Source organism: Gilliamella sp. BG7 (genome assembly GCF_046635565.1).
GTDB lineage: Bacteria > Pseudomonadota > Gammaproteobacteria > Enterobacterales > Orbaceae > Gilliamella > Gilliamella apicola_P.
On the sequence record NZ_JBIDFB010000013.1, the window covers coordinates 1 to 87794 of the forward strand.

Annotated in this window: 92 protein-coding genes, 2 pseudogenes and 1 riboswitch; of the genes and pseudogenes, 52 read left to right on the plus strand and 42 right to left on the minus strand. The window is 34.2% G+C overall.

Annotated elements, in window-relative coordinates; all coding sequences use genetic code 11:
- The first annotated feature begins 540 nt into the window (after positions 1-540).
- The 7 genes from lptM (at position 541) to uvrD (ending at position 7837) form a co-directional block, all read left to right on the plus strand.
- Positions 541-705, plus strand: coding sequence for an LPS translocon maturation chaperone LptM (lptM, locus tag ACGH49_RS08930; RefSeq protein ID WP_411589065.1), 165 nt, complete (start codon positions 541-543; stop codon positions 703-705).
- A 12-nt stretch (positions 706-717) separates the two neighbouring features.
- Entirely contained in the window at positions 718-1971 is a 1254-nt protein-coding gene (gene lysA, locus ACGH49_RS08935; protein ID WP_411589066.1) for a diaminopimelate decarboxylase, read from the plus strand.
- 122 nt (positions 1972-2093) lie between these two features.
- On the plus strand, positions 2094-2918 hold the full coding sequence (gene dapF / locus ACGH49_RS08940; RefSeq protein WP_296208317.1) for a diaminopimelate epimerase: 825 nt from the start codon (positions 2094-2096) through the stop codon (positions 2916-2918).
- Between the two features lie 152 nt (positions 2919-3070).
- Positions 3071-3808: a DUF484 family protein gene (locus ACGH49_RS08945; protein ID WP_141674015.1), complete on the plus strand. Its 738-nt coding sequence runs from the start codon at positions 3071-3073 to the stop codon at positions 3806-3808.
- Between the two features lie 9 nt (positions 3809-3817).
- Positions 3818-4738, plus strand: a complete 921-nt coding sequence (xerC, locus tag ACGH49_RS08950) for a tyrosine recombinase XerC (protein WP_411589067.1) — start codon at positions 3818-3820, stop codon at positions 4736-4738.
- Between the two features lie 2 nt (positions 4739-4740).
- Positions 4741-5454 carry a 5-amino-6-(5-phospho-D-ribitylamino)uracil phosphatase YigB gene (yigB, locus tag ACGH49_RS08955; protein WP_296208310.1) on the plus strand — a complete coding sequence of 238 codons (714 nt, stop codon included), beginning with the start codon at positions 4741-4743 and terminating at the stop codon, positions 5452-5454.
- A 202-nt stretch (positions 5455-5656) separates the two neighbouring features.
- The gene (uvrD, locus tag ACGH49_RS08960; RefSeq protein ID WP_411589068.1) at positions 5657-7837 is read left to right on the plus strand and encodes a DNA helicase II; all 2181 of its coding nucleotides are present in this window, start codon (positions 5657-5659) and stop codon (positions 7835-7837) included.
- Positions 7838-7911: 74 nt separating this feature from the next.
- Here the strand turns inward: uvrD and cyaY are convergent, their stop codons facing one another.
- The 6 genes from cyaY to ACGH49_RS08990 form a co-directional block, all read right to left on the minus strand.
- Entirely contained in the window at positions 7912-8223 is a 312-nt protein-coding gene (gene cyaY / locus ACGH49_RS08965; protein ID WP_296208304.1) for an iron donor protein CyaY, read from the minus strand.
- A gap of 107 nt (positions 8224-8330) precedes the next feature.
- Positions 8331-8843 (minus strand): surface-adhesin E family protein, encoded by a 513-nt coding sequence (locus tag ACGH49_RS08970; protein ID WP_296208301.1) that lies wholly within the window; start codon positions 8841-8843, stop codon positions 8331-8333.
- The gene (locus ACGH49_RS08975) at positions 8844-9620 is read right to left on the minus strand and encodes a hypothetical protein (protein ID WP_296208298.1); all 777 of its coding nucleotides are present in this window, start codon (positions 9618-9620) and stop codon (positions 8844-8846) included.
- Positions 9621-9709: 89 nt separating this feature from the next.
- Positions 9710-10330, minus strand: a complete 621-nt coding sequence (locus tag ACGH49_RS08980; RefSeq protein WP_296208296.1) for a thiamine diphosphokinase — start codon at positions 10328-10330, stop codon at positions 9710-9712.
- A 35-nt stretch (positions 10331-10365) separates the two neighbouring features.
- Positions 10366-10827 carry a ribosomal protein S18-alanine N-acetyltransferase gene (rimI, locus tag ACGH49_RS08985; protein ID WP_411589069.1) on the minus strand — a complete coding sequence of 154 codons (462 nt, stop codon included), beginning with the start codon at positions 10825-10827 and terminating at the stop codon, positions 10366-10368.
- On the minus strand, positions 10796-11203 hold the full coding sequence (locus ACGH49_RS08990; RefSeq protein ID WP_411589070.1) for a DNA polymerase III subunit psi: 408 nt from the start codon (positions 11201-11203) through the stop codon (positions 10796-10798). The genes rimI and ACGH49_RS08990 overlap by 32 nt, the downstream gene beginning before the upstream one ends.
- An 88-nt stretch (positions 11204-11291) precedes the next feature.
- On the opposite strand from ACGH49_RS08990, the gene rsmC reads away from it, so the two are divergent.
- Positions 11292-12332 (plus strand): 16S rRNA (guanine(1207)-N(2))-methyltransferase RsmC, encoded by a 1041-nt coding sequence (gene rsmC / locus ACGH49_RS08995; protein ID WP_411589071.1) that lies wholly within the window; start codon positions 11292-11294, stop codon positions 12330-12332.
- Positions 12333-12761: 429 nt separating this feature from the next.
- Here the strand turns inward: rsmC and ACGH49_RS09000 are convergent.
- From ACGH49_RS09000 to yihI, 4 genes and pseudogenes are all read right to left on the minus strand, one after another.
- Positions 12762-13843 (minus strand): annotated as a pseudogene (locus ACGH49_RS09000) (IS3 family transposase).
- Between the two features lie 107 nt (positions 13844-13950).
- Positions 13951-14226 carry a hypothetical protein gene (locus ACGH49_RS09005; RefSeq protein ID WP_411589072.1) on the minus strand — a complete coding sequence of 92 codons (276 nt, stop codon included), beginning with the start codon at positions 14224-14226 and terminating at the stop codon, positions 13951-13953.
- Between the two features lie 206 nt (positions 14227-14432).
- Entirely contained in the window at positions 14433-15803 is a 1371-nt protein-coding gene (gene hemN, locus ACGH49_RS09010; RefSeq protein ID WP_065606205.1) for an oxygen-independent coproporphyrinogen III oxidase, read from the minus strand.
- Positions 15804-16129: 326 nt separating this feature from the next.
- The gene (gene yihI / locus ACGH49_RS09015) at positions 16130-16630 is read right to left on the minus strand and encodes a Der GTPase-activating protein YihI (RefSeq protein WP_411589073.1); all 501 of its coding nucleotides are present in this window, start codon (positions 16628-16630) and stop codon (positions 16130-16132) included.
- A 170-nt stretch (positions 16631-16800) separates the two neighbouring features.
- Between yihI and coaA the strand changes: the two genes are divergently transcribed.
- The 14 genes from coaA to pmrB all read left to right on the plus strand — a co-directional run bounded on the left by coaA (position 16801) and on the right by pmrB (position 33854).
- Positions 16801-17736, plus strand: a complete 936-nt coding sequence (coaA, locus tag ACGH49_RS09020; protein WP_411589074.1) for a type I pantothenate kinase — start codon at positions 16801-16803, stop codon at positions 17734-17736.
- 17 nt (positions 17737-17753) lie between these two features.
- On the plus strand, positions 17754-18185 hold the full coding sequence (locus ACGH49_RS09025; protein ID WP_411589075.1) for a DUF1090 domain-containing protein: 432 nt from the start codon (positions 17754-17756) through the stop codon (positions 18183-18185).
- 159 nt (positions 18186-18344) lie between these two features.
- Positions 18345-18389, plus strand: a riboswitch (PreQ1 riboswitch).
- 3 nt (positions 18390-18392) lie between these two features.
- On the plus strand, positions 18393-18866 hold the full coding sequence (gene queF / locus ACGH49_RS09030; RefSeq protein ID WP_411589076.1) for a preQ(1) synthase: 474 nt from the start codon (positions 18393-18395) through the stop codon (positions 18864-18866).
- Positions 18867-18892: 26 nt separating this feature from the next.
- A complete protein-coding gene (gene queC, locus ACGH49_RS09035; protein WP_411589077.1) occupies positions 18893-19549 on the plus strand; it encodes a 7-cyano-7-deazaguanine synthase QueC in 657 nt (218 codons plus the stop codon).
- A gap of 47 nt (positions 19550-19596) precedes the next feature.
- Positions 19597-20277, plus strand: coding sequence for a 7-cyano-7-deazaguanine/7-aminomethyl-7-deazaguanine transporter (locus tag ACGH49_RS09040; RefSeq protein WP_411589078.1), 681 nt, complete (start codon positions 19597-19599; stop codon positions 20275-20277).
- Positions 20278-20823: 546 nt separating this feature from the next.
- On the plus strand, positions 20824-25980 hold the full coding sequence (locus tag ACGH49_RS09045) for an MG2 domain-containing protein (protein ID WP_411589080.1): 5157 nt from the start codon (positions 20824-20826) through the stop codon (positions 25978-25980).
- Positions 25981-26098: 118 nt separating this feature from the next.
- Positions 26099-28396 carry a penicillin-binding protein 1C gene (pbpC, locus tag ACGH49_RS09050; RefSeq protein ID WP_411589081.1) on the plus strand — a complete coding sequence of 766 codons (2298 nt, stop codon included), beginning with the start codon at positions 26099-26101 and terminating at the stop codon, positions 28394-28396.
- A gap of 19 nt (positions 28397-28415) precedes the next feature.
- A complete protein-coding gene (ndk, locus tag ACGH49_RS09055; RefSeq protein ID WP_411589082.1) occupies positions 28416-28838 on the plus strand; it encodes a nucleoside-diphosphate kinase in 423 nt (140 codons plus the stop codon).
- A gap of 190 nt (positions 28839-29028) precedes the next feature.
- Complete coding sequence (locus ACGH49_RS09060) at positions 29029-29862, plus strand: ABC transporter substrate-binding protein (protein ID WP_411589138.1); 834 nt, start codon at positions 29029-29031, stop codon at positions 29860-29862.
- A gap of 2 nt (positions 29863-29864) precedes the next feature.
- Positions 29865-30590, plus strand: a complete 726-nt coding sequence (locus ACGH49_RS09065) for an amino acid ABC transporter permease (protein WP_065559930.1) — start codon at positions 29865-29867, stop codon at positions 30588-30590.
- A gap of 6 nt (positions 30591-30596) precedes the next feature.
- Complete coding sequence (locus tag ACGH49_RS09070) at positions 30597-31280, plus strand: amino acid ABC transporter permease (RefSeq protein ID WP_296208243.1); 684 nt, start codon at positions 30597-30599, stop codon at positions 31278-31280.
- Between the two features lie 124 nt (positions 31281-31404).
- On the plus strand, positions 31405-31959 hold the full coding sequence (locus ACGH49_RS09075; RefSeq protein WP_411589083.1) for a phosphatase PAP2 family protein: 555 nt from the start codon (positions 31405-31407) through the stop codon (positions 31957-31959).
- A 95-nt stretch (positions 31960-32054) separates the two neighbouring features.
- On the plus strand, positions 32055-32717 hold the full coding sequence (gene pmrA / locus ACGH49_RS09080) for a two-component system response regulator PmrA (RefSeq protein WP_065590433.1): 663 nt from the start codon (positions 32055-32057) through the stop codon (positions 32715-32717).
- A 33-nt stretch (positions 32718-32750) separates the two neighbouring features.
- On the plus strand, positions 32751-33854 hold the full coding sequence (gene pmrB, locus ACGH49_RS09085; protein ID WP_034915454.1) for a two-component system sensor histidine kinase PmrB: 1104 nt from the start codon (positions 32751-32753) through the stop codon (positions 33852-33854).
- Here pmrB and ACGH49_RS09090 read toward each other — a convergent pair.
- On the minus strand, positions 33823-34443 hold the full coding sequence (locus ACGH49_RS09090) for a YrbL family protein (RefSeq protein WP_065559926.1): 621 nt from the start codon (positions 34441-34443) through the stop codon (positions 33823-33825). The two genes, pmrB and ACGH49_RS09090, sit on opposite strands and share 32 nt — an antisense overlap.
- 274 nt (positions 34444-34717) lie before the next feature.
- Between ACGH49_RS09090 and rplM the strand changes: the two genes are divergently transcribed.
- From rplM to glnE, 7 genes are all read left to right on the plus strand, one after another.
- On the plus strand, positions 34718-35146 hold the full coding sequence (gene rplM / locus ACGH49_RS09095) for a 50S ribosomal protein L13 (protein WP_034901369.1): 429 nt from the start codon (positions 34718-34720) through the stop codon (positions 35144-35146).
- 11 nt (positions 35147-35157) lie between these two features.
- A complete protein-coding gene (rpsI, locus tag ACGH49_RS09100) occupies positions 35158-35550 on the plus strand; it encodes a 30S ribosomal protein S9 (RefSeq protein WP_034915459.1) in 393 nt (130 codons plus the stop codon).
- A 333-nt stretch (positions 35551-35883) separates the two neighbouring features.
- Complete coding sequence (locus ACGH49_RS09105; RefSeq protein WP_065559925.1) at positions 35884-36516, plus strand: glutathione S-transferase N-terminal domain-containing protein; 633 nt, start codon at positions 35884-35886, stop codon at positions 36514-36516.
- Between the two features lie 49 nt (positions 36517-36565).
- Positions 36566-36973: a ClpXP protease specificity-enhancing factor gene (locus tag ACGH49_RS09110; RefSeq protein WP_411589084.1), complete on the plus strand. Its 408-nt coding sequence runs from the start codon at positions 36566-36568 to the stop codon at positions 36971-36973.
- A gap of 553 nt (positions 36974-37526) precedes the next feature.
- On the plus strand, positions 37527-39026 hold the full coding sequence (locus ACGH49_RS09115) for a hypothetical protein (RefSeq protein ID WP_411589086.1): 1500 nt from the start codon (positions 37527-37529) through the stop codon (positions 39024-39026).
- A 476-nt stretch (positions 39027-39502) separates the two neighbouring features.
- Positions 39503-40462: an inorganic triphosphatase gene (locus ACGH49_RS09120; RefSeq protein ID WP_411589087.1), complete on the plus strand. Its 960-nt coding sequence runs from the start codon at positions 39503-39505 to the stop codon at positions 40460-40462.
- A gap of 798 nt (positions 40463-41260) precedes the next feature.
- Positions 41261-44104: a bifunctional [glutamate--ammonia ligase]-adenylyl-L-tyrosine phosphorylase/[glutamate--ammonia-ligase] adenylyltransferase gene (gene glnE, locus ACGH49_RS09125; protein ID WP_411589088.1), complete on the plus strand. Its 2844-nt coding sequence runs from the start codon at positions 41261-41263 to the stop codon at positions 44102-44104.
- 54 nt (positions 44105-44158) lie between these two features.
- On the opposite strand, the gene ttcA is transcribed toward glnE, so the two are convergent.
- Together ttcA and yeiP are read right to left on the minus strand one after the other, a co-directional pair.
- On the minus strand, positions 44159-45055 hold the full coding sequence (gene ttcA / locus ACGH49_RS09130) for a tRNA 2-thiocytidine(32) synthetase TtcA (RefSeq protein WP_065606241.1): 897 nt from the start codon (positions 45053-45055) through the stop codon (positions 44159-44161).
- A 14-nt stretch (positions 45056-45069) separates the two neighbouring features.
- A complete protein-coding gene (gene yeiP / locus ACGH49_RS09135; RefSeq protein WP_411589089.1) occupies positions 45070-45642 on the minus strand; it encodes an elongation factor P-like protein YeiP in 573 nt (190 codons plus the stop codon).
- A gap of 117 nt (positions 45643-45759) precedes the next feature.
- On the opposite strand from yeiP, the gene ACGH49_RS09140 reads away from it, so the two are divergent.
- Complete coding sequence (locus ACGH49_RS09140) at positions 45760-46026, plus strand: YkgJ family cysteine cluster protein (protein WP_034911309.1); 267 nt, start codon at positions 45760-45762, stop codon at positions 46024-46026.
- Positions 46027-46229: 203 nt separating this feature from the next.
- Positions 46230-47672 carry an amino acid permease gene (locus ACGH49_RS09145; RefSeq protein ID WP_411589091.1) on the plus strand — a complete coding sequence of 481 codons (1443 nt, stop codon included), beginning with the start codon at positions 46230-46232 and terminating at the stop codon, positions 47670-47672.
- 116 nt (positions 47673-47788) lie between these two features.
- On the opposite strand, the gene infA is transcribed toward ACGH49_RS09145, so the two are convergent.
- The 6 genes from infA to ACGH49_RS09175 all read right to left on the minus strand — a co-directional run bounded on the left by infA (position 47789) and on the right by ACGH49_RS09175 (position 54683).
- A complete protein-coding gene (gene infA / locus ACGH49_RS09150) occupies positions 47789-48007 on the minus strand; it encodes a translation initiation factor IF-1 (RefSeq protein WP_025315083.1) in 219 nt (72 codons plus the stop codon).
- A gap of 231 nt (positions 48008-48238) precedes the next feature.
- A complete protein-coding gene (gene nadD, locus ACGH49_RS09155; protein WP_411589092.1) occupies positions 48239-48892 on the minus strand; it encodes a nicotinate-nucleotide adenylyltransferase in 654 nt (217 codons plus the stop codon).
- On the minus strand, positions 48886-49890 hold the full coding sequence (gene holA, locus ACGH49_RS09160) for a DNA polymerase III subunit delta (RefSeq protein ID WP_411589093.1): 1005 nt from the start codon (positions 49888-49890) through the stop codon (positions 48886-48888). Before holA ends, nadD begins: the two co-directional genes overlap by 7 nt.
- A gap of 7 nt (positions 49891-49897) precedes the next feature.
- Positions 49898-50392, minus strand: coding sequence for an LPS assembly lipoprotein LptE (gene lptE / locus ACGH49_RS09165; RefSeq protein ID WP_065606247.1), 495 nt, complete (start codon positions 50390-50392; stop codon positions 49898-49900).
- Positions 50393-50427: 35 nt separating this feature from the next.
- Positions 50428-53010, minus strand: a complete 2583-nt coding sequence (gene leuS, locus ACGH49_RS09170; RefSeq protein ID WP_411589094.1) for a leucine--tRNA ligase — start codon at positions 53008-53010, stop codon at positions 50428-50430.
- 359 nt (positions 53011-53369) lie between these two features.
- A complete protein-coding gene (locus ACGH49_RS09175) occupies positions 53370-54683 on the minus strand; it encodes a sulfatase-like hydrolase/transferase (RefSeq protein ID WP_411589095.1) in 1314 nt (437 codons plus the stop codon).
- A 2157-nt stretch (positions 54684-56840) separates the two neighbouring features.
- Between ACGH49_RS09175 and ACGH49_RS09180 the strand changes: the two genes are divergently transcribed.
- The 5 genes from ACGH49_RS09180 (at position 56841) to tkt (ending at position 63162) form a co-directional block, all read left to right on the plus strand.
- A complete protein-coding gene (locus ACGH49_RS09180) occupies positions 56841-57083 on the plus strand; it encodes a FeoA family protein (RefSeq protein WP_411589096.1) in 243 nt (80 codons plus the stop codon).
- Positions 57080-59413 carry a Fe(2+) transporter permease subunit FeoB gene (gene feoB / locus ACGH49_RS09185; RefSeq protein ID WP_411589097.1) on the plus strand — a complete coding sequence of 778 codons (2334 nt, stop codon included), beginning with the start codon at positions 57080-57082 and terminating at the stop codon, positions 59411-59413. The genes ACGH49_RS09180 and feoB overlap by 4 nt, the downstream gene beginning before the upstream one ends.
- Positions 59414-59439: 26 nt before the next feature.
- Positions 59440-59727, plus strand: coding sequence for a FeoC-like transcriptional regulator (locus tag ACGH49_RS09190; RefSeq protein ID WP_411589098.1), 288 nt, complete (start codon positions 59440-59442; stop codon positions 59725-59727).
- Between the two features lie 339 nt (positions 59728-60066).
- Positions 60067-61017 carry a transaldolase gene (tal, locus tag ACGH49_RS09195; RefSeq protein WP_411589099.1) on the plus strand — a complete coding sequence of 317 codons (951 nt, stop codon included), beginning with the start codon at positions 60067-60069 and terminating at the stop codon, positions 61015-61017.
- A 138-nt stretch (positions 61018-61155) separates the two neighbouring features.
- The gene (gene tkt / locus ACGH49_RS09200; protein ID WP_411589100.1) at positions 61156-63162 is read left to right on the plus strand and encodes a transketolase; all 2007 of its coding nucleotides are present in this window, start codon (positions 61156-61158) and stop codon (positions 63160-63162) included.
- Between the two features lie 215 nt (positions 63163-63377).
- Here the strand turns inward: tkt and ACGH49_RS09205 are convergent, their stop codons facing one another.
- The 3 genes from ACGH49_RS09205 to ACGH49_RS09215 all read right to left on the minus strand — a co-directional run bounded on the left by ACGH49_RS09205 (position 63378) and on the right by ACGH49_RS09215 (position 67348).
- Positions 63378-64766 carry an MATE family efflux transporter gene (locus ACGH49_RS09205; RefSeq protein WP_411589101.1) on the minus strand — a complete coding sequence of 463 codons (1389 nt, stop codon included), beginning with the start codon at positions 64764-64766 and terminating at the stop codon, positions 63378-63380.
- An 8-nt stretch (positions 64767-64774) separates the two neighbouring features.
- Positions 64775-66091 (minus strand): 30S ribosomal protein S12 methylthiotransferase RimO, encoded by a 1317-nt coding sequence (gene rimO / locus ACGH49_RS09210; protein WP_411589139.1) that lies wholly within the window; start codon positions 66089-66091, stop codon positions 64775-64777.
- A gap of 333 nt (positions 66092-66424) precedes the next feature.
- The gene (locus tag ACGH49_RS09215; protein ID WP_411589102.1) at positions 66425-67348 is read right to left on the minus strand and encodes a siderophore ABC transporter substrate-binding protein; all 924 of its coding nucleotides are present in this window, start codon (positions 67346-67348) and stop codon (positions 66425-66427) included.
- Between the two features lie 167 nt (positions 67349-67515).
- Between ACGH49_RS09215 and ACGH49_RS09220 the strand changes: the two genes are divergently transcribed.
- From ACGH49_RS09220 to ACGH49_RS09230, 3 genes and pseudogenes are all read left to right on the plus strand, one after another.
- On the plus strand, positions 67516-69486 hold the full coding sequence (locus ACGH49_RS09220; protein ID WP_411589103.1) for a TonB-dependent receptor domain-containing protein: 1971 nt from the start codon (positions 67516-67518) through the stop codon (positions 69484-69486).
- A 210-nt stretch (positions 69487-69696) separates the two neighbouring features.
- Positions 69697-69816 (plus strand): annotated as a pseudogene (locus tag ACGH49_RS09225) (IS3 family transposase); the annotation flags it as partial.
- A gap of 415 nt (positions 69817-70231) precedes the next feature.
- Positions 70232-71098, plus strand: coding sequence for a hypothetical protein (locus ACGH49_RS09230; protein ID WP_411589104.1), 867 nt, complete (start codon positions 70232-70234; stop codon positions 71096-71098).
- Between the two features lie 290 nt (positions 71099-71388).
- Here the strand turns inward: ACGH49_RS09230 and ACGH49_RS09235 are convergent, their stop codons facing one another.
- The 16 genes from ACGH49_RS09235 to ACGH49_RS09310 all read right to left on the minus strand — a co-directional run bounded on the left by ACGH49_RS09235 (position 71389) and on the right by ACGH49_RS09310 (position 78766).
- On the minus strand, positions 71389-72564 hold the full coding sequence (locus ACGH49_RS09235) for a recombinase (RefSeq protein WP_411589105.1): 1176 nt from the start codon (positions 72562-72564) through the stop codon (positions 71389-71391).
- Positions 72564-72779, minus strand: a complete 216-nt coding sequence (locus tag ACGH49_RS09240; protein WP_411589107.1) for a hypothetical protein — start codon at positions 72777-72779, stop codon at positions 72564-72566. The genes ACGH49_RS09235 and ACGH49_RS09240 overlap by 1 nt, the downstream gene beginning before the upstream one ends.
- An 80-nt stretch (positions 72780-72859) precedes the next feature.
- Entirely contained in the window at positions 72860-73276 is a 417-nt protein-coding gene (locus tag ACGH49_RS09245; protein ID WP_411589108.1) for a hypothetical protein, read from the minus strand.
- A 26-nt stretch (positions 73277-73302) separates the two neighbouring features.
- Entirely contained in the window at positions 73303-73419 is a 117-nt protein-coding gene (locus ACGH49_RS09250) for a DUF3850 domain-containing protein (RefSeq protein WP_411589109.1), read from the minus strand.
- Between the two features lie 123 nt (positions 73420-73542).
- Positions 73543-74031, minus strand: a complete 489-nt coding sequence (locus tag ACGH49_RS09255; protein WP_411589110.1) for a hypothetical protein — start codon at positions 74029-74031, stop codon at positions 73543-73545.
- Between the two features lie 8 nt (positions 74032-74039).
- Positions 74040-74498, minus strand: a complete 459-nt coding sequence (gene ssb / locus ACGH49_RS09260) for a single-stranded DNA-binding protein (RefSeq protein WP_411589112.1) — start codon at positions 74496-74498, stop codon at positions 74040-74042.
- Positions 74488-74613, minus strand: coding sequence for a hypothetical protein (locus ACGH49_RS09265; protein WP_411589113.1), 126 nt, complete (start codon positions 74611-74613; stop codon positions 74488-74490). Before ACGH49_RS09265 ends, ssb begins: the two co-directional genes overlap by 11 nt.
- Positions 74614-74615: 2 nt before the next feature.
- Positions 74616-74819 (minus strand): hypothetical protein, encoded by a 204-nt coding sequence (locus ACGH49_RS09270; protein ID WP_411589114.1) that lies wholly within the window; start codon positions 74817-74819, stop codon positions 74616-74618.
- Between the two features lie 3 nt (positions 74820-74822).
- Positions 74823-75002 carry a hypothetical protein gene (locus ACGH49_RS09275; protein ID WP_411589115.1) on the minus strand — a complete coding sequence of 60 codons (180 nt, stop codon included), beginning with the start codon at positions 75000-75002 and terminating at the stop codon, positions 74823-74825.
- 175 nt (positions 75003-75177) lie between these two features.
- On the minus strand, positions 75178-75405 hold the full coding sequence (locus ACGH49_RS09280; RefSeq protein ID WP_065606332.1) for a hypothetical protein: 228 nt from the start codon (positions 75403-75405) through the stop codon (positions 75178-75180).
- On the minus strand, positions 75398-75940 hold the full coding sequence (locus ACGH49_RS09285) for a DNA N-6-adenine-methyltransferase (protein WP_411589116.1): 543 nt from the start codon (positions 75938-75940) through the stop codon (positions 75398-75400). Before ACGH49_RS09285 ends, ACGH49_RS09280 begins: the two co-directional genes overlap by 8 nt.
- Positions 75941-76113: 173 nt before the next feature.
- Entirely contained in the window at positions 76114-76683 is a 570-nt protein-coding gene (locus ACGH49_RS09290) for an Nmad5 family putative nucleotide modification protein (RefSeq protein ID WP_411589117.1), read from the minus strand.
- Positions 76684-76719: 36 nt separating this feature from the next.
- Complete coding sequence (locus ACGH49_RS09295; RefSeq protein ID WP_411589118.1) at positions 76720-77328, minus strand: lambda exonuclease family protein; 609 nt, start codon at positions 77326-77328, stop codon at positions 76720-76722.
- A complete protein-coding gene (locus ACGH49_RS09300) occupies positions 77309-77917 on the minus strand; it encodes a DUF1071 domain-containing protein (RefSeq protein WP_411589119.1) in 609 nt (202 codons plus the stop codon). The genes ACGH49_RS09295 and ACGH49_RS09300 overlap by 20 nt, the downstream gene beginning before the upstream one ends.
- Before the next feature lie 191 nt (positions 77918-78108).
- On the minus strand, positions 78109-78408 hold the full coding sequence (locus ACGH49_RS09305) for a hypothetical protein (protein ID WP_411589120.1): 300 nt from the start codon (positions 78406-78408) through the stop codon (positions 78109-78111).
- Positions 78409-78496: 88 nt separating this feature from the next.
- A complete protein-coding gene (locus tag ACGH49_RS09310) occupies positions 78497-78766 on the minus strand; it encodes a hypothetical protein (RefSeq protein WP_411589122.1) in 270 nt (89 codons plus the stop codon).
- A gap of 164 nt (positions 78767-78930) precedes the next feature.
- Here ACGH49_RS09310 and ACGH49_RS09315 point away from each other — a divergent pair, with 164 nt between their 5' ends.
- Positions 78931-79467, plus strand: coding sequence for a super-infection exclusion protein B (locus ACGH49_RS09315; protein WP_411589123.1), 537 nt, complete (start codon positions 78931-78933; stop codon positions 79465-79467).
- A 365-nt stretch (positions 79468-79832) separates the two neighbouring features.
- Here the strand turns inward: ACGH49_RS09315 and ACGH49_RS09320 are convergent, their stop codons facing one another.
- Genes ACGH49_RS09320 through ACGH49_RS09330 form a run of 3 tightly spaced genes read right to left on the minus strand, consistent with a single transcriptional unit; the run spans position 79833 to position 82532 of the window.
- Positions 79833-80816, minus strand: a complete 984-nt coding sequence (locus ACGH49_RS09320; RefSeq protein WP_411589124.1) for a GTP pyrophosphokinase family protein — start codon at positions 80814-80816, stop codon at positions 79833-79835.
- Complete coding sequence (locus tag ACGH49_RS09325) at positions 80817-81848, minus strand: nucleoid-associated protein (protein WP_411589125.1); 1032 nt, start codon at positions 81846-81848, stop codon at positions 80817-80819.
- Positions 81849-81887: 39 nt separating this feature from the next.
- Positions 81888-82532 carry a LexA family protein gene (locus ACGH49_RS09330; RefSeq protein ID WP_411589126.1) on the minus strand — a complete coding sequence of 215 codons (645 nt, stop codon included), beginning with the start codon at positions 82530-82532 and terminating at the stop codon, positions 81888-81890.
- Positions 82533-82645: 113 nt separating this feature from the next.
- On the opposite strand from ACGH49_RS09330, the gene ACGH49_RS09335 reads away from it, so the two are divergent.
- The 12 genes from ACGH49_RS09335 to ACGH49_RS09390 all read left to right on the plus strand — a co-directional run bounded on the left by ACGH49_RS09335 (position 82646) and on the right by ACGH49_RS09390 (position 87526).
- Positions 82646-82855 (plus strand): helix-turn-helix domain-containing protein, encoded by a 210-nt coding sequence (locus tag ACGH49_RS09335; protein WP_065582603.1) that lies wholly within the window; start codon positions 82646-82648, stop codon positions 82853-82855.
- A gap of 2 nt (positions 82856-82857) precedes the next feature.
- Complete coding sequence (locus ACGH49_RS09340) at positions 82858-83136, plus strand: hypothetical protein (protein ID WP_411589127.1); 279 nt, start codon at positions 82858-82860, stop codon at positions 83134-83136.
- A 2-nt stretch (positions 83137-83138) separates the two neighbouring features.
- Positions 83139-83870 carry a helix-turn-helix domain-containing protein gene (locus tag ACGH49_RS09345; protein WP_411589140.1) on the plus strand — a complete coding sequence of 244 codons (732 nt, stop codon included), beginning with the start codon at positions 83139-83141 and terminating at the stop codon, positions 83868-83870.
- Positions 83871-83872: 2 nt separating this feature from the next.
- Complete coding sequence (locus tag ACGH49_RS09350; RefSeq protein ID WP_411589128.1) at positions 83873-84529, plus strand: hypothetical protein; 657 nt, start codon at positions 83873-83875, stop codon at positions 84527-84529.
- A gap of 168 nt (positions 84530-84697) precedes the next feature.
- Complete coding sequence (locus tag ACGH49_RS09355) at positions 84698-84880, plus strand: hypothetical protein (RefSeq protein ID WP_411589129.1); 183 nt, start codon at positions 84698-84700, stop codon at positions 84878-84880.
- Between the two features lie 2 nt (positions 84881-84882).
- Entirely contained in the window at positions 84883-85326 is a 444-nt protein-coding gene (locus ACGH49_RS09360) for a recombination protein NinB (RefSeq protein WP_411589130.1), read from the plus strand.
- Positions 85326-85490: a hypothetical protein gene (locus ACGH49_RS09365; protein WP_411589131.1), complete on the plus strand. Its 165-nt coding sequence runs from the start codon at positions 85326-85328 to the stop codon at positions 85488-85490. Before ACGH49_RS09360 ends, ACGH49_RS09365 begins: the two co-directional genes overlap by 1 nt.
- Entirely contained in the window at positions 85459-85638 is a 180-nt protein-coding gene (locus tag ACGH49_RS09370; protein WP_411589132.1) for a hypothetical protein, read from the plus strand. Before ACGH49_RS09365 ends, ACGH49_RS09370 begins: the two co-directional genes overlap by 32 nt.
- Complete coding sequence (locus tag ACGH49_RS09375; RefSeq protein WP_411589134.1) at positions 85635-85922, plus strand: DUF1364 domain-containing protein; 288 nt, start codon at positions 85635-85637, stop codon at positions 85920-85922. The genes ACGH49_RS09370 and ACGH49_RS09375 overlap by 4 nt, the downstream gene beginning before the upstream one ends.
- Positions 85919-86263: a DUF1064 domain-containing protein gene (locus ACGH49_RS09380; protein ID WP_411589135.1), complete on the plus strand. Its 345-nt coding sequence runs from the start codon at positions 85919-85921 to the stop codon at positions 86261-86263. The genes ACGH49_RS09375 and ACGH49_RS09380 overlap by 4 nt, the downstream gene beginning before the upstream one ends.
- A 77-nt stretch (positions 86264-86340) precedes the next feature.
- Complete coding sequence (locus ACGH49_RS09385; RefSeq protein ID WP_065606362.1) at positions 86341-86694, plus strand: antiterminator Q family protein; 354 nt, start codon at positions 86341-86343, stop codon at positions 86692-86694.
- Between the two features lie 151 nt (positions 86695-86845).
- On the plus strand, positions 86846-87526 hold the full coding sequence (locus ACGH49_RS09390; protein WP_411589136.1) for an endonuclease: 681 nt from the start codon (positions 86846-86848) through the stop codon (positions 87524-87526).
- Positions 87527-87543: 17 nt separating this feature from the next.
- Here ACGH49_RS09390 and ACGH49_RS09395 read toward each other — a convergent pair.
- The coding region (locus tag ACGH49_RS09395) for a hypothetical protein (protein ID WP_411589137.1) at positions 87544-87794 on the minus strand (251 nt) is incomplete at its 5' end.

Here is an 87794-nt window from a genome sequence, read left to right on the forward strand (position 1 = left end):
GATAACGCATAATCCACTGATTGTTGTTTGAATTCGATACTAAATTTTCTGACCATGATATTTGTCTCCTATGATTTTTGTTTATATCATAGAGGCGAATTTTGTCCACTTTTTTGGCGAGGATCAATGGTTTATTTGGACTGTCTTGTTGTAAAAGTCAAACAAGATGGTAGCATTATCAATAAGTCGAAAAATATATTGAAGATGTCAAAATGTGTAATAACCATCGTATTAATCAAGAATTAACCAAACCCGCCTACTCACAAACGAATGGGAAAGCCGAAAGAGTGATACGAACTTTGAATTGAGATGTGGCATAATCAGCAAATATTTAGCGATTCAAAAGATAGAAAACAAAAGCTCAAATGCTTTATGAGTTTTTCGAATTACCATAGACATTATGACTGATTACTCAAACTACTATTCTCTCAATTTTGTATATCTGTTTGGAGAATGTATGATGATTTGCGCTTTGCAGCATTGTGCCTATCGTGTAATATAGATAGCATTATAAAAAATGGAAAGAATTGCGAAAATTGTATGAAATCAACTATAAAATTACTCTCTGTCTGTTTTGTTACATTGGTATTAGTGGGATGTGGATTAAAAGGTCCGCTTTATCTTCCTGTTGAAAAAATAGTAATGCAGCAAGCAAAAATAACCACAGCCTCAATTCAATCTGATTTATTTATTAAAACTGCATAATGGAATAAAGTGATGGATTTTTTAAATTATCAACACAATCGCTTATTTGCCAATCAGATAGCGATAGCAGATCTTGCTAAGCAATATGGTACACCATTATATGTTTATTCGGCTGAATACATAAGTAAACAGTTTTTAGAATATGAACATGCTTTGGTTAATAATAAACATTTGGTTTGTTATGCGGTTAAAGCTAATAGTAATTTGGCAGTTTTGAGTTTACTTGCAAAACTGGGTGCTGGTTTTGATATTGTTTCACAAGGTGAGTTAGAACGAGTATTAAAAGCAGGAGCAGATCCTAAAAAAATTGTCTTTTCAGGTGTTGCTAAATCAATAGTTGAAATTGAACGTGCGCTTGAAGTTGGTATTAAGTGCTTTAATGTTGAATCTGAGGATGAATTATACCGAGTTGATGAAGTTGCTAAAAGATTAGGTAAAATTGCACCGATTTCATTGAGAATCAATCCTGATGTGGATGCTAAAACACATCCTTATATTTCAACAGGTCTTCGCGAAAATAAATTTGGTATTAGCTATGAGTTAGCTTTAGATGTTTATCGAAAGGCAAGCTCATTAGCTAACATTAAAATCGTTGGTATTGATTGCCATATTGGCTCTCAATTAACTCAATTGTCACCATTTCTTGATGCTGCCGATCGTATACTCGCTTTAGTTGATAAATTGCAATCTAATAATATTGTAATTGAACATATTGATTTAGGTGGAGGTTTAGGGGTCTGTTATGATAACGAACAACCACCAACAGCATCGCAACTTGTAACCGAACTTAAGAACAAATTAGTTGATTATCCTGATATTGAAATTTTGTTCGAACCTGGGCGTTCGATTGTTGCTAATTCAGGTTTGCTAATTACTAAGGTGGAATATACCAAACACCAAGATAATAACCATTTTGCAATTGTCGATGCAGGTATGAATGACTTAATTCGACCCGCTCTTTACGATGCTTGGATGAAAGTATTACCTGAAAAGCAACCACAAGCTGGCGATGAATTTTTTGCCTATAATGTTGTGGGGCCTATTTGTGAATCTAGCGATATATTGGCTTATCAGCGCGAGCTGTCGGTTAAACAAGATGATTTGTTGGTAATTTGTAGTGCTGGTGCTTATGGTTTTAGTATGGCATCGAATTATAATAGCCATTTACGACCAGCAGAAGTGATGCTTATTGATGATAAACAACATAAATTAATTCGCCAGCGTGAATCCTTCGCTGATTTATGGCGAGGTGAAGTGGTTTTATAATATTTAAACAGTTTATTGAATGCTTAATCATAATAGCATTCCTCTTTTAGTTGATGTTGGTAAACAGTTTAAACTAAAAGTAAAAAAGAAAAACATGTTTGACAACAGAAGGTAAACTAACGATGAACTTTTCAAAAATGCATGGACTCGGAAATGATTTTATGGTTATTGATGCGGTGACGCAAAATGTTCATCTTTCGACAGAAATGATTAAACGTATGGCAGATCGATATACTGGTGTCGGGTTTGATCAACTCCTTATTGTTGAGCCACCTTATGTACCAGATAGTGATTTTCATTATCGTATTTTTAATTCTGATGGTTCTGAGGTTGAACAATGTGGTAATGGAGCGCGCTGTTTTGCACGTTTTGTTCGTTTAAAAGGCCTTAGCCGAAAACGAGTATTAAAAGTTAGTACCATGAAAGGCAATATTATTTTAACTGTAAATGATGATAATACCGTGCGTGTAAATATGGGACAGCCTATTTTTGAACCTAATAAAATTCCTTTTAAAGCCATCAAAGAAGAAAAAACCTATATAATCAGAGCACAAGAACAGACTATATTATGTGGTGTTGCATCTATGGGTAATCCTCATTGTGTTGTTCAAGTCGATAATATTGTAACAGCAAAAGTAGCAACAATAGGTCCGTTATTAGAACAACATGAACGCTTTCCTGAACGTGCCAATATTGGATTTATGCATATTATTGATCGCAATAATATTAACTTGCGTGTATTCGAACGTGGGGTTGGCGAGACACAAGCTTGTGGTACTGGTGCCTGTGCAGCGGTAGCAGTGGGTATTAATCAAGGGTTATTAAACAAACATGTTAATGTTAATTTACCTGGTGGCAAATTATTGATTGAGTGGAAAGGTGGAAATCAGCCACTTTATATGACTGGGCCTGCTACGCATGTATATGATGGTTTTATTGCTACTTGACTTTAATATCATCACCGATAAATTCTGTAACTTATTGGCAGAAAATGATAAAGCCAAAAGATTGGTTATTATATTGGGTTTATTTAATTTCTATTGTTTAACCGAAAGTGGTAGAAACATGAGATAACACGGTAATAAATTAGACGCTAATTATGGTTGGTAAAAATATACGAAATTTAAGAGTAAAAAAAGCGCGACGATCACCTTCATCATTAAAATTAAATGATGAAATTGTTTGTCAATATATTATCGATAATCCTGAATTTTTTGTGAGAAATGCACGACATGTTGAGAGTATGCGAGTGCCTCATCCTGTTCGAGGTATGATTTCTTTACCTGAATGGAACATGGCGCGACAGCGCAACAAAATCAACCAATTAGAGTGCGAAATTTCATCGTTACTAGAGCATGCCAGTGCTAACGAATTGTTGTTTAACCAGCTAATGGATCTACAAATTGAATTAATTAAAACACAGGATTTAAATCAACTAATTATATTATTAAATGCATGGGCAAAATCATTAGGACTTAGCGGCGCTTATTTATACCTTTTTGACGATAAATGGCTGCTTAGTGCGCCATCAAATTACCATTACATAGCTTTAGATTCATCACGATTTGATTTTATTCGTGTCAGACATTTCCAGTATAGTCAACAGTATTTAGGTACATTAAATTCAACCGAGCTTGATTTTTTATTACCTGATGAACACGGTTATGTTGGCTCAGTGGCATTATCTTTGTTAGGTCAATTTGGTGATTTAGGGCTTTTAATGTTTACTAGCGCTAATCCAGAACATTATCAATCTGGGCAAGGTACATTATTACTTGAAAAAATGAGTGAAATTTTACCAATTTTAATTAGTAGATGGATTATGCGAACAAAATAAGGACATATCATGGTGCAGCCTAATAAAAAAGATAATATGACATTAACGTTGCCCGTTGATCAATTTTTAAATTATCTAAAGTCAGAAAAGCAGTTAAGCTTAAATACTCAGATTAATTATCGGCGTCAACTTTATGCGCTTATTTCGTTGGCAAGTGAAGCTGAAATTTCGAACTGGCAAAATTTGGATTCATCTGCAGTTAGATTGTTAATCAGTCGTAGCAAACAGACAGGATTACAAGCAAGAAGCTTATCTTTAAGACTTTCTGCTTTGCGTAGTTTTTGTGATTGGATGGTAAAAAAAGAGCAGCTTACTGCTAATCCAGCTCGAGGCGTGCTAAATCCAAAATTAGGTCAACACTTACCCAAAAATATTGATATTGATGAGATTAATCAATTGCTTGATATTGACCATGACGATCCTCTTTCTGTTCGTGATAGAGCTATGCTTGAAGTTATGTATGGTTCTGGATTACGCCTTTCTGAATTAGTTAGTCTTAACTGTCGAGAATTGAATCTTGTTGATGGTGAAATTCGCGTAATGGGTAAGGGTAATAAAGAGCGGAAACTGCCATTAGGTCGAGAATCTATCAAATGGATTAAACACTGGTTGTCAATGCGAGATTTTTTAGCACCACATGATGATGCTTTATTTATTTCCAAATTGGGTAAGCGTATTTCAGCGCGAAATGTTGAAAAACGGTTTGCTCAGTGGGGAGTTAAACAAGGTTTAAGCAGCCATGTTCATCCTCACAAATTACGTCATTCATTTGCAACTCATATGCTAGAATCAAGTGGAGATTTGCGAGCAGTTCAAGAGTTGCTTGGGCATGCTGATTTATCAACGACTCAAGTTTATACGCATTTGGATTTTGCACATCTATCTGAAGTTTATGATTCAGCACATCCACGAGCTAAAAGAGGAAAATAACGGTGCACTTTTATCGCTCTATTAATACAATTAAAGCATTTACTTTCGATCTAGATGACACTTTATATAATAACAACATGATTGTTGAAAATGCAGAAGAGAAAATGCTCAAAACGCTTCAAGGGTATGAGCAATTACGCACGCTTAAGTTATCCGAATACATTGCTGAAAAACGCACTGTACTTGCGTTTGATCCTGAAATTTATCACGATGTAAATGTTTGGCGAATTCAAACTATTAAGTCGCTATTAAATAAAACCAATATACCAGTATCAAAATTTGCTGATGTTATCGATGAATCAATGAATTGTTTTATTTATTGGCGGCACAAAATGAAAGTTCCTGAATCAACACATTCACTATTAACCAAATTAGCCACTAAATATCCTTTAGCCGCTATTACTAATGGTAATGTTGATATTAATAAAATTGGCTTGGGTGATTATTTCCAATTTTCACTACGTGGTGGCGAGCACGGACGTTCTAAACCTTTTCCTGAAATTTTTGATTTAGCATCTCGTAAGCTTAATATTTCATCATACTCTATTTTACACGTGGGTGATAATTTATTAACGGATGTTAATGGTGCTATTAATAATGGTTTTTTAGCCTGTTTTATCAATATTTATAACCAGAATATTTTACATCTTGATGACACTAGATGTTTACCTCACATCGAAATAACCCAATTGCCTGAGTTAGAGAATCTGTTATAATAAACTTATTATCTGTACAAATAAACAGTGATGTAAATATAAGTTTTTATGAGTAAAGGGATACTGTATTTTAGAAACTCTATCTTTATGTTCTGTTGGTTTCCAGTCAAAAAATGTATTCGGGACATGATGAAAATATTAATAATTCTCTCAATATTAATGTCAGTTGGTGATTTCTATTATCCAAATAGGTTTGTATTTAATGGAAATTAATAAATCATTACTAGATTGTCTAAATGTAGATCAACAAAAAGCAGTTACTACTGATAACCAATATTCCATTGTTCTTGCTGGTGCAGGGAGTGGTAAAACGCGAGTTTTAGTTCATCGTATTGCGTGGCTTTGTGTTGAGAAGCATTATTCACCAGGATCAATTTTTGCGGTCACTTTCACTAATAAAGCTGCTACTGAAATGCAGGAACGTATTCAAGCACTAGTGGGCGAAGGTTACTTTAATGGTATGTGGGTGGGTACGTTTCATGGATTAACTCATCGTTTGTTACGTATGTTTTCTGAACAAGCAAAGTTGCCGTCTAATTTTCAGCTTATTGATTCAGAAGACCAAGTAAGGCTTATTAAGCGAATTTTTCGTGAACTAAAAATCGACGAAAAGCAATGGTCGCCTAAACAATGTGCTGCTTTTATTTCTTCTCAAAAGGAAAAGGGATTGCGTGCGGAAGATATTATTCCTGAAGATCCTAAACAAGTGATGTGGCAAACGATTTATCGTGACTATCAAACTATTTGTGATAGAGTTGGATATGTTGATTTTTCAGAATTAATTTTGAGAACGTATGAACTGCTTTGTCGTAATCAAGACGTTTTAAATTATTGTCATCATCGTTTTTGTAATATCTTAATTGATGAATTTCAAGATACTAATAAGATCCAATATCATTTGGTACAAAAACTAGCAGGGAATACTGCTAATGTGATGATTGTGGGGGATGATGATCAGTCTATTTACAGTTGGCGCGGTGCTAATGCAGATAATCTCCAATTATTTATAAACGATTACCCTGAAACTGAGATTATTCGACTGGAACAAAATTATCGTTCAACCAGTAATATTTTAGATGTTGCGAATAAATTGATATCAAAAAATCAAAATCGACTAGGTAAAAATTTATGGACAGATATAGGCGATGGTGAACTAATTTCACTTTATATTGGTTTTAATGATATTGATGAGGCAAGATTTGTTGTTGGTCAAATAAAAAAAATCCATGACGAAGGTGGAAAGTACGCAGATTGTGCGATATTGTACCGTAATAATGCACAATCACGTATATTTGAAGATACATTGTTACAAGCAGGTTTACCTTATCAAATTTATGGCTCTATTCGCTTTTATGAACGACAAGAAGTAAAATTAGCACTTGCCTATTTACGGCTATTACATGATCACAATAATGACATGGCGTTTGAAGCTACAATCAATACTCCAACACGAGGTATTGGCAATGTCACGCTAGATAAAGTTAGATTGACTGCAAAGCAGTATAATATTTCATTATGGGATGCGTGTATAATGCTAATTCAAACTAATTCTTTTACTGATCGACAACGTTCGGGCATTGGTCGTTTTTTGGAATTGATGGAATCTATCTTCAATGAAGTAGAACTTAAGCCATTTTATAAACAACTTGATAGTATTATCAAGCTATCTGGTATATTGCAGATGTATGAGCAAGAGCCCGGCATTAAAGGGCAATCAAAGTTAGAAAATCTTGAAGAATTGTTATCGGCTGCTGAGCAGTTTTATCGTTCTAATGAAAATACCCTTATTAAAGATAGAGAAACAGGTAAGACTTTAACTGTTCTAGAATCATTTTTAGCATATACGTCACTAGAAAGCCGAGATGTGATTAATGAACAAGATACAGTCCAATTAATGACTCTGCATTCTGCTAAAGGCCTTGAATTTAACAATGTCTTTATCGTTGGATTAGAAGAGGGTATATTTCCAGACTTAAGATCTTCTCAAGATTTCGATAAAATGGAAGAAGAAAGGCGCCTTGCATATGTCGGTATTACTAGAGCACGTAAGTGTCTAACATTGTCATTAGCTCAAATAAGGCGCCTCTATGGACGTGAAGAACGTAATTTACCTTCGCGTTTTTTGTCTGAATTACCAGTTGATAAATTAAATGAAATTAGTTATCAAGGATCTGTGTTGCTTGAGGAAAGAAAATCTTACCCTAAAATGAACCATCAATGTGATGGTTATAAATTAGGACGTAAAGTGTTACATAAACGTTTTGGTGAAGGAACTATTGTTAATCTTGATGGCGAAGGTGATCATAAGCGAGTACAAATTGCTTTTGTTAATGAAGGTATAAAATGGCTAGTAATTAAATTAGCAAATCTTACTTTATTGTAGATTTTTTTAAGTAAGATTTTGTGACACTTTCTTAAACGGGAATTAAATATAAACTAATTTCCGTTTTTTATGTGTTATTGATCGGTTTGCTCTTTTACAGATTCAGAAAAAATCTGCTCAAACGACTTGTTGGTTCGATTGCAAATCCAACTATTATTAATATAATCAAAATGATAACCCTGTTTTTGTGTGGCTAACCAAACCTGAAAAAGAGGTTCTTGGGTATTAACGATGAATTTACTGCTATTGGGAAAACTAACGGTGATGACATTACCGTTTGTTTCATAGTCTAAATCGATGTCATGTTCAGCTGCATAATCATCTAAAAATAGTTCGATTTTATTGAACAATTGATCGGTAAGGATGTGGAATTGTGAGATATTCATAAAGATATATTCATTCAAATAAATAATGGAATGATATTAGCATAAATAGATATACTCTGCCACACAGCAAGGCGGCGAGAGTAAAATTTGTTATGATTTAACAACAATTAATTAGCTAGTGGTAAGGAACAGGCAATAACAAGTAGCTTATACCGTTCGTTGTCTTGAGTTATAGATATCCAACGGCTTGGTATTTCAATTGTATTGACTAATTTACCATCACCAAAGTTTTTTTCGATAATCTTAAATTTCCCTTTTGCTAACTCCATTTTGTCACAATTGGCATAATATTCAATCTTTATGGAGTGATAAAAAGTTTCAGTACCATCTGCATTTTTTTGCACCAATGCAGGGCTGTAATTAGTTACTTCATTAAATACACGAATTCTAGGATTGAAAGGATGGCGTTTGATAGATTTTCTATCTAAAAAAGAATAACTAATAGAATGATCTTCATTTATTTTAGATGTTGGAATGAATTTTTCACCTATTCTAGGATCTTTTAAGCTTTCTACTTCTGTATTTTTACTTGTTTTAGCGTTGCTATTGGCTATTTCTTCAACTGCATAATTAAATGTTGCAAAAGACAGGAGAACTAAAAATAAACTGACCTTTTTCATTTAAATATTATCTCCATCTTTTGAGTTGGTTTCTGTAGAGTTAATTTGTGGATGAGATTGTTGTTTTTCTTTTTGCATTTTTTCTTGGTTTACTTTAATTCGCTCTTGCAGTTCAGCTTCTTGTTTTTTGATGATTGGTTTTAGATCTGGGCGAGTCGTAAGAATTGTTTCTTTTTCTAAATCGCCTTGAATAGAACAAAAAATACTACTTTGATTATTAGCAGAAGATTCTAAATAAAGCGCTTTATTAATTGTACCAAACCTTGGAATAACACCATCGATGGCATAAATATCATCTTCCCATGTTTTAGATTTTGATTTTCTATCATAAATTTTGGCGTTTGCTATGTAAGTATTTTGGCTATAGTGTAACCAATTAATATTGCTTAAAGCACTTTTAATTTCATCTTGCTTGTTATCAAAGATAAATCCCCAATAAAGAAACTGACCAGATAAAGTAGTTGGAATATAAATATTTTGATAGCCAACAATTTCTAAATCATGATACTTAAGTGGTTTTTTAAACATAACTTTATTTTTGTCGGTTTTTTGAATAGATTCAACAGGAATATAAGTTACATTATCGGGAGTGGTTGCTAAATCAACGTATTGATTTATTGACTCTTTGTGTTTAGATAATTGTTCAAAAAACTGATTATCACATTGCAAAAATGTATCAATTACCTTATCTGTTTCATCCTGTATATTATTTGTTTGGGCAAAAACACAAGAAACGAAAGATGCGCAAACTAGCACAGAAAGTTTTTTGAGAAGCATGGCGAATTTCCTTGAACTACAATTATATTTCTTCTTTTGTAAAGGGAGATTGTAAAGTAATGTAAATATAAATGTCAATTGACATTATTTCAATTCTCAACGAAGACCATTAAATCACCGTTTTTAAAGGATATTTTAATCAAATCACTAATCGCTTTGTTTCTTAAACTCACAACTCCTCCTAGCGATAATGTGGCATCAATTAAGGGGTATTGAAAGCCTGTAATGGTTACTCCAGTTACTTTCGAAAATGGCATTAGTGAAATAATATGATCTTTTACATTGGTTATTTCTTGATAATGTTTGGCAAAAAAGAAATGACAATAATTATCATAAAAGGTAATTTGATACTGATGATAATATCTTATTGCAACAGAAATATTCCCCAAAAAGTGATCGCTAGCATGGCCACTAGCACCATAAACATCAAATGCTTTCACCCCTTTACCTGCTAAAAACAAAATTGCTTTTTCAAAATCAGTTTTATTTTGGTCAGGTGTATGAATAATTTTAGTTTTATGTGGAATTGCTTTGTTAGGATTATAGCTATCTAAATCGCCAATAATAAAGTTTGGTTCGATTGACAAAGTCGACAGATAATTATGATAAGCCCCATCTGTGCAAGCAATATAAGTATAATTATCCAAATGGTGAAAGTCATGTTGTGGTGGCTCACCATTAATAAAAAGTAAAGCTCTATTTTGTGACATTACACTTTTTTCCTTTTGCTCATTTTATTGGTAAATCATAAAGCCAAAGTATATGCCATGATAATAGCGTCTTCTTGTTTACCATTAGTTGTTGGGTAATAATTTTTTCTAATCGTTATTTGGTTAAATCCCTGCGTGTGATAAAGCTTAAGTGCTGCCGTATTTGATTGTCTGACTTCAAGCCAAAGGGTTGAGATTGGATAGGGCGATTTTATCGTTATTAACGTATCTATTAAATGGTTGAGCAGCTCTCTTGCTAGTCCTTGCTTTCTAAAATCGGGATGTATTGCAATGTTAAATAAATTTGCTTCATTTGCTACATGTTGGCAAATACAAAACCCAACTATTTGGTTATTAATCGTTATTTTAAAATTGAGATAACGTTCACCTTGGTTTGAAAAGAATGTTTGTTTTGACCAAGGAATTGCATGGCAAATCTTTTCTAATTCAAAAGTTTTTTTTAAATCATGTTCGGTGAGGATGGAAATAGTTTTCATATTGACATAATTGTTGCCATAGTAGGCGTTTTTGTTGTGGTGCTTTTGCAAGCTGATTTAAACTGGTTGTTTGAATAGTTAATGGGTTAATCCAAGACTCATCCAAGGTAATATCAATGAACCAAACTACTGTATTAATTTCATCAGCAGGAATAATTAATTGTTGTGGCGTTAAAAACAATACTTGTTTTTCAGTTAGATGGATAGCATTTAAAATATCATAATAGATTTTTTGTGTTGGTTTTTGTTCTGCAACTACAATCAATCTAATTTCTTCACTTATTTGTGTCGCTATTTCACCTTTGAAAACATTAGCATTCCTCAAAACGTATTGAGTTATGCTGCACTGTTTTAGATACCAATCTTGTAGTGTCATTATTGACTTACTGTTTTTTATTAGAGATTAAAGATAGTTAATTGTATAATCAATGCATCAATTTATAAAGGTTTTTCATTGAGGAAATATGGCAACATCTGCTTTTACCCCAGCAAGTCAAGTACTTGAGCGTCACCAAACATTTTTTAACGATAAAAATGTGCTGATAGCTGGTGATATTCAGGATAATTATCCATCTATTATGTCGGCAAATCAAGTTAAGATTCATTGCACACAATTTCATACTTATTTACGTCTAAAATCTAGTGCACGAGGCAATCACACCTATTTTTCATTATTGCCCGAAGCGGATTTTTACGTTGGAATGAATACGTTGATTTACTATTGGCCAAAAACTAAAAGTGAAGCACAATTCCAGCTTTCTTATTTATTGCATAATATGCCAAAAGGTAGTGATATTTTTATTATTGGTGAAAATAGAACCGGTGTAAAAAGTGCGGAAACTTTATTGAGTGATTTTGGTACAATTCAAAAAATCGATAGTGCAAGGCGCTGTGGCTTATATCATTTTCAGGCGGATAGCCGTTTAGCTTTTGATCTTGATGAATGGTGGTTAAGTTATCATTTAACTATTGAAAATCAGAATATTGAAATCAAAAGTTTACCCGGTGTTTTTAGCCAAAAAGGGTTAGATGCTGGCAGTGAACTACTGTTAAATGCATTGATGGATCATACTGATATCATTAAAGGTAATGTATTAGATGTGGGATGTGGTTCGGGCATCTTATCCACGGTACTAGGGAAATTATACCCTGATATAGCACTAACGTTATCTGATGTAAGCAGTGCAGCAATTGAATCAAGTAAAGCCACGTTAAACCGTAATCATGTTAATGCCACAGTTGTAGCGAGTGACGTTTTTTCAAATCTAAATAATAAATATCATCTTATTGTTTCGAATCCACCTTTTCATGATGGTAAACAGACTGATTACACGGCCGTCAATACGTTAATCAAAGAAGCAAAAAAACACCTAAAATTAAATGGTTATTTGTGCATTGTGGCAAATTCATTTTTACCGTATCAAACCATTTTAGATGAAACATTCAAAAGCGTTGAAGTGATTGCACAAACGACAAAATTTAAGGTTTATCTAGCAAGCCATTAATAAGTGCAGTATGTTTATTTTTTCTTAAAAAAAATAAGTTGCAATACATATCACAAGTTTTAAGAAATAGGGCGATGCTATCGCCCTATATATAAAATTTAAATATTTAAACTTAAACTGGTTTCACACTATTATTGATATCATATCTGCATTAACAGAGAACTTCTTTTAATGCTTGAATTTCATTATAGGTAAAATCACAGCGTGTAAAGTTTTGATCAAGAAGAATAGGAATAGGATTATTTTGCCCGATTATGGCCAAGACATTACATTTATTTTTAGTCATATCACCTATAATGATTGGTCCACCGTTTGAGTTTTTATTAACAGTAGCTATACATTTAACATCTGCACCTTGAGCATTTTTTTGCCTGATATAAAGCTGTTATGTAAATACCCCCAAACTTAGTACACAATTCACGTAGAAAATTAAGCTGCCTGTTTTAGTGTTTTATACTCAATCGGTGTCATGTTATTTAATGCCTCATGCGGTCTTTCGGTGTTATAAATCGTTAGCCATTCTTCGGTTATTCTCCTTGCTTGTGCTAAGTTGTTAAAAAGATATAAATCGAGTACTTCAGTACGATAGGTACGATTAAATCGTTCAATATAGCCATTTTGATAAGCGCTACCAGGCTTTATATAATCAATGACTATATCATGTGATTTAGCCCAGTTTATAAAGGTTTTTCCTGTAAATTCTGGTCCATTATCGACCCGTATTTTTAATGGATACCCATGATATTCGGCCAGTTTATCTAAGTAACGGGTAATTCTTCCTGCTGGTAAGCTTACTGCAATATTAATACCTAACGCCTCACGATTAAAGTCATCGATGACATTGAATGTTCTAAAGCGACGTTGATTACGGCTACTATCACTCATAAAATCCATTGACCAACATTCACCTTGTTTATTAGGCACCAATAGCTTTTCCGGGCATCGTGGAGGAATGCGTTTTTTACGCTTTACTCTGAGATTAAGCTTTAATTCACAATACACCCGATAAACACGCTTATGGTTCCATTGATAGCCGAGCTTTTTAATACGATTAAAGCATTTAGGAAAGCCCCAGCGTAAATGCCGGTCTGTGATAGCATTCAACACCGAAATAATCACTGAATCATCCTGTAACTTAGGTTGATAATAGTAAGCACAACGGCTTAAGCCAACGATAGCGCAGCTCATAGCTATAGTAACAGAATGATTTTGTTGTAGTTGCTGTGCCCACGTTTTACGTGCCTTTGTTGGCACTAAAGCTTTTTTATGATTTCTTCCTGAAGCTGTGATTTTAAGCTCAGCTCGGCAAACATCTGCTTAAGCTTGCGGTTTTAGGCTTCAAGCTCCTTTAAGCGTTTGATATCCGAAGTTTCCATTCCGCCGTATTTTTCTCGCCACTTATAGAAAGTTGAATTACCCATGCTATATTTACGGCACAGCTCTTTAACAGGAATACCAGTTTCAGCTTCTTTTAAAATAGCCACGATTTGATGTTCGGTCATTTTTTTCATAATTAAATCCCCTTTACTTTTATCATAGAGAATTTTCTACTTTTTTGCTGTACTATTTTAGGGGATAGTTACAGTAATCACAAATTGACTCAGCATATTATCAATAGCTAAAACAATGTTACTAGTGAAGGATCATCGGCAGAAGCCACAGTTACAACTTGATTGTTTTTTATCCCACCGAGGGAATCACGTTTAATAACTTGTCCTGTATTAGTGATAATTTTCATTGAACAATTCTCAACAATACCTCTTAGATGACATTTTACTCCTGCATGATAGTCAACCACATCTGGATTGTGTGATATTTTATAATCATCAATTAATCTAGGATAATTTTTAGTGCTATAAACATAGCTAACACAAAGAAAATAATTGCCACACATATTCTTCTTATTTGATGAAATGAGCTTTCTTGCTTTAGTTTCATGCCTAAAGACTGAAAATTGTGAATTTAAAAGCTAACCTTTAATCACAACAAAAATAAATAAATTATTACTTTCTTTTGTTAAATTTCACTAAAACTTATCATAATATTTACTTTGTAGAAATCATATCTGTTGTTTACAGTAATTAGAGAAAAGATTTCAAATTAAATAACCCTAGAAAACTGCTGTTGCCGTGCTATTTTTCTCATATAAATATCAAAGCACATACAGATATTGCGTATCAATAAATGTCCTTTAGGTTGGACTTCAATCATATTATTATTGATTGTCACTAATCCATCTTTTTGCAATGGCGCCAGTAATTTTAAATCTTCGGAAAAATAATCATCAAATTGAATTTGGTATTGCTGTTCAATGACATTTTTATCTAAATGAAAATGACAAATAAGCTGTTTTATCACATCACGACGAATCTTATCGTCACTATTTAAGGTGAATCCTTTCCATAATCCATGTCTTTTTTTCTCAACTTGAGTTTGATAGTTTTTTAGATCTTTCTGATTTTGTGCATAACTATCACCTAACATACTAATGGCCGATACACCAAGCCCAAGTAAATCAGTATCACCTTGAGTTGTATACCCCTGAAAATTACGATGTAATTTATTTTCTTGTTGAGCAATAGCTAAATCATCATAAGGCTTAGCAAAATGGTCCATGCCGATAAATTGATAACCAGCTTCGGTTAACTTTTTAATACTTGTTTGTAGGATCTGTAATTTTTGATTGGCATTAGGCAAATCATCATCTTTAATTTTTCGTTGGGCAGCAAAACGGCTCGGTAAGTGGGCATAATTAAAAACACTTAAACGATCGGGAGAAATCTCGATCACTTTATTAAGCGTTTCGGCAAAACCTTCAATGGTTTGTTTTGGTAGGCCATAAATTAAATCTAAACTAATTGAGTGAAAATTATTTTTACGTGCTTGATTAATAAGAGACCGTATTAATGTTTCGTCTTGTTCGCGATTAATTAGACTTTGGATTTCGTGATTAAAGTCTTGAATTCCCATACTTAGCCTATTAAAACCTACGCTTGCTAAATGGTCAATCGTTTGAGGTGTAATTTCACGCGGATCAATTTCGATGGATAGTTCGGCATTAGCAACAAAATTAAAATGTTTTTTTAACGAGGTAATCAATCGAGTAATTTCAGCATCGTTTAAAAAAGTTGGTGTACCACCACCCCAGTGCATTTGTGTTACCGTGCGATGTTTGAATAATTTTGCACGTTCAGCAATTTCAATTTCTAAAATATCAAGGTATTTGGTAACTTTTTGTGTTTGGCGAGTTATAAGTTTATTACAACCACAAAAATAACAAAGCTTATGACAAAATGGAATATGTACATAAAGCGACAACGGCTTTGTAGGATAACGAGTTGCCGCCGATAAAAATTCCTGCTCATTAAATTTTTCGTTAAATTCAAGTGCAGTAGGGTAAGAGGTATATCTTGGGCCAGAATAATTATATTTTTCAATTAACGCTTGATCCCATAATTGCGTATCAGTCATACTTTTTACTTCCGCTTATGTCTATTTTTAGTGTTATTATTTTTATGAATTTTTAGTATTGCTTTTTGTTGGTTATTGATTTTGGTTTTAATTTTGATTCGATTAGTTTTATTTAAATATAACAATGTGCAAATCAACAACCCAAAATATAAACTTAACATAATTAATATTGGCACTATGATTTGCTCACTGTTAATTATTAATTGACTGAATAAAAATAATGGATTTTAAGTTTAAATTATCAGTAGGAATATAATCCAATAGATTATATTCCTACTGATATCAAGATACATACTATCACGATTGCCGATTATATTTTACTATCATTAGTTTCGTTTTAATAAACTAACAATATTTTCTTTCTTTTCATCTAATTCTTCAAAATCATCAAAGTCGTCATCAGTATAACCAAGCTCTTGCATCAGTTCATCGATACGATTCAATTTGCTATCAAGATAAATTTGTTGATCTTTAGTGAGTTTGACATTTTGCTCGACTAGATCAAGTAACATATCTAATTTTGGATCGTTTTCTAACTGTTCTAATTCTTGTTGTGGCGATAAAATCGTTTTAATTGTTTTAGATTGTTTAACAGGTTTTTCTATATTGTTAGAATCTTCAACAATTAAAGAAATAGGTTTTTTGCTACCCACTCTTGGATCTTTGGTTGTTTTTGTCGAATTTTTATTTTTATTATTATCTAGTTTATTAAAGCGAGAGCCACTTGGTAAACCTTTGTGTTTGCGTTTACGCTTCAGTTCCCGAGATTCTTCATTAATCTCTTGACGGCTTTTTTTAGCTTTCTGTTTTGATTTATTTTTTAACATAAAATCTCTGTCTAATATTAGGGTTAATCATTTTACAAACGTATTTTATCAGTAAGTCCAAAATATAGCTATGATGATGACGTCATGCTAATTTAAGATTGTAAAAAAAGAAATTTATGTATAATCTGAGCCAAATAAATTTGTTAAATCGAATTAGAGAACAATATAAAATGAAAAATCACTTAAGCCCTTATCTGAAATTTAATCGTCAAGAATGGGCTAGCTTACGTAATACTGTACCAATGACTTTAACTGCAGATGAATTAGTTTCGTTACAAGGTATTAATGAAGATTTATCCATGGATGAAGTGAGTGAAATTTATTTACCTTTATCTAGATTGCTTAATTATTACATCAGCAATAATTTTAATCGGCAAGCTATCCTATCTAAATTCTTAGGTAAAAGCCAAAAGACGCCTTACATTATTGGCATTGTAGGTAGTGTTGCTGTAGGTAAAAGTACTACCGCCAGAGTGCTACAAGCATTATTAACCCGTTGGCCTGAACATCGCAAGGTAGCTTTGGTGACAACCGATGGTTTTTTATATCCAAATAGATGCCTTGAAGAACGTGGAATAATGAATAAAAAAGGGTTTCCTCAGTCTTACGATATAAAAAAATTGCTTAATTTTGTTGCTGATATAAAATCAGGACAGGCACAAGTTAAAGCACCCGTTTATTCTCATTTAGTTTATGATATTGTCGAAGATGAAGAAATCGTTATTGATAGTCCTGACATTTTGATTCTTGAAGGTTTGAATGTACTGCAAAGTACGCTGAATTATCCACAAGCGAATAATCGTGTTTTTGTTTCGGATTATGTTGATTTTTCAATTTATGTTGATGCTGATGTGTCATTATTACATGACTGGTATGTAAATCGGTTTTTAAAATTTAGGGAGGGTGCATTTAGCGATCCTAACTCTTATTTTAATCACTACTCAAAACTTCCAGAACATGAAGCTACAAATATTGCTAACCGTATTTGGCGAGAAATTAATGAATTAAATTTAGTTGAAAATATTTTACCGACAAAAGAACGAGCGAGTCTTATTCTAACTAAAGGTAAAGATCATAAAGTTGATTGTGTCCAATTAAGAAAATAAACTTAAGGAAAATTTATATGAAATCAGTAAATTGGTTGGTCTGTAAATTAAGTATTATTACTTTGGCTATTTCATTTTCATTTGGTGTTTATGCCTCAAATGGTCAATCAGATGGACTAACGTGTGAAAGCAAAAAACAGTCCATTGAAAAACAGATTGTTTATGTTAAAAAAAATAATAATTCTCATCAAATCCAAGGGCTTGAAAAAGCATTACGCGAAGTAAATGAGCATTGTTCAAATGATGATTTAGAAGCCAAATATAACAAAAGGATTAGTGAAAAATCAAATAAAGTGGCTGAAAGGACTAAAGAATTAGAACAAGCAAGAGCAAAAGGTAATAAACAGAAAATTATCAAACAACAAACAAAATTAGCTGATGCCGAAATGGAACTTGATGAAGCTAAAACTAAATTATCTGATTTTTATAAAGAATTGGGTTCAGAGTAAGCTATAATGATTAGGCTATTTTCCAGTTTTCTTACTTTCTAACGACATTTTTATCATTAATACCATCGATGGCTATTGTTGATGGTGTTAGTTTTATATTTTGTATAATCCTCTTGCTGTACTAGACTTTTTTAAGCAAAAAGAGTATGGTGTGCGTCTTGTTACGTGGTTCGTGAACCTCCCACGCTAAAAAACTAAGGAAAAATAATGAGTAAAATTACACTACTAGGCGATCAGTCTGTTCGCTATCCAACAACCTATTGTCCTGAAATACTCGAAACGTTCGATAATAAACATCCGAATAACGATTATTTTGTTAAATTTAATTGCCCAGAGTTTACTAGTCTTTGTCCTATCACGGGGCAACCTGATTTTGCGACAATTTATATTTCGTACGTGCCCAAGATTAAAATGGTCGAAAGTAAATCATTAAAACTCTATCTGTTCAGCTTTCGGAATCATGGCGATTACCACGAAGATTGCATTAATATTATTATGAAAGATCTAATTAAATTAATGGATCCTAAATATATCGAAGTCTGGGGGAAATTTACACCTCGTGGCGGTATTTCGATTGATCCTTATGCCAATTATGGCAAATTGGGTACTCATTGGGAACAAGTTGCGGCTAATCGATTAGCCAATCACGACATGTATCCAGAAAAAGTGGATAATCGCTAATTTAATCTATCTTAACAGGAACATTAATGCAAACTCGTAAAGCACTAGTTATATTTTCTGGTGGGCAAGACTCAACCACTTGCTTACTGCAAGCCATTGCTGATTATGGACGTGAAAACGTTCAGGCAATCAGTTTTCGCTATGGTCAACGCCACGCAATAGAGCTTGAAAAAGCCAAATGGATCGCTGATGATCTTGGTATTAAGCAAACTGTCATTGATACATCAGTTATCAAACAAACTACAAATAATGCGTTGATTGATGACGCTCAAGAAATTAAAGCAGCTCAAGATGGCGATTACCCCAATACCTTCGTTGATGGGCGTAATATGCTTTTTTTACTTTTGGCTGGCTGTCATGCTAAGCAACAAGGAATTTCTGACATTATTATTGGAGTTTGTGAAACCGATTTTAGTGGTTATCCAGATTGCCGTGATGTCTTTATTAAATCAATGAATGTATCAATGAATTTAGCCATGGACTATGCGTTTAATCTCATCACGCCACTGATGTATTTGACTAAAGCGCAAACGTGGGAAATGGCTGATAAACTAGATTATCTTGATTATGTTCAAAAAAATACTCACACCTGTTATTACGGTGTTGAAGGGGGATGTGGTAAGTGTCCAAGTTGTTTATTGCGCAATAAGGGCCTACAAGAATATATGGCTCAAGCTAAATAAATTCATTCATCATTGGGTTCTCTCACCCCCATTAAAAAGGAAAAAAGATGTACTTAAATGTTCATTCAGAATCGATAGAAAAAAGTTTTACCCGTAAACAAAAGCAAAAAGCGCTTTACTGGTTGGCTTTTTTTCACATATTGGTTATTGCTTCAAGCAATTATTTAGTCCAAATCCCATTCGAAATTTTTGGTTTTCAAACAACTTGGGGGGCATTCACTTTTCCGTTTATCTTTTTAACTACCGATCTGACTATTCGAATTTATGGTGCTAGTTTAGCCAGAAAAATCATTTTTGTTGTAATGATTCCTGCATTGTTATTTTCATACCTGATTTCGGTACTATTTTTTGAAACCCATTGGATTGGATTATCAGCATTGACGGAATTTAATAGCTTCGTATTTCGAATTGCATTGGCTAGTTTTGCCGCTTATTTAGTTGGACAACTAATGGATATTACTGTTTTTAACTATTTAAGAAAAAACAAATCATGGTGGGTTGCCCCAACAGCATCAGCAATATTTGGTAATGGTATTGATACTATTGTCTTTTTTGCTATCGCATTTTATCAAAGTAACGATGAATTTATGGCAAATCATTGGATCGAAATTTCGTTAATGGACTATAGTTTTAAAATTCTAATTTGCGGATTATTCTTTTTGCCACTTTATGGTGTCATTCTCAATTTTATCCTAAAAAAGTTAGTTGCAATGCCTAAAAGTAACTAATTATTATAATCAATCTTTTATTTAATTATCTTAATAAACATAAAACTCATTAATTATTTTAAATGAGTTTTATGTTCAATATTGAAAAACCACCCATAAAAACGCATACCTGTTTTTACAACATATAAATGTTATTATTGGCATTTATCCTACTAGAATTTGTCAACATCTGATGCTTTCTTGAAAAAATATGAGCATCTGAGTTAAGAGAAAAAGGTCTTGAAGATACCAGTATATTGATGATATGAGTCATTTTTTGATATCGCATAAAAAATAGACTTGAACGTGGTAATTATTACTTTTTTACTAAAAGCTAAAAGGTTCTAAATCTAGATTAATTAAACAATCTTTTAAATAGTTATCAAGACCAGTTTAAAAATCATAAAAAGTGTTGATTTTATTTTTTTCAAATTCTTTAAATGCGATCAAACTTTCTTTGCTAAAAGACAAATAGCAGTGCATAATATGCGGTCAAAATATAATCAAAAATAAAGTTAAAAAACAGCAATTACACATAAAAATATATAAGGTCGAGGTAATAATAAGATGGGATTTGTAAAACATCTGGCTGTATTGAGTCTGTTGCTAGCTTTAACAGGTTGCGACAATAAAGACACTAAGCAAAACGTAAGCGCTGAACAGGCAAAAACGCAATTAGAAACAAAAGTTATTGATAATAATACAACAGCTGATATTAGCAATCCTAGTGATGACGGTAATATCGTACAAGATGAATCGTCAAAACCAGCCTTTAACCCTACGTCAGAATTAGTTGAAAAGTACCGCGGTAAACAATTAACTGTTATTGATAGTTCAGAAGTCATTCTTGATGGTTCAAGTACTTTAGTTATTACCTTTTCGGTTCCTTTAAATCCTAAACTCAATTTTTCTAATTTACTTCGTTTAGTTGATCGCCAAACCGGCAATGTTGACGGGGCTTGGGAGTTGTCGGATAACGGATTAGAATTAAGACATCGCTATCTTGAACCGAATCGTCAATTAGATCTCACCATTGATAAGATGTTATCTGCAATTAATGGCAACAGTTTAAAAGAAGTCTACCAAGCAGAAATTAAAACTCAAGATCGCCTGCCGATGGTGGGATTTGCTAGTAATGGTTTTTTGTTGCCAAGCAAATCAATGACTGGTTTACCTGTTACTACGCTTAATGTTAATAAAATTGATGTTAATTTCTTTAAAATTAAACCAGAACAGTTATCTGATTTTATCGCTGATTATGGTTTTATTAACCAAGTGTCAACTTGGAATTCAAAGAATATTAATAAATTTGCTGATTTAGTTTATACGTCTCGGTTTGATCTTAATCCTAAGCGTAATTCGCAAGAAACCGTATTACTTAACTTATCATCCATTCCGCAACTTCAACAAGAAGGGATTTATTTAGCTGTTATGAATCAAGCCGGAAGTTATGATTATGCAAATCCTGCATCACTATTTTCGATCAGTAATATTGGTGTTGCGGTTCATGCTTATAACAATAGTAAATTATCCGTTATTACTCATGGCCTTGATAATGGAAAACCATTTGCTGATGTAAATATATCGATTTTATGTAACAAAAGTATTCGAGATAGTAATAAAAATTGTACCACCATTACAGCTAAGACTGATGCTACAGGTTATGCTGAAGTCACTTTGCCAAAAGGCATGGATTATGCATTACTTACTGCAAGTGATGGCAATCAAATTTCTTTGTTGAATTTGGATCGTAGTGCATTAAATTTAAGCGAATATAATTTAACGGGTTCTACTTTTAATCAAAAACAATTTTTCGCTTTTGGACCTCGTGATTTATATCGTCCTCAAGAAACGGTCTATTTTAATGCACTTTTGCGTAATGCTGATGGTTATCCATTGCCGTTGCAACCTGTTGTTGTTGATGTTATGTCACCAGATAATCAAGTTGTTGAGAATTTTACTGTCGATGCTAAAGCAAAATCTAACGGTTTATATCAATGGCAATATGTTATTCCAGCTAATGCAGCAACGGGTAAATGGGCATTTCGCTTTAATTTAGGCGACGATAATTACCGTTATGCGTGGTTTCGTGTGGAAGAATTTTTACCAGAGCGCATGGCAATGGAAATTAGGGCTGCATCCAATAAGCCTATTATGCTTGATAAACGTGTCAATTTTGATGTTAAAGGTTGGTATCTTTATGGTGCTCCAGCAGCAGGAAATAATTTAGAAGGTAATATTTATCTTAAAAAAATTGATTCAATACCAGAACTTGCTGATTATAAAATTGGTGATGTGACCGACAATAATATAGCTAGACAACTTGATAATATTGAGACGACATTAGATAAAAATGGTAATGCACAAGTTGGAATTGATACTAGCGATTGGGGCAAGTTGAGTTCTCCTATTAAATTTATTTTGCAGGCCAGTTTACTTGATTCAGGGGGACGTCCTGTTACTCGTTATGCCAGCCAGGCTATTTGGCCAAATCAGCAAATGCCTGCTGTGCGTGCACTGTTTTCTCAAGCACCTTATTATGATTGGTCATCAGATAAATATGAAACTAGTCCGACAGTTGATAAAGGTGCTAATGCTGAATTTGAAGTGGCTTATGTCAATAGCGATGGACAAAAGCTAGCTGCTAGCCATTTAAAGGCAAGAATTATTCGTGAACGTCGTAATTATTATTGGAGTTGGTCTGAATATGCTGGATGGCATCAAGAATACAATTCAAGTGAGTTTGTTGCACAAGAACAACCACTTTCTATAGAAGCCAATGGTACAGCTAAGGTGAGTTACCAAACTGATGATTATGGCTCATATCGTATTGAAATTGTTGATACTAAAAATAATATTACTAGTAGTTTACGTTTTAGAAGTGGTTACAATTGGGAAGATAATACCAATGGTACCAATGCTGTTCGCCCAGATCAGGTCAAATTGAGCCTGGATAAAACTGCCTATTCGGTCGGTGATACTGCTAAAATACATGTACAAGCACCAGTGGCAGGCTCAGGTTATATTTCACTTGAGACCAATGATGGTCTGTTATGGGAAAAAGATATTACTGTTGATGAAAACGGCATTGATGTTGAAATTCCAATCCAAGATTGGAAACGTCATGATATTTATATTAGTGCGATGATTATTCGCCCATCAACTGATGCGGCAGTGCAAACAATTAAAAGAGCAATAGGGTTACTTTATTTACCGATTGACACTTCAAATCGTCAATTAAACTTGAGCATTGAAGCTCCTAAGAAGACAGAGCCTGAAAAAACTATTCCAATAAAGGTCAAAGTAGATAAAAGTGCAATCCAAAAGGATAATAAAGTATCAGTATTGGTTTCGGCTGTTGATTCCGGTGTTTTAAATATTACTAATTTTGCAACACCTGATCCTTATAGCGCATTTTTGGGTCGTAAACGTTATGAAGTTGATCTTTACGATGTGTATGGAAAATTAATTGAAGGTAAAGGTCGCAATTTGAATGTAAGCTTTGGTGGTGATGCTATGCTTGGTGAATCTGGCACAGGCGGTAAAAAACCATTAAACGAAGTTAAAATTGTGGCTCAACAATTGCAAACTATTAACCTTAATGATGACGGTGAAGGCGTTGTAGATCTTACTTTGCCTAATTTTAATGGCGAATTACGCATAATGGCTCAAGCGTGGGATGATAGCCGTTTTGGTAAGGCTGAACAAACTATGCTCGTTGCCTCGCCAGTCGTTGCTGAATTATCTACACCGCGATTTTTATCGGGTGGTGATCAGGCTACCTTGGCACTGGATCTAAATAATCTAACCGAAAAAACGCAAACAATGCAGGTTGATGTTTCGATGGATGGTTTGATTTATCAAAATGTTGTTGAGTCTACAAAAATAACACTTGATAGTAAGCAAAGACAGATAATTCAAGTGCCCGTTGTTGCTGATTATGGCTATGGACAAGGTACAGTGACAATTAATGTTACAGGCATTTTATTGGATGATGGCTCAAATTATCAGATCAAACGATCGTGGGCAGTCGGTGTTAGACCGGCTTATGCCGCTACCAATAAATATTATGCTGCGGCAATTAATGGTGGTGAAAGTTGGGTTTTACCTGAAGCTAGTATAGCTGAGATGATTGAAAACACGGTTGATGGTAAATTAATTGTATCTAATCAACCGCCGTTAAATATTGCTCAATATATTAAATCGCTATTTGCTTATCCATATGGTTGTTTAGAACAGACTATTAGTGGTTTAATGCCATCATTATATGCAAACCAAGACCAACTTGCAGCTTTGGGAATTAAAACCGAATCGGATAAAGAGCGACGCGAAAAAGTGCAATTAGGTATTTCGCGAATTTTATCAATGCAACGTAATAATGGTAGTTTTGGTTTATGGAGCAAAGACAGTGCCGAGGAATATTGGTTAACTGTGTATGCGACTGATTTTTTAATCCAAGCAAGTGAGCGTGGTTATAATGTCAATAATAAAGCGCTTGATGCAGCAATTACCCGTATCAGCCAATATACTTATGATGCCAATGCATTTAATAGTTTACAAAGCTACTATGAAAATTCACAAGTAAGCTATTATACGCAATTTGCAACTAAAGCTTATGCTTTAGCTGTGTTGGCAAGGCAAAATAAAATAACTGTGCCTATGCGTAATGAAATTAATCGAATGTATCAACAGATCACTGAGAGTGATTTTAAGGTATTCTCACCATTACCTGTTGCTCAGTTAGCGCTTTCTGCTAAGCTGGCTGGTTTTGACAATATTTATAATAATTTGATGCATCGAGTATTTACTACAAGTTATGATAATCGCTATTCTTGGTTAGGCGAATATGGTAGTGCTATTCGTGATAATGCATTAGTTTTATTTTTATTGGTAGAAAATAATTTAAGTGTTGATAAGCAAGCTGATTATTTAATTCAGTTATCTGATTTGCTTAATGATACTCGTTATTTTTCAACTCAGGAACTTTACGCATTATTTGTGGCTGGCTGGTCATTAGAACAACATAAATCTTCACATAAATTTAATGTTGTGATCAACGAGCAGTCAAATGAGGTTGATTCGACTTTATCACGCTCTTTTGGTGTTGCTAATTTAGCAAATAGATTAACGATTTCTAATCCAGAAAATGCACAACCACTTTATATTAAATTCACCGTTTCAGGTTATGGCAAGAAAGCGCCTGCACCAACGAGTGATGAAAATATTTTAACTATCAATCGTTCTTATTACGATTTGAAAGGTAACAAAATTCAACCTGATCACTTGAAAGTGGGTGATTTAGTGGTGGTATTATTGGATGTTAGAGCACATAAAGAAGAAGTTCACGATGCGTTAATTGTTGATTTTTTACCTGCTGGACTTGAGTTAGAAAATCAAAATCTCACAAATAGTAGTGTAAGTTTACAGGCAATACCGGAACTTGCCAATTTGTTGAAAGATGAAGATAGCAATGATATTAAATATCAAGAATTCCGTGATGATAGATATGTTGCGGCTGTTGATATTAATCACTATGTGAGCGATGGTACTTATCGATCGCAGGTTGCTTATTTGGCTAGAGCAGTGACGGCAGGTAATTATATGATTCCATACCCTTATGTTGAATCTATGTATCGTCCGGATCGGTTTGCAATTGGTCAATCATTTGACTTAATGTCTATTGTTGAGCGCAATGTAGATCCCAATGAACCTAAACAACAATAGCTAGTATGTATTAATTAAATTTGATTTTTAAAATGTAAACAAATTGATTAACCGCTAACACTTGTTAGCGGTATCTATTTATACTCAAACATAGTGTTACCGGAAGTTTTTTGACAAAATGAAAAAGTGCCTACTTAAAATTCTGGCTTTCTTATTTTTTTCTATCCTTTTGTTATTATGTGGCTTTTTTATTGCCGATTACTTTTATCCTTTATCAATAACACAAAATAAAACGACACAAACAATTCTTGCGCAAGATGGTTCGCCTCTGTGGCGATTTGCTGATGAAAATGGTATTTGGCGGTATCCTATCAAATTAGATGAAGTCCCCAATGATTACCTTGATGTGTTATTAAATTATGAAGACCGCCATTTTTATGATCATTTTGGTATTAATCCTGCCTCTTTATTGAGAGCAGCTTGGCAAAATATCACCAATAAAAGAATTATTTCTGGTGGTAGTACTATTTCGATGCAGGTTGCAAGGTTACTTTATCCACACGATCGCTCCATGGCAGGAAAGTTACAACAAATATTTCGAACACTACAACTTGAATTACATTTTACAAAAGATGAAATTTTAACTTTATATATTAATCGCACCCCATTTGGCGGGACAATCGAAGGCTTAGGGGCTGCTAGTTGGTCATATTTTGGTAAAGAGCCCAAAGCGTTAACACGTAGTGAGGCGGTTTTATTGGCCGTATTACCACAAGCCCCTAGTCGTTTGCGTCCTGATAGGTATCCCGAACGAGCCAAACAAGCACGAGACAAAGTTCTAGCAAGATTGGCCCAATATCAGGTATGGTCACCTGATATTATAGAGCAAGTTAGAAAAGAAGAAGTATGGGTTTACCCACGTAAAAAGCCACAATTAGCTCCTTTATTAGCTCGCAGGTTAAGTCAACAATATCCTGATGTTGATATTATTCGATCAAATATCGATCTCTCTCTTCAATACAGCCTTGAAGATATTGCTGCTAATCGTAAAAATCAGTTACCTCCCAAAAACTCACTAGCTATTTTAGTTGTCGATCATACGGATATGTCCGTAAAAGGCTATGTTGGGTCGGTTGATTTTAACGACAAAGAGCGATTTGGTCAGGTCGATATGATAAATTCACTTCGATCTCCTGGATCGACATTAAAGCCTTTTATGTATGCTTTAGCGATTGATAACGGCATGATTCATTCTGAATCGTTATTGCAAGATACACCTAGAATCAGTTCTGATTATCGACCTACGAATTTTGATGAAGATTTTTATGGACCAATCAGTGCCTCAGATGCATTAAAGAACTCATTAAACTTACCTGCTGTTGAGTTAATTGAGCTTTATGGGCCAAAACGATTTGCTGGCAAGCTGTTTAGTATTGGCTTACCACTTCAATCTAAAGGTAATGATCCTAATATATCGTATATATTGGGTGGTGCGTCGTTAAGAATGGATAATTTAGTTAGCGCATATAGTGCCTTTGCTCGTCATGGGCAAGTAAGTCCTTTACGATTTACGCAAGCAGATCCCTTACTAAGCAAGCCATTTATTAGTGATGGTAGTGCATGGATCACAAGACAGATGCTAGTTAATAATTATCAGCTTGCCTATAAAACAGGCACTAGCTATGGATATCGTGATGCATGGGCGATTGGAGTCAATCCTCGCTATTTGATTGGCATTTGGGTCGGTCGTCCTGATGGAACGCCCGTTGTAGGTCAATATGGCAGTATTACAGCGGTGCCGATACTACAACAAGTTAACACGTTATTATTAAATAAAGAGCGACGAATAAATCGCACACTTCCCTTAGTAACTAAACCGACAACAGTAACCTTAGAAAAAATTTGTTGGCCATCAGGACAAAAGTTACCTGCAACTGATGAAAACTGCCACCGTCAAAAAAATGCATGGGTATTAAATAATATGATACCTCCAACACTTGATACGATAACAGCACTTAATAATAATATTTATCGTTCAGGGTGGGTGACTATTTGGGTAAATGATGCCGGCAAACGTGTGTCAGCAGACTGTAGCAATGCACATAAAAGACAGGTTGCACTTTGGCCAATAGCTTTAGAAAATTGGCTACAACCCAAAGAACGTCGGCAATCGCTAATTCCTGAAGTTGATAATCATTGCCCAGTGTTTGGTAAAGATATCTTTTTGCCACTCAATATTATTGGACTGCAAGATAAGCAATTGGTAAAACGATTACCAGGGCAACAAGATATCACTATCGATCTAACTCCACAAGGTGGTGTTGGTGACAAATGGTGGTTTTTAGATGGTGAACTTATTGAGAAAACGTATGGCGATCAAAAGGTAGCTTTGACAGTTACTCATAAAGGTTTACATCATCTATTTTTATTAGATCAAAGTGGACAAATTTCACGAATGACATTTACCCTTGATTAAACCAACAAGGAGCAAACCTATGGCTATTGAAAGAACTTTATCTATCATCAAACCTAATGCCGTTAAAAAACAATTGATTGGTGAAATTGAAACCCGTATTAGCCAAGCAAAACTTAACATTATTGCCTTAAAAATGCTTAGATTAAACAAAGAACAGGCAGAAGGATTTTATGCTGAGCACCAAGGTAAATCATTTTTTGATAAGTTGGTTAAATTTATGATATCTGGGCCGATAGTTGTTCAGATTCTCGAAGGCGATAATGCCATTAAACGTTATCGAGAATTGATGGGACCAACTGATTTATCTAAAGCAGCCGCAGGCACTTTACGAGCTGATTTTGCTGACTGTATGACTGAAAATGCCGTACATGGCTCAGATTCTCTAACCTCGGCTGAAAAAGAAATTGCTTATTTTTTTGTTGATAGCGAGATAGTAGGGTAAATCAATATTATTAAATAAATCAAAATAGTGATATAAGCTGTTTTAGCTTGTATTAGTTTTTTTAATGTCATTAATCGAAAACTACTACATATAACTTTAAGTTATAACCATGTGAGTATTTGTTATTTATTTATTCGATTCTTTGTTGCTAAACTTTAACGGTATATAACATAACCTTGACTGAGGGAGAATCGGAATGAAATTGTTGACTAAATCACTAACTGTTATTGCATTAGTAAGTAGTTTTTTAGGTGCAAATTCTGCTTATGCAGATCGCCTTGATGATATTGAGAAACGAGGAGAAATAAAAATAGCGGTATTTGATAGTAATCCGCCATTTGGTTATATTGACGAAAAGACAAATAAAATTGTTGGTCTTGACGTTGATTATGCCAACGAGATAGCAAAAGCATTAAAGGTCAATGTTGAGCTAGTTCCGACTAATCCAGCTAATCGAATTCCATTATTAACATCCCAAAAAGCCGATTTAATTGTAGCTAATTTTACCGTTACTGATGAAAGAGCAAAAACCGTTGATTTTAGCCTTCCTTATTTTGCGACTGGTCAGAAATTTGTAGCAAAAAAAGGAGTATTGAAATCAGCAGATGATTTGAAAAATCTTCGTATTGGTGCCGATAAAGGTACAGTTATGGAAATTACATTGCGAGAAAAATACCCAACAGCTAAAGTAATTTCTTATGATGATACACCATTTGCGTTTGCAGCATTACGTAATGGTGTTGTGCAGGCAATTACTCAAGATGATGCAAAATTAATCGGCCTATTAGCGAATTTACCAGAAGAACAACGAGCTGTATTTGAAATTTCACCATTTAGTATTACTCAAGAATATCAAGCTGTTGGTATACCAAAAGGGGAAGATCGTTTGAAAGAAAAAGTGAATCAAATTTTGTTAACACTAGAAAAAGATGGTGAAGCATTAACGATTTATAATCGTTGGTTTGGACCTGAAACTGCATCAGCGATTCCTCGTGGTGATTTTAAAATTGGTAAAGGTCAGTAGTTATGTATGAGCAATTACTTGAGCCTCGTTATTTGTGGTGGTTATGGGATGGTTTTTTAGTTACGTTAGCTATCTCATTGCTAACCATTATATTTTCAACATCACTAGGTTTTTTGCTGGTTATTGCTCAACAAAGTCGAATTAAATTCATTCAAGTTATAGTAATGGGGTATAACGCAATTTTTCGTTATTCTCCGTTATTGCCTCAACTCTTTTTTTGGTATTTTGGTGTGGGTAATTTATTACCAATAGAATTTAAATTATGGTTATTTGAAGAATCGCAAATCCAGTTGCTGTTTTTTTCACTGAAAATGCCATCATTTGAATTTATAATCGGTTTAGTTGGTTTAACTTGTTATTCCAGTGCTTTTATTGCAGAAGAATTTAGAGCGGGTATAGCTGGTGTAAGTCGGGGGCAAGAACAGGCTTCATTGGCATTAGGTTTAACTTGGTGGCAAAGTATGCGATTTATTATTTTGCCACAAAGTTTTCGTATTGCATTTCCACCTTTAATTGGTCAGTACATGAATATTATAAAAAATTCGTCGTTAACAATGGCTATTGGTGTGTTAGAACTTTCTTATGTATCGCGTCAAGTTGAAACAGAATCATTAAAAACCTTTCAAGATTTTGCTATTGCAACTTTATTATATATTTTGGCGATAGTGATTGTTGGAACTTTGGGTAATATTTATCAAGCAAAACGATTGCAAATAGGTAAGGTGTAATCATTTATGGAGCTTAAAGGTTTAGAGGTTATTTACCACAATTTCAGTTATATGATGTGGGGAAATTTTCCCGGAGGAATTTTTTTAACGCTGTTAATGAGTTTTGCCGCAATTATATTTTCAACTTTTTTGGGTATTCTTGCTGGAGTCGGGTTGACTGTCTTAAAAGGAGTTATGCGTTATTTTTTAGTTGGTATACTTGGTTTTTTAAGAGCTATTCCTGTCATTATGCTTATTTTCTGGACTTACTTTCTTCTACCTGTGTTACTTAGTGTAGATGTGCCAGCAATTGCAACGGTAATATTTGCTTTATCCTTGATAGGAGCTGCATACATTGGACATTCAGTTCATGCAGGTATGATTGCTGTGGCTAAAGAACAATGGCAAGCGGCGTTTTCATTAGGCTTAACTAAAAAGCAAGTTATTATATTTATCATATTACCACAAGCCCTTAAAATGATGTTGCCGTCTTTTGTAAATCAATGGGTATCACTGATTAAAGATACTTCGTTAGCCTATATTGTTGGAGTGGCGGAATTTACTTTTATTGCAACCCAAATTAATAATCGTAGTATGATTTATCCAACAGAAATCTTTTTATTTGTTATAGTCGTTTATTTTATCATCTGCGCCTCGCTTGATTTTGCAGTTACGTTTTTCTCAAAATACCAATTATTTTGTTTTAAATAACATTTAATTGTATTTGTTTGCTCATTTACCCGATTATTGGCTAGGTTTATATTAAGGTTCTCTTAAGGTTTATACGTTAAATTATTAATAATTTGGGTGAATCTAGAGAGATGGCTTATGTGGCATGATTTTAATACACAAATTTTTTTTATTAATAAACGCTTCAGATCATGCATCTAAATCATTAGTCTTTTTTGCTATTTTTTGTGCTAAATATTTGGTTTACCTACCTGTTATTATTATGGTAATCGGTTGGTGTATTCGGCCTATTTATAGGCAATTAATTTTAAAAATAGTATTTAGTTTAGGGTTAGCATTATTAGTTACTTTTGTTATTCGTTATTGTTTTTATTCTCCACGCCCTTTTGAGGTTGAAGTTGGTACTAATTATCTTTTTCATGACAAAACAAGTTCTTTACCGAGCCAACATGCGGTATTTGTGTGGACAATGTTTTTTGCTGTTTTTTTTGATAATGCATATCGCTTTAGAACAGATCTATATTTATTGGCTTTAATTGCTGTACTTGTATGTTGGAGTCGTATATATCTAGGGATTCATTGGCCATTAGATATTATTGTCGGATTTATTTTAAGTATATTATCGGCGTATTTAATTAATAAAAATTGGATAAGTATTAACAAGTTTCTTAATAAGTATGTTCTTATTGAGCGCAATTAATAGCTTTAGATATGTAACGTGAAGTATATAATTACTGATAATTATACGATTGAGAATTCTTAGTGATTCCAACATTTATATAAGGTAAATCATCAATGAAAATATTAATTGTTGAAGATGATAGCTTGCTACAGAAAGGTTTATACGATGGTATAACGTCAAATGGTTATGTTTGTGAAGTTGCTACAAATGGTAAACAAGCTGAAGATTATATTCAATTTGGGCAGTTTAGTTTAATTATACTCGATTTAGGATTACCTGATTGTGATGGACTTGACTTACTGATTCGCTGGCGAAAAAATCATATTTCAACGCCAGTTTTGATTTTAACTGCACGCGATACCATAGAAGATAGAGTAGAAGGTTTAGATAATGGTGCCGACGATTATTTGATTAAACCTTTTGCTTTAACTGAATTATTAGCTAGAGTAAGAGCGTTAATTCGTCGAGATCAAGGTACCGCAGATAATCTTATCAGTTATGGTCCTATTACTATTGATATAAAACAACAAAAAGCGACTGTTAATAACCAAGAAGTAGTGTTAACACCAAAAGAGTTTATTGTATTATCTCGATTAATGCTAAAAGCTGGCGAAAAGGTCCACCGTGACTTATTGCAAAATGATCTTTATGATTGGCAGAGTGACCCTAGCTCAAATGTTTTGGAAGTGTATATTCACGGATTACGTAATAAATTGGGTAAAAATTTTATTCGTACAGTACGAGGTTATGGTTATCAACTTAATGATGGATGTTGATAACTCGATTAATTTAAATTAGATAATTAAATTATGATTTCAGAATCACTTAGTAATATACGCCACAGTATTCGTTGGAACCTATTTTTTACTTTGGGTTCTATCATGTTGGTTTGTCAGATTATTACTGTCCTTTGGTTATGGCACGAAAGTAAAGAACAAATAGATGTATTGGTTAATTTGACTCTAAGTCAAAATAAAATTGATGAAGTTGTTGAAGAAGAAGAATTAGAAGCGATTTTTGTTTTGTTTTGTTCAGCCTTTTCTATGATGGCAGTAACACTATTTTTAGCGTACAAAGCGATCAAGTGGATCACAAAACCGTTGGAAATTTTAGAGAAAGATCTTAATCAACGTACTGAAGAGAACCTAAAACCCATTGCGCCAATTAGCAATATGCGTGAAATTAAATCGATTACATCTGTATTGAATAATCTTTTTATTAGGCTGAGTACAACATTATCTCAAGAACGTCTTTTTACCGCCGACGTAGCGCATGAAATGAGGACACCTTTAGCAGGCATTCGTTTACATCTAGAATTGTTAGAAAATAACAATAACATTGATTGCACAGAGTTAATTGATCGTATAGATCGATTAGTCAGTACTGTAGAACAGCTATTAATGCTTGCTCGAGCTAGTCAAAAGTTTACTGTAGGACAGTATCAACATATTAATTTTTATAATGATATTATGATTCCGCTGTCTGATGAACTAACAGAATTGACTTCACAAAAACAGCAACAGCTTGAATGGTATTTGACTGATAAAGACCTTATTTTTAATGGTGATGCAACCTTAATAAGACTATTAGTACGTAATTTAGTTGAAAATAGTTATCGCTACAGTCCTGAGAACACTAAAATTGTGGTAAGTTGTTACAAAATTAAAAAAGATATCATTATTACTGTAGAAGATGAAGGTAATGGCATTGATGAGTCTAAAAGCGAAAAACTGACCCAAGCCTTTTTTCGTATGGATCGCAAGCATAATGGTATTGGGCTTGGTTTAAGTATAGTCAACCGTATTGCTAAATTACATCAAGGTCTATTTACCTTAAAAAATAGACCTAATAATGTAAAAGGTGCTATTGCACAATTGAGGATTACTGATTCACTTCGTCAACTAAACGAGTGATTAATTTATTGTTGCTATTTTCTTTAATAATGGATGTTAAAAAACGTTGCCAAGTTCGTTCAATTTTGGCTTTAGCAAAAAAAGGAATGTAATTGGCAATAGGAATAAGAGTTGAATTACCGATATTATCGATAATAATTAAGCGACTTTTATCTGCACTTAAGTGTTGAAACAAAATATTTTTGCTTTTTATTGTCATTGTAATAATACGATCTTTTAATAAGGCTGATTTCAAGTTTCTTAATGAAGTAACTAAATCATCATAATATTGCTTAGTTAATTTTTTATCAGCGAGGTATTTTTCAAGTGGTATAGCTACTTCACCGGTATAATCTCGGATGAGTTGGAAAACATGGCCTTTGCCATAATTGGTTGAAACTGGACCGTAATATTTTGGTATTGCATCGAATGAAACATTACGTCTAATTAGATGTTTATAATAAGAAATTTCTCGATCAGTTTCTTCTTCAGCACCAACATTATAATTCACTTTGATACACTTATTGGGATCATTTGGATGACGATAACATTTTCGGTGCAATCCTCTGCTAATATAATCTTCTATTGAAAGTTGAATTGTATTGCTCATTTATTTAAATATTTTGTTATTTAATGTTGATTTTAGTTTATCAGTAAGCGTTCCTTCTCGCTATGATTTTTTATTTTTACTCTAGCGCTTTTATAAAATTTCTGTATAATATTGCCACCCACGTTACGACAACGTTCTTCCCAACGTTGTTTTCGGTTGTCAATATTAGTATAACCACTCGAAGGGGTGAGTTAATTAATGGTAACAATCAAAAAGTGTAAATAAATCAAATGATTTATTAACGTGAGATTAATTAAAAATTGGATAATTACGAATGAGTACTTTTTCAGCTAAACCAGAAACAGTTAAACGCGACTGGTATGTTGTTGATGCAGCAGGTAAAACGTTAGGTCGTTTAGCTACTGAAATCGCAAGCCGTTTGCGTGGTAAACACAAAGCAGAATACACACCACATGTTGATACAGGTGATTATATTATCGTTATCAATGCAGAAAAAGTTGCTGTAACAGGCAAAAAACGCACTGATAAGATCTATTATCGTCATACTGGCTACATCGGTGGACTTAAAGAAGCGACTTTTAAAGAGATGATTGAGCGTCATCCTGAACAAGTCATCGAAATTGCTGTAAAAGGCATGTTACCGAAAGGTCCTCTTGGTCGTGCAATGTACCGTAAACTAAAAGTTTATGCTGGTAGTGAGCACAATCATGCGGCACAACAACCGCAAGTATTAGATATTTAAGGGGATAAAAGATGGCTGATAATCAATATTACGGTACAGGTCGCCGCAAAAGTTCTGCTGCTCGTGTATTTATCAAACCAGGTAGTGGTAACATCGTTATTAACAAGCGTTCTTTAGAGCAATACTTTGGTCGTGATACAGCTCGTATGGTTGTTATGCAACCGTTAGAGTTAGTTGAAATGACTGACAAACTTGATCTTTATATCACTGTTAAAGGTGGTGGTATTTCAGGTCAGGCTGGTGCGATTCGTCACGGTATTACTCGTGCGTTAATGGAATATGATGAAACTTTACGTTCTGCGTTACGTCAAGCAGGTTTTGTTACTCGTGATGCACGTCAAGTTGAACGTAAAAAAGTGGGTCTACGCAAAGCTCGTCGTCGTCCTCAATTCAGCAAACGTTAGCAGCAATATTACAAAAACGTTACAATTTTGTTTCAAAACCCAGCAAATGCTGGGTTTTTTTATGCTGATTTGGTTAATTAAAAAGTTAAACTACGTAGGTTAAATATTTTTAAGAATTAAGATTATTTAGGAAATAAATATTATTTAATATTATTAGGTTAACTAATTTAATAAATCCTATACTTAAGCACATGTTTTATGAAACTGCTTGTCAAAATTAGGGCTTGAGGAAAAGAATTAAAGAAAATTTATTTTTTTTAACAATTTTGTTATCCAATTTGTTAGAATAGACGGCAACTAGACTTATTTTAATTTTATAAATTTGGAGTGGATATGGTTGTTGCTGTTAATAAACGTTCTGTAATGACATTATTTTGTGATACAACAGATATTTACGGGCATCAGATTCGTTTTGTTCTGGCAGAAAAAGGGGTAACTGCGGAAATAGAGTTTGTAACGGCAGATAATTTACCACAGGAATTATTGGATCTTAATCCATATAGTTCAATTCCAACTTTAATTGATCGTGACCTTACGTTATATGAACCACATATTGCGTTAGAATATTTGGATGAACGCTTTCCGCACCCACCATTAATGCCTGTTTATCCTATCGTTCGCGCTAATTCACGATTAACAATGTACCGTATTAAAAAAGAGTGGTATAGTGCATACGAAACAATTATTGCTGATCCTAATAGTGATGCGGCTAAAACAGCACGAAAAAACCTTCTTGATGATCTTGTTTCAGTTTCGGTTATGTTTAAAGAAAAAGATTATTTTATGAGTGATGATTTTACATTATGTGATTGTTACTTTGCGCCGTTACTTTGGCGTTTGCCATTGCTTGGTATTGAATTACCAAAAGTAGCCGAAAAGAATTATTTAGCCTATATGGCGAGAATTTTTGAACGCCCTGCTTTTATTAATTCATTAACTGAAGCAGAAAAAAAGATAAGATCATAAACAATTAAATTTATCTTTATTTACGATAATTTTAGCCAAGGTAGCCTTGATGGAACTTGAACAAATGACGCCACGTCGCCCTTATCTATTTAGGGCTTTTTATGACTGGATTTTGGATAATGAATTGACGCCTTATATTGTGGTTAATACATCAGTATATGGTGTGTTAGTGCCACAAGAATTTATCCAAAACAATCAAATTATACTCAATATAGCCCCACAATCCGTTGGCCAATATTTGGCTACTAACGAACAAATTGAATTTAATGCTCGCTTTTCTGGTGTGCCACAACATATTGTTGTACCAATGGCAGCGATTGAGGCGATTTATGCTCGTGAAAACGGTGTTGGTATGGGATTTGAAGATGAGCCACAATATCGTACACAGAGCGAATCTTTGCCCTCACAACCTGAACAATCTAAATCAAAACCGAATCCATTTCGAGTTGTTAAATAGCGTTTTTTTATTATTTGATAAGGTGCTTTTTAAGAACCTAATTGCTGGCAGTTTGTGTCTTTGATGATGCTAATACGATGAGATTAGAGCTAAATTCATTTGCTAATAGCGATGTGTTTGTAACGCGAATCGATATTAAATCAAGGTATTGTAGTGGTTCGTTTAAAAGCTAACTAGAAAAAAAATATTGATTTTATCATGTTTTTTATATGACAATTTCTAGCTAAAACAAAACCGCTAACAAAATGCCGCTATAAAATTTTCAAGTTAAAGTTTAATACATTATTTAAAAATAATTTACAATTAATTAACTAAAACTGACGTTTTAGTATTTGGTTAACTATAATTTTGACTGTTTTTTGACAAAATATATCTCATTAAAAAATGAGCAATTATAAAATTAAAACAACAAATTAATTGGAGATTAGAAATTGTGTGTTATCATAATAAAAAGTGTTGGTATTTCTGTACCCTAAACCTATTTAAGTTTGACTGCAATCAAAAACAGATTCCATTCTTATTTTTATCTTCAGGTCAAACGAAACCGCCAAGGTTGTCGCTAATTTTTAACTTGTTATCCAAATCATCTTTAACTTTTGTACCGCCACTGTTATTGCTCTATTCAGTAGATTTACAAGCATTGTCCACTCATACATCTCAGGTCATTCATGGCTCGTCGCCATATTTGACACTTGATGGTGGCGTTACCAAATTAGCTACAACTAATGACTTATTAAGTATTAAATTATCAAACGGTCAAGTTTTCAGTCCACAAAATAATAACTCAGCGATGACTCCAATCCAGTTACCTAATGCCGGTGATACCCTTGTTAATATTGAAATGATAGTTCCCCCATCAACTAACTTGATAAGTACAAGTAGTTTGGTAACTCAAGGTAATTGGGGAGATGATGATGGAGATGGACAGGGAGCTAATAGTGCCACTGCGACAGGGAATATATCAGTATCGTTTACTGATAAAAATGGTAATGCCGTTAGTCGCAGTGATATATTAGATATTTGTAATGCACCTTATAGGATAACATTAAGTAGTACGGATGCTACTTTAGCAACAAAGTATGGTGTGCCAAATAGAATTACTTTTAGCGGAAATACGGTGTCATATTATATCAACCCAAATTCACAGCAACCTAAAGTTTGCTATGTAAGGCCTCGTTTGATATTTGGCGGTACTAATTTTGCTGGAGATAATCCTCGCTTTGCGGGTCCATCTAGCATATGGGATCCTACTAAAGGTTTTTTAACACAGTCAATTAATCCATCTTCTTATAGCCTTAATTTTCCCACTACGGGGGCTGATGGATTATATTTTGATTTGGATATAGGTGGGGTGGATGTAAGTCAGTTGACGTGGTCTTCACAAACTCACGGAGGGATAACAGCAACAGTGAATTGGGTAAAACCTCGTTCAGACTCATTCACCATTCCATGCCGAAGTTGCACGGGCACTACTACATATGATGATTGGATTACAGATAAATCCAAAAACGTAACGCGAGTAACGTTAAATGGCCCTAGGGCGAATAATACCCAAATACAATCAAGTAATCCTAGTCTACTTACTGTGCCATCTTTGCCGCAACTATTTGTGTTGGAAGGGAAGAATAGTAGTGGTGTGGTTGTTAAATATGGATTTGAGCTAAAGCAGTGGTTTGTCCATCGGGGAGAGAAATATACTACTGTTCCTGAGCAAGCAACTTGGTGTAGTAGTTTGGGTTATCGTTTTTCGAAGATAAGAGATTTAAGCAATGCGAAATGTGGTGTGGATAATGCTTATTTTCCATGTATAAGCGACATAGATGGCTCCACACCGTCTTCCGGTAGTCTATATTACCAACGTCAAATAGGGGCAGGATTTTTAAGTGAGTGGAGTGATGTATCCTATTATGGTGATGTGGCAGGTTTTGGTCGTGGTGATATTTGGACGAATGATGCGGTATCAAATACAACTCACTTATATATTCACCGTAATGGTTATGTGGATCAGTGGGGCACCTTTGGAGGTGGCTATGCTGTTTGCACCGTACCTTAGTTTTTAACGTTTAGTTCTTAATTCTTTGTCTGTAGGGAGCTAATTGTGCAAATTGGAAGGTCAATCAACCAATAAGTGAAGCCCCTCAACATTAAGCCAAGTCAGTTAGGTTAGAGAAATGTTATTGTGGTTAACTACCTAAAAGTGTTATTCATTTCAAATAACTAACTTCATTTGTAGTAAAAAGTAATCAGAAAATTAATTGATTTTATTTGCCAGTTTTTAATAACAATTAATATTATAAAACCACCTAATATTTATATCATTTGTCTTATTTTGGTATCGAATAGCCAAAGTATGGATCATTAGTCAATCGCTAATTCCCCAATCTAAATATAACCACTATTTCTATTTTGAACACCCAAACCATAAACACCTATCCCTCCCTACTTTAATACATGTTTAAGTGTATTTCTTCAAATATTCAATATATGATATAGCAAAATAACCAATACAAAACAGAACAGAACAGAACAATGAGTAACGAAATCGAATTAAAATTTGAAATCAATACCAATGATATTGCCAGTTTAAAATATTATTTAGATCAATGGGCGGATTGTGACGAGGCCGAATTTTCGGCATCATTAGCATTATCATCAACAAAACGTAATGTTACTAAACAAAACTTGACCAATACTTATTACGATACTAGTGATTATTACCTGCGTAATCATGGTTGTGGGCTGCGTGTAAGAGGGTGTGATGATAATTTCGCAAAACGTTTTGAAATCACATTAAAGCGTGACAAAAAATCGATTGCGGGGTTGCATGAGCGTGCAGAATTTAATGTCGATTTACCTAATTCAGTCCCCGATTTAACCGTATTACCTTACCATGCATTGCCAAATAGCTGTGATGTTGCTCAGCTACAACGGGATTTACAGCCTCTATTTACCACCAATTTTGAGCGGCAAGCGTGGTTAATTTCGTTTGCAAGTAGTGAAATTGAAGTTGCGTTAGATCAAGGGCAAATTAGTTCAAATAATCAATCTATTCCTTTTAAAGAAGTTGAACTTGAAATCAAGCAAGGCAATAAACACGATTTACTTAATTTTGCTATTGAGCTAAGTCGATTTAATTTGCATCTTTTTTCACAAAGCAAAGCTTCTAGAGGGTATCGTTTACTGAATAATTTGGCACCTAAAAAGTGCAATTATGTGCTTTCAAGTCAATGTGATTTGCCTAAATTGCTTGAGTTTTGGCAACAAAACGAAGAATATGCGTTAGAAGTGGATGATTTAGAATACTACAAGCAAACTTTAAATCAGGTAAATGATCAGTTAACCAATAAACCGCTTTCTAACGAGCTAGAGTTTGCTCAATGGCAAGCGACATTGTTGGTTATTAATTCTGTAAAAGAATTTGCTTTTAGTGAGATAAATACGAAGCTAAAACTAATGCTAATTGTTGCAATAAATAAAATTAACATATAAATATAAGGATATATAGATGAAAAAGTCATTTTTTAAATTATCTTTATCATTAGTTTTATTTTATTGGATATTTAATATTGTTTTTGTTATTACTTATAGTGTTAAATTTGATGATTATTTTTTTATATCGTCAGATATGACAACCCATCAGATTATTATAAAATTTATTAAGCAAATATTACTCAATTTCTTTTTACAGCTACCTAGCACACTTGTGCTATTTACGATTTCCGTATTGTTATTGAACAAATATAATATTAATCAAATCAATCAAAAAAATATTGTTAATAGTTTATATTTGCCGCATTAATTACATTAGGCGATATTGTTGGCCGATTGTATTGTTACACCTATATTTTATTACAGTTTTAAAAAAATCATTATTGCTATAGTTGGTTTAACTATATTTTTATCAATTGTGAATTTACATGGTTATTTTTTGTTAAGGTGATGTTTTACTGGTGTAACGGAAACTATCGCTTTTAAAAAGCTCGTTTTTAGTTCAATAGGTATTCTTCTATTAAATTGTTTATTATTGATCGTATTAGTAATTTTTAGTATTTCATTAATACGTTATTTTCAATATTGGAGAAGAATAAGTGACTTAAAAATAATAATGATTTGTTTTATGATGGTAGTAATTTTATTTATTTTAAGCTGTGTATTGGTGAGAATAGCGGTTAAACAACTATTTGGTAAAATGGATAAAAATTATCAAAATATTTAAGTCTAAATGTAATTATTTATTAGCTAGCACTGATTTTTATTATTGTTAATGAATTCTAAGAGAGCTTGCCTATGTCAGAATTTAACTCGTCGTTTTCTTCTTTGCTTGAACAACAAAAGCAAAAAGTCGCCCTTCAACTTGACCAATGCAATCTGGCTCAAGTGCAAGCTCACCTTGATATTTTGGTACAGAGTGACTTTTTGGTCGATGCGTTTTGTCGATTCCCTAATTGGTTTTCCGACATAATACAAAACCCACCGCGAGCCGATGAACGGCAATTTTATCAATCTTGGTTAGATGCGCAATTAACAGATGTGACCGATGAAGCTATTTTTATGAAAACGCTTAGGCTGTTTCGGCATTTTATGCTAGTGCGCCTTGAGTGGTCACAATTGGCGAAAATAAGTCATGATGAGCAGATTTTATTGCAATTGACCGAATTGGCCGAGGTGATTATTGTTACAGCTCGTAATTGGCTTTATGAGCTTAGTTGCAAAGAGTGGGGAACACCTTGTAATGCTCAAGGTCAGGGGCAGCCACTGCTGATTTTAGGTATGGGTAAATTGGGCGGTGGGGAGCTGAACTTTTCGTCCGATATTGATTTGATTTTTACTTATCCAGAGCATGGGCAAACAAAAGGTGGTCGGCGAGAATTAGATAATGCTGTCTTTTTTACTCGATTAGGCCAACGCTTAATTAAAGCGCTCGATCAAATTACCGAAGATGGTTTTGTGTATCGTGTGGATATGCGTTTGCGTCCGCTTGGTGATGGGGGGCCTTTAGTTCTGAGCTTTTCTTCTATGGAAGATTACTATCAAGAGCAAGGTCGAGATTGGGAACGTTATGCTATGGTTAAAGCCAAAGTTCTTGGTGATCAGCATGCTCCTTATGTAGGCGAACTGTATCAAATGTTGAAGCCTTTTGTTTATCGTCGCTATATTGATTTTAGTGTTTTACAATCATTGCGTAATATGAAAAGCATGATTGAACGTGAAGTGCGTCGTCGTGGTTTAAAAAATAACATTAAGCTTGGTGCTGGTGGGATTCGTGAAATAGAGTTTATTGTACAAGTTTTTCAGCTTATTCGTGGTGGAAGAGTAGTGGGGTTGCAAACTCGTTCGTTATTAAATGCGCTTAATGTGATTGAACAAGAATCGCTACTTGCATCGAATGAAGTATCGTTATTACGAGAAAATTACCTATTTTTACGCCGTTGTGAAAATCTTCTACAAGCTATTGCTGACGAACAGACCCAAACCTTGCCAGATAATGCACTGGAACAAGCCCGTTTAGCGACAAGCATGGGCTTTAATCATTGGCATGATTTTGAACAAGCGTTATTAGTACGAATGCAACATAATCGCCAAATTTTTAATGAACTTATTGGCGAAAACGAATCAAAATCTACTTCAACAACCAAGTCTTATAATGATCAATTTGATGATCTTTGGGTGCCAGATCTTCAAATCAGTGATGTCAGCGCAGTGCTACCCAATTATTCAGAAACACAAATCGCACAGATCCATCAAATGCTAATACAATTTCGTGATGATATTGGTAAACGTACAATTGGTGTAAGAGGGCGTGAAATACTCGATCAATTAATGCCACGTTTATTAGAATTTATCTGTAGTGAAAAGCAAGTAACAATCGTGTTATCAAGAATTTTGCCGTTACTTGTTAATATTGTTAGTCGTACCACTTATTTAGAACTGTTACTTGAATATCCAACTGCTTTGAAGCAATTGATTCGCTTATGTAGTGCTTCACCAATGATTAGCGATCAGCTGGCTCATTACCCTATATTGTTAGATGAGCTTATTGATATCAATTCGCTTTATCAAACTGTTGCTCCAAATGAATATAAAAGCCAGCTTTATCAATATTTATTGCGTATTGAAGTTGATGGCGAAGAACAACAACTTGAAGCTTTACGTCAATTTAAGCAGATGCAATTACTGCATATTGCCGCAGCTGATGTTGAGCATGTGTTAACTACTATGAAAGTTAGCGATCATTTAACTTATGTAGCCGAAGCTTTATTAGATTTTGTCGTACAAATGACATGGAATCAAATGATTGCTCGCTATGGCAAGCCTGAGCATTTGGCTGATAATCATAAAGGCTTGGTGGTAATTGGCTATGGTAAATTAGGCGGTTGTGAACTGGGTTATGGTTCGGATCTCGATCTGGTTTTTTTACATGATTGTCCTGTTAATAGCGTCACCGATGGTGACAAGCAGATCGATAGTCGTCAATTTTATTTGCGCCTTGTACAACGTATTATTCATTTATTTAATGTATGCACTAGCTTTGGTATTTTATATGAAGTTGATGTAAGACTTCGCCCTCAAGGTGATGCAGGGCTTCTTGCTTGTAGTTTAGATGCATTCGAAGATTACCAAATAAATGAGGCTTGGACATGGGAACACCAAGCTTTAGTACGAGCCAGAGCTGTATATGGTGAAGTCGAATTAATCGCTCGTTTTAATCAAATTCGCCATAATGTACTTTGTAAAAAGCGTGATGAAGTTGTATTAAAAAAAGAAGTGCGTGAAATGCGTGAAAAAATGCGCTCACATTTAGGTAGCACTCAAGATAATTTATTCAATTTAAAAATTGATAAGGGCGGAATTGGTGATATTGAATTTTTATCACAATATTTGGTGCTTAATTATGCTTACCAGCACCCTCAAATGACGAAATGGAGTGATAATGTGCGTATTTTAGAGCTAGCAACAAATTATCAAATTATTGATATTCACGAAGCAGAGCAACTAACGCAAGCTTATATTGATATGCGTAATAAAATCCATCAACTTGCATTGCAATTATTACCAAGTACGGTGGATAGCACGCAGTTTAAGCAAGAAACAGAAATAGTCAATCAAAGTTGGCAAAAGTGGCTGAAATAATAGTATTAAAAAACGCCGACTAGAACGGCGTTTTTAATATTTTAACAAGCTTAATTATTTAACTTCTTTCCATAAAATCAAATCTTGATTTTTAAGATCTGAACTATCAAAGCCTACAATCGGTTTGATATCTTCGCGGTCAAAAGCAATATCGCCACCATTAACGGCAAGATCACCTTTTTTAATTCCTTTGAAATCAAACAAATTGGTATCACACAGATGAGATAGGGTGATATTTTTTGTTGCACGAAACATGGTCTCAATACGCCCTGGATGTTTTTTATCCCATCCATTTAGCATCTCTTTAATCACTTGTCTTTGTAGATTTGGTTGTGAACCACAAAGATTGCAAGGAATAATCGGAAACTGTTTAATTTCAGCATATTTGGCGATATCCTTTTCTTTGCAATAAGCTAGTGGCCGGATAATGATATGTTCACCTGAATCATTCATTAGCTTTGGAGGCATTGCTTTGAGTTTGCCACCATAGAACATATTTAAAAATAGTGTTTCTAAAATATCATCACGATGATGGCCAAGGGCAATTTTTGTTGCACCAAGTTCGGTCGCTGTGCGATATAAAATGCCACGGCGTAGCCGTGAACAAAGCGAGCAAGTTGTTTTACCTTCAGGGATTTTATCCTTGACAATACCGTAGGTGTTTTCTTGCACAATTTTATATTCAATGCCTAACGAATTTAGATATTCAGGCAATACATGTTCAGGAAATCCCGGTTGTTTTTGATCTAGGTTAACCGCTATTAGATCAAAATGTACTGGTGCACTGATTTTTAAGTTAATAAGAATATCAAGCAAAGTATAACTATCTTTACCGCCAGACAAGCAAACCATAATACGATCGCCTTCTTCGATCATATTAAAGTCAGCGATTGCCTCGCTAGTTAAGCGACGCAATCGTTTATGTAGTTTATTTTGATTATATGTATTCATCACAATTTTATTTGTTATTCGGCACGGCTCATGTAACGACGTTCAGCAATATGAATTTTGACTTTTTCGTGGTTATCAATATATTCAGGAACCTGAATAACAAGCCCTGTTGATAAGGTGGCAGGCTTGGTTCGTGCACTTGCTGAAGCGCCTTTAATGCTTGGCGAGGTTTCAACAATATCAAGTTCAACAGTCTGTGGCAATTCCAAGGCAAGAACTTCACCATCAGCCATTAGCACTTGAATACCATTCATACCGCCTTCAGGGATAAACAATAATTCATCTTCAATTTGTTCTTTTTTGAAAATATAAGGGGTAAAATCTTCATTATCCATAAACACATATTCATCACCATCAATATACGAAAAACTAACAGGTCGACGGGATAGTTCAATTGTTTCGAGGATATCATCACCTTTAAAGCGTTCCTCAACTTTCCCACCATTTTTTACATCGCTAAAACGCATTTTATAAAGTGTACTGGCACCGCGTGCACTTGGACTTTGAACATCAATATCTTTAACAAGTAATAATTTACCATTATAGGTGACCGCGTCACCACGTTTTATTTCATTTGCTTTAGCCATAATATATATTCTTCATGATTAATAAAAAAGGTTAAAAAATTAGCTCGCTATTTTACCGCCAACTTGCTATTGTCACCATCAAAATTTATTAAATAAACTTAAAATAAAGGAAATACCATGACAGATTCACTCCAATGTCGAAAAAACTGTGGTGCCTGTTGTATTGCTCCTTCAATTTCATCAGCTATCCCTGATATGCCTAAGGGCAAACCAGCTGGTATTGCTTGTATTCATTTAGATAACAATTATCAATGTAAATTGTTTTTTCACCCATCAAGACCGACAGTTTGTGGTCGATTAAAACCTTGTATCAAAATGTGTGGTAATAACCGTTCGCAAGCATTGAATTATTTAACTCAATTAGAACAGCTAACTAAAGGTTAATTATTGTATATAGTTAACAAAACAGTTCGATTATTAGAATTATTTATCTCGCCATCATTTTTTTTTGATACACTTTCACTCATTTTATTTATCTGTAATGATTAATATAAATTTTTAGCTGCCTACTTGGCTGTTAAATAATGTGGAGTATAAAAAGTTATGCTCCATAAGATTTACTCTCCTTAACAAAGAAGAATATTGATATGAAAAACAAATTAAAACGAGATTTGAAGGCGCGTCACTTAGCCATGATCGCCATTGGTGGTTCAATTGGCACTGGGCTATTTGTTGCCTCAGGAGCAACTGTTGCTCAGGCAGGTCCCGGTGGAGCTTTGCTTTCGTATGCCATTATAGGTGTAATGGTGTACTTTTTAATGACTAGCTTAGGGGAACTTGCTGCATATTTACCTGTTTCAGGCACCTTTGCAACTTATGGTTCACGTTATGTAGATGAAGCGTTTGGTTTTGCCATTGGCTGGAACTATTGGTATAACTGGGCAATTACGGTTGCGGTTGACCTAGTTGCCGCTCAGCTAGTTATTTCTTATTGGTTTGATGCCGGTCCTTATAGCTGGTTATGGAGTTTATTGTTTTTAAGTATCATCTTTTGTTTAAACTATATTTCAGTTAAAGGCTTTGGTGAAGCTGAATTTTGGTTTTCATTAATTAAAGTCGTCACCGTTATTGTTTTTATTATTGTTGGTTTATTAATGATTATTGGTATTTTCCATGGTGCAGAAGGTGTGGGCTGGCAAAATTGGACCATCAAAGAAGCGCCTTTTGCAGGTGGATTTTCATCAATGATTGGTGTAGCAATGGTAGTTGGATTTTCATTTCAAGGTACCGAATTAATTGGAATTGCAGCTGGTGAATCAAAAGATCCAGAAAAAAATATTCCTAAAGCAATGCGACAAGTCTTTTGGCGAATACTGTTATTTTATATCTTTGCGATTTTAGTCATCAGTTTAATTATTCCTTATACTGATCCTAATTTACTACGTAATGATGAAACCGATATAAGTGTTAGTCCATTTACCCTAGTATTTGAACATGCAGGATTATTATCAGCTGCGGCATTAATGAATGCAGTTATACTGACTTCAGTTTTATCTGCGGGTAACTCAGGACTTTATGCTTCGACCCGTATGCTTTATGCTCTTGCTAAAGAAGGTAAAGCACCTAAAATCTTTGCAAAATTATCATCATCAGGCGTACCTCGTGCAGCGTTGTTAGCAACGACATTTGTGGCTATGCTTTGCTTCTTAACGTCGATGTATAAAGATCAGGTTGTTTATTTGTGGTTGCTCAATATGTCCGGTATGACTGGTTTTATTGCTTGGTTAGGAATTGCAATTAGTCATTATCGTTTTAGAAAGGGTTACCTTATGCAAGGTCATGATGTTAATCAATTACCATATAAATCAAGCTGCTTCCCATTTGGCCCTGTTTTTGCTTTCGTATTATGTTTAATTATAACACTTGGCCAAAATTACGAAGCCTTCCTACAAGATACTATTGATTGGAATAGTGTAATTGCAACCTATATCGGTTTACCATTATTTTTAATGATTTACTTTGGCTATAAAATAGTTAAAAAAACAAGATGGGTTAAATACGATCAAATGAACTTTTCTAAAGATGATTAACTCACTAGCTTAGTTTGAATATCTCACTTCTCCGTCGACTTTTGTCGACGGTTTTTTATTAAAAAAGAGAGAAATAAACAGTTATATAGCGATAACAGTTTATTCTGATAACGATATTAGCGACTTCGGAAGATGATGCGTGCTTTAGATAGATCGTAAGGTGTCATTTCAACAGTAACTTTATCACCAGTTAAAATACGAATATAGTTCTTCCGCATCTTACCAGAAATATGTGCAGTAACGACATGACCATTTTCAAGTTCAACACGAAACATCGTATTTGGAAGAGTATCAAGTATAGTTCCTTGCATTTCAATGTTATCTTCTTTTGCCATTGGGGCCTCTTAATAATAAGTACAAATTAAATATACTCAACCAACTTTCCTCGTCTAAGCATGCATATAATGCAAAGGTATAGCGTTGCGCTTTTATGTCACCTAGAAAGTATTTTATTCGATGACAAAGTAAAGTTAAATTAAGTATAAACACAAAAAGCTGAGTTTAAAATAAATAAACACAGCGGCGAAATAATGCCGAAAAAACTGTCAGATGTAAAGCCCTTTCTACTATTTCTTTGCAGTATAAAGGCCTTGCTGATGAATATAATGCCACACTTTGGGTGGTAACAAATTTTCACAACTGACTTGGTTGTTAATATTTTGCCTGATCTCAGTAGCTGAAATATCCTCAAGTGGTGTATGTGCAAAAAAGATATAACCATGTGGTGAATTGTGTAGATCTTTAACGTTTGTGGTATTATGCACATCAATCCATTGTTGTAACTCAATGTTATCAGTTTTTTGGGCATAACCTGGTCTACGGCAAATTAGTAAATGGCAATAATCAAGCAACGTTTTCCATTTATTCCAAGTCGGTAAACTCAATAATGAATCTTGTCCCATAATAAATGCCAATCCTTCACTATTTCCATTTTCTTGTCGCCAGGCTTGAAGCGTTTCGATAGTATAAGAAGGACGTGTTGAAGTTTCAGGTAAGATCTCTCTTACATTCAACGCAAATAATGGTAAACCTTCGATAGCCAATTTTAACATTGCCAAGCGTTGTTCAGTACTCGCTTCTGGTTGTGGTTTATGAGGAGGGACATGATTAGGCAATAAACTAATTTGCTTTAATCCAACTTCATTTGCTAACGAAATAGCAGGGCGAAGGTGTCCATAATGGATCGGATCAAAAGTTCCTCCTAATAATGCAGTTAACATTTATCTAATCCCATAAATTGCATCGATAAATTAAACATTGCGTCCCATATTCGTGCTTGGTTATTATGCTTTAAACTGATTTCGATCTCTGTCAATTTGGCTAATAAATTAAATAGGTCATTAATATCGCAACGGTTTAGATAACTGGTATATATCGTTCTTTTATTTTGCCAAACCTTATATTCATCAAAAACTTGTTTTAATGATTTTTGTTGCAATCCTTTTTTTAAATTGATCATCAATATCAATTCACGTTGAACAATCCGCAATAAAATTAACGGCTCAAATTCATTTATTTTTAACTGTTGTAAAATATGAATGGCTCGCTTTGTTTTATTAGCAATCATCGCATCAGTCCAATGATATGGTGTAAATATTGCCGAATCATTTATATTATTTTCGACTTCATCATAAGAAATGCTCTGATTAGGATACAACAACTTAAGTTGTGCAATAATTTGTGTTAATGCTAGTAAATTGCCTTCATAACAATAGCAAAGCAGTTCAATTGCCTTTGGTTCAATGGTCATTTGTTGTTGTTGCAAATGATTTTTAATCCATTGTGGCAACTGTAAAGTATCGGGTGTAGTGCAATTGACAACCACCAATTTATCAGATAACGCTTTATACCAAGTAGCATTTTCTTGCGATTTCGTAATTTTGTGAAGTGTAATAACCAGCGCAATACCAGGGGTTAAAACCTCACTTAGTGTATTGAGTTTGGTAGTGATAGCTGCGTTTAATGAACCCTCACCAAAATCAAGAAAAATTAGAGTATTTGCAGAAAATAGATTCATAGCCTGACAGCTATCATAAATCGCTGTCCAATCGGTTTGATAATCAATTACAAAAGTAAGTTGATCGTCAAATCCTTTTTGTAAAAAGGATTTGCGTAACTCAGTTTGCACATAATGCTGTAAATAGGGATCACTACCTAAAATTAAATAATAGGGTGACCCCACTTTATGGTTAATTTGATCGGCGCTAATTTTAATCATGTCAACGTTAATTTACTGTATGAATCGATTTTAATTTACGGATGACTTGTTTAGCCGCTTGTTTAAACATTTCGTTTTCAATCAAGTCTTGTTCAACCGTCTTAGCCAAAGCTTCAGCAGGATTATCAAAAAACGTTCTAAACACGCGTACGCTTATTGGATAAGTCTGTTGACCAGCAACAATAACTTGTGCTTCAACCGTTAACACTAATTGATATTCGGCAGCTTTACCATCTTGATAAATCGAGATGGTATTGCGACTTAGATTTTCACTTACCATTTTTAACAATGGTACCTGACCGGAAGTATTATTATTCGTTATTGTCACATCATTATCGTGTAATAACTCTTTAATATTGCGAGACAACCTGCCATAAGGGTCATAACTTATGTAAGACATCGTTTTAAAACTTTCTGGCACTTCTGTCTCATGTTGTAAGTGAAATCCACATCCTGTTAAGGATATTGTTAATAACATAATTAATGCTAAATATTTTTTCATATCAATAACCGCCTAAATTTAGTTATCAAACAATATTAACCAACAACAAGATTTAATAATTTACCCGGTACATAAATCACTTTACGGATAGCAACATCATTCAAATATTTTTGGATGTTAGGCTCTTGTTTTGCTTGTGATACAACAAAATCTTGATCGGCATCGGCAGGTACAATAAATTTACCGCGGACTTTGCCATTGATTTGTACAACAATGAGTTTTTCGTCCTCAACCATTGCCGATTGATCTGCAACAGGCCAAGTTGTATTATCAATCGATTCGTTGTTACCTAAAGCTTGCCACATAACAAAACAAGCGTGAGGCATCATAGGGTAAAGTAGTCGAACAATCGCATTTAAAGCTTCATTCATTAGAGCGCGATCTTGCCCAGTTTCTTGTGGTGCTTTTTGTAAGCGATTCATAAATTCCATCACAGCGGCAATAGCAGTATTAAATGTTTGGCGGCGGCCAATATCATCACTCACTTTCGCTATGGTTTTATGTAATTCACGACGCAATGATTTTTGTTCACTATCTAGAGCTGTAACGTCTAGTTTTGCTGCTACACCTTTTTGGGTATGTTCATAAACTAAACGCCATACACGTTTAATAAATCGGTTTGCACCCTCAACGCCAGATTCTTGCCATTCTAGAGTCATATCAGCAGGCGAAGCAAACATCATAAACAATCGAACGGTATCAGCACCATATTTTTCAACCATCTCTTGTGGATCGATGCCATTATTTTTTGATTTTGACATTTTTGTCATACCAGCATGAACTAGCTCATTGCCATGACTATCGACAGCTTTAGCAATGCGGCCCTTATCATCACGTTCAATAGTGACTTCAGTTGGCGAAACCCAAATACGTTCATTTGTTGGGCTAGTATAATAAAATGCATCAGCTAATACCATACCTTGGCAAAGTAGGCGTTTTGCTGGCTCATCTGAGGATACCAAACCAAAATCACGCATTAATTTATGGAAAAATCTAAAATAAAGTAAATGCATAATGGCATGTTCAATACCACCAACATACTGATCAACAGGTAACCAGTAATTTGCCGCCTTTTCGTCTAACATACCTTTGTCGTAGTTTGGACAAGTGTAACGAGCATAATACCAAGAAGATTCCATAAAGGTATCAAACGTATCGGTTTCACGTAGTGCAGGTTGACCGTTAACGGTTGTTTTAGCCCAGTTAGAATCTGCCTTAATTGGACTGGTAATACCATTCATTTCAATATTTTCAGGTAAAATAACTGGTAATTGGTCTTCTGGTGTTGGTATGGTTGTACCATCTTCAAGCGTCACCATTGGGATTGGTGCACCCCAATAACGTTGACGCGAAACACCCCAATCACGTAAACGGTAATTAACTTTACGTTTACCAATACCTAATGCAATTAACTTATCAGCAACAGCATTAAATGCTTGATCAAAATCAAGACCATCAAATTCGCCTGAATTAAATAACTTGCCATGCTCAGTATATGCTTTTTCAGAAAGATCTGGTGCGTTACCGTCTTGAGTTAAAATAACAGGATTGATTGGTAAGTGATATTTAGAAGCAAATTCATAATCGCGTTCATCGTGACTTGGTACAGCCATTACTGCACCTGTACCATATTCAATTAACACAAAATTAGCAATCCAAACAGGGACTTTTTTACCTGTTAAAGGATGAATAGCATAAAAGCTTGTGGCAATACCTTTCTTTTCCATGGTTGCCATATCAGCTTCGGCTGTTTTGGTATTTTTGCATTCAGCAATAAATTCAGCAATTTTAGGATCGTTTTGAGCTGCTAATTGTGCAAGAGGATGCTCTGCGGCAATAGAGACAAAGCTAACGCCCATTAATGTATCAGGACGAGTTGTATAAACGCGTAACTTATCAGAATAATTTTCAACAGCAAAATCAAACTCAACCCCTTCAGAACGACCAATCCAGTTACGTTGCATGGTTTTAACTTGCTCTGGCCAGCTTTCAAGCGTATCCAAATCATTAAGTAGTTCTTCGGCATATTCGGTAATTTTAATAAACCATTGTGGAATTTCTTTTCGCTCAACAGGGGTACTACAACGCCAACAACAACCTTCAACCACTTGCTCATTAGCAAGTACGGTCTGATCATTTGGGCACCAGTTAACTGCCGATGTTTTTTTATAAACTAAGCCTTTTTCGTATAACTTAGTAAAAAACCATTGTTCCCATTTATAATATTCAGGACGACAAGTAGTAATTTCACGATCCCAATCATAACCAAATCCTAAAAGTTGTAATTGCTTTTTCATATAAGCAATATTTTCATAGGTCCATTTTGCAGGTGCAGTATTGTTTTTAATTGCAGCACCTTCAGCAGGCAAACCAAACGCATCCCAACCGATTGGCTGTAGTACATTTTTACCATTTAAACGTTGGTAACGTGAAATGGTATCACCAATGGTGTAGTTACGAACATGACCAAGATGCAAACGCCCAGAAGGGTAAGGTAGCATCGATAAGCAGTAATATTTTTCTTTTGACGAGTCTTCAGTAGCGTGAAAGGTTTTATTTTCTTGCCAATGTTTTTGTACTATGGCTTCTATTTCATCTGGGCGATATTGTTCTTGCATGACGAGTTAATGTCCTATCTATTATTACTAATAAAAATATGCTGCTAATTGTATTGGTTATTGATTCGTTTTACAAACGATATATGAGGTAAAATATTGATTTCTTATTGAGATAAATTAAATAATCACAATTGATTATAAAGAATATTATTTATTCAAATTTAAACAAATTATTTATAACATTTCTCTATAATTATGTTTTTTTCTATTAATTTTTTTAGGTTATGTCTTTAATAATTTAAAATATAGGCTAGTATGTAATGGCAAAACGGGGACATTTTATGCGCCCCCTTATAATATTGTTGTATAAAATCTATAATAGATTCCTATCAATTACTCAACATATAGTAAGCAATAAATTAATGCTTGTTAAGTAATTTTGAAAAAGGCATGACACTACTGTTTGGCATAAAAACTCGATCATTATTTTTTTCTTTGTCAAGGATAGCCGGATCAATCTCATACCCTAAAAGATTAGAAAGAATATATTTATTCATAAGCCCACTTAAATAACCATTTGGTCCACGAAATGATTCAATAAATTGGCAATTATATCGCTGATTGGTTGATATAAACATAAAAGGGATTAGAAATTGGTCAACGTTGTCACCTATACCATGCCCAACATTCACAATTTCGCCATGATCCGAAGTGTAAATAATGGTATAGTTGTTACTATATTTATTGATAACATCATATAATGATTTGATTGTACGGTCGGTGTGATGAATAGTTAGATCATATTCTTCGGCATCAGGTAAAGCTTGTTTATCTACTTCATCATAATTGTTATAAGGTTTATGACTACCATGCAAATGAACCAAAATAAATTTTTTAGACGAATTATCTTTTTGAAGAGTTTCTTCTAATAGCTGGCTTAAACTGATATCAAGAGTGGTATCAGAAAAAGAAATAACATCGTTTTTATGTGCAATAAAACCAAATTTAGTATTAAATGTACCTTGAATTTGTTGCGCAGCTGATGCTAACCAATAGGTTTTGTAATGATTAAACTTAGCCATTTCAATAATCGATTTATTATTGAATAAGTTATTATCGCTTTCGGGTACATTGAATGAAAGTGTCATTGGTATAGAATCCCGAGTGAAGGCTGCAACTGAGTGGCTATTTGGTATAATACATCCTCCATTTTGACTAAAAATATTGGTCATAAAAGGCGTAGTATGTTTATGATAACCATATGTGCTATAGCGGTTTACGAAAGAAGATTCGCCCATGATAAATATGATCAGATCGTTATCAGGTTTATTAGGTGGTAAAAGAACAGCTTCATTAAATTTTTCAATTTCATGGGTATCTGAATAGATATCTGTTGTAGTATAACTAAGCAAAATATAGGATAAATTAGCAACTACAGCAGGATAAAAGTTACGAATTACGCTAGCAGCAGATTTATAGAAGCCTTGCTTAAAATCATGCCTTAATGCTGTGTAATTTACTAGAAAATGAATAAGGGCGAGCAACGTAAATAGATAAATGCTTATGGGAATAAAAAGTCTGAATTTAATACGAACAAGTTTTTTAAGAATAAATAAAATAAGAAAAGCCACAATAAATGCAGGACCAGTTATGATTAAAACTTGTTTAGACATTGATAAGGCTTCGTAAGAATTTGTTTCGACAATGGAATCGAGTACTCCGTCTGATATCATTTCGCCATAAAAAATGAAATAGTTGATTTCGGATAAAAAAAGGAATAATAATGAAAAGCCAAAGGCAACAATAAGCTTATGACTGCTACAAATACAATTATGTATTATTATGATAAAAAATAAAGTTGTCATTGTTGATATATAGAAAAAAACATTTCCTAAAATAGATTTGGCAGACATACTATAAATACTATTACTATAGTAATAAGACAAGACAGTGCAGATAAATGTATAAACCAATAACAGTAAAATTAAGGGAAGAATTCTTTTTGTCCTACATAATTTCATAAAATATATCCTCATCCTGTATTTGTGTATTTTTATTATAAGTGACACTTAATTTTGTCACTATTTATTATCATAAATCATTTTATTTCAAACTTCTAGTTTTAAAACGGTGTACCATCTTTGATGTTTTTTTATCGCTACATAAAATCCTTAAACTTTTATTTTTTATCTTTTGAATTGTTAAATTGTAGGAATTACTCGTGTTGTTTAAAGTAATTTGAGAAACTACTGTAATGAATATACATAAAAAACAAAACTAACCAATGACCTTATAAAACTGGTATTAATTAATGTAGCCTATCTAGTTGAAAAACATAATTAAGTTGATCATAATTTTTAAAAAATTATTTTTTAACATTTTGTAGAAGGGAAAAATATAGACATGAAATAGACAAAAAATCATGTGTTATATGTATTAATTTTTCATCTTGTTTTACCCATTTCTCACAGCTACCATATGTTGACAGACTCCCTTTCAGTTCTAAAATTTCAAATGTTTTACCTTTATAATAAGAACCAGATGTATCATCAATATTAGCCCAGTTTAGCATCGAGTCTTGAATGGTTATCTTATTATAATATTTAGATTTTTTTACAGTGAGTTGATCAAAAAGATCAGTTTTTCCCTCCTCACTTAGCGTTTTTTTTCTAAAAAATTATCATTTTTAAACCAGACACTTGTTTTGAAAACTCTGTTTTTGACTAACAGTTTTTTAGAAGAAGAGTCAACAAACCTATCTGTTTCAATATCAAGTTTTAAAGGTTCAACGTAAATAAATCTATCTATCTATCTTTATAACCTGTTAGTTTATTTATATCGATTTTATTATAAAAAATAGGAATATATTTAACTGTATCTATTTTAGGAAAATAATAACTTTTAGATGAGTGAAAATCTGGGTAATAAAGATAAATACCTTTCAAAACATACTGTTGATTTGAGTTCTTAATTGGTTTGGGAATATTAAAATTTATGATCTGATTAGTTTTATTAACATGTATATTTGTTGCAAATGCAATTTGATTTATCTTGTTATATACTGTCTCGTTTATTTCCCACAACATAATTGTATGGTATTGTTTTTCTGTTGTTATTTTTATTATATCGTCTGTTTTATCTATTATAGGCTTGTATTGAGCTATGATTTTTATATTTTTTGTGGAAAGCTTTTTATTAAATTTTCATTCTCTACGTTAGTTATAAAAGGATTATAAAAATCATCAAGCTGTAAACTTACGTGTAAAAACTTATTGTTATCTGAGTTGTTTATTAATTTATGAACAATTATTCTGACTCTTTTATCAGTACAAGGGGTCAGTAACAAATATCCCCCTAACAGGGAAACTATTAACAGGAAACCTATTAAAAATATTTTTTTCATACATTTCATCATAGTAAAACCATTTAAAAATGTCTATAACTATTAAAATAACCACAATGAAAATTAAATTACCAATACATTCAAAAAGAAGAGATGTACGATATTGATATCGATTCGGCCTTGTTTTCTAATAGGTTGAATGAGTTTTTTATTTCTTAACGCATACAAAATGTTTTTTTAAAATAAAATTAAATTAAATTAAACCATATTATTAATTGAATAGATTTTATATGAAAAAATCAATTTATTACACTAACTAAAGTTTGTCGCGATTATTTATTTTACCTATTTAGAAAAACGACACAGCGAGCGTTTGAATTTGTATTTTTTATTGTCTAATTATATTTACTATTTTTTTACTGTTTATTTATTCTTGTTGAGAATAATTCGCATTTTTATACTAAAAATAACTTTGATATTTTTTTAAAATATACATGTTTAATATAATTACTTTTATCAGTACTGCCGTCATTTTTTAGGAAACATAATGTCATCTTTTACTCTTAACCAATTACCTTTAGGTCACGAAGCGGTTATTACTAGATTGTTACCCGAATCGTTGCCTTTTCGTCGAAAGTTACTTGCAATGGGTATTACGCCAGGATGTAAGGTCCTGGCTCTACGAGTTGCACCACTTGGTGATCCGATTGAAATTAAAATGCGTGGATTTTTGCTTTGTTTGCGTCGTAAAGAAGCACAAGCCATTGAAGTTATGGAGGTAAGCGAATGAAGATAGCATTAATTGGTAACCCTAATTGTGGTAAAACGACGCTATTTAATTTATTAACTGGCTCAAAGCAACGTGTGGGAAATTGGCCTGGAGTGACTGTTGAACGTAAAGCAGGTGTTTTCACTTATCATCATGCACAATATGAAGTTATCGATTTACCTGGTACATATTCGATTGAACCAGATCCACTTAGCGTTTCTCAAGATGAGCTTATCGCACGTCAGTTTGTGTTGTCTGATAGTGATAGTGTTATTATTAATATTATTGATGCAACTAATTTGCAACGTAGTTTGTATTTAACTTGTCAGTTAATTGATTTACAAGTGCCAATGATTGTTGTATTAAATATGATGGATGCAATTAAAGCAATGGGTGAGCAGATTAATGTTGATATGTTGTCAACACTGTTAGGTTGTCCTGTAGTAGCAATATCATCAACCAAAAAATTGGGTCTATCGTATTTTTCTCAACAAATCGAAAATATGGTAATTACACCACAAGCTGCTCATCCGTCGATTGATTTGCTTGGCGATGATCAGCAAGCGGTGATTAATCGTTGTATTTGTGAGTTATCTGATGATAGTGTTGTGCATCAACTCAATCGTTGGCAATTGATGGATGCGTTATTAGATGATTCGCGTTATAACTTGCTCGAAAGTGAAAAAGAGATGTTTGCAAACTGCCGTTCATTGCTTGCAAAATGGTGTGATAATGAAATTGATGTGGCGCTTGCTAGTGCACGTTATGATACGATTGATACAATTTGTAAGAAAGTGATTGATAAACCACGTGAACTTAGTCGTCGATTTTCAGACATATTGGATAATATCACCTTAGGGCGTATTACTGGTATTCCGTTCTTTTTACTCGCAATGTATGCCATGTTTATGCTAGCAATTAATTTTGGGGCTGTGTTTATTGATTTTTTTGATGTGCTGTTTGGTACTATTTTTGTCGATGGCTCAACGCAGTTACTTCATGTTATCAATGCACCGAATTGGCTTACGGTTATTTTAGCTAATGGGATTGGCCGTGGCATTCAAACTGTTTCAACTTTTATTCCTGTCATTGGAGCGATGTTTTTTTGTTTGTCTTTTTTGGAAGATTCTGGTTATTTGGCGCGAGCAGCAATGGTAATAGATCGGCTGATGCGTTGCATTGGTTTGCCGGGAAAAGCATTTGTGCCAATGTTAGTGGGTTTCGGTTGTGGTGTGCCAGCCATTATGGGCACGCGAACGTTAGAAAGTACACGTGATCGTATTATGTCAATTTGTATGATTCCTTTTATGTCATGTGGAGCAAGATTGCCGGTGTATGCTTTATTCGCCGTGATATTTTTTCCTAAAAATGCTTCTATAGTGGTGTTTGCCTTATATTTGCTTGGTGTAGTTGTGGCAATGATAACCGGATTTATACTTAAATTTACGCTATTAAAAGGTTCATTAACACCGTTTATTATGGAAATGCCAGTGTATCGTATTCCGACTTTAAGTAGTCTAATTAGTTTGACTTGGCAGCGTTTAAAGTCGTTTCTTTTTAAAGCAGGTAAAGCCATTGTGCTGATGGTAACAATATTAAGTGTGCTTAATTCATGGAGGAGTGATGGTTCGTTTAGACACGAAAGCTCGCAGGATTCTATGCTTTCTGTTGTTAGCCAAACAATCACTCCAGCATTTGCACCAATGGGGATTAAACACGATAATTGGCCCGCAACGGTGGGAATTTTTACGGGTATTTTCGCTAAGGAGTCGGTGATTGCAACGCTTAATTCGCTTTATTCGATGGGCGATGACGATGACAATGAGCAAGCAACTAAGTCGTTTGACTTGTCGCAAGGGATTGTAGATGCATTGGCAACGATTCCTAAGAATTTAGCTGATTTATCAGATGCGCTGTTAGATCCGCTTGGCTTATCTAGTGTTAATGATGATATTGATGCATTGCAATCTGATTTAGAGGTGGGTTCAACCGCTGTATTAAAAATTAAAACCTCATTTGGTACGTCTGCAGCTGCAATGGCTTATTTAATTTTTATTTTACTCTATACACCTTGCGCAGCAGCATTAGGTACGGTATATCGTGAAGCAGGTTTTCGATGGATGGCGTTTGTAGGCATTTGGACGTTTACCGTTGCGTGGCTTACGGCAACTATTTATTACCAATTTACGTTGCTTGGGCATTCTTCAGTCGCCGTTTGGTGGCTGATTGGGTGCAGTGTTTTTATTGTTGTAGTGGTACTGTTTATGCGTACTTTAGTGCGATATTTGCCTTTTAATCAACCAACAGAGCCAAATATATCCCACTGCAAAAAATCTTCGTGTTGTCAGTAAATAAATGGCTGGCTAATTTGTAAAATATGAATAGAGGAAAAGTATGCAGGGATCGCCCTGCAACTTTAGTAATGGTTATGTTGATAACATCAATTCGTGATTATGTACAATTAAAAGGTCGTGCACCATTGAAAGATATTGCCAGACACTTTCACTTACCTGAAAGTGCTACTGAGCAGATGTTGCGGTTTTGGGTCAAAAAAGGCGTGATAAAATTGATAGCACAAGATCAGCCATTGCCTTGCCAAACCAACCAGTGCAGTTCTTGTGCCAGTTGTGGTTTAAACAGTCAACTTGAATATATTTGGGCTTAATCAGTTAAATTATGGTTTAGCGAATTTTTAAATCTGCAAATTTTTTTGTTAATCGTTTTGTAGATTTAAAGATCGATTAATGCAAATTAATCCTAATTTGATTTTGTGATTTAATTCACATAATTGAATTTATTTATACGCTAAAAATAGCAAACATGACTAATATTAATGAGTAATAATGTTACGGTAAAGCCTGATTCTACCTTTTTTGTTTATATTTTACGGTGTTTTTTCGCCCATCACCAAGATGCATCCTCATCCAATGACAAAGTCGTTTTATTATTGAATAAATGTTATTATACTTTCATTATAATAACACGCTGTATGAGGATAAAAAGTATGAGTCAATTAGATGAATTTAAGAAATTAACCGTGATTGTGGCCGATACTGGTGATATCGATTCGATTAAGCAGTTTTCTCCTGAAGATGCAACAACCAATCCGTCCCTCGTTTTGAAAGCAGCGCAACTACCTCAATATCGTTATTTAATTGATTCTGCAGTGCAAACCGCTAAAAAATTAGGCGGTAGTAAAAAGCAGCAGTTAGTTAATGCGTGTGATCAGGTTGCAGTTAATATTGGTGCCGAGATTTTAAAAATCGTTCCAGGACGTATTTCGACCGAAGTGGATGCACGTTTGTCCTTTGATAAACAAGGTTGTATTGATAAAGCACGCCGTATTATTGAACTTTATAAAGAAAAGGGTATCGATAAGTCTCGGATCTTAATTAAAATTGCGTCAACTTGGGAAGGCATTAAAGCGGCTCAAGTGCTAGAAAAAGAAGGGATCAACTGTAATTTAACTTTACTATTTTCATTTGCACAAGCACGAGCTTGTGCCGAAGTAAATGCTTTTCTAATTTCGCCTTTTGTGGGGCGAATCTATGATTGGTATCAAGCTAAAAAACCAATCGATCCTTATGTCGCTGATGAAGATCCAGGTGTTGTTTCAGTTCGTAATATCTTTAACTATTACAAACAACACGGCTATAAAACCATTGTGATGGGGGCAAGCTTTCGTAAAGTCGATCAAATTTTAGCATTAGCAGGTTGTGATAGATTAACTATTTCGCCTAATCTATTAGCCGAAATGCAACAATCAAATGCGCCTATGGTACAAAAGCTCAATCCTAATCAAACTGTAGTAGCTCGTCCTGCGCCAATGACTGAAGCCGAATTTAGATGGCAACATAATAGCGATGCTATGGCAGTTGAAAAATTAGCCGAAGGGATTCGTGCTTTTGCCGTTGATCAAGGCAAATTAGAAGATATGATTGGCGCACTACTATAATTATATTGGATACAATAGGGGAGCTAGCTCCTCATTTTTACAATATTTTATTCGTTAATTTGATTAACGATTTTTGCAAGTGATATCACTCTTGTATAAAACAATTTTCAACTCAAAAAAATTTTTGGAGATTACAACATGAATGCAACCACATTATCTCACCGCGAATTGGCGAATGCGATAAGAGCATTAAGCATGGATGGCGTGCAAAAAGCGAAATCAGGCCATCCTGGTGCACCTATGGGTATGGCGGATATGGCCGAAGTGCTTTGGCGTAGCTTTCTAAAACATAATCCGAACAATCCTAAATGGGCCGATCGCGACCGTTTTGTGTTATCAAATGGTCATGCTTCTATGTTGATTTATAGCTTGTTACATTTAACTGGTTATAACGTGACTATTGATGATTTGAAAAACTTTCGTCAGTTGCATTCAAAAACCGCAGGTCATCCTGAATATGGTCATGTACCTGGTGTTGAAACTACAACGGGACCGTTAGGCCAAGGCATTGCCAATGCTGTTGGTATGGCAATTGCAGAAAGAACGTTAGCGGCACAATTTAATAAAGCAGGTCATACAATTGTTGATCACCATACTTATGTGTTTATGGGCGATGGTTGTATGATGGAAGGAATATCGCACGAAGTGTGTTCTTTAGCGGGTACCTTAAAATTAGGTAAACTCATCGCATTTTATGACGATAATGGAATTTCAATCGACGGTGAGGTAGAAGGTTGGTTTACCGATGATACCGCAAAACGTTTTGAATCTTATGGTTGGCATGTTATTCGTGGTATTGATGGGCATGACGCTAAAGCCTTAAAACAAGCGATTGAACAAGCGCAAGCAGTAAGTGATAAACCATCACTACTAATGTGTAAAACGGTAATTGGTTTTGGTTCACCAAATAAAGCAGGCAGTCATGAAAGCCACGGCGCACCATTAGGCGATGCCGAAATCGAAGCAACTCGTAAAGCATTAGGTTGGAATCACCCAGCGTTTGATATTCCTAAAGATTATTATGATGCTTGGGATGCCAAAGCAAAAGGCAAACAGCGCGAAGATGAATGGAATGCTCGTTTTGATGCTTATGCTAAGGCCTATCCTGAATTAGCTAAAGAATTCAAGCGTCGTGTTAATGGTGATTTGCCAGCAAATTGGACTCAAATCACTAACGATGTAGTGAATAAACTACAAGCAAATCCAGCAACTATTGCAACTCGTAAAGCATCTCAAAATGCTATCGAAGCATTTGCGCCAGCTTTACCTGAATTTTTAGGTGGTTCGGCTGATTTAGCACCAAGTAATTTAACAATGTGGTCAGGCTCTAAAGAAATTTTAGCTAATGCTGATGGTAACTATATCCATTATGGTGTGCGTGAGTTTGGTATGTCAGCAATCATGAACGGTATTGCCTTACATGGCGGATTTATTCCTTATGGTGCAACATTCTTAATGTTTATGGAGTACGCACGCAATGCTATTCGTATGGCTGCGCTAATGAAAATCCGTTCTTTATTTGTCTATACTCATGATTCAATCGGTTTGGGTGAAGACGGACCAACGCATCAACCCGTTGAGCAAATGGCAAGCTTACGAGTTACGCCAAATGTGAGTACTTGGCGCCCATGTGACCAAGTAGAATCAGCTATTGCTTGGCAGTATGGTATTGAGCGCAAAGATGGTCCAACTGCATTAATCTTCTCAAGACAGAATTTAAAACAACAAGAACGTACTGCTGAACAATTAGCCAATGTCTATCGAGGCGGTTATATCTTAAATGATTGTACTGGTACTCCAGAGTTGATAATTATTGCTACTGGTTCAGAAGTAGAACTTGCAGTTGAAGCTTATCATCAACTCACACAAGCAGGTAAAAAAGTGCGAGTTGTGTCAATGCCATCAACTGATGCGTTTGATAAACAAGATAGCACATATAGAGAGTCAGTATTGCCATCATCAGTGACAGCTCGTCTAGCTATTGAAGCTGGTATTAGTGATTACTGGTATAAATATGTTGGTCTTAATGGCAAAGTCGTTGGCATGACAAGCTTTGGTGAGTCAGGTCCAGCTGATCAACTATTTAAAGCATTCGGCTTTACTGTTGAAAATGTTATTGCTCAGGCAAATAGCTTATTAAAATAGCTAATTTTTGAATCAAATAAAGCCATTAATATTGAATTATTGATGGCTTTTTTCGTTATTTGACCAAACATGAGAATGTAATACAAAAGGTAATACTTTGATTATAAAATCATATATAAAAAGTGTTAGCCGCAATTGAAGTACACCTAACACTTATGTTGTGATTGATTTTTTAATCTAAAATATTTTGTATGAAATTTAGATTAAAAATTTTATTATCGAGAAGCTCGTTTTAAAATTACCGCCGTTGGTTGTTTTTGTATATAGATCATTCTAGCTATTAATAAAAATGCTGCTACAGCAAGTCCTAAAATAATTCCTATCCAAAAACCTGCAGCTCCCATTGGCTCAGTAATAAAATCGGTCAATCCTAGTATGTAACCAACAGGCAATCCCACAACCCAATATGAAATGAGCGTGATAAAAAAGATGCTTTGGGTATCTTTGTAACCACGAAGTACATTACTTGCCACCACTTGCAAATAGTCAGATGCTTGATAGATAGCTAATAAGATAATAAGCTGTAAACAAATAGCAATAACGGTTGCTTCACTGGTAAATAGCGTAATTATTGGCGTTTTAAAAATAACTAAAATAAAGGCGACAATAATAGCTAAAGCAAAGGATATAGCCAAACTGATATAAGCGGTTTGCTTAGCTAATTCTGGCTTGTTGTTACCCAGTAAATAACCAACACGAATACTAGTTGCAACACCAAGAGATAGCGGTATGGCGAAGGTTAAACTGCTGATGGTGAATATAATTTGGTGAGCAGCAACGGTTATTGGTCCTAGTGGTGCAATTAATAAAGCGATCACCGCAAATAGGCTCATTTCAAAAAAATAAGCTAGCGCCAGTGGTGTACCTAATAGAATCACTTTTTTGATTATTGCAAAATCAACCAACTTGGTGATTGGCGTTTGTCGAATATCGCGTTGGCTTGGGGAAGTTAATGTGTATATGCGAATTAAAATAAACATCAACCAAAATATAATGGATGCAGTAATACCACAACCGACACCACCAAAAGCAGGAAGACCTAATTTTCCATAAATTAATATGTAGTTTATCGGAATATTGGCAAGTAGGGCAGTAAATATAATAACCATCGCAGGTTTGGTATTAGATAACCCCTCGCATTGATTACGATAAACTAAGAATAATAAAAATGCCGGTACTCCCCACATAATCGCCCGTAAAAATGACACAGCCACCTCAAACATTTCAGGATCAATTGGGTGATCTGCTGAACTTCTTAAACTGATTATTTTGTCAGAATGATACAAAATTAACATCATAATGACAGATAAAAACAGCGCAATCACCACGCCTTGTCTCGTGTGCCCAGCGACTTGATCCCGTTTAGCTGCGCCGTTTAAATTTGAAATAATGGGGGTTAAAACGGTTAGTAATCCTTGACCAAATAAAATTGTTGGTAACCAAATTGAAACCGCAATAGCCACTCCAGACAGGGCGGTTTTACTATAATTTCCTGCCATAATGGTATCGACAAAAGTGATTGCGGTTTGCGATACTTGCGCAATTAGCACCGGAACTGCCAATTTAACCAGATTTTTTACTTCGTGTTTATAATGTTGTTTCATGGTGTTAATTAACGTTTAACCGTTCCCCATAGGTCGTACTCATCGGAATGCTCAATGTTAACCTGAACAATATCACCGACTTTGACTTGGTTTTCTTCGTTTAAATAAACAACGCCATCAATTTCTGGGGCATCAGCCATACTACGACCAATTGCGCCTTCTTCATCAACTTCGTCAATAATAACAGCTAAAGTTTTGCCTATTTTAGCTTGTAACTTTTGCGTTGAGATTTTTTGCTGTAATTGCATAAAACGATCAAAACGTTCTTGTTTTATTGCTTCAGGAATTTGATCGGCAAGTTTATTGGCTTCAGCACCTTCTATAGGACTGTATGGAAAGCAGCCAACACGATCTAATTGCGCTTGCGATAAAAAATCCAACAGTAATTCAAAATCTTGATCTGTTTCGCCGGGATAACCAACAATAAAGGTTGAACGTAACGTAATATCAGGACAGATTTCTCGCCATTTATGGATACGTTCTAAGGTTCTTTCAATGGTTCCAGGTCGTTTCATTGATTTTAAAACTGCAGGACTTGCATGCTGTAATGGCACATCTAAATAAGGCAAGATTTTACCATCAGCCATTAATGGAATAAGATTATCAACACTAGGGTAAGGGTACATATAATGCAATCTGACCCAAATGCCTAAGTTAGCTAATTGTTCGCAAAGGGTTTGGATATCGGTTTTTAATGGTGTCCCATTCCAAAAATTAGTGCGGTTTTTGACATCGATACCATAAGCTGAAGTATCTTGAGCAATAACCAATAATTCTTTAACGCCACTGTCGGCTAGTCGTTTTGCTTCATCTAAAACATTGCCGATTGGTCGGCTAACCATATCACCACGCAAAGAAGGAATAATACAAAATGTACAGCGATGATTACAGCCTTCCGAAATTTTAAGATAAGCATAATGTTTTGGTGTTAATTTAACCCCTTGACTTGGAACTAAACTAGTAAAAGGATTATACTCGGGTTTAGGGGCATATTTATTCACATGGCTTAAAACTGCTTCATAGCTATGTGGACCTGATATTTCAAGAACTTTTGGATGAACAGTTCTAATTTGATCTTCTTTGGCACCAAGACAACCAGTGACAATGACTTTGCCGTTTTCATTAAGAGCTTCGCCAATTGCTTCTAGCGATTCTTGCACGGCACTGTCAATAAATCCACAAGTATTAACAATAACCAAATCGGCATTGTCATAGCTAGATACCACTTGATATCCCTGCGTGCGCAGTTCGGTTAAAATTCGTTCAGAATCAACTAAGTTTTTAGGACAGCCAAGGCTCACAAATCCAATTGTAGGGGGTGACATATTCATAGTATTTATAATAGTGTTTTATATTTAATGAGGTAATGTTTGAGAATTCAATAAACTATATTTGTTAATTGTTATTTACAAATCAAAATGAAGTCACCATTTTATCACATTTCATTATAGTTGATACATCGATTTTATAATTTGAAATTTATATAAATAATGTTTTAACGTAGCTGTTAGATGTCAGCAATGACCTAGGATATAACTAATAAATTTGAATAAAAAGGCTTATTGGTTGAATGTTGTTGAACAACATAAAATAAAGCCTTTATTTGCAATAAAGGCTTTCAAAAAAATAGGAAGATAAACTTATTAACTAAGCTGATACTATTTTAATGCATTAGTGACTTCGTCTATTTGACGATTTATGCTTTCAGCACCACCACCCGACAAATACCAAAGATCAGGAGTTAAATAAACAACCTGTGTTTTGCTTTTGTTTAATACTTTTTGTGAAAAAAAGTGCTCAGCCATACCTTGATTGCCGATTGCTTTGCTACGATCAACAACAAAAATAATATCAGGTTTTACCGATTTAATGTAATTATCATCAATAAAAATTGGTTTTGGTTTACCTATTAAGTTATTTGCAGGCATAACGGTGAGTGGTACCGCTCGTTTAACGTCTAGTACATCGTGAATCAATGCAGCACTTGAGCTTGAATTGATAAGAATCATCTTTCCATCATTATGAATAGCAACAATAGCCTTTTTAGCACTGGCTTGAGCCAAGGCTTGTGCACTTTGAATTTTTTTATCTAATGCTTGAATAATATTATCCGCTTTGCTTTCGGTTTCTGTAATTTTTGCTAGCACTTGAATATGATTTTTGGTTGATTCAACGTAATTTTTAGCATCAACACTTAAATTAATAACCGGGGCAATTTTTGATAAATTTTCGGCTTTACTTGCCTGACGACCATCAATAACGATCAAATCAGGCTTAACCTGCTTGATAGTTTCAATATTGGGTTCTTTCATATTGCCCGTATCTGCAATTGATGCGTTATTATATTGTTGCAAGTAAGATGGGATAACTGACAGTGGGGTAGCTGCAACTATTGAACCTTTACCTAATGCATCTAACGTATCTAATGCGCCATAATTCATTACCACCACTTTTTTAGGCGTTTTGGGTACGACCACGGTTTGATTATCCGCCGTTATATTCATGGTTGATGATTGGCATCCTGTTAAGCCTAGCACAATGACGGCAATACTACTCAAAAGTAACTTTTTCTTATTGTTCATATTGATTCTCTCATGTTATTTACAAATGATAATCATTATTATTTGTAAAAATAAAAAAGTCCAGCACTAAATAATTTTTAAAGATATTGATAATCATTCTCATATAGTGTAATGTGCTATAAAATTTAAAACGATAAATATCATTATAAATAATGGGGTTATAATAAATGGAAACAAAAAAGAAGTTTAAATTGGCAAAACATGTCATCAATACGGGCATTTTGTTGTCATTATCAAGCGCTGCGATAGCGTCTAGCAATTCGGATACTGACACCATGGTTGTTACTGCATCGGGGTTTTCTCAACAAGTCAAAGAAGCGCCGGCTACCATTTCGGTAATTACACCAGAAGAAATTGAAAAAAAACCTTATCGTGATGTCACAGATGCGTTGAAGGATATTCCTGGAGTAAATCTTACTGGTGGTGGTGATTCTACTGATATTAGTATTCGAGGCATGGATGCCAAATATACCCTAATATTAGTAGATGGCAAAAAGGTTAGTACCCGCGAAACAAGACCAAATAGTGATAATTCAGGATTTGAACAAGGATGGTTACCACCATTAACGGCAATTGAACGTATTGAGGTTGTGCGAGGCCCTATGTCGTCATTATATGGTTCTGATGCGATGGGAGGGGTTGTTAATATTATTACCAAAAAAGTGTCAAATAAATGGCAAAGTGGTATACGTTTAGAATCGGTTATTCCTTATCGTTCAAAAGAAAAAGATACATATACTGGCAGTTTTTCGACCATGGGACCGATTATTGGTGACGTTTTAGGTATACAACTTTATGGGCAGTATTCAAATCGCCATGAAGATAAATTTCTTGCTGGCCATGCAGGACAAAAATTACGTAGTTTAAATGGTAAATTATCTTTAAATGCTACAGACACACAAAAATTTGATCTCGATTTTGGCCGAGCTTTACAAAATAGTAATGCAACTGCAGGAAAAACAAGAGATAAATCTAGAAGTGATTTTAATAGAGATAATAGACGAAATACGTTTGCTTTAACACATAATGGTTTGTTTGGTGATGTTTCTACAACTTCATTTGTCTCTTATGAAGGAAATAATAACCCAAAAAGGAACATGAAAATTCGTAATACGGATGTAGATACACGTGTTACTATTCCTTTTAGTATTAACATGCTGACTTTAGGCGGAAAATATAATTATCAAGAGTTGCATGACGAAGGAAATCAACTAAAAACGACATTATCTAAAATTGATCGTTGGAATTATGCGTTATTTGGAGAAGATGAGTTACGTATTTTAGAAAATTGGAGTTTAACATTAGGATTACGTTATAACAAAGATGAAAATTATGGTAGCAACTGGAACCCAAGAGTTTACAGTGTGTGGAATATTGATGATAACTTTACGTTAAAAGGCGGTTATTCTACTGGTTATGCTACACCACAATTACGTTATGTGGTGACGGATTGGGGGCAAGTTACTGGTGGTGGATATTCTGATGGTGTAATCATTGGAAATCCAGATTTAAAACCAGAAAAAACAAATAATTTCGAAATTGGTATAGGTTATACCAATGATTATGGTATTGATGCCTCTGCAACTGCATTTTACACAAAATATAAAGACAAAATTCAATCATATTATATTTGTAATCGTAAAAAAGGAAGCAAGTGCTTGTTGAATGGTTATAGTAAAAAGTTTGACTTTATACAAGGCCGTGAAAATGTTGGCAAAGCTGATCTTAAAGGCTTTGAATTTTCATTTAAAACGCCTTTATTTACTGATTTCCTATTAACATCTAACTATTCTTGGACAAAAACAGAACAAAAAAGTGGGCAATTTAAAGGACGATCTTTAAATCGAACCCCTAAACAAAAATTCAATACTCAATTAGATTGGTATGTCACCCAACAATGGGATTTATGGGCTAAAATGGCTTATTATGGCATGGAATCATCAAACAACCGCAATGGTACAAAAGTTGAATACCCAGGCTACACTTTCTGGGATATCGGTGCATCTTATCAAGTACATAAACAAGCTAAGGTTTATGCTGGTGTTTATAATCTATTTGATAAAAATGTAACTAATGATGATTTTGGTAAAACCTTGGAAGGTAGGCGTTATTTTGTGGGCACTGAAATTAATTTTTAATCATTTAAGCAAATTTAATTCTTGTTTATAACCTTTAAGGTAGCTTTAAATATAGCTGCCTTTTTTGTTAATGCTGTTTAATATAAAAAAAGACGATAAGTGTGTTTTGCAGGAGGAAGTGTAAAAGAAATTCGGGTATATATCATCATATCTTCTCTAACACGCTAGATAGGCTATTTAACCCTGATAAGCAGAAAACGACATTGGTAAACCGATATCACTTATATTAAAACAGGTAATGGTTAGTTATATCTGTCGGTGATTATTGATTTATTTGGGCGAAAAGTGGTTGCTAGACAAACAAGTCATCATATAGGCCGTCATTTAGTGTATAATATATTAAAGCAAGTCTTGTTTTGTCGTTACTTCGCTAAGAATGTACTCATCTTAAGTTACAGAGAAAGTTAGCTAATAAAACACTATTTGAATATATTGAAATCTATTATAATTGTATCCGTCTTCATTCAGCCAACGGCTGGGTATCGCCAGAATAATATGGACAACAATATTACCTAAACAAAAAATGATAGAGGTAGGTGCTATCTCATATTTAGTAGATAATCAAGGTTATTATTTTACTAAACTTGTTGTTGCACATAGAGCAGAGAATGTTAATATGGCAGATAGAGCGCAATTATTAGACGATGGTTTAATCGTTGCAGACTCTTTGAACACACTTTTGTTAAATAAGATCAAATCAAAAACTTGAATAATACTTATGCAATGAGTGCAACAAGGAAGCTTTATGTATAAAAAACTATTAACTTTAATCATATTATTAATAAGTACTTTTGCCCAAGGTAATGAAACCGTTTGGGATCTGACTTTTGATAACAAATATAATTTACCCATTGTAATAATAAACCTCGAAGGTGAAAAAATTGCATTAACATTAGATACTGGCACCAAAGAAGCCTTACACCTACCAATAAATTTAATTGATAAAATTCCAAATAAATCTGAAAATTTACAAAAAATAAGAAGTATTGATTTATCTGGTAATGTTTCAGAGGTTAGATCATTTATTATCAATAATTTAAAATTAAATTCCTTTATTTTTAAACGTGTGGGAGTCGTAGAATATAACAGTTGGGGATTAAAATTTTCTAGTGATAATTCTAATAATAACGAAAATGAAAATATAGAAAACCCAGTAATTGGACTAGGTTTGTTTGATGGTTATGTGTTAACTATTAATTATCCTGAAAGTAAAATAATAGTATCGGATGAAACGGATATTTCTGCTGACTTAGATAAAAAATGGATTCCAATTCCCTTTCATCTCAATGATGAAGGTTTAGCCATTGAGATGTCTGATGGTATAAAAGATTATAAAATGATTTTAGATAGTGGAGCCTCTATGTCAGTGATAAAAGAGCAATCCCTGACCTTTAAAACGATTAAAATAAATGATGATGAAAGTGATTATAAATTTGTTTCGCTTAAAGTAAATAATGTTGCTAATGATAATATCAAAGCTGTTATATTGGACTCCCTTCCTGCTGAGTTTCAGTCTGATGGATTGATTGGGTTTGATTTTCTTAGTAAAAATATAGTTAAAATTGATTTCAAAAATAAGAGACTCTGGATTCAAACAGTAGTAGAAAAATGATTTTATTTTAATGATAAATTTATGCTTACTTGTAATTGCAAAATTTTATTTTGCTAATAAAATTTTCGTTTAAGCTAATCACTTTAAAGACTTGTAGACTAAGGCTTTAGAATGGTACGCCCGGGTGGACTCGAACCACTGACCCCCACCATGTCAAAGTGATGCTTTAATTGTAAAAAAAACAACATAATTCAATTGGTTATTTAAATTTTCACTGTAAATAAAAACAGGTATTTTAAGGAGAAAAGATATTATAGATATCAATAACTTAAACGGAGTTTTACCCCCGCTTAAATTACGATTTGGGCGTGCGGAACTTCAACCCATTCGGTATGGTTTTTGGTGTAAACTTTAGTTGATTTTTCGTCGCTATGAGCCATTCTGGCTTGTGGGTTTATTCCTTGCTGTTCAAATAAATGAGCGGATAAAGCACGGATTTCGTGGAAAGTAGGGCGGTATTCAATTGGTAGGTTTTTCATTACACCTATTTGATCCCTTATAGCTGAAAAAGCTTTACTTAAATAACCAGCGTCAACTTGTGTAAAATGATCGACATTTTTATTTTGTTTAGTGGCTTTTTCCGGCATTCGATGAACAACATAAGGACTTAATACGTGATCTCGGCTATCATCGATAATTCGTTTAAGTTCTTCGCCAATCGGGATTGAAATATGAGCAGCTTCTTTATCCTTAGTCTTTTGACGATTGATATATAAATTGCCGTAAATGCCATTTTTAGGTTCATCAAACCAAATGCATCCGCTTTCGCCGTATGTTGGCGATTTAATAGAGTATTTAATTCTTGAAACCTCTAACCTCGCTTGTGACGTTTGTAATGATAGCTCCATAGCTGTTTTTAACCAAAGCGGAGCATGATTTTTAATTCTGATAAAATCATCCAATGATAAGCGTTTTCGTTTTTTGCCATCTAACTTTTTGAGCTTTTTACGAGTTGCAGGGTTATCTAGCATGATTGATTCATCAACGGCATATGAAAAAAGCTTCTTAAGGAACATTACTTTACGATTTTGTACTTCGGCAGAACCGTTCGCATGATATTTTTTAAGGTATAAATTAACATGTTCAAGATCAATTTCAGTCGAGGGAATGTTTTTAAAGAATTCCTTAGCTCTTTCCGCATCATTTAAAATGCCTTGTTTAACTCTTTCTGATAATTTTTCCTCTTTTAAAATACGTTGTACTAAATTATCTATGTGCTTTGCAAATGGCTCATATTCGCCTTTTTCACCGCCAGTTTTAATAATGAGAGATTCAACGCATAAAATGTTGTTATGTCTCATTCTATTGTTATATTCTATAGCTATTGCTACGGCTTGCGATTTATTAGAACCTAATAAAGGTCTTGAGCCATTTATTAAAGTTAGACGATATTGTTTTTTCGATTTATCGTAGACTAAATAGTCGGGTAAATCACGATAGGGTGATTTTTTTGGTCTTGGTGACATTATGACGCTTCCATTAACTTATTAACTTTGTCACTAATAGTTCTATTAATGCCGAATATTTCATTTTCATAAACCCACAGAGAGCCATCATCATCTACCAACCCTCTAATTTTCCCCCTTTCAATCCAGCTTTTTAATGTTTTTCTGTGCGGAATTGAGTTGGCCGCAAATTGCGTTTTAGCCCAAATCGACGCTTTTACAAGTTTGTTTTTCAAAATACTAATCTCCCAATTTCTGATTTTCATCTCTCATCAACAAATAACACTAAGTAATTTTTACCTTAATTCTCATCTTTCTACGCACACGTAAGCAGTTTTTTTGCATAACTTAAAAGACTGTATGCATTGACATCACCAGTAACAATTTTAGAGTTTTCATCAATATACTTTAAAGCTTCTTGTATCCCATGAGCCTTGATTTCGTTGATGTGTTTTTGTGATTCTAATTCTTTAATACGTTCATTAAGTTGTTCAATTTGCCAATCTCGCCAACCAAGTTCTGCTGCAATATCTGATTTACTATCCAACTTCTCACGTGTCATAGATAATACATGCTTATCGTAATGGCTTAAAACTGGGTGACCAAGAGTAAGCATCTCATTAAATCGATTTTCTGGAGAATACAGTTTATTGACATTTGGTCGTAAAATTCCGCTATTCATTCCATCCATCCATTTTTGTATAGCATCAGTTGTTTTAGTGGTTTTTTTCATCGTTCGTTACCTTATTCAATATAAACCTAGATATTACTGCAATCTTGGTAATTTCGGTCGTTGTAGCGTATTTCAGCCTTTTTTATGTTTTTTACAACGTCCATAAAATACTTTGATTTAATTTTTAGTTCATGTGTTGTCATGGTTGTTTCCTTTAGATAATAGTTATCGTACGCCAAATAATGGGCGTGAGAATGTTTGTAAAATTAATAGAATAGGGTGGTTGTTCAGTGAGTTATTGATGGATTTTTTTTTGGGTAAACCCGTTAAACAGCTTTTGGTTTGTAAGTTGGTTTATTATGCTTATGCCAGTCAACGTGACATTTGACGCATAACCATGTGACCTCTAGAGGTTTTGTATAGTCGTTGTGATGTGCGTGGGGCGTGCATTCACAATTACAATTTTCGCAATGATTGGGGCGCGTTAACTTCTTGTCTCTTACGTAATTATCGACCAAAATATGAGCCTGTCTTTTTTCAGGATATTTTTTTATAAAGTTTTGATGGCTACGCTTTTTTGCAGCTTTACCTTGTTCTGTTTTTTGATAATCTTTTCTTGCTTGTATTCGGTGTGGTAGGCTCGCTCTTTCTTTTTCATATTTAGCGTACTTACCTCTATTTTTAGAGTAGTTTTGTTTCACATCTACTTTGAAACAATCTTTGCATTTATTAAAAAAACCATCACTCATATCTTTGTGTTTATAGAACATTGACAAAGGCTTTACCTTTTTGCATTTAAAGCATTCTTTTTTCATTTTACCTCCTAGAATGGGATTTCTTGATCATCAAAATCCATCGATGGTTCTGGCGCAGTCGCTTGCGGTTTAGATTGTTGCTGCGGCTTCTGGTTAGTGCTCTCACTATCACTATCACGACTACCTAAAATTTGTAAAATACCGCCAATTGGATTGATCACAACTTCTGTTGTGTAACGATCTTGTCCTGACTGATCTTGCCATTTTCGAGTTTGTAATTGCCCTTCAAGATAAACTTGCGAACCTTTTTTTAAGTATTCGCCTGCAATTTCAGCTAATTTGCCGAATATAACAACGCGATGCCATTCAGTGCGTTCACGATTTTCATTAGTTTGTTTATCCTTCCATGTTTCCGATGTTGCAATGCTAATATTCGCAACAGCATTACCATTAGGCATGTAACGAACTTCGGGATCTTGACCTAAATTACCAACTAAAATGACTTTATTTATTCCTCTATTTGCCATTTTCCTGCTCCAATCGTTTATCAATTTGTTTTTGCATTTTTTCAATTTCTTTAACGCAAGCAATAGCCTCTTTTAATAGCTCAGTTCGTGTCAATGAATTTTCATCTGTAATCATAATCACTCCTTGCTTGCTTTTAACTCAAGCACTGCATCATTTGAATGCACAGACTCTTTAATCTCACCCCAGCAGATATCAACGAAATCATGATCACCATTTTGTATGTAATAATCTAACAGCTGTTCAGCAAACTTTTTTGCTTCTTCTTCGGTTTCGTGATAGTCAAAGCCATCGCCATTGTGATCATAAGTAAAATATTTCATAATTTACTCCTCAATATATATTCCGCTGTCTACAAGATCGGGAAGATAAGAATTAATTAACTCTTGCAGGTACACATCCTTATTTTCCAGAGCTTCATATTCAGCTTTATCAACTTCGATTTTTTCTTCATTTTTTGACAGTCCAATCCGCGCATACACAACAAACGTTATTTTTTCTGACATGATTACTCCTTATTTAGTTATTTCTCACCTCTATTAAAGATTGATTTAATCCGCACAACTGTATTAACATGAGTTCCTGGTGCTGATTATAATTTTTCCATCCTGCGAAAATGACCTAGTAATTACAACGCAATCAGTAAGGGTTTCTGGCAACTCTTTGCTAGCATCACGCCAATTAATCATTACCCACCTCCGTTAAATCTGTTTCTGGTACTAGTTGAATGCTAATAAACCCGTCTATAAAAACGGGGATGTGATACCACGGGCACATAACGCCCGATTCATCATATGCATAATAAATATCATTATTTGCGATTTCTGTTTTCATACCGTCATAAAAAACTGGGTCAAACATTCCGAATTTAGGAGGTGGTAAATCAACGTCATATACTTTTTCACTCACTCAAACCTCGCTTATAATTAACAATTACATTTCCACATTTGAACGGAACAATCAGAATCAAGCATGTATCAAAATTACAGCTATTTACAGACTTTTCACCGCTCGGTAATAGATACTGATAACGACCGTCGGGAACGTAAATAATACAGTTTTGACCGTGTACGTTATCACTCCACGCTTTAGTCGCTGGAGTATAAGGAAAGACCATTAATACTTGCTCGCTCCATTTATTTACTTGCTCAACCGCTTTTTGAAAAAATTCCCATTTTCGCGAAAATGGTGGATTGCAGAACGCGGCAGGATTACTACCGTGAAACCAACTGTAAGAATCTAATGAATTCTCTTCTTCATCGATATATGTTTCAGCATGCTTTATGATATTAATGTCGTTTATTGCTGGCTCGAAATGACAACACACATCAATACCAAAACTTTTTATATTCAGTAGTTTTAACGCATCATTGATTAATAATTCAGATGTTCGCCAGTAATCCTTGTTTTGCTTCTCTGTTTGTGATTTGTTTAGAATAGCCATTTTAAAACTCTCTGATGTAGTAATTTGGAAGGGTGTCACTCTGTCGCCAACGGCGTGACTACCGTCATGTCAAACAATACGGCTTGTATATTTCAAATTAGCGGGCTAACTGCAATTGCGGACAGTGTCTCTGCTAACACTAATCATCGACGCATATACCAGACGTTATTTTTTTAGCTTGCTGTTATACCTAGCTTCTTGTTTAAATCTTCAACTACGACGGCAGGTAAATTGGTTTTTGTGATGTCCACTTGTATACCGTCTAAAAAGTTGACTGATTCTGGCCATGTTTCTTGTAGTTTTTTGAGAGTTGCACAACTATTTAAAATAGCCATAATTTCATGCTCTAAATCATTTTTTTGTTTTTCTAGATATTTGAACTGATTCTGTAATGATAAAAAGCGTTTTGAAAACTCATGATCGGCGGTGTATGTTGGATTTTTGTCTAATCCATAAAAAATACGCTCAGAAGGTAATGTTAGATATGCACTTAACCCATTAAAATTACATCTCACACCTTCACAAATTCGAAAAACAGAATAATAATCAAATGGCAACTCTTTTACTCGGTCTCTTATTTCATCCGCTTCTTTGAGAAGCTCAGCGGTTACGTTATCGTTATAAACGTCAAGAGCTAATTTAGATAAATTTTCATTTACTGTTTTCAGCTCTTTATTTGCTAGTGATTGCTCAATTGCATTTTTACAAATTTGTTCTTTGATAGATTTAGTTAATCTTGTCATGATTCTTTCCTTTTAAAAAAACCGTCACTTGGACGGTTATGCGGCTTCTATTTGTTTGATTTTTTCATCTAGTTCTTGCAGGAATTTGATAACTTCTGCTTCTATCTCTTGAGCCAACGCTTCGTCGTAATGAATTCGTACGCACCTAAAACTCAAATTATCTGGTAACCTATCGTCATAACTGACAAAATCGCACCATTTTCGACCTGTGCACATCATTTGCCATTGCATTTGTAAGATATACTCACGCTTTGGCTTTAGTGATTGCATAAATTCTAAGTGCGTCCACGTGTTTGGGCATTTGATTTCAATTAATCCATCATCATTTACTAACCCGTCAGGACTAGCGCCAGCGTTTTTGATTGTAGGGTGGGGGATAAAGCCAACTTCTTTAACGGTTACGTCAAATTGGTTTAGTATGTATATTTCTCTTGCTGTTGGCTCTAACTCTGTGCCGCGTTGCATAGCGGCGTTAGAGTATGATTCGGTTGGTTTTTCTGTTAGACGTTCGCAAATTAGCTGAGCCATGTAATTTTGGCGGCTAGTTGAATAACCGCTTTTTGTTTTAGCCATCACATCACTAATTCTACTTGCAGTTACTTTGCCTAGTCGTGCGTTAAACCATTCATCCGTTCGCTGTTCCATTATCAGCCTCTTTTGCCATATCATAGATACGACGTTTTTCACTAGACCCGATAAGTTTTTGGTCTTCAATTGATAATGATTTCCAAAACTCACCCATTGCATCAATGCCTTTTTGTGCAGATTGTTCAACCGCTTTGATTAATGATTCTCGGTTTTTGTTTAACGCATCTTCATTAATTTTTTGCGCCTGTTTTTCTTCTTCTGGCAAATCCTCACCAGCATAGATATAAAAACCAAGCCCAAACATTGATATGGCTTTAGTTAAACATCGCATTGTCGCTTTGTTGATATCTACTGAATTTGGCGACTTAATAGCGTGGTTTTTAAAGTCCATAACTGGTAGCCACATAAATCGAGTTGCCTCGTTGCCGTCTTCTTTTATTGTTAACGTTACGCTAACCATCATAGAGCCATCCAGTTCAGTTGTGGGTGGGTTAATTGTGTATGAGGATTGAGGATAATATTCCATTAAAACACCCCATGCCCACGCCCAAGACAAGTATGTCAATCCGTTCTTTTTTTCTACTTTGTCATTAACATTAACTTGTGATAGAGTTTCCCAGATTTTCTTTTCAAACGATTCTGCCATTTTTATATTTCCTTTAATTAGTCGCCACTTCTAATATCCATCGAATCAGCATAAACAACCCGCCAAATGTCAAAAAGTAGGTACAAAAAAGGGCGTATATTTGCTCGCCCTTAGTCATTTTGTAATTAATATTAAATCGGTCTGTTTGATAAACATTACAGCCGACGTAGTCAATTGGTATTGTGTTCATGCTATTTCCTCAATTCTTCGAAAAACCAATCTGTTATGTCTTCTAAATTAGGAGTCTCAGCGTCAAAATACATTAGATCATCCCAAAAAAGCCCGTTTTCATTAAAACGGGCATCTCGACCAATAAAAATCGGTGTTTTTTGTAGAATTTGGTCGGGTAAGCACGACGTAGACGCTCCGTGGGACCAGCTAATTTTTGCATCAACGCAGGCGTTTAACACTAATGCTACTTCGTGCTCTGTTTCACATTTAACAAACCAGTTTTGTTTTTGTAATCGTTCAATAATTTTCTTGCTTGTCATTGATTTACTCCTCGTTAAAATGATCTGCCAAAAAAAGCCCTCAGAAGAGGGCGAAAGGATGTTAGTATGTACTCGTCTTTCCGAGCCGTCAGAATTTCTTGTTATACTCAGCTTTAGCTTGTGAGTAACACATATCAGTTATAAACTGATTGTAAATATCAGCATCAATGCTTTTACTTTCTAGCTTTATTTTTAGTAGCTCTACAATTTGCCAATCGTTGTCGTTATCGAAATTTTTAAGCAATTCTTTGGCTCTAGTTTCAATCCCATCATCTTTAGCATCTTGCATTTCAGAATTATTCATCATGTTGCAATATGCTCTTTCGTAACCGTTCTCTACAGCTCTTTGTAATTGCATAAGTTACCTCGAAATTTGATAGTTTTAATCCATCAAAACACCTCATAAAGTGTTTATGAATATGCCTGAGTAATACTGCAACACGCTCAGGCTCGCGCTCCCTTGACAACCACGTACAAGGATTTAGAATACTCATAACCACGTACAAACAAGGATTTTTATGTATGCCAGATTGGCTAGTTACTATTGTTTCTATCTTTAGAAAGGATATTTTTTCATTGAAAAGCATGTTGATAGTTCTTGTTTCATTATGTATTTTTTTTATAGTTCCCACCGAAATTCAAATTAAATTTACTGAAAAAGTAAAAATTCCATTCAGTTATGAAATAGCGGTTTTTGCTACCAGTTTTATTTTGTGCAGTTTTATTTATTCTGTAGTGGTAAATTTTAAAAAGTTCTATACAAACTTTTCTAATAAAAAACAGCTAAATAAAGAACGAAATGAATTAGTATTATTAATTAATTCGTTAAATAAGTCTGAGAAAGAAGTTATTGCTTATTTATTACATAGTGGTTATCCATACATTTCATTTGAAGCGGAAAAAATACCTAAACATGTTATTAAGCTTATTAATAAGGGGTTGATTATCCAATGTGGTTTTCCGCGTACATTTGATACCGAATGTCGCTTTGTACTAGATCCATCATTTGAAAAATTTATTAGAAAAGAAATCAAAAAAAATAATACTGATAATAATTAGTATTATTTACATCAAACTCAAGCGCACTTGTTTAAATGCGCTTTGATTTGAATACTGGTACATACCCCAGCAGGTGGTGCGCTCCCTTACTCTGCGTTATTCGTTCATTAGCTTAGAGGGAGCTAGGCATTTCGTTCTAAGATGAGCTTCGCTTTCACACTGTCTACTTGAATAACACTTTATAAGTTGTTCCGACTTTCCGAATTTTTAAAGAGCTTCAACTTTTGGTTAAGTTGATTTGTTTTGATGAAATGATAATACAGTTAAAGCTGTTATAAGTAAACAGATAAAACTGTATTTTCAACTGTAATTAATTTGTTTGATTATTTTTTAATCAATTAATTGTTTTAAAGTTGTAGGGGGGGTTAGGAATAAGAGATGCCAAGATCGCTGAATATTTGTTCCATTGCATTATGAGAATAAACGTCATAATCTTTTATATTATAACTTTCTTTTTCAACTAAAAAGTAAATTAATGGTGTTAATAGCTGCTTGAACTCAACCATTAACATCTGGTTTTCTTCAATTTTATTAAATATATAGGGTTTAGCTGTTAGAAATTTTATATATTCATCAATACTATATTTATCAAGTAATTCTTTTAATTCTTCTAGCAGATAAATATTATTAGAGTTATCTTTTGCATCATAATTATCATTGGTTAATTTGTTAGCTATTTTTATGGTTACATCTACCCAAGATCCACTAAGTTCAGATATGAATATATCAATCGTTTCATCTGCTTTAGATAATAATTCATCTGTTGTTTCCATTAGGGCCATACTTTTTGCCATTAACCTTTTTACTTCTGCTGGTATATCTTTTGTAATAGATTTGTAAATCTTATCGTGGGACATTTCAGCATAAGCATGTTGTAATAGAGTTCTAACTTGTATTTCACATGGAGTGTCTTTGTTTATTGATATTCCATCATAATTAAAAATTTTTTTAGAATAAACAATATAATGTAGGGATTTATAGTCAAATATCCTAGGGTCATTTTTCCTCCAATCATCCAATTCCCTATCTTTTGAGTAGCGCCAATCAGGACTATTTTCTATTATATTTTTTAATGCCATAACATGGCTTTCAAGAAGAACCACAAAACGAATACCTATCTTGTCTGTTATTTCTTCATAATTTCTTTTTTTACGTATAAATGCTTTTGCTAATAATGAGTTGATATCTTTTAATCTTGGATGATTTTCTCTGTATAACGGAATTTTTATTGCGTTCTCTACAAAATTTTCAGGTAATTTATTTACTATTCTAGACAAAACAAAATCACCCCATGCTTTAAACATGGGCATTTCTGATTCATATTTTTTCCTAAATTCATTCTGATCCATTTAGTTTTGGTTACTTAGATAGCCTTTAACTTTTATTATAGTATATCCTTCATTATCTTTTAAACCAATTTTTATTAAATCATTAAAAGATTCTGATGGAGCTGTTATCTTAACATTTGTAGAAAAGCCTAACCTTATAATTTCAAGTTTATTTTTTATAAGCGTTATATCTTTACTTATAGAAATAGTAGGTAAATCTTTATTTTTTAAGTAATTAATATAATCTTGGTTTAATTCTTTAGGGAAAAAATCTTCAGCAAACTTTAAAGGTTCTATGACTGTGTTTTGAGAAGCTTTTAGTTCAATATGTAAAGCTTGTTGTAATTCAATTTTTTTAGGGTCAGGTAAATTTGTTTGTTTTATGAATTCAGTAGTTAATTCATAAAATTTTCTGGTATTTTGTTTACTGTCAGATGGAAGAGATAGACCTAAAAAATTAGAGTAAAAATATGTGGCTGCAGACTCTGTTTTTAATGACTTTATGTTACTATCAAAAAGATAAGCATATTCTTTGTCTTTAATAAAAACTCCAATTTTATATAATTTAGATGATGGTGTTAAAAAAACATTTTGTAAATAAGTTAGCATAACAGAACTTTCTTCTATTTTTTTGCTAAATCCTGATTGTTCATCAGCTTTTATTATAAAAATACACGGGATATTTATTGCAGTTATTGTTGCAGAAATAACAACTATCAATCCTCCAGGCCATTTAGCACTTGTATGAGCTGTGCTATATCTTTCTGCTATTTTTTTAGATACTGTAATAAATTTTTCATCCTCAACATGGTAACATTCTGAAGAATAATAATAACAGCTATCATCTGATTTTAATGCTATGTCCATCTTAATCGATTTTGATTCTTTACCCATGACCCTGATAATTCTATTTTGAAGATTTTTTAAACCATCAATAGGAAGAGTTGTAAGACAATCACTAACATTTGGTTGCTTTACAGTTTTATTTTCTGGTTTAAATACTTCATGAGTGATTATTTTTTTTATTTGTAAGTTTTCAAAACTGACATTCATTATATTTCGCTCCAAGTTTTTATTTTATCTCTATTTTAGTTATCTTTTGCGTCTGAATATTCTGTGTTCAACCATGGTGCCAACTATTCTTATTTGCTGAGTTAATGTGCTCATTGTTGTATAGTCAGGATTTAACGGAATAAGCTCAAATTGCATTCTTTCATGTTCATCATAACCTAACTCTCTATATTTTTTGAAAGTTGCTTCTGATTCGCCGTTCATTGCAACAACAAATTCACCAGGAATTGGTTTAATGGCTGGATCTATAATGACAATATCACCCTCTTTGAATTCTGGCTCCATTGAGTCGCCTTTTATTTTTAATGCAAATGCTTTATCTGATAATTCCAAAGATGTCATAATATATTCAAATCCTGTTGAATCTCTTAATTCGCATGATTCAGTCCAAACTCCTGCTTGAACATAACTAATTAAAGGCACTTGGCGAGCTTTTAGCGCTATGGGTTCTACATTCTTTACTTCTTTCTCTTTTCCGCTTAATAGCCACGCCATATCGCATTTAAGAGCAACAGATATTTCATATAAATAGCGAGGTTTTTTTACTTCTCCACTTTCAATTGCTTGATAAGATTGTTGTTTTATTCCAACTTGTGAAGCTACTTGTTCCTGCGTTAAGTTCAATTCTTCTCGTCGTGCTCTGATTCGTTGACCAAGATTATTCATTTTAAAAATCTCCATTGTTATAAAAAAAATAATACAGATAAATCTGTAATTGACAAACAGTATAAACTGTTATTTAATACAGTTATAACTGTTAATATTTAGTAAGGGCAAATATGACAATTGGAGAGCGAGTTAAACAAAAGAGAATTGAGCAAAATATAAGTCAATCTTTTTTAGCCGATTTGGTTGGTATGAAACAACAGTCAATCAGCGATCTAGAATCTGGAAACATAGAAAAACCAAGGAATATCGTAGAAATCGCTAAAGCTTTGAATTGTTCGGTTGAGTGGCTGTATTACGGTAATCAAACTAATTCGAGGTAATTATGAGTACATTAAACAATGAAAATCTATTAAAGCCAAAATCACAACAAGAGCGTGTTATAGCTGTTTGTAGTGACGGTAAATACCGAACACTAGACGATATTCAACGCGAGATTAAGAAGCGTTTTAACCAGTTTGATACAACACCAGCGATTAGCTCAAGACTTCGGGAAACAGGGCGATTATTCAAATATGGCTATGTGAAAGATAAGTATCACAAAATCAATGAGAAGACTAAGAAAGCTTGTTATTACTACACGTTAAAGAGGGTTGCACAATGAGCATGTTATTAATGGTTGAAGCCATGAAATTAAAAGTTGGCAATCCGCTTAGAAAGCTGGTTTTAATTAAACTAGCCGATAATGCTAACGACAAAGGCGAATGTTTTCCATCGATTGCTTATATTGCTGATCAATGCGAAATTTCTGAGCGCTCAGTGCAAAATCATATTTCATGGTTAGAATCCAATGGATATTTAAAAATTGAAAGCAGAAAAACCGAAAACGGTCTCAATAAATCTAACATCTATTACCTAAATTTTAGTGGTGCAAATGCTGCACCCTATGGTGCAAATAATTCCGTTAGTGGTGCAAATGCTGCACCTAGTGGTGAATCTCCTGCACCACTCGATGGTGCAAATCCTGCACCCATAACCAGTCATATTATTGAACCAGTCAAAGAACCAGTCAATAACCTAGTTATTAACGGATTCGATTTTTCTGGACTTGATGGCATGTTAGAAAAAAATCTGATTGATGATTTTATTAAATTTAGAAAATCGATAAAGAAACCTCTAACCCAAGGCGCTGTTAATTATCTAATTCGAGAACTGAACAAAGCTGTACGAGCTGGGTATAACCCTAACGAACTTATTGAAATGACTTTAAGTCGGGGTTGGCAAACATTCGAGTATAGATATTTGAATAATCATCAACAAACAACGAATAGCGCACCATCTAAATTCATGACCCTTTCCGAACGTAACAGGGCTGTTTTAGAGAGTATGAGGGCTTAACCATGGCAAAGATTACAGATGAATTTTTAGCGGTTATTGGTGGATTACTTGAGGTTTACGGACAGCAAGCAAGCACAGTCAAGGTTAATATTTACTGGTCAACACTTGGGCAATATCCGATTCAATCGTTAAAAGCCGCTGCACATGCTTGGGTGCGTAAAAGCCAGTTTATGCCGAAACCTGCGGATTTAATCAAGCTAATGGGCGGTTCAAGTAATCATTTATCACCAGATGAAGCATGGTCGATTGCAATACTTGCTAGCGATGAAACCAATACGGTTGTTTGGACTAATGAAATAGCAAAAGCGTGGGCACAAGCTGAAATTGTCTACCGAAATGGCGACAAAATTGGAGCAAGACGAACGTTTATTGATGCATATGAGCGAATGGTTGATGAATCGATGATGTACGGGCGTGCCATTGAAGTGTTTGTTTCGCCAGGTAGCGATAAAGCAAAGCGTGCTGATGCTATAAACCATGCTGTTTTTACTAGGCTATTAACACAAGAGCGAGCTAATCATTATCTACCAAAACCAGAGAATACGTTTGCAATGTTGGAATGCAAAACTGAGCAGGGAGCATCAAGTAAAAACATGATGCATATTGCTAGCATTAAGCAGATGTTAAAAACAGGTAGAGCTTGTGTTGCGGAGAGTTAACCACTGCCACCAAGGACGTTATCACATGCTCGACAAAATAGCATACGACTATGTGAGAGCGATACGAAAACCAGGAGCGGATACGGCAAAGGTTAAGCAGCAATTAGCAGAACGAGTTAAAAAATATTCAGAAGAAGATAAGGCAAAATTGAGGGAGTTGATACAGAAATGGCTTACAAAATAACAGCAGAAGTTAAAAAAGGTTGGCAAGCGTGGGGAACGGTTGTGTTGCATCGTGATTCAAGACTCACAGAAAAAGGTTTAATTAAAACGCTGGCTACAGTTGAGAACTCATTTGGTAATTCTAAAGTTGATGTGTTGGTCCGTAAATTTGAGTGTGTGAGGGTTTAGAAGTGATTAAAGAAATACGATTAACACATGAACAAGCACGCAACACAGCGATTAACGTAATAAATCAATTGCCAGTTGATAGCGAGCATCCGTTGCGCATAGTAATCGACGAAGACAATCGCACGTTAGCACAAAATCGCATGATGTGGGCTGTTTTAAATGATATTGCTAAGCAAGTTGAATGGAACGGAGAAAAGCTCACAGCAGAGGAATGGAAGCATTTAATCACGGCTAATTTGCACGGACAGAAATGTGTAAAAGGCATTCAAGGCGGACTGGTGTTTATGGGGTTATCAACGCGAAGAATGAATAAAAAAGAATTTGCTGATGTTGTGACTTGTGCTGAACAATTCGGGGCTGAAAACGGCGTTACATTTAGCGCAGATGCGCAGGAAGCAATTCGATTAGCAGAACAGTACAAAGACCAATTATCAAAGGTGGCATGATGAACAACGAACACAAAGAACAACTGAAACTATACGATGATAAAGAGCAAGAATTAGAGAGAGCAATCGCAATAGTTAGAGAACAACGCAGAGAATACATTAATCAGCATAATTTAAACAGGGTTAACGACAATGCCGAAGAAACACAAACTAATCAAAACTGATTTTAAATGTCCTGAATGCAATGGTGCTTGTTTATATAACGTTGATTTTGATTTATTTGTCTGTAATAGACCGTTAGTTGGCGTTAATGGTGAAGTAAAAGGCTCTTGCGGTAAGTTTTATATGAATAAAATAAAGGTGAAACAGTGAGCAAACTAACTAAAGAAGCAAGAGGGCGAGAGTGCATGGTTCGGTTACCGTGCTGCAATCATAATCCGGAAACCACGGTACTGGCGCATTATCGATTAGCGGGAACGTGTGGCGTAGGTATGAAGCCGAATGATTTACAAGGAGCTTGGGCTTGCTCAGCTTGTCATGATGAAATCGACCGCAGGACAAGAAATCACGAGCATGAATTCGTTAGATTAGCGCACGCTGAGGGCGTTATTAGAACGCAAGATATCTTGGTTAAAGAGGGAAAAATTAAATTATGAGACCAGCAACGTTCGCGCTCGGTAGATTGAAATCTGGGCAAATGAATAAAACTGAAACTGAATACTATCAGCATCTAAAAACGCTTGAACAAGCTAACGAAATAATCTGGTTTAAATTTGAGGGCTTAAAATTTAAATTAGCAAATAACACAACATACACACCCGATTTCGTTGTAATGAATAAAGATGGATTAATTGAATTGCATGAAGTTAAAGGGTTTTGGATGGATGATGCAAGGGTAAAAATAAAAGTGGCTGCCGACATGTATCCGTTTAAGTTTTTAGCGATAAAAAAGAAAGCGAAAAAACTAGGTGGCGGTTGGGAAATTGAAGAATTTTGAGGATAACAAATGCTAGCAGAATATATGTACGTTAAGGGTGGCAGAATAGAATTATCTATAAGTAAATTGGGGGAGCAATGAGAGAAACTAAAGATATTTTAACGGCATGGAAAAACACCCGTATATTAAAAAGAATGGGAACCGAATACCCCTCAAAATCGGCAGGTATTGATGGTGCGCCAATGGATTTTGATTATCGTCAGTATTTAACAGAAGATGAAGCTGAAATTGTTGATAATGCGGTGTTGATTTTAAAAAATGATAATTATTCACAGTGGATTGTTTTAACCGCATATTATTTGCGTGGAGTTTCATGTAACGCTCAAGCAAAAGCAATTGGAAAGCGCCCACACGATATTATTAATTTATTAAATCAAGCTGAGATGTTTGTAAGAGGAAATATTTACGAATATTTCAAAAAAGTGGCATAAAATGCAAAATATTGCAGATAAAAAGCTGGACTTTGCGCAAATGCGCATATATAATTAGCTCAAAATGCGGTTTTCAACGCATAGAATTTAAGTCCAGTTTTTTAATTTGAAATATTATTGTTTCTGGACGTTCTTCTAAAAACGGATTTTTATGAAAAAGTTTATCATTTCTCTTTTGTTTGTTCCGGTTCTTGCTAATTCAGCACAAAATTTCAATTCAGCTAAAAATCAGCTTACTAAGCTATACAAGTTAAATCCCGAGCAAACCGAATTTTATTGCGGATGTGATATTTCATGGACAGGTAAAAAGGGTGTTGTAGATTTTGGTAAATGCGGATATGAGCCAAGAAAGAATTTAAATAGAGCTTCTCGCATTGAGTGGGAGCATGTCATGCCTGCCGAAAATTTTGGTAGACATTTACAATGTTGGCGAGACGGTGGGCGTAAAGCGTGTAAAAAAGATGTTACTTTTAATAAAATGGAAGGTGACATGCACAACTTGCAACCTGCTATTGGTGAAGTAAACGGTGATAGGTCTAATTATCGTTATTCGCAATTCACTAAAGAATTTACACAGTACGGACAGTGTAAAACGGCTGTAGATTTCAAAGAAAGAAAATTTCAACCTCGTGACGAAATTAGAGGTGTAATAGCACGCACATATCTCTATATGTCCGATAAATATAAAATCAATTTATCAAATCAAGAAAAGAAGCTAATGATGGCTTGGAATAAAATGTATGCACCTGAAAATTGGGAATGTCAGCGTAATGCGCATATAGCAAAAGTGCAGGGTAATGATAATAGATTCATTACTCAACAGTGTAAATAGTTACATATAAGCCTCAATTAAGAGGCTTTTTTGTTTTCTCTGTAGAATTTAATTGCTTCTACTACAAGTTTGGCTTCTGATATATTTAAGTCTAAAGCCGTTTGTTTAATCATTGCGATATCGTCTATATTTAATTTAAAGGCTTTATTTTTAATGCCTCGTTTTTCATTGCTTCGTTCGTTAATTTCGGCTCTTGTTAATGCCATATAACCACCTTGATTTATTAAATAATAGTTGATATATTTAAGGTCATCGGAGAGGTTTCCCT

Bases quoted from the DNA above. Each gene is read 5' to 3' on its own strand.
- lptM (WP_411589065.1), top strand. From the start codon at position 541: ATGAAATCAACTATAAAATTACTCTCTGTCTGTTTTGTTACATTGGTA.
- lysA (WP_411589066.1), top strand. From the start codon at position 718: ATGGATTTTTTAAATTATCAACACAATCGCTTATTTGCCAATCAGATA.
- dapF (WP_296208317.1), top strand. From the start codon at position 2,094: ATGAACTTTTCAAAAATGCATGGACTCGGAAATGATTTTATGGTTATT.
- ACGH49_RS08945 (WP_141674015.1), top strand. From the start codon at position 3,071: ATGGTTGGTAAAAATATACGAAATTTAAGAGTAAAAAAAGCGCGACGA.
- xerC (WP_411589067.1), top strand. From the start codon at position 3,818: ATGGTGCAGCCTAATAAAAAAGATAATATGACATTAACGTTGCCCGTT.
- uvrD (WP_411589068.1), top strand. From the start codon at position 5,657: ATGGAAATTAATAAATCATTACTAGATTGTCTAAATGTAGATCAACAA.
- cyaY (WP_296208304.1), bottom strand. From the start codon at position 8,223: ATGAATATCTCACAATTCCACATCCTTACCGATCAATTGTTCAATAAA.
- ACGH49_RS08970 (WP_296208301.1), bottom strand. From the start codon at position 8,843: ATGAAAAAGGTCAGTTTATTTTTAGTTCTCCTGTCTTTTGCAACATTT.
- ACGH49_RS08975 (WP_296208298.1), bottom strand. From the start codon at position 9,620: ATGCTTCTCAAAAAACTTTCTGTGCTAGTTTGCGCATCTTTCGTTTCT.
- ACGH49_RS08980 (WP_296208296.1), bottom strand. From the start codon at position 10,330: ATGTCACAAAATAGAGCTTTACTTTTTATTAATGGTGAGCCACCACAA.
- rimI (WP_411589069.1), bottom strand. From the start codon at position 10,827: ATGAAAACTATTTCCATCCTCACCGAACATGATTTAAAAAAAACTTTT.
- ACGH49_RS08990 (WP_411589070.1), bottom strand. From the start codon at position 11,203: ATGACACTACAAGATTGGTATCTAAAACAGTGCAGCATAACTCAATAC.
- rsmC (WP_411589071.1), top strand. From the start codon at position 11,292: ATGGCAACATCTGCTTTTACCCCAGCAAGTCAAGTACTTGAGCGTCAC.
- ACGH49_RS09005 (WP_411589072.1), bottom strand. From the start codon at position 14,226: ATGTGTGGCAATTATTTTCTTTGTGTTAGCTATGTTTATAGCACTAAA.
- hemN (WP_065606205.1), bottom strand. From the start codon at position 15,803: ATGACTGATACGCAATTATGGGATCAAGCGTTAATTGAAAAATATAAT.
- yihI (WP_411589073.1), bottom strand. From the start codon at position 16,630: ATGTTAAAAAATAAATCAAAACAGAAAGCTAAAAAAAGCCGTCAAGAG.
- coaA (WP_411589074.1), top strand. From the start codon at position 16,801: ATGAAAAATCACTTAAGCCCTTATCTGAAATTTAATCGTCAAGAATGG.
- ACGH49_RS09025 (WP_411589075.1), top strand. From the start codon at position 17,754: ATGAAATCAGTAAATTGGTTGGTCTGTAAATTAAGTATTATTACTTTG.
- queF (WP_411589076.1), top strand. From the start codon at position 18,393: ATGAGTAAAATTACACTACTAGGCGATCAGTCTGTTCGCTATCCAACA.
- queC (WP_411589077.1), top strand. From the start codon at position 18,893: ATGCAAACTCGTAAAGCACTAGTTATATTTTCTGGTGGGCAAGACTCA.
- ACGH49_RS09040 (WP_411589078.1), top strand. From the start codon at position 19,597: ATGTACTTAAATGTTCATTCAGAATCGATAGAAAAAAGTTTTACCCGT.
- ACGH49_RS09045 (WP_411589080.1), top strand. From the start codon at position 20,824: ATGGGATTTGTAAAACATCTGGCTGTATTGAGTCTGTTGCTAGCTTTA.
- pbpC (WP_411589081.1), top strand. From the start codon at position 26,099: ATGAAAAAGTGCCTACTTAAAATTCTGGCTTTCTTATTTTTTTCTATC.
- ndk (WP_411589082.1), top strand. From the start codon at position 28,416: ATGGCTATTGAAAGAACTTTATCTATCATCAAACCTAATGCCGTTAAA.
- ACGH49_RS09065 (WP_065559930.1), top strand. From the start codon at position 29,865: ATGTATGAGCAATTACTTGAGCCTCGTTATTTGTGGTGGTTATGGGAT.
- ACGH49_RS09070 (WP_296208243.1), top strand. From the start codon at position 30,597: ATGGAGCTTAAAGGTTTAGAGGTTATTTACCACAATTTCAGTTATATG.
- ACGH49_RS09075 (WP_411589083.1), top strand. From the start codon at position 31,405: ATGATTTTAATACACAAATTTTTTTTATTAATAAACGCTTCAGATCAT.
- pmrA (WP_065590433.1), top strand. From the start codon at position 32,055: ATGAAAATATTAATTGTTGAAGATGATAGCTTGCTACAGAAAGGTTTA.
- pmrB (WP_034915454.1), top strand. From the start codon at position 32,751: ATGATTTCAGAATCACTTAGTAATATACGCCACAGTATTCGTTGGAAC.
- ACGH49_RS09090 (WP_065559926.1), bottom strand. From the start codon at position 34,443: ATGAGCAATACAATTCAACTTTCAATAGAAGATTATATTAGCAGAGGA.
- rplM (WP_034901369.1), top strand. From the start codon at position 34,718: ATGAGTACTTTTTCAGCTAAACCAGAAACAGTTAAACGCGACTGGTAT.
- rpsI (WP_034915459.1), top strand. From the start codon at position 35,158: ATGGCTGATAATCAATATTACGGTACAGGTCGCCGCAAAAGTTCTGCT.
- ACGH49_RS09105 (WP_065559925.1), top strand. From the start codon at position 35,884: ATGGTTGTTGCTGTTAATAAACGTTCTGTAATGACATTATTTTGTGAT.
- ACGH49_RS09110 (WP_411589084.1), top strand. From the start codon at position 36,566: ATGGAACTTGAACAAATGACGCCACGTCGCCCTTATCTATTTAGGGCT.
- ACGH49_RS09120 (WP_411589087.1), top strand. From the start codon at position 39,503: ATGAGTAACGAAATCGAATTAAAATTTGAAATCAATACCAATGATATT.
- glnE (WP_411589088.1), top strand. From the start codon at position 41,261: ATGTCAGAATTTAACTCGTCGTTTTCTTCTTTGCTTGAACAACAAAAG.
- ttcA (WP_065606241.1), bottom strand. From the start codon at position 45,055: ATGAATACATATAATCAAAATAAACTACATAAACGATTGCGTCGCTTA.
- yeiP (WP_411589089.1), bottom strand. From the start codon at position 45,642: ATGGCTAAAGCAAATGAAATAAAACGTGGTGACGCGGTCACCTATAAT.
- ACGH49_RS09140 (WP_034911309.1), top strand. From the start codon at position 45,760: ATGACAGATTCACTCCAATGTCGAAAAAACTGTGGTGCCTGTTGTATT.
- ACGH49_RS09145 (WP_411589091.1), top strand. From the start codon at position 46,230: ATGAAAAACAAATTAAAACGAGATTTGAAGGCGCGTCACTTAGCCATG.
- infA (WP_025315083.1), bottom strand. From the start codon at position 48,007: ATGGCAAAAGAAGATAACATTGAAATGCAAGGAACTATACTTGATACT.
- nadD (WP_411589092.1), bottom strand. From the start codon at position 48,892: ATGTTAACTGCATTATTAGGAGGAACTTTTGATCCGATCCATTATGGA.
- holA (WP_411589093.1), bottom strand. From the start codon at position 49,890: ATGATTAAAATTAGCGCCGATCAAATTAACCATAAAGTGGGGTCACCC.
- lptE (WP_065606247.1), bottom strand. From the start codon at position 50,392: ATGAAAAAATATTTAGCATTAATTATGTTATTAACAATATCCTTAACA.
- leuS (WP_411589094.1), bottom strand. From the start codon at position 53,010: ATGCAAGAACAATATCGCCCAGATGAAATAGAAGCCATAGTACAAAAA.
- ACGH49_RS09175 (WP_411589095.1), bottom strand. From the start codon at position 54,683: ATGATATCAGACGGAGTACTCGATTCCATTGTCGAAACAAATTCTTAC.
- ACGH49_RS09180 (WP_411589096.1), top strand. From the start codon at position 56,841: ATGTCATCTTTTACTCTTAACCAATTACCTTTAGGTCACGAAGCGGTT.
- feoB (WP_411589097.1), top strand. From the start codon at position 57,080: ATGAAGATAGCATTAATTGGTAACCCTAATTGTGGTAAAACGACGCTA.
- ACGH49_RS09190 (WP_411589098.1), top strand. From the start codon at position 59,440: ATGAATAGAGGAAAAGTATGCAGGGATCGCCCTGCAACTTTAGTAATG.
- tal (WP_411589099.1), top strand. From the start codon at position 60,067: ATGAGTCAATTAGATGAATTTAAGAAATTAACCGTGATTGTGGCCGAT.
- tkt (WP_411589100.1), top strand. From the start codon at position 61,156: ATGAATGCAACCACATTATCTCACCGCGAATTGGCGAATGCGATAAGA.
- ACGH49_RS09205 (WP_411589101.1), bottom strand. From the start codon at position 64,766: ATGAAACAACATTATAAACACGAAGTAAAAAATCTGGTTAAATTGGCA.
- rimO (WP_411589139.1), bottom strand. From the start codon at position 66,091: ATGTCACCCCCTACAATTGGATTTGTGAGCCTTGGCTGTCCTAAAAAC.
- ACGH49_RS09215 (WP_411589102.1), bottom strand. From the start codon at position 67,348: ATGAACAATAAGAAAAAGTTACTTTTGAGTAGTATTGCCGTCATTGTG.
- ACGH49_RS09220 (WP_411589103.1), top strand. From the start codon at position 67,516: ATGGAAACAAAAAAGAAGTTTAAATTGGCAAAACATGTCATCAATACG.
- ACGH49_RS09230 (WP_411589104.1), top strand. From the start codon at position 70,232: ATGTATAAAAAACTATTAACTTTAATCATATTATTAATAAGTACTTTT.
- ACGH49_RS09235 (WP_411589105.1), bottom strand. From the start codon at position 72,564: ATGTCACCAAGACCAAAAAAATCACCCTATCGTGATTTACCCGACTAT.
- ACGH49_RS09245 (WP_411589108.1), bottom strand. From the start codon at position 73,276: ATGAAAAAAACCACTAAAACAACTGATGCTATACAAAAATGGATGGAT.
- ACGH49_RS09250 (WP_411589109.1), bottom strand. From the start codon at position 73,419: ATGACAACACATGAACTAAAAATTAAATCAAAGTATTTTATGGACGTT.
- ACGH49_RS09255 (WP_411589110.1), bottom strand. From the start codon at position 74,031: ATGAAAAAAGAATGCTTTAAATGCAAAAAGGTAAAGCCTTTGTCAATG.
- ssb (WP_411589112.1), bottom strand. From the start codon at position 74,498: ATGGCAAATAGAGGAATAAATAAAGTCATTTTAGTTGGTAATTTAGGT.
- ACGH49_RS09265 (WP_411589113.1), bottom strand. From the start codon at position 74,613: ATGATTACAGATGAAAATTCATTGACACGAACTGAGCTATTAAAAGAG.
- ACGH49_RS09270 (WP_411589114.1), bottom strand. From the start codon at position 74,819: ATGAAATATTTTACTTATGATCACAATGGCGATGGCTTTGACTATCAC.
- ACGH49_RS09275 (WP_411589115.1), bottom strand. From the start codon at position 75,002: ATGTCAGAAAAAATAACGTTTGTTGTGTATGCGCGGATTGGACTGTCA.
- ACGH49_RS09285 (WP_411589116.1), bottom strand. From the start codon at position 75,940: ATGGCTATTCTAAACAAATCACAAACAGAGAAGCAAAACAAGGATTAC.
- ACGH49_RS09290 (WP_411589117.1), bottom strand. From the start codon at position 76,683: ATGACAAGATTAACTAAATCTATCAAAGAACAAATTTGTAAAAATGCA.
- ACGH49_RS09295 (WP_411589118.1), bottom strand. From the start codon at position 77,328: ATGGAACAGCGAACGGATGAATGGTTTAACGCACGACTAGGCAAAGTA.
- ACGH49_RS09300 (WP_411589119.1), bottom strand. From the start codon at position 77,917: ATGGCAGAATCGTTTGAAAAGAAAATCTGGGAAACTCTATCACAAGTT.
- ACGH49_RS09305 (WP_411589120.1), bottom strand. From the start codon at position 78,408: ATGACAAGCAAGAAAATTATTGAACGATTACAAAAACAAAACTGGTTT.
- ACGH49_RS09310 (WP_411589122.1), bottom strand. From the start codon at position 78,766: ATGCAATTACAAAGAGCTGTAGAGAACGGTTACGAAAGAGCATATTGC.
- ACGH49_RS09315 (WP_411589123.1), top strand. From the start codon at position 78,931: ATGCCAGATTGGCTAGTTACTATTGTTTCTATCTTTAGAAAGGATATT.
- ACGH49_RS09320 (WP_411589124.1), bottom strand. From the start codon at position 80,816: ATGGATCAGAATGAATTTAGGAAAAAATATGAATCAGAAATGCCCATG.
- ACGH49_RS09325 (WP_411589125.1), bottom strand. From the start codon at position 81,848: ATGAATGTCAGTTTTGAAAACTTACAAATAAAAAAAATAATCACTCAT.
- ACGH49_RS09330 (WP_411589126.1), bottom strand. From the start codon at position 82,532: ATGAATAATCTTGGTCAACGAATCAGAGCACGACGAGAAGAATTGAAC.
- ACGH49_RS09335 (WP_065582603.1), top strand. From the start codon at position 82,646: ATGACAATTGGAGAGCGAGTTAAACAAAAGAGAATTGAGCAAAATATA.
- ACGH49_RS09340 (WP_411589127.1), top strand. From the start codon at position 82,858: ATGAGTACATTAAACAATGAAAATCTATTAAAGCCAAAATCACAACAA.
- ACGH49_RS09345 (WP_411589140.1), top strand. From the start codon at position 83,139: ATGTTATTAATGGTTGAAGCCATGAAATTAAAAGTTGGCAATCCGCTT.
- ACGH49_RS09350 (WP_411589128.1), top strand. From the start codon at position 83,873: ATGGCAAAGATTACAGATGAATTTTTAGCGGTTATTGGTGGATTACTT.
- ACGH49_RS09355 (WP_411589129.1), top strand. From the start codon at position 84,698: ATGGCTTACAAAATAACAGCAGAAGTTAAAAAAGGTTGGCAAGCGTGG.
- ACGH49_RS09365 (WP_411589131.1), top strand. From the start codon at position 85,326: ATGAACAACGAACACAAAGAACAACTGAAACTATACGATGATAAAGAG.
- ACGH49_RS09370 (WP_411589132.1), top strand. From the start codon at position 85,459: ATGCCGAAGAAACACAAACTAATCAAAACTGATTTTAAATGTCCTGAA.
- ACGH49_RS09380 (WP_411589135.1), top strand. From the start codon at position 85,919: ATGAGACCAGCAACGTTCGCGCTCGGTAGATTGAAATCTGGGCAAATG.
- ACGH49_RS09385 (WP_065606362.1), top strand. From the start codon at position 86,341: ATGAGAGAAACTAAAGATATTTTAACGGCATGGAAAAACACCCGTATA.
- ACGH49_RS09390 (WP_411589136.1), top strand. From the start codon at position 86,846: ATGAAAAAGTTTATCATTTCTCTTTTGTTTGTTCCGGTTCTTGCTAAT.